94 protein-coding genes and 4 pseudogenes (1 of these 98 running past the window's edge) are annotated in these 87,877 nt (G+C 39.3%); 61 read left to right on the forward strand and 37 right to left on the reverse strand.

The features are described from left to right. The 4 genes in view from F4694_RS23715 to F4694_RS23730 are tightly spaced (at most 23 nt apart) and all read left to right on the forward strand, a layout consistent with a single transcriptional unit that may run on beyond the window. Window positions 1-702, forward strand: the 3' portion of a protein-coding gene (locus tag F4694_RS23715; protein ID WP_179602388.1) for a Gfo/Idh/MocA family protein. It extends 333 nt beyond the left edge of the window; 702 of the gene's 1,035 nt are visible here — the last part of the coding sequence; its start codon lies beyond the left edge, outside the window; the stop codon is at window positions 700-702. Further along, a complete protein-coding gene (locus F4694_RS23720; RefSeq protein WP_179602389.1) occupies window positions 699-1,718 on the forward strand; it encodes a Gfo/Idh/MocA family protein in 1,020 nt (339 codons plus the stop codon). Before F4694_RS23715 ends, F4694_RS23720 begins: the two co-directional genes overlap by 4 nt. Continuing rightward, entirely contained in the window at window positions 1,715-2,683 is a 969-nt protein-coding gene (locus F4694_RS23725) for a sugar phosphate isomerase/epimerase family protein (protein ID WP_179602390.1), read from the forward strand. Before F4694_RS23720 ends, F4694_RS23725 begins: the two co-directional genes overlap by 4 nt. 23 nt (window positions 2,684-2,706) lie before the next feature. Next, window positions 2,707-4,377 (forward strand): glycoside hydrolase family 13 protein, encoded by a 1,671-nt coding sequence (locus F4694_RS23730; protein ID WP_179602391.1) that lies wholly within the window; start codon window positions 2,707-2,709, stop codon window positions 4,375-4,377. Window positions 4,378-4,434: 57 nt separating this feature from the next. On the opposite strand, the gene F4694_RS23735 is transcribed toward F4694_RS23730, so the two are convergent. After that, the gene (locus F4694_RS23735; protein ID WP_179602392.1) at window positions 4,435-5,790 is read right to left on the reverse strand and encodes an MATE family efflux transporter; all 1,356 of its coding nucleotides are present in this window, start codon (window positions 5,788-5,790) and stop codon (window positions 4,435-4,437) included. Window positions 5,791-5,949: 159 nt separating this feature from the next. Between F4694_RS23735 and F4694_RS23740 the strand changes: the two genes are divergently transcribed. Then, window positions 5,950-8,184, forward strand: coding sequence for a sensor domain-containing protein (locus F4694_RS23740; RefSeq protein ID WP_179602393.1), 2,235 nt, complete (start codon window positions 5,950-5,952; stop codon window positions 8,182-8,184). A gap of 52 nt (window positions 8,185-8,236) precedes the next feature. Here F4694_RS23740 and F4694_RS23745 read toward each other — a convergent pair whose 3' ends face one another. Continuing rightward, window positions 8,237-8,626 (reverse strand): hypothetical protein, encoded by a 390-nt coding sequence (locus F4694_RS23745; protein ID WP_179602394.1) that lies wholly within the window; start codon window positions 8,624-8,626, stop codon window positions 8,237-8,239. 116 nt (window positions 8,627-8,742) lie between these two features. Next, on the reverse strand, window positions 8,743-9,591 hold the full coding sequence (gene liaG, locus F4694_RS23750) for a LiaG family protein (RefSeq protein ID WP_179602395.1): 849 nt from the start codon (window positions 9,589-9,591) through the stop codon (window positions 8,743-8,745). A 176-nt stretch (window positions 9,592-9,767) separates the two neighbouring features. Between liaG and F4694_RS23755 the strand changes: the two genes are divergently transcribed. The 6 genes from F4694_RS23755 (at window position 9,768) to htpG (ending at window position 15,433) form a co-directional block, all read left to right on the forward strand. Then, window positions 9,768-10,100: a rhodanese-like domain-containing protein gene (locus tag F4694_RS23755; protein ID WP_308806636.1), complete on the forward strand. Its 333-nt coding sequence runs from the start codon at window positions 9,768-9,770 to the stop codon at window positions 10,098-10,100. 17 nt (window positions 10,101-10,117) lie between these two features. After that, window positions 10,118-11,089 carry a bile acid:sodium symporter family protein gene (locus tag F4694_RS23760; protein WP_179602396.1) on the forward strand — a complete coding sequence of 324 codons (972 nt, stop codon included), beginning with the start codon at window positions 10,118-10,120 and terminating at the stop codon, window positions 11,087-11,089. Window positions 11,090-11,253: 164 nt separating this feature from the next. Then, the gene (locus F4694_RS23765) at window positions 11,254-11,673 is read left to right on the forward strand and encodes an SRPBCC family protein (RefSeq protein ID WP_179602397.1); all 420 of its coding nucleotides are present in this window, start codon (window positions 11,254-11,256) and stop codon (window positions 11,671-11,673) included. Beyond that, window positions 11,674-12,042 carry an ArsR/SmtB family transcription factor gene (locus tag F4694_RS23770; RefSeq protein WP_179602398.1) on the forward strand — a complete coding sequence of 123 codons (369 nt, stop codon included), beginning with the start codon at window positions 11,674-11,676 and terminating at the stop codon, window positions 12,040-12,042. 744 nt (window positions 12,043-12,786) lie between these two features. Further along, window positions 12,787-13,401 (forward strand): LysE family translocator, encoded by a 615-nt coding sequence (locus tag F4694_RS23775; RefSeq protein ID WP_179602399.1) that lies wholly within the window; start codon window positions 12,787-12,789, stop codon window positions 13,399-13,401. Window positions 13,402-13,552: 151 nt separating this feature from the next. Continuing rightward, the gene (gene htpG, locus F4694_RS23780) at window positions 13,553-15,433 is read left to right on the forward strand and encodes a molecular chaperone HtpG (RefSeq protein WP_179602400.1); all 1,881 of its coding nucleotides are present in this window, start codon (window positions 13,553-13,555) and stop codon (window positions 15,431-15,433) included. Window positions 15,434-15,684: 251 nt separating this feature from the next. On the opposite strand, the gene F4694_RS23785 is transcribed toward htpG, so the two are convergent. Further along, the gene (locus F4694_RS23785) at window positions 15,685-16,584 is read right to left on the reverse strand and encodes a LysR family transcriptional regulator (protein WP_179602401.1); all 900 of its coding nucleotides are present in this window, start codon (window positions 16,582-16,584) and stop codon (window positions 15,685-15,687) included. A 199-nt stretch (window positions 16,585-16,783) separates the two neighbouring features. Here F4694_RS23785 and F4694_RS23790 point away from each other — a divergent pair, with 199 nt between their 5' ends. The 5 genes from F4694_RS23790 (at window position 16,784) to F4694_RS23810 (ending at window position 20,932) form a co-directional block, all read left to right on the forward strand. Then, on the forward strand, window positions 16,784-17,626 hold the full coding sequence (locus tag F4694_RS23790; protein WP_179602402.1) for a fumarate hydratase: 843 nt from the start codon (window positions 16,784-16,786) through the stop codon (window positions 17,624-17,626). 24 nt (window positions 17,627-17,650) lie between these two features. Next, complete coding sequence (locus F4694_RS23795; RefSeq protein ID WP_179602403.1) at window positions 17,651-18,226, forward strand: Fe-S-containing hydro-lyase; 576 nt, start codon at window positions 17,651-17,653, stop codon at window positions 18,224-18,226. A 27-nt stretch (window positions 18,227-18,253) separates the two neighbouring features. Further along, window positions 18,254-19,519 carry a cation:dicarboxylate symporter family transporter gene (locus F4694_RS23800; RefSeq protein WP_179602404.1) on the forward strand — a complete coding sequence of 422 codons (1,266 nt, stop codon included), beginning with the start codon at window positions 18,254-18,256 and terminating at the stop codon, window positions 19,517-19,519. A 74-nt stretch (window positions 19,520-19,593) separates the two neighbouring features. Continuing rightward, the gene (locus F4694_RS23805; protein ID WP_179602405.1) at window positions 19,594-20,391 is read left to right on the forward strand and encodes a fumarylacetoacetate hydrolase family protein; all 798 of its coding nucleotides are present in this window, start codon (window positions 19,594-19,596) and stop codon (window positions 20,389-20,391) included. Window positions 20,392-20,542: 151 nt separating this feature from the next. Continuing rightward, window positions 20,543-20,932, forward strand: a complete 390-nt coding sequence (locus F4694_RS23810) for a VOC family protein (protein ID WP_179602406.1) — start codon at window positions 20,543-20,545, stop codon at window positions 20,930-20,932. A 254-nt stretch (window positions 20,933-21,186) separates the two neighbouring features. On the opposite strand, the gene adhE is transcribed toward F4694_RS23810, so the two are convergent. The 5 genes from adhE to F4694_RS23835 form a co-directional block, all read right to left on the reverse strand. Further along, window positions 21,187-23,790 (reverse strand): bifunctional acetaldehyde-CoA/alcohol dehydrogenase, encoded by a 2,604-nt coding sequence (adhE, locus tag F4694_RS23815; RefSeq protein WP_179602407.1) that lies wholly within the window; start codon window positions 23,788-23,790, stop codon window positions 21,187-21,189. Between the two features lie 92 nt (window positions 23,791-23,882). Beyond that, entirely contained in the window at window positions 23,883-24,110 is a 228-nt protein-coding gene (locus F4694_RS23820; RefSeq protein WP_179602408.1) for a hypothetical protein, read from the reverse strand. Between the two features lie 168 nt (window positions 24,111-24,278). Beyond that, window positions 24,279-24,668, reverse strand: a complete 390-nt coding sequence (locus F4694_RS23825; RefSeq protein WP_179602409.1) for an SET domain-containing protein — start codon at window positions 24,666-24,668, stop codon at window positions 24,279-24,281. Window positions 24,669-24,786: 118 nt separating this feature from the next. Further along, window positions 24,787-26,517, reverse strand: a complete 1,731-nt coding sequence (gene ade / locus F4694_RS23830; protein ID WP_179602410.1) for an adenine deaminase — start codon at window positions 26,515-26,517, stop codon at window positions 24,787-24,789. A 24-nt stretch (window positions 26,518-26,541) separates the two neighbouring features. Next, window positions 26,542-27,012, reverse strand: a complete 471-nt coding sequence (locus F4694_RS23835; protein ID WP_179602411.1) for a nucleoside deaminase — start codon at window positions 27,010-27,012, stop codon at window positions 26,542-26,544. Window positions 27,013-27,418: 406 nt separating this feature from the next. On the opposite strand from F4694_RS23835, the gene uraD reads away from it, so the two are divergent. From uraD to F4694_RS23880, 9 genes and pseudogenes are all read left to right on the forward strand, one after another. Continuing rightward, window positions 27,419-27,907: a 2-oxo-4-hydroxy-4-carboxy-5-ureidoimidazoline decarboxylase gene (uraD, locus tag F4694_RS23840; RefSeq protein ID WP_179602412.1), complete on the forward strand. Its 489-nt coding sequence runs from the start codon at window positions 27,419-27,421 to the stop codon at window positions 27,905-27,907. A 725-nt stretch (window positions 27,908-28,632) separates the two neighbouring features. Beyond that, window positions 28,633-29,583 carry a factor-independent urate hydroxylase gene (gene pucL / locus F4694_RS23845; RefSeq protein WP_179602413.1) on the forward strand — a complete coding sequence of 317 codons (951 nt, stop codon included), beginning with the start codon at window positions 28,633-28,635 and terminating at the stop codon, window positions 29,581-29,583. Beyond that, window positions 29,583-29,942 carry a hydroxyisourate hydrolase gene (gene uraH / locus F4694_RS23850; RefSeq protein WP_179602414.1) on the forward strand — a complete coding sequence of 120 codons (360 nt, stop codon included), beginning with the start codon at window positions 29,583-29,585 and terminating at the stop codon, window positions 29,940-29,942. The genes pucL and uraH overlap by 1 nt, the downstream gene beginning before the upstream one ends. A 9-nt stretch (window positions 29,943-29,951) precedes the next feature. After that, complete coding sequence (gene allB / locus F4694_RS23855; RefSeq protein WP_179602415.1) at window positions 29,952-31,325, forward strand: allantoinase AllB; 1,374 nt, start codon at window positions 29,952-29,954, stop codon at window positions 31,323-31,325. Window positions 31,326-31,329: 4 nt separating this feature from the next. After that, window positions 31,330-32,556: a Zn-dependent hydrolase gene (locus F4694_RS23860; RefSeq protein WP_179602416.1), complete on the forward strand. Its 1,227-nt coding sequence runs from the start codon at window positions 31,330-31,332 to the stop codon at window positions 32,554-32,556. A 12-nt stretch (window positions 32,557-32,568) separates the two neighbouring features. Then, window positions 32,569-33,831: an ArgE/DapE family deacylase gene (locus F4694_RS23865; RefSeq protein ID WP_179602417.1), complete on the forward strand. Its 1,263-nt coding sequence runs from the start codon at window positions 32,569-32,571 to the stop codon at window positions 33,829-33,831. Continuing rightward, window positions 33,812-34,112, forward strand: a pseudogene (locus F4694_RS23870) (urease subunit gamma). Before F4694_RS23865 ends, F4694_RS23870 begins: the two are co-directional and overlap by 20 nt. Window positions 34,113-34,144: 32 nt before the next feature. Then, window positions 34,145-34,474 carry an urease subunit beta gene (locus F4694_RS23875; protein WP_179602418.1) on the forward strand — a complete coding sequence of 110 codons (330 nt, stop codon included), beginning with the start codon at window positions 34,145-34,147 and terminating at the stop codon, window positions 34,472-34,474. After that, window positions 34,471-34,629: pseudogene (locus F4694_RS23880) on the forward strand (hypothetical protein); the annotation flags it as partial. The gene F4694_RS23875 and the pseudogene F4694_RS23880, both read left to right, overlap by 4 nt. Before the next feature lie 42 nt (window positions 34,630-34,671). Here the strand turns inward: F4694_RS23880 and F4694_RS23885 are convergent. Then, window positions 34,672-35,307, reverse strand: a complete 636-nt coding sequence (locus F4694_RS23885) for an FMN-dependent NADH-azoreductase (protein ID WP_179602419.1) — start codon at window positions 35,305-35,307, stop codon at window positions 34,672-34,674. Window positions 35,308-35,437: 130 nt separating this feature from the next. Then, on the reverse strand, window positions 35,438-35,587 hold the full coding sequence (locus F4694_RS23890; RefSeq protein ID WP_179602420.1) for a hypothetical protein: 150 nt from the start codon (window positions 35,585-35,587) through the stop codon (window positions 35,438-35,440). Window positions 35,588-35,794: 207 nt separating this feature from the next. On the opposite strand from F4694_RS23890, the gene F4694_RS23895 reads away from it, so the two are divergent. From F4694_RS23895 to F4694_RS32425, 11 genes and pseudogenes are all read left to right on the forward strand, one after another. After that, window positions 35,795-36,730, forward strand: a complete 936-nt coding sequence (locus F4694_RS23895) for a dipeptidase (RefSeq protein WP_179602421.1) — start codon at window positions 35,795-35,797, stop codon at window positions 36,728-36,730. Beyond that, window positions 36,727-37,755 (forward strand): DmpA family aminopeptidase, encoded by a 1,029-nt coding sequence (locus F4694_RS23900; protein WP_179602422.1) that lies wholly within the window; start codon window positions 36,727-36,729, stop codon window positions 37,753-37,755. Before F4694_RS23895 ends, F4694_RS23900 begins: the two co-directional genes overlap by 4 nt. Window positions 37,756-37,760: 5 nt before the next feature. After that, the gene (locus F4694_RS23905) at window positions 37,761-37,991 is read left to right on the forward strand and encodes an excisionase family DNA-binding protein (protein WP_179602423.1); all 231 of its coding nucleotides are present in this window, start codon (window positions 37,761-37,763) and stop codon (window positions 37,989-37,991) included. A 124-nt stretch (window positions 37,992-38,115) separates the two neighbouring features. Continuing rightward, window positions 38,116-38,481, forward strand: coding sequence for a DUF488 domain-containing protein (locus F4694_RS23910; protein ID WP_179602424.1), 366 nt, complete (start codon window positions 38,116-38,118; stop codon window positions 38,479-38,481). A gap of 155 nt (window positions 38,482-38,636) precedes the next feature. Next, window positions 38,637-39,014, forward strand: a complete 378-nt coding sequence (locus tag F4694_RS23915; protein ID WP_179602425.1) for a cupin domain-containing protein — start codon at window positions 38,637-38,639, stop codon at window positions 39,012-39,014. A gap of 2 nt (window positions 39,015-39,016) precedes the next feature. Continuing rightward, window positions 39,017-39,208: a type 1 glutamine amidotransferase family protein gene (locus F4694_RS23920; RefSeq protein ID WP_179602426.1), complete on the forward strand. Its 192-nt coding sequence runs from the start codon at window positions 39,017-39,019 to the stop codon at window positions 39,206-39,208. A gap of 10 nt (window positions 39,209-39,218) precedes the next feature. Further along, a complete protein-coding gene (locus F4694_RS33015) occupies window positions 39,219-39,581 on the forward strand; it encodes a DJ-1/PfpI family protein (protein ID WP_374757446.1) in 363 nt (120 codons plus the stop codon). A 103-nt stretch (window positions 39,582-39,684) separates the two neighbouring features. Next, window positions 39,685-40,407: a GDSL-type esterase/lipase family protein gene (locus tag F4694_RS23930; protein WP_179602427.1), complete on the forward strand. Its 723-nt coding sequence runs from the start codon at window positions 39,685-39,687 to the stop codon at window positions 40,405-40,407. A gap of 58 nt (window positions 40,408-40,465) precedes the next feature. Next, a complete protein-coding gene (locus tag F4694_RS23935; protein WP_179602428.1) occupies window positions 40,466-40,933 on the forward strand; it encodes an SRPBCC family protein in 468 nt (155 codons plus the stop codon). A 220-nt stretch (window positions 40,934-41,153) separates the two neighbouring features. After that, window positions 41,154-41,809: pseudogene (locus F4694_RS23940) on the forward strand (Type 1 glutamine amidotransferase-like domain-containing protein). Between the two features lie 115 nt (window positions 41,810-41,924). Continuing rightward, the gene (locus F4694_RS32425) at window positions 41,925-42,059 is read left to right on the forward strand and encodes a hypothetical protein (RefSeq protein ID WP_257029367.1); all 135 of its coding nucleotides are present in this window, start codon (window positions 41,925-41,927) and stop codon (window positions 42,057-42,059) included. Window positions 42,060-42,099: 40 nt separating this feature from the next. On the opposite strand, the gene trhA is transcribed toward F4694_RS32425, so the two are convergent. Beyond that, on the reverse strand, window positions 42,100-42,747 hold the full coding sequence (trhA, locus tag F4694_RS23945) for a PAQR family membrane homeostasis protein TrhA (RefSeq protein WP_179602429.1): 648 nt from the start codon (window positions 42,745-42,747) through the stop codon (window positions 42,100-42,102). 132 nt (window positions 42,748-42,879) lie between these two features. Here trhA and F4694_RS23950 point away from each other — a divergent pair, with 132 nt between their 5' ends. Further along, window positions 42,880-43,470: a DUF1836 domain-containing protein gene (locus F4694_RS23950; RefSeq protein WP_179602430.1), complete on the forward strand. Its 591-nt coding sequence runs from the start codon at window positions 42,880-42,882 to the stop codon at window positions 43,468-43,470. Between the two features lie 29 nt (window positions 43,471-43,499). Here the strand turns inward: F4694_RS23950 and F4694_RS23955 are convergent, their stop codons facing one another. Continuing rightward, a complete protein-coding gene (locus tag F4694_RS23955; RefSeq protein ID WP_179602431.1) occupies window positions 43,500-45,044 on the reverse strand; it encodes a glycosyl hydrolase family 28-related protein in 1,545 nt (514 codons plus the stop codon). Between the two features lie 163 nt (window positions 45,045-45,207). On the opposite strand from F4694_RS23955, the gene F4694_RS32430 reads away from it, so the two are divergent. From F4694_RS32430 to F4694_RS24005, 10 genes are all read left to right on the forward strand, one after another. Further along, window positions 45,208-45,621 carry a hypothetical protein gene (locus F4694_RS32430; protein ID WP_257029368.1) on the forward strand — a complete coding sequence of 138 codons (414 nt, stop codon included), beginning with the start codon at window positions 45,208-45,210 and terminating at the stop codon, window positions 45,619-45,621. A gap of 47 nt (window positions 45,622-45,668) precedes the next feature. Then, window positions 45,669-46,103 (forward strand): hypothetical protein, encoded by a 435-nt coding sequence (locus tag F4694_RS32435; protein WP_257029369.1) that lies wholly within the window; start codon window positions 45,669-45,671, stop codon window positions 46,101-46,103. A 251-nt stretch (window positions 46,104-46,354) separates the two neighbouring features. Further along, the gene (locus tag F4694_RS23965; RefSeq protein ID WP_179602432.1) at window positions 46,355-46,669 is read left to right on the forward strand and encodes a DUF3892 domain-containing protein; all 315 of its coding nucleotides are present in this window, start codon (window positions 46,355-46,357) and stop codon (window positions 46,667-46,669) included. A gap of 113 nt (window positions 46,670-46,782) precedes the next feature. After that, on the forward strand, window positions 46,783-47,112 hold the full coding sequence (locus tag F4694_RS23970) for a hypothetical protein (protein WP_179602433.1): 330 nt from the start codon (window positions 46,783-46,785) through the stop codon (window positions 47,110-47,112). Between the two features lie 16 nt (window positions 47,113-47,128). Further along, complete coding sequence (locus F4694_RS23975; RefSeq protein ID WP_179602434.1) at window positions 47,129-47,407, forward strand: hypothetical protein; 279 nt, start codon at window positions 47,129-47,131, stop codon at window positions 47,405-47,407. Beyond that, on the forward strand, window positions 47,376-47,738 hold the full coding sequence (locus F4694_RS23980; RefSeq protein ID WP_308806611.1) for a DUF2085 domain-containing protein: 363 nt from the start codon (window positions 47,376-47,378) through the stop codon (window positions 47,736-47,738). The genes F4694_RS23975 and F4694_RS23980 overlap by 32 nt, the downstream gene beginning before the upstream one ends. A gap of 265 nt (window positions 47,739-48,003) precedes the next feature. Then, on the forward strand, window positions 48,004-48,408 hold the full coding sequence (locus F4694_RS23985; RefSeq protein ID WP_374757444.1) for an HIT family protein: 405 nt from the start codon (window positions 48,004-48,006) through the stop codon (window positions 48,406-48,408). A 12-nt stretch (window positions 48,409-48,420) separates the two neighbouring features. Next, window positions 48,421-49,791 carry a histidine phosphatase family protein gene (locus tag F4694_RS32760; protein ID WP_306458523.1) on the forward strand — a complete coding sequence of 457 codons (1,371 nt, stop codon included), beginning with the start codon at window positions 48,421-48,423 and terminating at the stop codon, window positions 49,789-49,791. A gap of 90 nt (window positions 49,792-49,881) precedes the next feature. Further along, window positions 49,882-50,595: a hypothetical protein gene (locus F4694_RS24000; protein ID WP_179602436.1), complete on the forward strand. Its 714-nt coding sequence runs from the start codon at window positions 49,882-49,884 to the stop codon at window positions 50,593-50,595. A gap of 79 nt (window positions 50,596-50,674) precedes the next feature. Continuing rightward, window positions 50,675-51,250, forward strand: coding sequence for a GNAT family N-acetyltransferase (locus F4694_RS24005; RefSeq protein ID WP_179602437.1), 576 nt, complete (start codon window positions 50,675-50,677; stop codon window positions 51,248-51,250). A 39-nt stretch (window positions 51,251-51,289) separates the two neighbouring features. Here F4694_RS24005 and F4694_RS24010 read toward each other — a convergent pair whose 3' ends face one another. Beyond that, entirely contained in the window at window positions 51,290-52,054 is a 765-nt protein-coding gene (locus tag F4694_RS24010; protein WP_179602438.1) for a DUF3891 family protein, read from the reverse strand. 174 nt (window positions 52,055-52,228) lie between these two features. Then, window positions 52,229-52,624 (reverse strand): secondary thiamine-phosphate synthase enzyme YjbQ, encoded by a 396-nt coding sequence (locus tag F4694_RS24015; protein ID WP_179602439.1) that lies wholly within the window; start codon window positions 52,622-52,624, stop codon window positions 52,229-52,231. Window positions 52,625-52,677: 53 nt separating this feature from the next. On the opposite strand from F4694_RS24015, the gene F4694_RS24020 reads away from it, so the two are divergent. From F4694_RS24020 to F4694_RS24040, 5 genes and pseudogenes are all read left to right on the forward strand, one after another. Then, a complete protein-coding gene (locus tag F4694_RS24020; protein ID WP_257029370.1) occupies window positions 52,678-53,436 on the forward strand; it encodes a 2-phosphosulfolactate phosphatase in 759 nt (252 codons plus the stop codon). Between the two features lie 3 nt (window positions 53,437-53,439). Next, window positions 53,440-53,838: a GNAT family N-acetyltransferase gene (locus F4694_RS24025; protein ID WP_179602440.1), complete on the forward strand. Its 399-nt coding sequence runs from the start codon at window positions 53,440-53,442 to the stop codon at window positions 53,836-53,838. A 12-nt stretch (window positions 53,839-53,850) separates the two neighbouring features. Next, window positions 53,851-54,357, forward strand: a pseudogene (locus tag F4694_RS24030) (histidine phosphatase family protein); the annotation flags it as partial. Window positions 54,358-54,384: 27 nt separating this feature from the next. Continuing rightward, entirely contained in the window at window positions 54,385-54,918 is a 534-nt protein-coding gene (locus tag F4694_RS24035) for a GNAT family N-acetyltransferase (RefSeq protein ID WP_179602539.1), read from the forward strand. 61 nt (window positions 54,919-54,979) lie between these two features. Next, the gene (locus F4694_RS24040; protein WP_179602540.1) at window positions 54,980-55,537 is read left to right on the forward strand and encodes a class I SAM-dependent methyltransferase; all 558 of its coding nucleotides are present in this window, start codon (window positions 54,980-54,982) and stop codon (window positions 55,535-55,537) included. A 73-nt stretch (window positions 55,538-55,610) separates the two neighbouring features. Here F4694_RS24040 and F4694_RS24045 read toward each other — a convergent pair whose 3' ends face one another. Then, on the reverse strand, window positions 55,611-55,748 hold the full coding sequence (locus F4694_RS24045) for a hypothetical protein (protein WP_179602441.1): 138 nt from the start codon (window positions 55,746-55,748) through the stop codon (window positions 55,611-55,613). 690 nt (window positions 55,749-56,438) lie between these two features. Here F4694_RS24045 and F4694_RS24050 point away from each other — a divergent pair. Continuing rightward, window positions 56,439-56,765 (forward strand): YnfA family protein, encoded by a 327-nt coding sequence (locus F4694_RS24050; RefSeq protein WP_179602442.1) that lies wholly within the window; start codon window positions 56,439-56,441, stop codon window positions 56,763-56,765. A 34-nt stretch (window positions 56,766-56,799) separates the two neighbouring features. Here the strand turns inward: F4694_RS24050 and leuD are convergent, their stop codons facing one another. From leuD to F4694_RS24130, 16 genes are all read right to left on the reverse strand, one after another. Continuing rightward, window positions 56,800-57,384 (reverse strand): 3-isopropylmalate dehydratase small subunit, encoded by a 585-nt coding sequence (gene leuD / locus F4694_RS24055; RefSeq protein ID WP_179602443.1) that lies wholly within the window; start codon window positions 57,382-57,384, stop codon window positions 56,800-56,802. Next, window positions 57,385-58,803, reverse strand: coding sequence for a 3-isopropylmalate dehydratase large subunit (gene leuC / locus F4694_RS24060; protein WP_179602444.1), 1,419 nt, complete (start codon window positions 58,801-58,803; stop codon window positions 57,385-57,387). It abuts the gene before it with no gap. Between the two features lie 112 nt (window positions 58,804-58,915). Continuing rightward, window positions 58,916-60,022 carry a 3-isopropylmalate dehydrogenase gene (gene leuB, locus F4694_RS24065; protein WP_179602445.1) on the reverse strand — a complete coding sequence of 369 codons (1,107 nt, stop codon included), beginning with the start codon at window positions 60,020-60,022 and terminating at the stop codon, window positions 58,916-58,918. Between the two features lie 47 nt (window positions 60,023-60,069). After that, window positions 60,070-61,617, reverse strand: coding sequence for a 2-isopropylmalate synthase (locus F4694_RS24070; protein ID WP_179602446.1), 1,548 nt, complete (start codon window positions 61,615-61,617; stop codon window positions 60,070-60,072). Beyond that, window positions 61,604-62,635 (reverse strand): ketol-acid reductoisomerase, encoded by a 1,032-nt coding sequence (gene ilvC, locus F4694_RS24075; RefSeq protein ID WP_179602447.1) that lies wholly within the window; start codon window positions 62,633-62,635, stop codon window positions 61,604-61,606. Before ilvC ends, F4694_RS24070 begins: the two co-directional genes overlap by 14 nt. Before the next feature lie 23 nt (window positions 62,636-62,658). Then, on the reverse strand, window positions 62,659-63,180 hold the full coding sequence (gene ilvN, locus F4694_RS24080) for an acetolactate synthase small subunit (protein ID WP_034677413.1): 522 nt from the start codon (window positions 63,178-63,180) through the stop codon (window positions 62,659-62,661). Then, on the reverse strand, window positions 63,177-64,904 hold the full coding sequence (gene ilvB / locus F4694_RS24085) for an acetolactate synthase large subunit (protein WP_179602448.1): 1,728 nt from the start codon (window positions 64,902-64,904) through the stop codon (window positions 63,177-63,179). The genes ilvN and ilvB overlap by 4 nt, the downstream gene beginning before the upstream one ends. A gap of 498 nt (window positions 64,905-65,402) precedes the next feature. Continuing rightward, window positions 65,403-67,073 carry a dihydroxy-acid dehydratase gene (gene ilvD / locus F4694_RS24090; RefSeq protein ID WP_179602449.1) on the reverse strand — a complete coding sequence of 557 codons (1,671 nt, stop codon included), beginning with the start codon at window positions 67,071-67,073 and terminating at the stop codon, window positions 65,403-65,405. A 10-nt stretch (window positions 67,074-67,083) separates the two neighbouring features. Further along, window positions 67,084-67,992 carry a branched-chain-amino-acid transaminase gene (gene ilvE, locus F4694_RS24095; RefSeq protein WP_179602450.1) on the reverse strand — a complete coding sequence of 303 codons (909 nt, stop codon included), beginning with the start codon at window positions 67,990-67,992 and terminating at the stop codon, window positions 67,084-67,086. Between the two features lie 422 nt (window positions 67,993-68,414). Continuing rightward, window positions 68,415-69,149, reverse strand: coding sequence for an exonuclease domain-containing protein (locus tag F4694_RS24100; protein ID WP_179602451.1), 735 nt, complete (start codon window positions 69,147-69,149; stop codon window positions 68,415-68,417). Then, entirely contained in the window at window positions 69,149-70,117 is a 969-nt protein-coding gene (locus F4694_RS24105) for a DUF294 nucleotidyltransferase-like domain-containing protein (protein WP_179602452.1), read from the reverse strand. The genes F4694_RS24100 and F4694_RS24105 overlap by 1 nt, the downstream gene beginning before the upstream one ends. Window positions 70,118-70,184: 67 nt before the next feature. Then, the gene (locus tag F4694_RS24110) at window positions 70,185-71,465 is read right to left on the reverse strand and encodes an ammonium transporter (protein ID WP_179602453.1); all 1,281 of its coding nucleotides are present in this window, start codon (window positions 71,463-71,465) and stop codon (window positions 70,185-70,187) included. 220 nt (window positions 71,466-71,685) lie between these two features. Further along, window positions 71,686-72,021: a MerR family transcriptional regulator gene (locus tag F4694_RS24115; protein ID WP_179602541.1), complete on the reverse strand. Its 336-nt coding sequence runs from the start codon at window positions 72,019-72,021 to the stop codon at window positions 71,686-71,688. 103 nt (window positions 72,022-72,124) lie between these two features. Further along, window positions 72,125-72,289: a Fur-regulated basic protein FbpA gene (locus F4694_RS33020; protein WP_179602454.1), complete on the reverse strand. Its 165-nt coding sequence runs from the start codon at window positions 72,287-72,289 to the stop codon at window positions 72,125-72,127. Between the two features lie 17 nt (window positions 72,290-72,306). Then, window positions 72,307-72,444, reverse strand: a complete 138-nt coding sequence (locus tag F4694_RS24125) for a hypothetical protein (RefSeq protein WP_179602455.1) — start codon at window positions 72,442-72,444, stop codon at window positions 72,307-72,309. A 358-nt stretch (window positions 72,445-72,802) separates the two neighbouring features. Then, the gene (locus tag F4694_RS24130; RefSeq protein WP_179602456.1) at window positions 72,803-73,105 is read right to left on the reverse strand and encodes a hypothetical protein; all 303 of its coding nucleotides are present in this window, start codon (window positions 73,103-73,105) and stop codon (window positions 72,803-72,805) included. A 289-nt stretch (window positions 73,106-73,394) separates the two neighbouring features. Between F4694_RS24130 and F4694_RS24135 the strand changes: the two genes are divergently transcribed. The 3 genes from F4694_RS24135 to F4694_RS24145 all read left to right on the forward strand — a co-directional run bounded on the left by F4694_RS24135 (window position 73,395) and on the right by F4694_RS24145 (window position 75,695). Next, window positions 73,395-74,213, forward strand: a complete 819-nt coding sequence (locus F4694_RS24135; protein ID WP_179602457.1) for a basic amino acid ABC transporter substrate-binding protein — start codon at window positions 73,395-73,397, stop codon at window positions 74,211-74,213. 106 nt (window positions 74,214-74,319) lie between these two features. After that, on the forward strand, window positions 74,320-74,976 hold the full coding sequence (locus tag F4694_RS24140) for an amino acid ABC transporter permease (RefSeq protein WP_179602458.1): 657 nt from the start codon (window positions 74,320-74,322) through the stop codon (window positions 74,974-74,976). Beyond that, the gene (locus tag F4694_RS24145; protein ID WP_179602459.1) at window positions 74,973-75,695 is read left to right on the forward strand and encodes an amino acid ABC transporter ATP-binding protein; all 723 of its coding nucleotides are present in this window, start codon (window positions 74,973-74,975) and stop codon (window positions 75,693-75,695) included. The genes F4694_RS24140 and F4694_RS24145 overlap by 4 nt, the downstream gene beginning before the upstream one ends. 40 nt (window positions 75,696-75,735) lie before the next feature. Here the strand turns inward: F4694_RS24145 and F4694_RS24150 are convergent, their stop codons facing one another. Then, window positions 75,736-76,245: a hypothetical protein gene (locus tag F4694_RS24150; RefSeq protein WP_179602460.1), complete on the reverse strand. Its 510-nt coding sequence runs from the start codon at window positions 76,243-76,245 to the stop codon at window positions 75,736-75,738. Between the two features lie 180 nt (window positions 76,246-76,425). Between F4694_RS24150 and F4694_RS24155 the strand changes: the two genes are divergently transcribed. Then, complete coding sequence (locus F4694_RS24155) at window positions 76,426-79,218, forward strand: dynamin family protein (protein ID WP_257029371.1); 2,793 nt, start codon at window positions 76,426-76,428, stop codon at window positions 79,216-79,218. 41 nt (window positions 79,219-79,259) lie between these two features. On the opposite strand, the gene F4694_RS24160 is transcribed toward F4694_RS24155, so the two are convergent. The 3 genes from F4694_RS24160 to F4694_RS24170 form a co-directional block, all read right to left on the reverse strand. Further along, window positions 79,260-79,667, reverse strand: coding sequence for a DUF1761 domain-containing protein (locus tag F4694_RS24160; RefSeq protein ID WP_179602462.1), 408 nt, complete (start codon window positions 79,665-79,667; stop codon window positions 79,260-79,262). A 125-nt stretch (window positions 79,668-79,792) separates the two neighbouring features. Further along, complete coding sequence (locus F4694_RS24165; RefSeq protein ID WP_179602463.1) at window positions 79,793-80,731, reverse strand: glycerophosphodiester phosphodiesterase; 939 nt, start codon at window positions 80,729-80,731, stop codon at window positions 79,793-79,795. 15 nt (window positions 80,732-80,746) lie between these two features. Then, window positions 80,747-81,709 carry a D-2-hydroxyacid dehydrogenase gene (locus tag F4694_RS24170; RefSeq protein ID WP_179602464.1) on the reverse strand — a complete coding sequence of 321 codons (963 nt, stop codon included), beginning with the start codon at window positions 81,707-81,709 and terminating at the stop codon, window positions 80,747-80,749. 185 nt (window positions 81,710-81,894) lie between these two features. On the opposite strand from F4694_RS24170, the gene F4694_RS24175 reads away from it, so the two are divergent. The 4 genes from F4694_RS24175 to F4694_RS24190 all read left to right on the forward strand — a co-directional run bounded on the left by F4694_RS24175 (window position 81,895) and on the right by F4694_RS24190 (window position 87,503). After that, a complete protein-coding gene (locus tag F4694_RS24175; RefSeq protein WP_257029372.1) occupies window positions 81,895-83,082 on the forward strand; it encodes an MFS transporter in 1,188 nt (395 codons plus the stop codon). A gap of 135 nt (window positions 83,083-83,217) precedes the next feature. Next, entirely contained in the window at window positions 83,218-84,741 is a 1,524-nt protein-coding gene (locus tag F4694_RS24180) for a long-chain-fatty-acid--CoA ligase (RefSeq protein ID WP_179602465.1), read from the forward strand. 38 nt (window positions 84,742-84,779) lie between these two features. Next, window positions 84,780-85,925, forward strand: coding sequence for an acyl-CoA dehydrogenase family protein (locus tag F4694_RS24185; protein ID WP_179602466.1), 1,146 nt, complete (start codon window positions 84,780-84,782; stop codon window positions 85,923-85,925). 15 nt (window positions 85,926-85,940) lie between these two features. Further along, complete coding sequence (locus tag F4694_RS24190) at window positions 85,941-87,503, forward strand: fatty acid--CoA ligase (RefSeq protein ID WP_179602467.1); 1,563 nt, start codon at window positions 85,941-85,943, stop codon at window positions 87,501-87,503. A 47-nt stretch (window positions 87,504-87,550) separates the two neighbouring features. On the opposite strand, the gene F4694_RS24195 is transcribed toward F4694_RS24190, so the two are convergent. Further along, a partial coding sequence (locus F4694_RS24195; protein ID WP_179602468.1) for a hypothetical protein occupies window positions 87,551-87,877 on the reverse strand: 327 nt, incomplete at its 5' end.

Below are 87,877 nucleotides of genomic sequence, written 5' to 3' on the forward strand. Positions count from 1 at the left end.
GCAAAAGAAAGCGGCAAGAAGTTAATGATCGGCCATAATCAGCGTTTTGTTCCTTCACACCAAAAAGCCCGCACGTTAATCCAAAGTGGTGAAATCGGAAAGATTTATAGTTTCCGGACGGCATTCGGCCATGGTGGGCCTGAAGGATGGAGTGTAGAAGGGAAAGAGGGCTGGTTTTTCCAAAAGGAAAAAGCATTTGTTGGTGCAATGGGTGATTTAGGCGTCCATAAGGCTGACTTACTTCGCTATATTTTGGGAGAAGAAATTACAGAAGTGGGTTCTTTTGTTGAAACAAGTGCAAAAGATTTTGCTGACGTTGATGATAATGCGGTATGTGTACTTAAAACCGAAAGTGGTATTATCGGTACCCTTGCGGCAAGCTGGGCTTACGTAAGCAAGGAAGATAACTCCACTATTATTTATGGAGAAAAAGCTATTCTTCGTCTTGAAGACGACCCAGTTAATTCATTAGTTGTTCAATACGCAAACGGAGAAGTAGTGAATTACCAACTTGGAAAAATACAGTCCAACGATGAAGGCGGACAAAATAATTCACATGTGATTGAGAAATTTGTGGAATCGATTCTTCATGACCAGGAACCACCGGTACCAGGAGAAGAAGGGAAGAAATCACTAGAAGTCATTTTGGCAGCACTTGAGTCTAATCAAACAAAACAAATTGTAAGATTGAGCGAACAGTGAAAAAACTACGGATCGGAATTATCGGGGTTGGCGGTATTGCGCAAGGCCGTCATATCCCCGCTTTTCTACAGTTGAATGACATTTGTGAAATTACGGCTTTTAGTGATGTTAACATAGACCGAGCAAGGGAAACCGCTGAAAAATATAACATTCCTTATGTTTTTGAAGATTATCATGAGCTTTTTTCGGAGGTTGACGCGGTTTGTATTTGCACTCCAAATAAATTTCATGCTGAAATTACGATTGCTGCTTTTGAGGCAGGAGTTCATGTATTATGTGAGAAACCGATGGCGTTAACTGCGGAGGAATGCGAACGAATGGTCGCCGCTTCTAAGAAAGCTGGTAAAGTGCTGGCGATTGCCTATCATTACCGTTTTATGAAGGAAGCACAAGCTGCCAAAAAAGCAATGCAGGAAGTAGGTAAGCCGCTTGTGGTAAGGGTTCAGGCATTACGACGCCGTAAAGTTCCTGGATGGGGAGTTTTTACAAACAAAGACCTGCAGGGCGGCGGCAGCTTGATTGATTACGGATGTCATCTGCTAGACTTAGCGCTTTGGCTGATGGGAAATCCAAAACATCGAACGGTGACAGGCACCGCCTATAACACATTAAGTAAAATTCCTAACCAAGTGAATCAATGGGGATCGTTTAACCATGAAACCTTTAATGTCGATGATCATGTAACCGCCTATATTCAATTTGAAATCGGCGCCTCGATGTTGTTTGAAACATCCTGGGCCGCCAATATAAAGGATGACGCCGAGCACCTTAGCATTTCCGGAGTTGACGGAGGATTAAGTGTTTTTCCATTTGAACTTTATACCACAAAGAATGGAATGCTGTTAAATAGTCAAGCCGCCTGGATTCCTGGTGAGGAAGAACCCGGTCTCTCTCAGGCTAGGAATTTTATTCATACTTGTCTAGGAATGGAAGAGTTAGTAGTGAAGCCAGAGGAGGCGCTTCAGGTTTCACAAATTATTGATCGAATATATGAAAGTGGGGGAAATCATTTATGAAACTAGGTGTTTTTACTGTATTATTTGGGGAAAAGTCGTTTGAAGAAATGCTCGATACTGTCAAAGAAGCTGGACTTCATGCTGTTGAAATTGGTACTGGCTGTTATCCAGGGAATAGTCATTGTGATTTAGACGGTTTATTAGAGAGTGAAGAGGCACGCAATCAATACATTCAAAAAGTGGAGGAACGCAATCTAATCATAAGTGCGTTTAGCTGCCATGGTAATCCGATTTCTCCTGAAGCGGCATTTGCGAAAAACTCGCATGAAACACTATTAAAAACAATCAAGCTAGCTTCCCTTCTAGGTGTACCGGTTGTTAACTGTTTCTCTGGTACAGCAGGGGATCATGAAGGAGCCAAATATCCAAACTGGCCAGTAACTCCGTGGCCGAATGAATATGGCTCAGTCTTACAATGGCAATGGGAAGAAAAATTAATCCCTTACTGGAAAGAAGTCGGCCAGTATGCGAAGGAGCACAATGTAAAAATTGGGCTGGAGCTTCATGGCGGCTTTTTAGTCCACACACCATACACACTGTTAAAGCTTCGTGAGCAAACTTGTGATGCGATTGGCGCCAACTTAGATCCAAGCCATTTATGGTGGCAGGGAATTGACCCAGTGGCAGCCATCAAAATTTTAGCAAAAGAAAATGCCATTCACCATTTCCATGCGAAAGACACATACATTGATCAGGAAAATGTGAATATGTATGGATTAACGGATATGCAGCCATATGGAGAATTAAGAACTCGCGCATGGACCTTCCGATCAGTTGGCTGTGGCCATAGTTTAAAAGAATGGTCAGACATGATGAGTGCGCTTCGCACATATGGATATGATTATGTTGTCAGTATTGAACATGAAGACGCAATTATGTCCATTGAAGAAGGATTCAAACGTGCCGTAACCAATTTGAAGTCAGTGTTAATTGAAGAGCCTGTTTCGCAAATGTGGTGGGTATAGACATCAAGGAAAGGGTTGCAGAGATGAATAAAAAATGGTGGAAAGAAAGTGTTGCCTATCAGGTATATCCACGAAGTTTCATGGATAGCAATGGCGACGGGATTGGCGATTTAAAAGGAGTTACCTCCAAATTGGACTACCTGAAAGAATTAGGAATTGATGTCATTTGGCTGTCGCCAATGTACAAATCTCCTAATGATGATAATGGTTATGATATATCTGACTATCAAGATATTATGGATGAATTCGGGACAATGGCCGATTTTGATGAGTTGCTAGAAGGAGTTCATCGCCGCGGAATGAAGTTAATTCTTGACTTGGTCATTAATCACACAAGTGATGAGCATCCTTGGTTTATTGAGTCCCGGTCTTCAAAAAACAGTCCAAAACGGGATTGGTACATTTGGAGTGAGGGGAAGGATGGTAAAGAACCGAATAACTGGGAATCCATTTTCAGCGGGTCTGCATGGAAATATGATAAAGCTACGGATGAATATTTCATGCATATTTTTTCTGAGAGGCAGCCTGATTTAAATTGGGAAAACCCTGATGTTCGGAATGCTTTATATGATATGGTGAATTGGTGGCTGGAGAAGGGAATTGATGGCTTCCGTGTTGATGCGATTTCTCATATTAGAAAAGAACCTGGTTTCCCTGATATGCCAAACCCAAATCTTTTAGATTATGTCCCTTGTTTTCCTTACATGATGAACGTCGAAGGAATCGATGAATGGTTAACGGAGTTTTCTCAGAAAACGATTAAAAACTATGACATTATGACTGTTGGGGAAGCAAATGGTGTAGGACTAGATGATGCAGATAAATGGGTTGGTGAAGAAAACGGTTATTTTAACATGATTTTTCAATTTGAATTTTTAGGCCTATGGGATAAAAATGCAGAGGGATATATCGACATTACAGCGTTGAAAAGGAACTTAACCAAATGGCAAAAAGGATTGGAAGGTAAGGGCTGGAATGCCTTGTTTATCGAAAACCACGACCAGCCTCGCCGTGTTTCAAGCTGGGGAAATGACAAGAAATATTGGAAAGAAAGTGCTAAAATGCTTGGCGCCATGTATTTCCTGATGAAAGGCACCCCATTTATCTATCAAGGCCAAGAGATAGGGATGACCAATGTCCAATTTCCTTCTATTGAGGATTACAATGATGTCGGGATGGTTAACTTCTATAAGGTCGAAACTGCAAAAGGCAGACCTCATGATGAAATTATGAAAATTATTTGGAATCAATGTCGTGATAATGCGCGGACACCTATGCAATGGGATTCCAGTAACAAGGGCGGATTTACAACAGCGGACCAAACATGGCTGGGGGTAAATCCAAATTACCGAGAGATTAATGTTGAAGCTCAGTTAAATGACCCAGATTCAATTCTTTCCTTCTATAGGAAGTTGATCGAATTACGAAAAGAAAATCCATTGTTTGTATATGGAACTTATGAATTGTTATTAGCGAACCATCCTAAATTGTTTGTCTATACCCGTAAATTAGGTGGAAAAAAAGCAATCGTCATTAACAATTTTAGTGACGCAGCTACAAGGTGCCATGTTCCAAAGAGTGTGTCTTATTCGAAATCAGAACTTGTCCTTCAGAATTATCACGTTGCTGATAAGAAGCTTAGAAAAGAATTCACACTTAAGCCTTATGAAACTAGGGTATATTTATTGAAATAAGGTTTTAACAATATGAAAAACGTAAGGAGTCAAGTCCTTACGTTTTTTTGTACGCATTTATTGTTCTAATGCTGTTTTAGAAAACCTCTCCCAAGGCTTTGAAAGCCAGCGCTTTAAAGCAAAGCAGCCTCGGAGCCACTCATCTGCACCCTGAGCAAGCCATATTCCTAAAAGCCCCAATCCATAATGAACACCTAATATATAACTTAAGGATACCGCTACACCCCACATTGAAATAATACCGATAATAACGGGAAACCGAACATCCCCCGCGGATTTTAAAGAGTTCATTAAGACGATATTCATCGCTCTTCCAGGTTCAACAAAGACAATGGCCCATAAAACAGGCAGTCCAACCATAATGATTTCTGGATCTTTTGTAAATAAATCCAATATGGTAGCCCCACCGATGGCAATGACTAGTGATGTCAGTGTTGAAGCAAGCATGGCGATCTTTAAAGTACGAATTCCGCGTTTCAAGGCACGATCATATTGTTTACCTCCAATATATCGTGCTACTAAAATCTGAGTTCCTTGAGCAATCGCCACTGTGAATAAAAAGCATAGCATGCTAATGTTTAATATATACACTCGGCCTGCTAAGGAGGCGGTTCCCATCCCAACAACAAAGCTCGTTATGACCACCTGAGATAATTGGTAGGAGAGATTTTCTCCAGCTGACGGAATTCCGATCTCCAGCAATCCCCGTATATCTTTTTTTCGTGCGTTGAAAATGTCCTTGAACACTATTTTCAAAGAAAGTCTGCTATATAATAAATATAATAGGGCGCAAACAGCATAGGCTCGTGCCGCAAAAATCGCCCAAGAGACACCAGTCACACCTGTGATGGGCAGCCCAAATATTCCGGTAGTTGAAATGATATTTCCAACAATACTTATTAAATTCATATAAACGGTTACCATCATTGATTCCTTTGTGTATCCATGACTGCGGAGAATCGCACTTAAAGCCAGTGATAACGATTCGAAAAAAAGTGAAAGAGCACATATACGGACAAAAGTAAGTCCATAGTCGAAAACCGCTCCCTGAACATCATATAATCGGAGCAGCGGTTCTCCTAAGAAAAACACAAAAATGGCAATCGTTATTCCAAACCAGAAATTCAGTCCGAATACGGAATACGATAACTGCCTGGCACGCTGCAGCTTTCCTGCACCAAGGTTTTGACTAATTAATACCGTTGCACCAATAGATGTGACATTAAAAGCCAAAATGAAGATATTAAGCAGCTGGTTGGCTATGCCGACACCGGCAACGGCTTGATCGGAGTAATGACTTAGCATTAATGTAGCCACAATCCCCATGCCTAAATGAAGGACCAACTCAATAAAGAGCGGCCAGCTAATACTGAATAGAGTCTGTTCTTGATATTTGTTGTTCTGTTCCTCCACGATATTCTCCTAATTCCTAAATTGTATTTAAAAAAGTATGTTTTATTTTACTCTTATATGGATGAATTAGAAATAGGGAAATGGAAAAATAATAAGATTGTGATAAAGCCTTGGATTTGCTATTTTAAAACTATAACAATATTAAAATGGGAGACAACCATGCTAATTAAAGGAAATCTATATAGGTTTTTGTTAATCCTCATTTTTTGTTTATTGGTCACTTTAGAGGCTGCTGATCTTTTATTACCTAATTTTTTTCATTCTATAAAAATAACAGGCTACGTAACTATCGGCATATATATGGCAGCAATCTTCACCCTCTTTCTTCTTACAAAAGAATTTGATCAAAAGGCAAAGGAACTTCAAAAAAATCAGCAAAAAATGAAAAATATCTTCGATTCACTAGATGTGGCAATTTGGTCACATGATTTAAAAAATGACACTCTCTTAATTACTCCTGGGATTGAAAAACTATATGGCTACAAGTTGGAAAATTTCTATGAGAATTCCTACCTCTGGAAGGAGGTTATTTATCCAGAAGATTTGCATGTTTTAGAAGAAAGGGAAAAGAAAATTGCCAACGGCGAAAATGTGACCAGTCAATATCGAATTATCCGCCCCGATGGTGAAGTTCGGTGGATTCAGGATAGCGGGATACCGACCTTTGATTCTAAAGGAGAGTTTGTTGATTTTAGTAGCGTGTTATTCGACATTACAGACCGTAAAGAAAGTGAAGGTCTTTATCAAAGTTTAGTAGAAATGTCACCTGATATTATTGCTGTCGTTTATAATGGAAAAATTGAGTATATAAATGAAGCGGGATGTAAAGTAATCGGAGCAGAATGTCAGGAGCAAGTGGTTGGTCAATCAGCTAAGAATTTTGTCCCTGCCCAAATTACGGATTTAATTAAAAATAAGGTATCCTCCACTGGTAAGGTGGAAAACGAAAGATATAATTTTGAGTTCCAAGTAAGGCGAATTGATGGTGAATATATTGATGTAGAGATGGCGGCAAGGTCAATCCTTTACGAAGGCCGATTTGCCATTCAGGTAGTGGGAAGAGATATCACCCAAAGAAAGAAATCAGAGCAAACCATAAAATTTATGGCCTATTATGATACATTGACGGGTTTGCCAAACCGCAATCAGTTTAGAAACCATTTAAATGATGTCCTACAACATCAACAGAATAAAATGCACGCAGTTATATTCTTAGATTTAGATCGCTTCAAAATCATTAATGACACGAAAGGTCATACAGTTGGCGATCGTATTCTACAAAAAGTAGCAGGCAGATTAGAAAAAGCGGTTCAAAATGAAGGACTTGTCTCTCGCCAGGGCGGGGATGAATTTATTATTGTCCTAGAAGATGTTGATAAAGAAAATGCTTCTCAAGTCGCTAAACGAATACTCAATGAATTCTCACATCCATTTGACGTTAATAATGAAGAGTTTTATGTCACGCCAAGTATCGGAATCAGTATTTATCCAACAGATGGAAAAAATGAAGAAACACTGATTAAAAATGCAGATACAGCTATGTATCAAGCCAAAGATCGTGGGAAAAATACCTATCAATTTTACTCAAATAATCTCGACGGAATCTCTACTTGGAAAATGAAGTTGGAGAATTGGTTAAGAAGAGCAATGGAGCAAAATCAAATGACGCTCCACTATCAACCCCAGTTTCACTTAGTTACAGGTAAAATTGTCGGAGTAGAGGCATTAATCCGTTGGAACCATCCTGAATATGGTGATATTGCACCGTCTGAATTTATTCCCTTAGCTGAAGAAACAGGACTGATTGTTCCGCTGGGCAAATGGATATTACGAGTGGCATGTGAACAGAGAAAAACTTGGAAGGATGCAGGGTTCAATGATTTTCCCATTGCTGTAAATGTTTCGGTTAGGCAATTTCAGGATGAACATTTCATTCAATTCATTTCTGACATGCTCGAGGATGTCGATCTAGAGGCAAATTATTTAGAACTGGAAATCACTGAGAGTCTTATGCAAAACCTTGAGAACTCCACCATCATTCTGAATCAATTAAAGAGTCTTGGTGTCCTGTTGTCGGTAGATGATTTTGGGACAGGATACTCCTCGTTAAGTTATTTGAAACATCTTCCCATTGATAAAATTAAGATTGATAAAACCTTTGTCGATGATATTACCAATCATTCGAATCAAGGGATGATGGTGAAAACGATTATTGATATGGGTGTAAATTTAAAATTCACTGTCATTGCGGAAGGAATCGAAACGGAAGAACAGGTTACGTTTTTAACACGGAATGCTTGTCAAATCGGACAAGGCTATTACTATAGTAAACCATTATCTGCTGAGAAACTGGAAAAATTCCTATTCGAAAATAAGGGTCAAACTCAGTTCTGATATGAAGGAAGAGTAATACGTTTTAAAGAAGAGACCTTCATCTGAAGGTCTTTTATTTTCCCCATTTTAACTGTACGGTTAAGGTACAGCAGCTCATGTAGCTGCTCGGGTCTGGTTGTGTTGTGAGTTCAAAGGTGACGCCGGTGGGTGTATATTTTGTCCTCACAGGCACTTTTAGACCAATCGTTTTAATTAGCCTATCTACTTCTGTTTGGTTCCCCTGTTGAGCAGCTGTCATTAACTTAACATCAAAATCCCCACTGCCTAACCGGTCCAATAGAATACTGCCCTGGTCCATTAATAACCGATAGGCTTTAATGGACTTCGTGAAAACATTGACATCCACCTGTGGATATTGCCTGTTTATTGGGTAGTAGTATTGATAACCAGGGTAGGGGGGCTCCTGTGGGTGCAGCGGGTAAGGATAATGGTAATAATCCATCATAATCCACCTTCCATATTGAGTGCACAAGGCATTATACGATATGAGATTTGGACTATTTTGGTTACAAGGGAAAAAGCGCCTGGATTTACGAAATCCAAGCGCTCTTTACCTTCTTAGAATATTTTAACATCACCGCTAGAAACGGAGACATTTATTTCATGTTTCCCGGAACCGTGTGTTCCTTTAAGGTTATTGTTATCAGTCCCCTTAGTAGTTAGAGGGAAGTCACTCGAGATATTTCCACTGCTTACTTTGTCTTTCAAGTTGAAATCAGCGTCGTCAGGTAAATCAAGGTTCACATCGCCAGAACTAAGGTCGATATCAATCGAATCATTAAGTTTATCCATTTGCACCGAGAACTTTCCAGAAGAGACATCCGCTTCAAGCGCTCCAGTAAAGTGGTTTATATCCAGGTTTCCTGAGCTAAGGTCAAAAGTACCTGTTTTCGTAATTAAAGTATCGATTTCTACATTCCCTGAAGATCCATCATGGGTAAATTCATTCACTTCTAAATGATCAATCTTAACATTTCCAGAACCAATATCTAAAGAAAGGTGACTTAATTTCATTGATTGCCCAGAGAAATTCAATGACCCTGATCCAATTTGAATATTCATATCACGATTAAAATCTTCAGGTACATAGATCTTTAGCTGTCTTTTCTCAGAAAATGAGAACCAATTAAACATTTTCCTTTTTGTTTCAACTACTATACTATTTCCTGTTTCTTTAACGATTAGCGAGCCTTTGCCAGTTAACACCGCTTCTACATCATTTCGGTCTTCAGGAATAATCGTAGTGCGAACACTTCCCACATTTATCTCAATGGTGTCAATTGTCTTTGATAACGTAGCCCTGCCATTTTTACTTCCTCCAAAAACAAAACCATCAAACTGGAATGTATGATTTAAAACAATATATAACCCTGTGATAATCAATAGGAAAATCACTATTCTCTTCATCTTGTATCCCTCCCCTTCTATAGCTTAATCATAAGGGATTTCTCAAAAACTACCAATGAACCTGAGATTTATTTATTTCTAAGACTTGAGAAGTATTTAGGTACAAAAAAAGCAGTGATTAATCACTGCTTAACGGAGTTATGAAATATAAAAAATGTGATATCCTTGATATGGAGGTGTTGGCATTGAAAAGAATTAGTCCAAAGGAACTTCTTGAAAGAATACGAGGAGAAGAAAAAGTACTTCTTCTAGATGTTCGGGCAGAAGAAAAGTATAATGTTTACCATATTGAAGATTCACAGGTTTTGAGTCTTAACATCCCAAAAACGGTAATTTTCAATCTTGAAGAAGGGAATGAGTTAGCTCAAATATCGAAGGAACAACGATTGGTTGTTACCTGCACGACTGGAAATTCCGCTACGAGATGTGCCGCTATTCTTGACGGTCTCGGCTATCAAGTCGAAGTCTTAGAAGGTGGTCTTACGGCTTGGAAGGAATATAGAAAATAAGCTTGGGGAGAAGCAACATGCTGCAGAAGATAAATAAACAACTAGAAAAAATCATGCCTTTAATTACACCCACAAGTGTAGTATTGGGAGTTTTACTTTCTACCTATTTTACAGACTTCTCATATTTAATCCCTTGGATATTTGCGTTTATGACATTTGCAGGAAGTTTGAACTCGAATTTCAAATCTTTATCAGATGTTGTAAAGCATCCGCTTCCAATACTTGCAGCGATGGTGTTACTGCATATCCTCATGCCAGTATGGGCCTGGGGTGTCGGTCATATAACGTTTCAAGAGGATATTTTTACGATTACAGGCATTGTGTTAGGAATGGCGATTCCTACTGGAATAACCAGTTTTATTTGGGTTTCGATTTATAGAGGGAATATCCCGTTGACCTTATCCATTATACTTATCGATACCATTCTTTCCCCAATCATTGTTCCGTATTGTCTGTCTTTCTTAATAGGTGAGAAAATTGAAATGGATTTTATGAGTATTATGCAGGGGTTAGTTGGAATGATTGTGCTGCCTTCGCTTCTTGGAATGTGGTTAAATCAGAGTTCAAAAGGGAACTTTACGAAAAAGTTAAGTAATACATTGGCGCCTTTTTCAAAAATCTGCCTTGGCATCGTTGTTATGCTAAATGGCGCAGTCATTGCTCCTTATTTAAAAAATATAAATCTAAAACTAATAAGTATCATAGTAGTGGTCTTTTTTATTGCATTAACGGGATATCTATTTTCATTTTTAATCGGTAAATTAATCAAAGGTGATCGAGACACGGTCGTTTCTTTAGCTTTTTCTGGTGGAATGAGAAATATAAGTGCTGGCGCTGTTATTGCTGTTACCTATTTTTCTCCGGCTGTTGCGGTGCCCGTAGTTGTAGGGATGCTATTCCAGCAAATCCTCGCTTCCTTAACTGGCAGTTTTTTAGCCCGTTATTATGATAAGAAAACGATTTACTTAGAACATAGTCATAGGATGTAACATTTGACACTTCCTTAGTGAGAAGTGTCATTTTGTATTTAAAATGGAGGTAACGGGAAAAGTAAATGAGAAAATTTTTGTTGACATGAAACCAAATGGTTTTATATAATTCAGGAAGTGAAACCAAATGGTTTTATATTAAAGTGTGAAAGTGGGAGAAATCATTGGAAAATACATTACAAGATATTAAGCAAACAGTTGTCATTAACGCACCAATAGAAAAGGTATGGGAGCAGGTCTCATCTGCAGAGTCTATTTCTACATGGTTTATGCCAAATGATTTCAAACCGGAAGTGGGTGCAGAGTTTCATCTACAATCCCCATTCGGTCCATCTCCATGTAAAGTGACGGAATTTAATCCTCCTCATTCTCTATCGTTCATTTGGGATACAGAGGGCTGGTTTTTATCGTTTAATTTAAAGGATTTGGGGGATAAAACGGAGTTCACCCTCATTCATGGCGGATGGCCACAATCTGACGCAATTATTGGCAAAGCCAACCAAAAAGCTTCTGATATTAGAAATCATATGGCTCAGGGATGGGCTGGTATCGTTCAGAAGCTACGTACCCTTTTGGAGAGCTAAGTGTCATCCTCTGCACAAAAGCATGATGTATTTCAAGCGATTGCTGACCCCACTCGAAGAGAAGTATTAAGATTACTAGCGGAAAAAGAGCGCCCCATCTCAGAAATAACAGCCCATTTTCCAATGAGCAGGACAGCCATTGCTAAACACCTTCAAGTTCTTTCAGAAGCTGAACTAGTTCATGGAATAAAGGTAGGAAGAGAGAAGATTTATCGGCTTCAACCTGAGCCGTTGACAGAACTCAAGCAATGGCTTTCGTTCTACGAAAAGTTCTGGGAGAATAAGCTTTCAATCCTTAAACATATTGTTGAAAGCTCTGAAGATCAAAGGTTGCAGGTAATAAAATCAGAACAAACCGACAAAAATTAATGTCGGTTTTTTTATTTATAGTGACCGAAGAGCGTTTGGGTCAATGCAGAAGGTCCGGAGTGACCGAAGAGCATGTAGAAAAGGCGTTTGGGTCAATGCAGAAGGTCCGGAGTGACCGAAGAGCATGTAGAAAAGGCATTTGGGTCAATGCAGAAGGTCTGGAGTGACCGAAGAGCATGTAGAAAAAGCATTTGGGTCAATGCAGAAGGCCTTGAGTGACCGAAGAGCATGCAGAAAAGGCATTTGGGTCAATGCAGGAGGTCTGGAGTGACCGAAGAGTATTTAGAAAAGGCACTTGGGTCAATGCAGAAGGCCTGGAGTGACCGAAGAGCATGTAGAAAAGGCATTTGGGTCAATGCAGAAGGCCTGGAGTGACCGAAGAAAGTGTAGAAAAAGCATTTGGGTCAATGCAGAAGGCCTGGAGTGACCGAAGAACATGTAGAAAAAGCAATTGGGTCAATGCAGGAGGTCTGGAGTGACCGAGGAGTATTTAGAAAAGGCACTTGGGTCAATGCAGAAGGCCTGGAGTGACCGAAGAAAGTGTAGAAAAAGCATTTGGGTCAATGCAGGAAGTCTGGAGTGACCGAAGATCATGCAGAAAAGGCATTTGGGTCAATGCAGGAGGTCTAGAGTGACCGAAGAGCATTCAACTCTAGGACATTCTTTCTTCATCATTTTTTAAAAAGCCAATTTCAAGAAAATCGTGATATGATATTTGTAAACACGTGTATAGGAGAGAGAGAGATGTGGGCTTTTATTTTGGTTGTACTGGTGCTGTTTCTAATCCCAGGCCCAGCGGTGTTATTGACCTTGACTCAAACCGTAAAAGGCGGATTAAGAGCTGGCATCATTACCGGTGTTGGCATTGCGGTAGGGGATTTAATTCATACGATTGCAGCCGTTCTTGGTCTGTCAGCCATCCTTATGACATCAGCATTAGCTTTTGAAGTAGTTAAATATCTAGGCGCAGCTTATTTAATCTTTTTAGGAATAAAGGCATTGTTCGAAAAAACAAAAAAGCACGAACAGCCAAAAGTCAAAAAAGAGAAATCTGCTGTATCCTTTCGACAAGCCTTACTTATTGAATTGCTGAACCCAAAAACAGCGTTATTTTTCCTTGCGTTTCTTCCGCAATTCGTAAAAACAGATGGTCCCCCGGTAGTCTATCAACTATTAAATTTAGGGCTAGTCTTTGTGTTAATGAGTATTTTGTACACCTCAACCTTAGCCTTTCTAGCAAGTTCATTAGGTAATAAGCTGTTTACAAAAAACAGCAAGATTTCTCGCTGGCAGGGAAAAGTCGTAGGAACTATTTACATTGGATTAGGTTTACAATTGGTCTTCCAAAGTCAAAAATAATAGTAAGCGGCACATTAAAAAGTGTGCCGCTATTTTATTGACAGGGTATATGGATATATGATATTTAAATATTGTCGGAGTTAGCACTCTGATGTCGAGAGTGCTAATGATTCGAAAACTAGTTAATCAAAATATGTAAGGAGAGGTTTCGATGTCCAAAAAGCAGTTTAAAGCTGAGTCTAAACGGCTGTTAGAAATGATGATTAACTCTATTTATACGCACCGCGAGGTATTTTTAAGAGAGTTAATCTCAAATGCGAGTGATGCGATTGATAAAATCTACTACAAAGCATTAACAGATGATACCTTAAGCTTCGACAAAGACAGTTACTTTATTAAAGTAATCCCTGACAAGGAAAATAGAACCTTGAAAATTATTGATACCGGGATTGGGATGACGAAGGAAGAGCTTGAAACCAACCTTGGTACGATTGCGAAAAGTGGATCTTTAGCCTTTAAAAAAGAAACAGAATTAAAAGATGGCTATGACATTATCGGTCAGTTTGGTGTCGGCTTCTATGCGGCATTCATGGTTGCGGATGTTGTGACAGTTATTAGTAAAGCAGTAGGCAGTGATGAAGCTTACAAGTGGGAATCTACCGGAGCAGAAGGCTATACGATTGAGACAGTCGAGAAGGATTCTGTTGGAACTGAAATTATCCTTAAAGTTAAAGAAAATACGGAAGATGAAAACTATGATGAGTTTTTAGAGGAGTACCGCCTAAAATCCATTATTAAAAAATACTCCGACTTTATCCGCTATCCAATCAAAATGGATGTTAAAGGAAAGAGGCCGGTAGAGGGCAGCGATAATGAGTTTGAGGATTATGTAGAAGAACAAGTCATAAATAGCATGGTTCCAATCTGGAAGAAAAATAAAAGCGAACTAACTGACGATGACTATGCGAACTTCTATGCAGAAAAACGTTACGGGTTTGATAAACCGATTAAACATATCCATGTAAGTGTTGACGGGACAATCCGCTATAATGCCATTTTATATATTCCAGAAAAAACTCCTTTTGATTTCTACTCAAAAGAATTTGAAAAAGGCTTGGAGCTTTATTCAAATGGTGTTTTAATAATGGAAAAGTGTGCAGACTTGCTACCTGACCACTTTAGCTTCGTAAAAGGAATGGTTGACTCTGAGGACCTATCTCTTAATATCTCAAGAGAGATGCTGCAGCATGATCGTCAACTGAAGCTTATTTCTAAAAATATTAACAAAAAAATTAAGAGTGAACTTCAAAGCTTATTAAAAAATGAACGAGAAAAATATGAAGAATTCTATAAATCGTTTGGCCGTCAGTTAAAATACGGTGTTTATAGTGAATTCGGGGCGAATAAAGAAGTATTACAGGACCTGATTATGTTCTACTCTTCTAAAGAGAAGAAGCTTGTTACATTGGATGAATATGTATCAAGAATGCCGGAAGAACAGAAATATATCTATTATGCTTCTGGTGAATCAATTGAAAGAATTGATAAACTGCCTCAAGCAGAGTTTGTTTCTGAAAAAGGCTTTGAAATTCTTTATTTCACTGAGGATATCGATGAATTTGCAATCAAAATGTTAATGACCTACAAGGAAAAAGAATTCAAATCCATCTCTAGCGGTGACTTAGGAATTGAAGGCGAAGAAAACAAGAGCGATTCCGAAACAGAGGAGAAGGAATACAAAGAAATCTTTGACTATATGAAAACTATTTTAGAGGGTAAAGTCAAGGATGTCCGAGTTTCAAAACGCTTAAAGTCTCACCCTGTCTGCCTGGCAACCGAAGGCGACATCTCGATTGAAATGGAAAAAATCCTTGCTGCCATGCCTGATAATCAAAATATTAAAGCTGAAAAGGTGCTTGAGATTAATAAAAATCATGAAGTATTCCAATCATTAAAAGAAGCATTTGAAAATGATAAAGAGAAGCTAGATTTGTATACAAAGTTACTTTACAATCAAGCACTTCTGATTGAAGGATTACCAATCCAAGATCCAGTTGAATTTACGAATGATATTTGTAAGATTATGGTATAACCAACTTTGAATTAATACCTCATTATCATTTACTGCTTTTAAGGAAAAACATTAAAAAGTTGCCGTGCTCACATAGTAGTGAGTGCGGCATTTTTTATTTATTTGGCTTTATTATGAATAAGGAATTTGCTCAAGAAAAGAATTTCCATTAATCAGCTTTGTTAAAAATGATGTAAAGGAGTAAAAGGGGGATCATCCCCCTTTTTATCGTTAAAGAAAGATTATGATTGTATTTAGAATTGACGCCGGATTTATAGTTGCTCTCTCTTAAAAGAAAATTCTTCCTTTGATATTAGCTCGATAAAGCTATAGATTGTCTGGTTTTGATTCTTCCGCGTCAGTATATAGGTGTGTGCAGACGGGAGAGAGAAGTATGGAAAAGGAATTATATCGATATATCCCTTCTCGACCTGGTCTTTCACTGTTGAAAGAGGAAGAAAGGATATGCCCATCCCCTCCTTAATCCATTCAACGGATACGTGTACCTTGCTTACCTTCATGGTTCTCACATTAGACACGTGTTGCCGAAGTTGAAATAACAGATCATCCCAGTATAGTGGATGGTTATAGGTGAACAGTAAATTTTCATGAAAGATATCGTTCGTACTTAACACCCTTTCATTTAGTACACCAACGCCGTGTGGACCAACGAGAACAATTGGGTCGTTATATAGCTCAATGCATTCAATTTGTTCCTGTACGACTGGAATTCGGCCAATCCCTATGTCACACTCCTGATTAATCACGCTAGATATTACTGAACTCGAATCCGTCACCTCAATAGAGAACTCTGTTTCTGGACTCATTTTGCGAAATTCTCTAATCCAGCTGGGAAGATATGTTGTTGCAACGACCGTAGCTACAGAGATTTTGATGGTTTCCTGGTAACCCTGAAGACGCCTTGCGACATATTCTATGCTCTCGTTGTAGTTCTCCAAAATAGTTTTGGCGTACTGTAAGAATCCCAGTCCTGTTGGATTTAACTGAACAGACCTGCCGACGCGGTCGAACAGCTGAGTTTCGAGCTTGTCCTCGATATTTTGAATATGAAGCGTGACAGTTGACTGGGCAACATGAAGTCTGTCCGCAGTTCTCCTGAAATTTCCCTCTTCTGCAGCAGTTATAAATGTCTTTAACCAGCTAAGTTCCATAATGACTCTCCTCCTTACAATTATTATAATACCAGTTTTGATTGACTTTATCGATTAAATCATTCATAAACATTCATTATACATGAATGTTTTTTTAACCTATACTTGAGTCAAGGAACAAACAGAGAAGGGGTTTAGGGTTGCCTTTTCTCGCCACATAGTTTATGCGCAAACAAAAAAATTAAAGGATGGATGAGGAATGAGAAAGATTTCTGTAGAACAGATTCGCGATGCTGTCTCTGTACTTTGTTGGGAGGCTTGTTATTACTTACCGGATGACATTGTAAATGGATTCCATAAGGCTTTGGAAACAGAACAGTCTCCGTTGGGGAAGTCGATTCTTGAACAGCTAATTGAAAACGCTAACTTAGCTGCCAAAGAAGATAGACCATATTGCCATGATACAGGGCTTACCGTTGTCTATGCAGAAGTTGGCCAGGAAGTACACATTGAGGGAGGAGATTTTGAAGCAGCGATTCATGAGGGCATTCGAAAAGGCTACAAGGAGGGATACCTTCGTAATTCAGTCGTAGGGGATCCATTACTCAGAATCAATACAAACGATAATACCCCGGGTGTGATACACACCAGAATCGTTCCAGGAGACAAGATCAAATTAACGGTTCTGCCTAAGGGTGGCGGAAGTGAAAATATGAGTGCGATGAAATTCTTGCTCCCTGGAGAAGGAGTGGCGGGGGTGAAAAAATTTGTATTGGACACGATCGAAGCGGCTGGAGGAAGAGCATGTCCTCCTATCGTAGTGGGAGTAGGCGTTGGCGGGACCTTTGATAAAGTAACGGAGATTGCTAAAGAGGCCGTTCTGCGTGAAATAGGCGTGCATCATCACGAACCGCATATTGCCCAACTAGAGAAAGAATTACTCGAAGAGATTAACAAGCTGGGAATTGGTCCACAGGGATTGGGAGGTACGAATACGGCATTATGGGTAGCTGCTGAAACTTATGGATGCCATATTACAGCTCTTCCAGTAGCCGTGAATATCCAGTGCCATGCTGCACGTAAAAAATCTTATGTACTCTAAATTTGAAAAGGTAGGTGCTAATAAATGGCTAAAGTCTACTTACAAACCCCGCTTACTATTGAGGATGTTATAAATTTACACGCAGGTGATGAAGTCTTCCTAAATGGAATTATATATGTAGCTAGAGACGCTGCTCATAAGCGGTTTCTCGAGCTGTTGGACAAAAATCAACCACTTCCTGTGAATCTGAAAAACCATATAATTTTTTATGCTGGACCTACTCCCCCTAAACCTGGTCAAGTGATTGGATCCATTGCTCCTACAACAGCCTCCCGCATGGACCCATATGCACCGGCCATGTTTGAATACGGGGTTAAGGGCGTGATTGGAAAAGGACCACGGGGTCAATCGGTGAAAGATGCATGCAAAGACCATCAAGCCATTTGCTTTTCTGCCGTTGGTGGGCTATCCGCGCTTTTAAGTGATAAAATCCAATCCGCAGAAGTAGTAGCATATGAAGATCTCGGGCCAGAGGCAATTCGTCAACTCATTGTCAAGGATTTCCCAGTAATGGTAGTCTATGATGCACACGGTAACGATCTTTATGAGCAGGAAATAGCGAAGTATCGATCAACAGAAAAAGTAATAGGACACATTTAAAAGATAAAAAATAGGAGGATTATCGTAATGAAAAAACTGGGACTCCCTATCCAAATTTTACTTGGTCTGATCTTTGGTGTCATCGTTGGGTTGGTATTTTACAAACATCCTGGCGTCGAGACCTATTTAAAACCAGTAGGCGACATTTTTTTACGGTTAATTAAAATGGTTGTGGTTCCCATCGTTTTTTCGAGTATAGTGGTTGGCATTGCCGGAATGGGCAGTGCCAAGAAGCTCGGTAAATTAGGGTTTAGAACCATTCTATATTTTGAAGTGGCTACCACGATCGCGATTGTAATCGGTCTGTTTTTTGCAAACGTTTTCCAACCCGGCGCAGGAGTTGATATGAAAACACTTGCTCAAGGGGACATATCAAAATACGTTGCAACTGAACAGGAGATGGAGAAGGGGAGTCATTTAGATTTTATTGTTAATATAGTTCCGTCTAATATCGTTGACTCGATGGCACAAGGGCACCTATTACCTGTTATTTTCTTCGCTACTCTGTTAGGTCTAGCAATCGCGGCGATGGGAGAATCGGGGAAGCCCCTGCTGAATTTCTTTAAAAGCTTTTCTAGTGCTATGTTCCATATGGTTTCCTATGTTCTTAAAGTGGCACCATTCGGGGTTTTTGGGCTAATTGGTGTAACCATTTCCAAGTTTGGAGTAGCCTCACTAATTCCATTAGGGAAATTAATCGTTACAGCTTATGGTGCGTACCTGCTCTTCGCTATCGTCTGCTTTGGATTAGTAGCCAAATTATTTAAAATCAATTTTATCCAGTTTATCAAATTTTTTAAGGATGAATTCCTTCTTGTTTTTTCTACGTCAAGTGCCGAATCCGCTCTACCCCAAGTGATGAAGAAGCTGGAGAGCTATGGATGCCCGAAATCGATCGTTTCATTTGTAGTCCCGGTTGGATATTCCTTTAATACGGATGGATCTTGTATATATCTGGCTCTTTCTTCCCTTTTTATTGCCCAGCTTTACGGAATTGACATGCCACTAAGTGCACAAATCACGTTGCTGTTAATTCTTGCGATTACTTCCAAAGGTATCTCTGGAGTAGCCGGCGGAGCATTAGTAGTGCTTCTCTCTTCTTTAGCAGCTGCAGGACTTCCGCTTGAAGGTTTAGCTTTTATCGCAGGAATTGACTTTATCTTAAATATGGGCCGAGCTTGTATTAATGTAATTGGAAACGCTTTAGCATCCGTAGTTATTACGAAATGGGAAGGTCAATTTGATCATGAAAAGAATAAGGCATGCGTTGTTTCTGATAAGATTGCTGTTTAGGAAAGCTAGTAGGGCCGCTGCATGAATTCACGGCCCTTATTTTGTGAATATTTGTAATTTGGAGTTGATTTCTAATGCAGGTACTACAAAAAACGATGACAATCGTTCGTTATCAGAATGAAAATGGAAAAGTGTATTACGGAATTGTTGAGGATGATGAAATTTTACAGTTGTCGAGTAATTTTACTGAAATTGTAAACAATGAACTAAAATTTGATGGTGATAGGGTTAAATATAATGATGTGAAAATTTTGGAGCCTGTAGCACCATCAAAAGTGATTAATTTTGGCTGGACGTATGCTGCACACGCAAGAGAGACGGGTGGAACAGCCAACCTCAATGAACCTTTTTTATTTTTAAAACCTACAACCAGCTTAATTCCAGATCGAGGAAAAATCGTTCTTCCACCAAGTAATTTAACTCAACAGGTCGAGTTGGAGGGGGAAGTTGCACTTGTAATTGGGAAACGAGGAAAAAATATAAAAGAAGAAGAAGCGTTGGATTATGTATTTGGCTGTACTATATTTAACGATGTAACAGCAAGAGATCTTACAAAAAAGGACCCTCAGTTCACACGCGGCAAAGGTTTTGACACTTTTGGTCCATTGGGGCCATGGATTGTAGCAGGCATAGATTCAACCAATTTACGAATCGTTACAACATTAAATGGTAAAGTGGTTCAGGATGGTAATACGAATCAAATGTCACTTTCTATTCCTTACCTTATCAGTTGGGTTTCCCAGATTATGACATTGGAGCCTGGTGATGTTTTGGCTACTGGTTCTCCTTCTGGCAGTTGTCCAATGAGATCTGGTGACATCGTTACTGTGGAAGTAGAAAATATCGGTAAGCTGTGTAATTATGTAATATAGCAGTTATAGGAAAAGACATATGTTAGGAGTTCGCACGTGACCAAGTTGGTGAACCCTTCAAATTTCATATTTTCAAGGAATAAGAGAAACCTGGTGTTGGTGTGGAAACTCCTATATTCATTTGTTATTTAATATGAAAGTTGGAATCTATATGATTAAAAAAATAGAACATACAGCCATCATTGTTTCCGATATGGATCATACTATCCAGTACTACTCAGATATGTTTGGATTTAAGGTTCGCCTTCGAGGATCTTCTAAAACAAGAGAAATGGCATTTTTATATCTTGAAGAACAGCCAAGTATGGAAATTGAACTGATTCGAGATATTGATCCTTTAGATGAGTATAACAAAAGTGGGATCGTTAACCACCTGGCTTTTGCGGTAGAGGATATTAATCAAGCGATTAGCTATTATGAAAAAAAAGGAATTAAATTTTTATCGGACCAACCAAAATCAACACTTGAAGGCGGTCTAATGATTTTATTTTATGGACCTAATGGTGAATTACTACAATTAATCAGACGAGCAAGAAATTAAAATTATTTAAAAGAAGAAACGAAAGGGTTCCTATTGTCTATATAAGGAGAAAAACAACCAACCTTTGAAAAACATAGGTTCTGGAGTTTACGGATGAAATCATTACACGTCTTAAAGCAGTGGAAAAAAAGGGCATTAATGCTGAGGTTAAAGATTTAACAGAAATAACGAGTGATTAAGCAAGCGGTTTGCAATCAAAGAAAAGGCCATCCAGTGATCTGGGTGGCCTTTCAACTTGCTTTATATAACTCTTTTTAAACTCCCTTATACGCTTTACGATAAATGTCAGCTAATTCTGTTACTAATGGAAGCTTAGGGTTAGCAGTAGTGCATTGATCTTCAAATGCTTTATCTGCGAGGTAGTCAACCCTGCTTTCGAAAGTGTCAGCGTCAATATTATTTGCTTCAATACTCATCGGAATCTCAAGCTCTTTTGCAAGGCGAATGATCGCTTGAACAAGGCTTTCTACTCCTTCTTCTGTAGTGCTCGCAGGCAGTCCAAGGGTTCTTGCAATTTCTGCATAACGCTTATCTGCCACAAAGTGCGCATATTTCGGGAATGCTGTGAATTTATTCGGTTTAGCTGCATTATAGCGAATAACATGTGGCATTAAGATTGTATTTGCACGTCCGTGTGCAATATGGAATTCTGAACCAAGCTTATGGGCAAGGCTATGATTGATACCAAGGAATGCATTTGCAAAAGCCATCCCAGCAATAGTTGAAGCATTATGCACCTTTTCACGTGCTAATTCATCACTGCCATTTCGATAAGCTCTAGGCAGATATTCGAATACAAGCTGGATTGCCTTCATCGCAAGGCCGTCTGTATAATCATTTGCCATACAAGACACGTAAGCCTCAATTGCATGAGTCAATACATCCATTCCAGTATCAGCAGTAATATGTTTAGGTACAGTCATAACAAACTGTGGATCAATAATCGCTACATCTGGTGTTAATTCATAATCGGCAAGCGGGTATTTAATATTTGCTTCCTTATCGGTTATGACGGAGAAGGAAGTTACCTCAGAACCTGTTCCAGAAGTGGTTGGGATCGCTACAAATTGTGCCTTTTCACCTAACTTAGGATATTTCACAATTCGTTTACGGATATCGAGAAATTTCTGTTTTAAACCAAAGAATTCAGATTCTGGATTTTCATAGAACAGCCACATACCTTTAGCCGCATCCATCGCTGAACCGCCGCCAAGGGCAATAATTACATCCGGCTGGAATTTAGCCATCATTTCGGTACCCTTCATGACAGTTTCAATGGATGGATCTGGCTCTACTTCTGAGAAAATTTCACAGTGAACATAATCCGGTCTTTTCCTTAAATAGTATAGTACTTTATCTACATAGCCTAGTTTCACCATTCCAGGGTCGGTTACAATAAATGCTTTAGAAATCTTCGGCATTTTCGCTAAATACTGTGTTGCATTTTTCTCGAAATAGATTTTGGACGGAACTTTAAACCATTGCATATTAACATTCCTTTGGGCTACTTTTTTAATATTGATTAAGTGAATTGCACCAACGTTAGTGGATACAGAATTTCCTCCATATGAACCACAGCCAAGTGTTAGGGAAGGCATATAAGCATTGTAAATATCACCGATGGCGCCCTGTGAAGATGGGGCATTGACAATGATTCTTCCTGCTTTCATTCGGTAGCCATACTGCTTAATGACATTTTGGTCTTGAGAATGGATGACGGCAGAATGTCCTAGACCGCCGAATTCTAACATTTCTTCTGCCCTTTTTAGGCCGTCTTCAAGACTATTAACCTTGTAACAGGCTAGGACTGGGCTTAATTTTTCTCTTGATAGCGGGTATGCTGGTCCGACGCCGTCTAATTCAGCTACAAGTATTTTAGTGTTTTCTGGAACGGTTACGCCTGCCAATGCAGCAATTTTACTAGCAGCCATTCCAACAATATTTGGATTAACTGCACATGAAATTTCATTAATAACTAATTTTTCAACTTTAGCTTTTTCTTCTTCGTTTAAAAAATAACAATTATTTGCAATCATCTCATTTTTAACGGCTGCATAAATCTCCTGATCAATAATGACAGCCTGCTCAGAAGCACAAATCATTCCGTTGTCAAACGTCTTTGATAAGATTAAGTCATTCACTGCTTGATGAATGTTGGCTGATTTCTCCATATAGCATGGAACGTTTCCAGGTCCAACGCCGAGAGCAGGTTTACCAGAGCTATAAGCGGATTTGACCATTCCCGCGCCGCCAGTTGCAAGAATCATAGATATTTTAGAGTGATTCATCAGTGCTTGTGTAGCCTCAATAGATGGTGTTTCAATCCATTGAATGCAATTCTCAGGAGCTCCTGCCTTTATCGCTGCATCTCTAAGGATTCTAGCTGCTTCACTGCTACATTTCTGTGCAGATGGGTGGAAAGCAAACACAATTGGATTTCTCGTTTTTATGGAAATAAGTGCTTTAAACATCGTTGTAGAGGTTGGATTCGTTACAGGAGTAACACCAGCAATAACGCCAACCGGTTCTGCAATTTCAATGATTCCTTCATGTTCGTTTTCGTTTACAATGCCGACGGTTTTATCATACTTGATATTATGATAGACATATTCAGTTGCAAACATATTCTTAATGATTTTATCTTCATAAACGCCTCGTTTCGTTTCCTCAACAGCAAGTTTTGCAAGCTGCATATGCTGATCAAGACCAGCTAAGGCCATTTGCTTCACAATTGTATCAATCATTTCTTGATCGAAGCTGCGGAATTCCTCTAAAGCCTTTCGACCGTTTTCTACCAGGGTATCAATCATGGATGTTACACTTTGCAATTCCTTGCCTGTTTTTTCTGCCACTGCCATTTTAATTCCTCCAGTTACTTAAGACTTTGTGAAATATTTCACAAGTTTATATAAAAAAATAATAACAAACCAATTAATAGGGAATTACCTTGTTACTCACAAACTGGATTTCGTGGTATCTTTTCAAAAGAGATATCATTAAGTACTTTAGAGTATTTTTTTACGATGATGACAAAATTCACTGTCCAAATATAACATGGAATATTTTCATTATCTTTAAACATCATTGCCTCAAATTCATCACCAACAGTTTCTTCAAACGCTTCTTGTGTATAGGTTTCAGAATCTGTTGAGAAGGATTTCCATTCACATAGCATCATGTCTTATCACTCCTTGTGCTCTTTATGAATTTATCATAACACTGATTTTCGATAAAAGTTTGTGAAATATTGAACAAACTTTGAACTATTAACTATAATATCAAAAATGGTTCCTTTTACCTAAGTAGGGGAGAAGGCAAAAAAAAACAGCCCTTAATCGTTGGGCTGTTAGTTATCTTGTTTTTCTTTATCAAACCAAAGCAGTTCTTGATCCTCTTCATCACCATTATAGTTGATAAAAATCTCTTCGCCTGCTTTTATGTCTTTGTAAGCATAAAAGTCAAAGGAATGGTGTGGAAAATTAATCTCATAAGTGGCATTCGGCTGATAGGAATGATTAAATAGCATACCATAACCTAAGAGAATACATGTGTGGTTGATTCCATATTCAAATGCATAGTCGGCAAGCAATGTTTTTTCGATATGTTCATGCTCTGCATTTGGATAGGCGATAACGGGTGCTTCATGGATAAGTTCACCCTTTTTAATATCACGTGTAGCAAATACTCCTCTATTGAACTCTCCGTCACTGATTTTTGAAGATTTTACTTCTATCATGTTCGTCACCTACATTACTTTCTATGAAGTCAATATCCTTATAGTTTGACAGGTAATGGCATTGAAAGCAACCATTTTTCGGTTTCTCGAATGATAGTGTGTCTAAAAAGCACGAAAATTAATCAGGACTGATGCTAATATGCTCGAATGTTGATACCTTAAATAAACCTTTATCCGTAAGTTTTATCTCGGGGATAACAGGAAGAGCTAAAAAGGAAAGGGTTAAAAAGGGATTGAAATAATCGTTTGCTCCCAGCTTCCCAAGAGCATGGTGCAGTTCCTTAAGAGTCGAATAGACCTCCTGGAAAGGAAGGTTAGATATTAAGCCTGCAATAGGCAACTCTAATGATGCGAGGATTTGACCCTCTTTAACGACAACCAACCCGCCTTGCATTTCTTTTATGGTATTTGCAGCCATAACCATATCACTATCATTGGTTCCAACAATAATTAGATTGTGTGAATCATGGGCAATCGTGGTGGCAATAGCTCCATATTTTAAACCTAGGCCTTTGACAATCCCTAAACCAATTTGCCTGGTCATATGATGGCGTTCAATTACGGCAAGCTTTAACCTGTCGCTACTCGTCGAGGATTGGAAGAATCCTTGACCGCAAATATCGACTTCTTCCACTAAATGTCGTGTGACTAAGCTGTTAGGGATAATTTCGATGATATTTGCTTTAATTGAGGATAAGTGAATGTTTAAATTGGATTCCATGATTTCATCAAAGTGAACAGACTGTCCTAAACAATCCTGTAGGTTGTTACTACAATCCGTAACCAATTTGCCATCTTGTACGACAGCCACACCGTCCTTATAGACATGAGAAATACTGATCGTTTCAAGGTCATCGATTAAGGAAAAATCCGCTTTGTATCCTGCGGCAATAGCCCCCTTATCTTCAAGCCCAAAACATTCTGCGGCATTGATGGTAGCCATTTGTATAGCAGTAATAGGGGAGAGTCCTTCAGCAATTGCTAGTCTTACATTGTGATCAATACTGCCCTCAAGCACAAGGTCATCTAAATGCTTATCGTCGGTAACAAATAAGCACCTCCGCGAATTATACCCATTTACAACTGGAATTAAATTCTGTAAATCTTTTGCGACAGTTCCTTCACGAATCATTAAATACATTCCGCTCCGAAGGCGTTCTTTCGCTTCTTCCGCAGTTGTACTTTCATGATCGGTCTTTATTCCTGCAGCCATATACACATTCAAGTCACTTCCAGATAATCCCGCCGCATGACCATCAACCTTTTTTCCGAACTGTTTCGCGTCAGATATTTTGTTGAGCATATCATCTTCTGCATTTAGGACAGCAGGGAAATTCATGACCTCTGCTAATCCTAGGACTCGAGGGTGGTGGTAAAAGGGTTTTAGTTCCTCGGCTTTTAAAATGGCACCTGAGTTTTCAAAGCTTGTCGCCGGAACACAGGAAGGGAGCATTATATAAATATCAAAAGGAAGATCTTCGGAAGAATCTAGCATATATTGAATCCCAGCCGTACCTAGGACATTCGCAATTTCATGGGGGTCAGCGATAACGGTCGTTACACCGTGTGGAAGAACGACCTTAGCGAACTCACTTGGCGTTACCAAAGATGATTCGATATGAACATGCCCATCGATAAATGCAGGAATGACATAACGTCCTTTTGCGTCTACAATACTTTTCCCTTCATACTTTCCGACACCTGCGAAATAACCATCCACAATGGCGATATCACCTTCGATTATTTCTCCATTAAAAACATCAATGATCCTGCCATTTTTAACGACGGTATCAGCAGGTTCTTTACCTGAAGCCACAGAGATTCTTCGGGTTAATTGTTTTCTCTCCATTGCTCGACACCCTCTAACTATGAATTAGTATTCTACTTTATTCTTTGAGTTTTCCCATGTTCGAAAAGGAATATCACCATCGTCCGGAAAAAGTTTCATCATGGGTATTTTTCGATTTTCCATTGGAAGTTCGAGTTGTTCATAAATGAACTGATCATCAAACCCTATCCTGGCCGCCTCCTGTTTCGTGCAGGCATAGTAAACAGCTTTCGGTCTAGCCCAGTAAATCGCACCAATGCACATGGGACAAGGTTCACAGCTCGTATAGATTTCGCAGTCCGTCAGTTGAAAATCCTTTAAATAGCTGCAGGCCGCGCGAATGGCCTGGACCTCTGCATGCGCGGTTGGATCGTTGGTGGAAGTCACTTCATTACGGCCAACTCCGATTATTTTTCCCTCCTTTACCACGATTGCCCCGAATGGTCCACCATGATTGGTTAGGACATTGTTGAGCGCTTCCTCAATTGCTTTTTTCATAAAATGAATATCTGACATGGAACCTCTCCATTCTTTGATATATTTTGATTCATTTGCAAGCTATGGATTAGCATTAAGGTCCAAGAATCTATTTAACTTGAAGTTCATTATTCTATAACACACATAGAATTTCTTCCTTGTTGTCAGGTTTGTTAACACACTTTTTGCGGATGAGACTATTAAAAAAACTTGTTAGATTATATGACGCGTTTGTAGATACTATTTCGGCATTTCGATATTATAGTGAAAAATTAGCAGGACGAGTTTGCTGTGTCACCGATAGCTGACAAAAGCCTGAGCCATTTATGAAGTTTCATAAATAGAGAGAGAACAGGTGATGTATTTTTAGGAGGTTTGGAATATATATAGTTTTAACTGTAGCCCAGCTGAATGGTCACCAGCTGGGAGGAAGAGAGGTGAGGCTATGGAGGAAGTAAATCAAATGAGCAAGGAGGAGTTTGTACAAAAAGTAGGCTGGGTGTTTGAACATTCCCCGTGGGTGGCTTCAGCAGCATGGGGAAATATGCCGTTTGAATCCCATGAGAACCTTTTACAAACGATGATTGATATTGTTCAAAATGCCGAGGAGTCTATGCAGCTAGCGTTACTTCGTTCACACCCCGATTTAGGAACAAGATTGCAAATGTCTGAGGTTTCTCAAAAGGAGCAAGCTGGGGCAGGGCTTGATAAGCTTTCAAAGGAAGAGTTTGAGGAGTTTGTATCTCTAAATATGATGTATGTAAATAAATTTCAATTTCCGTTTATTATGGCGGTAAAGGGGCAAAGCAAGGAAACGATTCTAGCAGCAATGAAGCAAAGGGTTCATAATTCTTACGAGGAAGAATATCGCATTGCCTTAGGTGAAGTGTATAAAATTGCGGGGTTTCGATTGAATGATATTTTCATAGGATGATTTGATCATGGTGATCTGTTTTTGCATAGTTTGATGTTTAATCAAGGGTCTTTAGGACAAATTTCAATGCCAAGTCAGAGGGATAGTCCTTAATCAAGGGTCTTTAGGACAAATCTCACGGGCCAGCCAGAGGATTAGTCCTTAATCCAGGGTCTTGAGGACAAATCTCAAGGCAAAGTCAGAAGGATTAGTCCTTAATCAAAGGTCTTGAGGATCAATCTCAAGGCCAAGTCAGAGGGATTAGTCCTTAATCAAGGGTGTTGAGGACAAATCTCAAGGCAAAGTCAGAAGGATTAGTCCTTAATCCAGGGTCTTGAGGACAAATCTCAAGGCCAGTCAGAAGGATTAGTCCTTAATCAAGGGTCTTGAGGACAAAACTCACGGGCCAGCCAGAGGATTAGTCCTTAATCCAGGGGGTTGAGGACAAATCTCAAGTCCAAGTCAGAAGGATTAGTCCTTAATCAAGGGTGTTGAGGACAAATCTCAAGTCCAAGTCAGAAGGATTAGTCCTTAATCAAGGGTGTTGAGGACAAATCGCACGGCCAGTCAGAAGGATTAGTCCTTAATCAAGGGTCTAGAGGACAAATCTCTCAACCCTTCAGAAAGGTTTGTCCTTAATATAGGTTCTTGTTGATAAGCAACAAAGTTACGAGAAGTGCAAAAAAAGTGGTAACCATAACCTGATTTTAAGCCTTTTAAAATGAAAAAAGGAGGCTAAACACAATATGAAAAGAACGATGAGCTACGGGAAAGCGGATGTGTGGGTTTATCGGACCTACGCTAAGCCGTTAACAGTGATTCGAAACATCCCCGAATCCACCTTCTCCGGTAGAAATAACATTCTATTTGGCATGAATGTAAAAGTCGCCGTTGAAGGTGAAGCATTTTTCCCCTCATTTAAAGATGGTGACAACACTTTAGTAGTCGCAACGGATTCAATGAAAAATTTCATCCTTAAGCATGCAGGAGATTATCAGGGAGCCACCCAGGAAGGGTTTCTTGAGTTTGTCGCACAGAGGTTTCTTGAGACATATTCACATATGACAGGTATTCAAATTTCAGGTGAACAGATCTCCTTTGAAGAGCTCCCTGTCCCGACAAATGGCAGCTTTGAACCAAGCCCGCTGGTGTTTCGCTATTCACTAAACGAACAAGCAGGTGCCTCGATAGAAGTGACACGTGAAAAAGATGAAATTATCACCACCAATCACCTAAGCAGTTTAAAGGGTCTTAAGCTTATTAAGGTAAAGGGCAGTTCGTTTTACGGCTATGTGAAGGATGAATATACGACATTGCCGGAATCCCATGATCGCCCGCTGTTTATCTTTTTAAATATTGATTGGCGATATAACGACCTTGAGGATGCTAGGGGAAATACACCTGTTGGCTATGTGGCAGCAGAACAGATAAGGGATATTGCGTACACTGTCTTTCATGAAGAAAACTCTCCATCCATCCAAAATTTAATTTACCGAATCGGTACTAGAATCCTAGAACGTTTTCCACAGTTAGTAGAAGTACGTTTCGAATCAAATAACCGTACATGGGAAACGATTTTAGATGAAATTCCTGCCTCACAAGAAGGGAAAGTATTTACAGAACCTCGTCCTCCTTATGGCTTCCAATGTTTTTCAATGACGCGTGATGACCTTGAATCTGAAGGGGTCTCAAAGTAATGACAGGAAAGCTGACAACTCATGTCCTCGACACTAGCATAGGAAAGCCGGCTAGCGGTGTATTAGTGGAGTTAGTACGTGTTGGTCCAAATAAAGAGAAAGAAGCCATCCGCTTTTCCTATACAAATGAGGATGGCAGATTAAATCACCCCCTTTTGGAGGGGGACAATATGAAAAGGGGAATCTATGAACTTCTTTTTTATATAGGAGACTATTACCGAAATCGTGGAGTTTCCGCTGACGATCCCTCGTTCCTGGATTGTGTTCCCGTTCGATTTGGTATTTCTGAACCGGCTTCCCATTATCATGTGCCGCTTTTGATATCACCAGGAGGGTACAGTACCTATAGGGGGAGTTAGGAGGGGAAAATGAAAACTGAAGTTTGGGTGAAAAATGGATATGTCTTTACAGAAGCTGGTTTTCGGTACGCTTGTATAAAACTTAAAGAAGGCAAGATTGAGGCTCTCTACGAAAGCGAACCTGAACCCTTGAAAGAAAACAATGTCAATTCCATAGATGCCAGTGGCTGCCTAGTTGTTCCTGGATTTATCGACGCTCATGTTCATTTTAATGATCCCGGTCGGACGGATTGGGAAGGAATTGAAACTGGGAGCCGTGCCGCAGCAATTGGAGGAACGACAACGATTTTTGATATGCCGCTAAATTGTTCCCCATCTGTGACAACCGTAAAAAATCTACACAACAAAAGAGAGTATTTAACCTCCAAATCTTATATAGATTACGCATTGTGGGGCGGAATGACAGGGAATTCCGTTAGTCAACAGGAAGAGTTATCCCAGATGAGTGAGGGGATTATCGGTTGGAAGGCATTTATGTCTGAGAGCGGTATCGATGATTTTCCCTTTGTTTCACCACACCAATTGAAGCTTGCCATGAAAATAGCAGCACAACAAAATATAATCCTTGCTTTGCACGCAGAATGGGAGCCAGAGATTCATAACCTTACCACTTTTTATAAAAAACAATCAGGTATCAACGAGCGTAAAGCCTTTCTCGCCAGCAGGCCGATATCAGCGGAAGAACAGGCGGTTCGTTATGCGTTAGAGGCAGCTGCAAATTATGGTACATGTGTCCACTTCGTTCATATCAGTTCAGCGAGAGTAGTTAAACTCATTCAACAAGCAAAGAAAAGCGGAATAAACGTCACAGTAGAGACCTGCCCACATTATTTACTATTTGATGAAGAAGATTTCCTTAGAGCTGGTGCCATTCTTAAGTGTGCCCCGCCGCTTCGGTCGAGGGAAGAGGTTGAAGGGCTGTGGGAATGTATTTCTAACGGCTGGATTGATACCATTGGTTCCGATCATTCGCCCTGTCTCTATTCCATGAAAAACACTGATTCCATTTGGGAAGCATGGGGTGGCATCCAAGGAGTACAATTTACCTGGCTTGCCTTACTCGATGAGGCCATGAGAAGGAAAGTTCCACTTAAAAACATACTTCCTCTAGGCACTGCGAATGTTGCTGATGTCTTTGGTATATCAGGAAGGAAAGGAAGAATTCAACCCGGATTGGATGCAGATTTGGCCTTGATTTCATTAGATGAGACAACGATAGCGGATCGGCAATCGATTGCCTTTCGAAATCAATATTCCCCCTATGAAAATAGAAAATTTTTGTTAAGAGTAAAGAAAACCATTTTACGAGGAAAAGTCATTTATGACGATCAAATAGGGGTAACCACAGAAAAGGATGGTCAGTATATACAGCCAAGGAAGTGAGTTTATGGGTCAATTCCCGGTTAATCTAGAAGAGGCAATTGAGTGGTTAGCTTCATTTGGGGGAGAACCAGATGGAGGTGTATCTCGAACACTTTATTCCCAACCTTGGAAGGATGCCCAGCAAGCTTTAAAGGGATGGATGGAGGATGCTGGGCTCGACACTACTTATGATTCTATTGGAAACTTATTTGGGAGAGTGCCTTCATCGAATCCAAATGCTCAAACTATTTTAATTGGCTCGCATGTCGACACCGTCAAGTCAGGCGGTAAATATGATGGCGCCTATGGAATCATTGCAGGAATATTGGCTTTAGATTTTTTAAAAAAGACGTATGGGACACCTGCTATAAACCTTGAGGTGGTTTCTTTTTGCGAAGAAGAAGGCAGCCGGTTTCCACTTGCCCTGTGGGGGTCAGGTATGATGACGGGAATTTATTCATTTAATGATATTAGTGATATCAAGGATTCAGAGGGAATAAGCTTCGAGACAGCTATGATGGCAGCAGGATTTGGGCTTTCCGAATACAGGGTCCGGAATGATATCCAAAATTTTATTGAACTACATATCGAACAAGGACCCACCCTTGAAAAAGTAGAAAAATCAATTGGCATTGTCAAAGCCATTGTCGGTCAAAAGAGATTTCGCATTACGGTGAATGGCGAATCGAACCATGTTGGAACCACATCGATGATATGGAGAAGAGATGCTTTGCATGGGGCGGTAAACATGATTCATGACTTATACGAAAGTGTGAAGAATTACGATGAAGATCTTGTAACAAGTGTGGGGCAGCTTTTTGTTGAGCCTAATGTACCTAATGTAATTCCTAATCAAGTTCGGTTTACAGTAGACGCTCGGCATCCGAACGAATCAATTTTAAGTTCTTTTTGTCAGCAATTCACCGAAATGTTTAAAACCCATGCTAAAAAAAGCGATTTGGATATAAAGGTTGAGATGTGGCATGAAGTTCAGCCAGCCCAGATGGATCGTACACTGAATGAAATTGTACAAAGCATTTGCACAAGGAGCACTTTTCCTTTCCATTGGATGAATAGCGGTGCTGGGCATGACGCGCAGCTGTTTGCACGTATTTGTCCTACAACAATCATATTCGTTCCCAGCCAGGGCGGGATTAGCCATTCCCCGATCGAGTTTACTTCATCAAAGGATTTGGAAACAGGCCTGGAGGTACTCATACATTTATTACATCAATTAGCCTACAACCACTGAGGAGTGATTAACATGAATAAGGATAAAACAAAGATTGTGCAGTGGATACAGGATCATGAGGAAGAACTGGTTTCTTTTTTGAAAACATTAGTGCAAACGGCTTCGGATAATCCCGCTGGTGATTGTTTACCGATAGCCGGAGTTTTAAAGAAACAACTTACAGAGCTTGGGTTTGAAAATGTGTCGCTCCTCGAAGTAGACGAAGATAGTGTAAAAACAAATGGGATGATTAGTATGGCTAACGTCCTCGCACCTACAGTGTTTGGAGAAGGGACAAATGTTGTATTAAACGCTCACGGAGATGTGGTCCCTCCTGGTTTAGGTTGGAGTGTCGACCCATATGGAGGAGAAATAGTCGATGGAAAAATGTATGGGCGGGGAGTGGCAGTATCAAAGTCTGATATTGCTGCTTATACCTATGCGGTGCTTGCATTAAAACAGGTTAGTGCCCAGCTTTTTGGAAGGGTGGACCTTGCCTTCACGTTTGATGAAGAAACAGGAGGAGAAATAGGTCCCAAGCGGCTAATTGATCAAGGCTATATCAAGCCCGATCAAGCGATTGTGGCAGGGTTTACCTATTCAGCTGTAAATGCTCATAATGGGTGCTTGCATTTTGAAATCAAAACAACAGGAAAGTCAGCGCATGCGGCTCTTCCGCATACAGGAATTGACGCGATCGAGGCGACGACTAAAATCTTACAGGTTTTATATGATTATCGTAAAACACTGGCTAATAAGAAATCATCAATCCCAGGAATTGATTTTCCAACCTTGAATGTAGGACTCATTTCAGGCGGCATTAATACCAACGTGGTGCCAGATGAGTGCACGATAAGAGTGGATCGCCGATTAATCCCTGAAGAGGACTTTGTAGAAGCAGAATCTGAGTTTAGAGAACTCGTACATCAAGCCGTATCTGATATTCCTGGTATAAAAGCTGAAATTAGAAAGATCCTCCATGCGAAAAGCTTCGGACCAGTTCCTGAGAATACACCATTGGTTCAAGCATTGGCTGCAAACTGGCAAATGATATTGAAAGAGGAGAGTGAATTACCTGTTCACGGAGTGCCACTTTATACAGATGCCCGCCACTTCTTTGCTGCAGGAATTCCTACGATAATGTTTGGGGTCGGGCCAAAAGTGTTAGAAGAGGCGAATGGACACCGGGCAGATGAGAATATTCGACTTTCTGATTTACAGGCTGCCACCAAGATTATCGCTTGTACCCTTTATGATTTATTAGCAGGAGGAAACCATGAAATTAACACAGCGTGAGCAGGAAAAATTAATGATCGTCGTCGCTGACGACTTAGCGAAGCGTAGAAAAGACCGCGGATTGAAATTAAATTATCCTGAAGCGATTGCCCTCATTACCTATGAAATTATGGAGGGGCTAGAGATGGTAAAACCGTGGCGCAGTTGATGAGCGAATGGACAACGATACTATCCACCGAGGACGTGATGGAAGGAATACCGGAAATGATTCGGGATATACAGGTAGAAGCCACATTCCCGGATGGAACTTGCTCATAACTGTTCACGAACCGATCCGGTAGATGCTAGTTTAATAGAAAAGGCGGAGAATAGAATGATTCCTGAAGAATATGTACTAAAACAAGATCCAATTGCCTGTAATCAGGGAAGACCCGCTTCTAAGGTGAGGGTATTAAATATAGGGGACCGTCCTGTACAAGTAGGGTCCCATTTTCATTTCTTTGAAGTGAATGGATCTCTGCAATTTGAACGCAAGGAAGCATATGGAAAACATTTAAATATTCCAGCGGGCACTGCTGTCCGATTTGAACCGGGCGCTGCAAAAGAGGTAGAACTGGTCCCTTTTGCAGGAAAGCGGGAGGTTTATGGCCTAAATAATAAAACAGATGGCCCGTTAGACCAAGGAAAGGGGAACCCTGCATGAGTTTTCGAATGTCAAGAAGGCAATACGCCGACATGTTTGGTCCCACTGCAGGTGATGCCATTCGACTAGCAGATACCGATTTATTTATTGAAATTGAAAAGGATTTTATGGTTTATGTTTACGAAAATATTAAGGGGTTGGGCAGTAAAATTGTTTGGATGTGTAAAGAGCCAACGTTTGGAGTTGGCCCTTTTGCTTTAAAATGTATGTGCTAAATCTTTAGCACGCGCGATGGCGTTTTCTTTGATTTCTTGTGCTTTGTCAGGCATTGCGTTATGCCCCTCAACAAATAAACCTTCAAAAGATGGGACTCCATAGAATTGCATCATAATATCTAGGTAGCGGTGACCCATTTCCATTGCTGCTGCTGGTCCCTCGGAATAGACACCTCCGCGTGCCTGAATATGCAAAGCCTTTTTGTCGGTTAACAATCCAATTGGACCTTTTTCCGTGTATCTAAATGTTTTTCCTGCAACAGATACCGCATCTAAATAAGCTTTCATAACAGGCGGGAAGGAGAAATTCCATAGCGGTGTGACAAAGACATATTTATCAGCAGAAATAAATTGCTCACAAATCTCAGAAAGTCTGCCAACCTTTGTTTTTTCTTCCGTTGACAGCTGTTCAAATTCCGTACCAGAACGAAGTTTCCCCCACCCGCTAAAGACATCAACATCAATTTGAGGAACATCTACTTTGTAAAGATCTACATTAATAATTTCATGATCAGCATTTACTTCTTTGTAAGTATCAATAAATGCTTTTCCTACTGCCATACTATAAGACTGAGTATCATCATGAGGATGAGCTGTTATATACAATACTTTTGTCATTTTCGTATCAATCCTTTCTGTATCTAGCATACATTCTAGTTTGTGCAATGAATGTTTATATATGCAGATACAAAAACAGATCTAGACCAATAATAAAAGGAATTTGCGATTTGCAAACTCCTTTTATTTTTTAGTTATTATTTTCGCTAAAGTAAGGGTTTCCACTAATATTTGCACGCATTTCATCCGTTAATGTAAACGGCTCATTTACTGCAGAATTAGAAGCGGAACTTTCATTGTTTTGAATACTTCCATCATAATGAATTGGGTTATTTGTCATGGGTAAATTCACCTCCATTAATATAGTCTATACATAAATACTACTATTTATTTATGGTTATTAATAGGTAATTTTTAATATTCCGAATGTTATTTTTACTAGTAATTTTTTACTATATAAATGCTAGTATCGGGATCTATTGTTTTTCCTTATTTAACCTTTCTCTGTGATTTATGATAAAATTTTTAAAAAAGGAGTCGGCTGAATATGAAATTAATCGACCTGCATTGTGACGCATTGCTTAAACTTTCAGAAGGAAAAGGCTCGCTGCGTTTTGCAGATGCGAAAGAATTACAGACGAATAAAAAAAGATTACATAAAGGGCAGGTCAAGGTTCAATGCTTTGCTATTTTCATTGAGCCGGATATTCCATCAGACCAGAAATTTCAAGTGGCACTTACACAAGTTGATTATTTTTATAAAGAAGTATTAGGGAAAAATCCTGACATGGTCCATATTAAAGAGTGGTCTGATTTTGAAAAAATCAATATTGGTCAAATTGGCGCCATGCTGACACTTGAGGGGGTTGACGCCATCGGCAACGATTTAACCAGGCTTCATATCCTTTATCAGTTGGGTGTTCGTTCGGTTGGTTTGACATGGAATCATGCAAATTTAGCAGCAGATGGTGCTGGAGAACCGCGTGGTGGCGGCCTTACGCTTTTTGGAAAAGAAATTGTTCAGTTCAATAATGATCATCAGATTTTGACTGACTTATCTCATCTTAGTGATAAGGGGATTTGGGAGGTTATCGAATTAGCAAAGTATCCAATTGCGAGTCACTCCAATTCGCGAACTCTTTGCAATCACCTTCGTAATTTAACGGATGAACAGGCAAAAGCGATGTTTAAAAGAAACGCAATGATCCATGTTGTTTATTATCCTCCATTTGTAAAAGAAACAGGAGAAGTAACGATTTCTGATTTAATAAGGCATATCGACCATTTCTGCTCATTAGGTGGTGTGAGTCATATTGGATTAGGGTCGGATTTTGATGGGATTAGGGCATTTATAACTGATTTAGAGGACGCCTCAAAAACGCAAAATCTTATTAATCAATTATTGAAGCATTTTAAAGAAGATGAAGTGCGAGGATTTGCTTACCAAAACTTCCTTAACCATCGACCAGGAGTGTTAGGATGAAGGTTAGACAGACAGGAATAAAGGTTGGTATACTGCCAACTGGACGGAAGAATTGCATAACAGATGTTGAGGGTGTAATGGTAGGTCATGTCACGCTTGATTATCCTCTTGATGCAGACGGAAAAGAATTTGCCTGTACAGGTGTTACAGCGGTGCTGCCTCATCGTGGAAATGTTTTTAGACAAAAAGTGACAGCTGGAAGTTATGTCATAAATGGATTTGGAAAAACGACCGGGCTTGTTCAAGTGAATGAATTAGGACAGCTTGAATCTCCGATTATGTTAACCAATACATTTGCAGTACCAGCTGTTACCCAAGGTACGTTAGAATATATGCTGGCTGAGAATCCTGAAATAGGTGAAACAACGGGTACGATTAACATTGTAGTTGGAGAGTGTAATGATAGTTATTTGAATTCAATACGGAATTTTTCTGTTAAACCTGAGCATGCTTTAGAAGCAATTAGGAATGCTACCGACCAGCAGGCAGAAGAAGGGGCGGTTGGAGCTGGAAAAGGGATGATCTGCTTTGGATACAAAGGCGGAATTGGTTCATCCTCTCGCACGGTTGGTGAGTATACAATCGGGTGCCTAGTCCTAACCAACTTTGGTAAAAAGGAAGAGCACCAGAAGTTTCGCTATTCAAAAGTGGAGGGGCTTTCGGATCCTGCAGATGGCTCTATCATTATTGTCCTTGCAACAAATGCCCCGTTAAGCGACAGGCAGCTGCTGCGTATTTCAAAGCGCTGCGGTATAGGATTAGGCAGAACAGGCAGTCATTTTAGCCACGGCAGCGGTGATATCATCATTGCCTTTTCAACTTCACACAAATCAGAACACTTTACGGATGAACTAACAGAACAGAGGCTCCAATTACGTGAAGATCATCCCGTGATGAATCAATTATTTACAGGAGCTGCAGAAGCAGCCGAGGAAGCCATCTTAAACTCACTGTCGCAAGCAGTCACAACAAAAGGAAGAGCGGGCAGAGTAGTTAATAAAATCACTTTTACGGACGAGGATTGAACAATATGTATCTAACCATTAAAGAAACAGCAGAATATTTAGCAATGCCAGAATCAAAAATAGAAGAACTAATCAAACAAAAAAAAATCCGCGCCATCCATGACGGAGAAGGGTGGATCATCAACAAAGAACAATTCAACACCCACCTAAAACAAATCGAAAAATACAAACACCTAATAGAAGAAATCCTAAACGAACCCATCCCCGAAGACCTCGACATCAAAGACGAGGATTAAATAATATGGTACCTAATATGGTGCCTGTCACCGTCCGCAATGTTGGTGCCTGTCACCATCCGTGGACAGTGTCCACTTGGTATGGACGCTATCCTCAAAATCCAGACAAGGAGGGTTTTTTTTATTGGGTGATTTTTATTTAAAAAGGATTTATGAACCGTATGATGAGTCTGATGGTTTTCGGATTTTAGTGGACCGAGTCTGGCCGCGTGGGATTTCGAAGGAGGCAGCCAAGTTGACGGCTTGGCAGAAGGATGTTGCTCCGAGTCCTGATCTTCGTAAGTGGTTTTGTCACAAGCCTGAGTTGTTTGAGGAGTTTCGCACTAAGTACATAGAGGAATTACGTACTGATGAACAGAAAAAGAGTATTATAAATGACCTCATTTCAATGAGGTCAAAAGGGAAGGTTACACTCCTTTATGGAGCAAAGGATTCTGTATATAATCATGCGATTGTGCTGCAAGAAGAGTTAAACAGAATCACCTTATAATAACAAATTTAGAAGAGGAGCTCCTTCATAAAAGGGCTCCACTTTTTATGCACGTATATCTTTCTTCTTAGAGGATTAATACCTAAAAGAGGATTATTACCTAAAAGTCTTGAATATGTAAGATATATAAATAGTTTTTGGGGGTACATAGTATTATGAAATTTTTCACTTTTAATAAAGAAAGTGGTAAGAATATTTCAAAGTTTAATTCTGATTTTATTATGTCTAGAATCGTTCAAACAAATAGTGCTGCTTCTATAGGCTGTATGCATTTAGGAGAAAATGGCTTGATAGGTTATCACCAAGCTGTTGGACCTCAACTATTATTAATCATAAGTGGAGAAGGTTTGGTTAGTATTGATCGCGAAGAATATTTTAAGGTACAGCCCGGAGTCGCTGTATTTTGGGAAAAAGATGAGTGGCATGAAACGAAGACAGCAAATGGCCTTACTGCTATTGTCATTGAAAGTGGAGAACTTGATCCCTCATCCTTTATGCCAAACATCACTCCGAATTCAAAAGGAGAAAGATAAAAATGAAACAAGCACTTTTATTAACTTATGATACTTTTGCTGATTTTGAAGTCATGATTTTGTTAACCTGTATAAATTCAAAGTATCAGATAAATTCTTTTACTGTTGAAAATGAGATTAGACCTATTCAGTCTTGTGCTGGATTTCAGGTCACTCCCCATTTATCAATAGATCATGTGAATAGAAGATTTTGATGTATTAATCATACCTGGTGGTAACCCCGCCCCTCTTCTAGATAACGAGGAACTAAAGAAAATAGTACAGCATTTCTATAGGGAAAAGAAACAAATTGCTGCAATTTGTGGAGGTCCTGCTATTTTAGGTGCAGCAGGTATACTAGAAGAAGTAAAGTATACAGCTTCGTTAGATATTGACGATCCTTTATACAGTCATGTATTAGTTCCAAAAAATCAGTTAAATGAACATCTTGTTATTGACAAAAATGTCATTACATCCACGGGTTCTAACTATCTAAATTTTGCAGAGGCCGTTCTTAGAAATACAGGTGTTTTTACAAATGATTTGAAAGACCCCCTTGCATATTTTCGGGTCCCTTCAATGAATTGAAAAAAAATGAATATCATATGGAGTTAATTCTTATTGATACTACATGAGTGAAGGTGCCACTGGGAAAACTCCTAAATAAGTCAATACAACTGGGAGTTTTATTATGAAAAATTATATCATTTTATTCTGTATTATTTTGGCCCTGTTTGGTACTTATACCGGTATCCGTGGTTCTTCAGCCAGTACAAAAGTGATTAACCTCGTAGCCCTCGGCGATTCCATCACACATGGAGTAGGGGACCCTGCAAAAAAGGGATATATAGAAGGCGTTAAAGTAAAATTAGAAAAAAAATATAAGACTCCTGTCAAAGTGAGCAACTTTGCCATACCCAGGTACCCTTCCGAAAAAATTCTTGAACAACTTCAGGATAAAAAGGTCACCGTACAACTAAAGAAGGCAGATTATATCATTCTGTATATTGGAACAAATGATTTTAGAAAGAGTGCCAATTATCAATTTAACCCACTTGATGTAAAACAAATAAATAGGGGTAAGGTTACATACACCACGAACCTTTATAAAATCCTTGAAAACATAAAAAAGGATAATTCTGTCGCCCCTATCTTTGTATTAGGGTTATATCAACCCTATGTGGAATACTCGAATCAGAAAGAAATTCTAAACACGATAAAACATTGGAACGAGGAAGTCGCTAAAGTGGCTGGTAATTTTGATCGAACCTATTTTGTTCCCACGCTTGATCTATTTCAAAACAAACCAAAAAGCCTCTATTTCAGTGATGCCTTACATCCGAATCCAGCAGGATATCGATTAATCGCGGATCGATTATCTGAAAAAATATTGAAGGAACCTAGTTTTAAATAAACAACGAATAAGAAACCATAGTGAATAGGATATACACAAAGGAGAAGAAGTATTAATTATGATAACACTAAACGAAAAACCAGTTGTTAAGGCAGAAATGCTTATCCGCAAACCAGTTGAGGAAGTATATGAAGCTTTCATCAATCCTGAAATCACGACAAAGTTTTGGTTTACTAAAAGCAGCGGAAGATTGGAAGAGAGTAAAACCATCAGGTGGGATTGGGAAATGTATGGTGTTGGCGATGAATTATTTGTTAAAGAAATGGAGCAAAACAAGCTAATAAGGATTGAATGGACCGATGGCACCCAGGTGGAGTGGCTATTCACTCCCCGAGCAGATAATCAAACTTTTGTTTCCATCACAAACTATGGCTTTTCTGGCAGTGGCGATGAAATGGTCGCCCGAGCCATTGATTCTATGGGAGGATACACAATGGTACTCTCTGGATTAAAGGCCTATTTAGAGCACAACATTCAATTAAATCTCGTAGCTGATAAGGCGCCAGACGCAAATGTAAACCTATAAGAATAAAAAAGGCAGCTAAATTCACAAGGATTTAGTCTGCTATTTTTCATGTTAGGGAAGAGTTAAAAGGGAGTAAAGACAATGGAAAAATATATCGAGCGCATAAAACAGGTTTACCCAAGCCTTTCCATTTGAAAATGATATAAAAGCATATAGATAGAATACTAAAATGGAGGGAAGATATATGAGGCAAATCATTGCACTTGGCGGCGGTTTCTCTATGGAACCAGAAAATACGTTATTGGATACTTACATTCTGAAGCAATCGCGTAAAGACAATCCCAAAATTTGTTTTATCCCCCCTGCAAGTGGAGATTCAGAAGATTATATTCAAAGATTTTATCGTTTTTTCCAAAAACAAAATTGTAGACCATCTCATCTATCATTATTCCGACCGCCAAAAAGAGACTTAGAGAGCTTTATTTTGGAAAAAGATATTATATATGTTGGCGGTGGAAATACAAAGAATCTGTTGGCTTTATGGAAAGATTGGGGATTAGCACCATTTTGAGAAAAGCTTGGGATCAAGGAATTCTTTTAGCGGGGATTAGTGCCGGTTCTATTTGTTGGTTCGAGGAAGGTGTAACCGACTCATTTGGCGAAGGGTTTGAGCCACTGAGCTGCTTAGGTTTCTTAAAAGGCAGTAATTGCCCACATTATGATGGCGAAGCAGATAGAAGACCGAAGTACCATACGTTAATTGGGGCAAATAAAATACAAGCAGGTATAGCTGCAGATGATGGAGTGGCTATTCATTACATTGAGCAAGAAATAAGTAAAATAGTTAGCTCAAGACCAACTAGCAAAGCCTATCAAGTATCCTATGAACATAAAGTGATTGAAACTGAACTTCAAACAGAATTCTTAGGGTCTTAAGTATTGCACTTTTCTCTAATAAAGAAATAAAGAGAAAATAGGTATAATTACCTATCTCTTTAAGCAGTATATAGATGTTACTAGCCAATTTACATAAAGGGAGGAATTAAAAACAATGACCAATAAGAATAACAACCGTAACCAACCGCATACTGGCGGAAGTAAAGCAGATACGGAATTCGGTGCAGAACAAGGCCTAAGTAAGAAAGCTAGGAACCAGGCTGCCAGAGATAATAATAAGAACTCATAATTCACAGCAAAAAAAACGCCTCTTATGGCGTTTTTTAATTTCATATAACAAAATAAAATACACATAAGAAGTGAGACATACTCCCAAGCATGATAAAGATGTGGAAAATCTCATGAAAGCCCATGTATTTAGATTGAAGGAATTTTGGCTTTGCTCCATAAATGACACCGCCAATGGTATAAAAAATTCCACCGAGTATTAATAAAAACAAACCCTTTGGATCCAAGCTCCCGGCTAATGGCGAGAATACAAACACAATCATCCAGCCCATGACAAGATACAGTGCTGTTGAAATCCAGCGCGGACAATTAAACCAAACCATCTTAAACACGACTCCACTTAATGCAACTGCAGCAATAATTGAAAACAGGATATTACCCGTTGTACCATTTAAACTGATAAAACAAAATGGTGTGTAGGTACCTGCAATCAAAATAAAAATCATCGAGTGATCGAGGCGTCTTAAAAAAGCAATGACATGATCTTTAGCGATTACCATATGGTAGGTGGCTGAAGCTGAATATAGGAGAATCATGCTGACGCCAAAAATGATGACAGCGGTGATCGCTATCGCTGAAGATGTCGTACTCGACACTTTAATTACCATCGCAAGAAGTCCTACGAAAGATAAAAGTGCACCTGATAAATGAGTGAGTCCATTAATTGGTTCCCGAATATAATTACTCAAGTTAAAACCCTCCTGATACTGCATGTAGTTTTGATAACTACTTATAATGATACTCATAAAACAACACCTAGTCAACTGATAAATGTTACGATATAATGTTAATCAGATAACACGTAGAACGGAGTTTTTATGATGGAAAAAATCACAGAAATACTTGAACAGCTTGGACTTGAAACAAACCTATCGTTAGATGAAATACCGAATATTGATTTGTATATGGATCAAGTGATTCAGCTATTTGAAAACAAATTTGTCGACTCAAAGCGAAATGATGAGGAAAAGATTCTTACAAAAACGATGATTAATAACTATGCAAAGGGGAAGCTCATTTTCCCGATTAAAAATAAGAAGTATTCCAAAGAGCATTTGATTTTAATGAGTTTAATATACCAACTTAAAGGCGCTCTATCCATTAATGATATCCAGGTAACACTGGATGGGTTGAATAAAAGAATTATTAAAGAGGATATAGAAATCGATTCTTTTTATAATAGTTATTTAGCTCTCTCCCAAAAAAATGTCGCTGATTTCAATAATGATATTAACGAACGGGTCAAGGATGTAAATGAAGAAGTAGCAAAAATGGAGGATCGGAACTCTGCTTATCTCGAGCAGGTACTCATGATTTCCTCACTCGTACACATGAGTAACCTATATCGAAAAGTGGCTGAAAAGTTGGTGGACGAAATCGTAGTGGATAAAGAAGGAAAGCGTCATAGATAACCATATCTTTGACGCTTTTTCTATGTGATTCACACATTTATTCGAATATCCTCTACATCTTTACCAATATCAATCGCTTTTAAGGCGGAGTCACGAACCTCGACGTGATTTATCGAAATTGAATCAGCCCGATTTTCTCCTCCATAAACCTTGATAGCTGCACTAGCACTCTTAAAATCTTTGACTGAAATATTGTTTAGAACCACATTTCTTGCTCGGTACTGTATCGCAATAATAGGGATTCTTCTATAGTCATAATCAGGGTCACCAATCAATGTAAACTGGTTGACCACAACATTTTTATAGCCGGATACGACTAAGCCGCGAGGTTTGGATTCTTTATATAAATCTGTAAAAATCGGTTTAATGGCAGCAAGATTCACAGCAGTAATATTGTATGCCGACTGTGACTCCCTATCTGTGCTTTTATGGTGTCCGATATGGCGGAAGTTATAGGAACGGTTGTCGTTTAAGGAGATATGCCCAACGATTTGCACATTAGAAGCTGCAGATGAGTTTTGATGTGCTTTTATTTCAATACCCCCAAAACACCTGGCTGAAGAATTATTAACTAAGAGTACATTCCTAGAACCATCATCAATTTCGAACCCATTTGAATTTGAAAATCCCTTTTGATGAGCCAGCCCGCTTGGGTCACACATATGAGAGTTCGAAATAAAGATGTAATCACTATGATGGGTGGTAATTCCGTCATCTCCAAAACCATATCCATTTAAATTGTCGAGCCAAACATATTGGCTGCCGCCTTTGGCGCGATAACCGTCTCCTGCATAATTGTACAAGGTAGAGGAAATATCAAAGCAATGAAGTCCCGGATTAATTGCTTCAACATCTTTTACCCAACCATAGCTGACGTTCGCATAAGTTAGACAGCTTGAGTGATTGCCCCACGTACACGTCTTTTTTACATCCCCAAGCCTTTCAACATTCCAATCTAGACTCAGACCCTGCACATATAAATGATGATTTCCGTTCCAATGATTGGCGTTGGTAATTAGTCTCGTTCCTTTCGGGGCTCTTTCATGTAGTTTAATCGTTGTTTTTCCCTTTCCGGCTCCTACTAGGCATGTCCAGGAAGGAAGGCGAATGCCTTTTGTCATAAAAACCCCCTCAGGAATATTTACCCTAACCCTGCCATTTCCAAGCGCTCTTTTAAAGGCAGTTGTGTTATCGCTTTTTCCATCCCCAATCCCGCCAAAATCGATAATATTTACTTCCCTGGTAATTCGACTTATTAACTTTTTGTACTGATCATCCAGCTTCGGTTTCCACTTAGGGAACACATTCCCATCAGAATCGATGTATACAGGGGTAGGCTTTAAGAGGTTAAACGGCCGAGCGAATAATCGGAAAATGTGCTCCATCATCCTTTTGAAAAAAGAAACTTCTTTTGGTTCCTTGTTGAATTGTGGGGCAGGCTTATTCATATGGCATTGTTGAAAAAGCTGCTCAGTTTCTTTAATCACCGCTTCTATATCTATTTGCTTTTCTGAAATAACCGATAGAAGCTCTCCATTTTTCCTTGGATCATGGTCTTTATCTAAAAAAATCATTGTTTTCACTCCAGGCATTACACTTTTTTAAACTATTATTACCTATATAGAAGAAAACCTCTAGCAAAAGGAAAAACTGAACTTTTTGTGAACAAAGAGGTCGCGGCAATGGGTTATCGAATACTTACTATGATAGTTATTTATTTGAAGGGAGGTACTAACGATGATATACAAAAGGACAATCAGTTTACTTGTTATACTCATTACCATTCTTTCTATTTTTTCCACGTCATATGCGATCGTTTCGAATCAAGGACCAGGTGAATATGAATACCGATCTATATTTGGTGAGAAAGTATCCATTTATGGGAAGGGGCTATACAGTCATGACTCCGTGTCAATGGCTGCACAAGCCATCGCTCAAGACTATGTTACACTATTTCTAGGTGTTCCATTACTGCTGCTATCATTCTATATGTATCGAAAAGGTTTTCTTAAAGGAAGTCTCCTGCTAACGGGTACGTTAGGATATTTCCTATACACCTATGCCTCTTACTCCTTTCTTTCCATGTACAATTCTATGTTCCTAACCTATGTGGCACTTATGTCAGCCAGTTTTTTTGCCTTATCCTCATGATGATGTCCTATGATGTTGAAAAATTACCCTTATTTTTCACGAAAAAAATGCCGGTAAAATTTCTAGGAGGCTTCTTACTTTTTGGTTCATTTGTGTTTGGAATGATGTGGACAGGAAAGCTGGGTCTCCCGCTCTTAAACAATACACCACCAGCAGATTTACAGCACTACACTACTTTTGTAATACAGGCACTAGACTTAGGATTTGTCGTGCCTACAGGTCTGCTTGCTGGGATCCTGTTAATCATGCGAAAACCATTTGGCTACTTGCTCACCCCTGTGATTATTATTAAAGAGATTACTTTACTAACAGCATTGACAGCCAAGATTCTCCTCCAATTAAAGGCTGGAGTGGAGATAGGCTATCTGCTTGTTTGGAGTGTTATTCTCTTTAATCTTTTGGTTATAATCTGCATGATTCTATTGATGAAAAATATTAAAGAGAACGAGGAAAAACCAAGTACTGGTATGAACTTGCATTAAAAATCAAAAAGGAGCTGTTGACAAACGGCTCCTTGTTTACATATAAAAACCTGCAGCTAATAATCCAACTGGTAAGCTTCCAGCAATAAATAGCCTAGATATACTCACTTTACCATATAAGATAACGGTTCCAATCTTATGATCCCAACTGGACATTCCTGGATTATGGCCTTTTTTGTCAGTTTTGTGTATTTTGAATATTTAGCAGCCATTTGCAACAAAATACTAACATACGTTCGGAGGTGGAGATTATGGAAAATAAGAATTTTGAAAAAATCTACGATCAATACAAGCAGCAAAGTGAGCACGAAGCGCAGGCAGAGGCTAGTCAAAGCAATCCTGATGGAAAAGAAGAATTCGTGGCCGTGAAGAAAAATGATGATGGAGACATCATCGCATTCAAAACAAGCTCAGGCAGAGAGCTGGATTACATCACAGCGTTAACGGAAGCCAAATCAGGTCAGATTGCCCACGTTGATGTCTTTCATAAATACGGCAGAGATATTATTCGAAGTGAACCAGATGGGATAAAAGAAAACAATCTTGATCGACTTCCCGAATTTTAGTTTAGCAAAGGGAGTGGCACAATGTTGCTGCTCTCTTTCTCTTTTTTTAGAAAAAGGTTTTTTTACAAATAAATGGAATATACATAATTAGTTGTGTTTTTGGGGGGATGTAGATGAAGTCCTTGAGACTAATAGGGACTACTGTATCAGTTGGAAGTTTTATTTTTTGCGCTTATATTTTACTATTTAACCCTTATATCCATACAAGTGTAGACCTAGATGTATTATATTCGTTTTCGATTATGTACTTACTGCCAATGCTATTGAAATATTACTCAAGTCATTCATTGAAACCGATACTGCTTATGATTGGCTCTATCTGGGCATTGCCAATCAGTTTATATTGTTTAGCCACCCCTGGAGTTTTTAAATATCTTGTTATTGGACCACTTTTATTAGCTATTATTAGTATTATAATGTTTAAGAATAAAAGAAATTCCTAGAGAAAAAGGTGGAATTATGTTTTTTCTTTTGCTGACAGGGATGATTATTTCATTTGTGGTCGGAACCACGTTATTAATCAATGGTGAAATGGTTTTTGGGATACTTGCCACAGTGCTGGGTATTTTATTACTGCTGTTTACACTGTTTTATTATGGAAGAAAGAAATACCGTAAAAAGAAGTATGACTGTACACCAGACTGTCCGACTTTTGATTGCGGACCGGACTGTGATGGTAAATCCGATTGTGATGGGGGACCTGATTGTGACTGTGATTGTGGACCAAATTGTAATTAATCTGAAGCGGCTGATTGATATTGTACCTTGTCATCGGATGAAGTCAAGAAGTCTAACGATTAAAGGATATACACTGCCAATATGCGCAAGGTGCACGGGAATATTATTGGGGTATTTATTTTTCCCTTTTCTATTTGTCTATGATTTAGATTTCCCACTTTGGCTAGGTATCACATTAAATTTTCGAATGGTTTTGGATGGTTGGACCCAAAAAAGGAAATATCGAATGAGTAATAACACATTGAGAGTATCAACTGGTATCGTGAGCGGCTTTGGTCAGAGCATTATTATCGTTAGTCTTAGTCAAATTATAATTTCGATTTTATTGTAAAAAAGTAAACTACTATCCGTTTCATGCTCGTCCTAGAAAGCATAGTATAAATAAGGACGTTATGAAAGGAAGTATGTTTTATGTTTGATTTCCTATTTGATTTCTTATCTCAGCTAATCACACTGATTTACCAGTTCCTTTTAAACATTTTAGAAGTATTTCAAAATCTTTTATAAAGGTCGAGAATACCGGCCTTTTTTTTGTTAAAGTAAAATTATTGGAATGTAAAGGTTGTGTTGTTGTTGTGGAATGCTTAGGGTGTAATTTGGCAAATAAAAATCTGCCTGTACATGTTGTTTTTGAAGATGAATATGTTTGTTGTTTCCTAGACCATGAGCCATTTAATGAAGGGCATATTATGATAGTGCCTAAACAACATGTTTATGACGCAGATGAACTTGACGAAAACACAGCAAATTCAATTATGAAAGCATCTATTCTTCTATCAAAAGCAATTAAAAAACTGTTTAATCCGGATGGGATCACCATATGCCAAAATGGCGGGGTATTTAATGAATTAGCGCACTACCATATGCATGTTGTACCTAAATATAAAGATCAATCATTTGCTAATTTTTATTTAGAAGATGAGATTATCATAGAAGATGAAACGAAGTTAAAAGAAACAACTAGAAAACTAATTGATGCAATTGGTGAGTTAATCAAATAAAAGGAGATGCTTATGATCACTCTATACATAACACGGCACGGTGAAACAGAATGGAATCGTGAAAAAAGAATGCAAGGCTGGCTGGATTCAAATCTAACGGAAAATGGAATTAAAAATGCTATATCTTTAGGTGAAAGATTGAAAGAAATAGAGTTAACTGCCATTTTTTCAAGTACAAGCGGGAGGACGAAAGCGACTGCCAGCTTGATACGGGGAGAAAGAGATATTCCTGTGATTTATGATGAAAATTTGAGGGAAATTAAACTGGGTCGATGGGAAGGAAAAACTCATTCTTCCATTAAAGAAATGTATCAAACCGAGTATGAGTCCTTCTGGAACGCACCTCACCAATATGCAACTGTGGGAGGAGAAACGTTTGAAGAGACACGAGCAAGAGCCGTTCAGGTTTTAAATCGAATAAAAAGAGAATATAAATCTGGGAATATATTATTGGTTACTCATTCTGTCGTAATTAAGTGTTTATATACATTTTTTAAGAGTTCCCCTATTGAAACCTTATGGGATCCTCCTTATATACATGATACCAGTCTTACCATTGTAGAAATGAATGAAAATGGTTTTAAACTGGAGTTAGAAGGAGATATTGCTCATTTGGAAACAGCAATTTTATTTAGTAGAGAAGGGGGGAGCTTTAGAGAAATTGGAGTGAGGGAGATGAATAGAATCGATCCATATAGAGCAGCGGAACTGTTTACTTTGAATCATTTTCCGAATTGTCACGCAGCCTTGTTAGCTGGGAGTGTAGTTAGAGGTGAGGGCACAGAAACATCAGACCTTGATATTGTGATAGTTGATAGTAATCTACAATCTGCATATAGAGAGTCATTCATTGAATTTGGATGGAAAATAGAGGTTTTTGTACATAATTTATCTTCATATAAAGACTTTTTTAAAAGTGATTGTGAACGGGCGAGACCTTCCTTGCCTAAAATGGTTTCAGAAGGAATAGTGTTAAAAGATAGTGGAATTATGGAGGCTATTAAACAAGAAGCAAAAGATTTATTGGTGAAGGGTCCGGAAGAATGGTCAGCTGAAACCATAAGAATTAAGCGTTATTTTATAACGGATGCGCTTGATGATTTTATAGGTTGTTCAGTGCGGGCTGAAGAAATATTCATCGCTAATACACTTGCTGAACTAGTTAGTGAATTTGTCTTGAGAACCAATCGACGATGGATTGGTTCTTCTAAATGGTTAATACGTTCATTAAGAAACTATGATGAAAAATTTGCAGATCTTTTTGTCGACACCTTTGATATTTTTTATAAAACCGGAGATAAAAATAGGATTATCGTAATGGTTGATGATGTCCTCCAGCCATTTGGCGGGCGGTTATTTCAAGGGTTTTCATTAGGGAAATAGTATGCGATTCGGACAGGCATAGCAATAAAACATAGGGAGAGGTCTACAGTTCTATTTTTTTAAATAGTAACTGGGAGGCATGGGAGATATATGACAAAGAAAAAGACCATTTTTGGAGTAATTGTACTGCTTTTTATTATTATTTGTTGGTTTTTATATCAAAAAATAACAGACGACACCTATAAAGGGATGTCAATTATCCCTGAAGAACACAAGGATATCCCTTTATTCAAAGGATTAGAACCAACTGAACACCAATATATTATGAAGGGGAATCACTGGGAGGATATTTATCATTTTTACATGAAGGAACTTCCTGGGCGGGGTTGGCAAAAGGAGTATACAGAATCTGCACTTGACGATAATGAGGCTGATAATGATTGGAGTGGATTTATGTCACGCTGGAGAAAAGAAGATTTTGATGGTGAATTATGGATTTCTGCTCAGTACAATCAAAGTGAGGACCAAACAGAGGTCATGTTTGATAAAACGGAAATTTTACAAACAACTACTTGGATTGAGGATGTTCCAGATAGTATTTGTATCTATCAGAGTCCAAGTGATCAAAACTGTACAGAAATTAAAGATAAATCCAAGGTAGAACAAATCATAAGGTTCATTAACGAAGCAATGGATACGAATGAAGAAGTGGATTCTCGAAATGAAACATTGATAATAGATCTTAATGATAGTAAAGTAAACGTTTTTTATGAAGATGAAAAAGAAATTTTTCTAAAATCTGAAAAAGGTACAAAATTGATGAAACCCGAGCATGAATTCTTAGAACTTCTCATCGAAAAATAATCGGATTACTATCGGTATTAAATATGGAAAAAACACACATACTTTCCTCATTAAGACACTTTACCAGAGGAGTAGTAGTATGCATTGGTATGAGAAATTAAATCAATATTTTCCGATTGAAGAAATGAAGTCTAGGGAGCATATGGAAACTTTATTAAAAGAGCGTTCCGATATTTATCATAAAGCTGAAGGTCCGAATCATGTTTTGATGTATGCAGAGTTAGAGGATTTTGTATTTATTGACTATCTTTTTGTTTCAAAAGATGCACGCGGCCAGGGACTTGGTCATAAGCTTCTCGAAAAAATGAAACAAAAAGGAAAGCCTATTATTCTTGAAGTTGAACCCGTTAACTATCAAGACAGTGATTCAGGAAAAAGGCTTCATTTTTACAAAAGAGAAGGTTTTGAACACGCTAATTCCATCGGCTATGAGAGAAGGTCGTTAGCGACAAATGAGGTTAATAAAATGGAAATTCTTTATTGGGCTCCAAATAAAGAGTCTGAGGAACTAATCTTTGAGGCCATGAGAAAGACGTATGATAAAATTCATACCTATAAGGATCAGCACTTCTATGGAGAATCATACCAACCTGTTGAAGAGGTTTTGACCTTTAATGAAGATCCACAGAGTCAAAATATATTAGACAATTTATGAAAAAAATGCACTGCTCCATAACGAGTAGTGCATTTTTTTCTATTTAAAAACTACCTTCCTAATCGAAACAGGCGTGTCCTTATATGCTTGGATAATGCCGTGCTTTTCAATTTGGTCTTTTATTACTGCTCGATAGGGCAGCTCAACTTCCATTTCCTTTTTCAGTGGTGAGAAGGATAGCGAAACCGTTTCTGGGTTTTCCCAATGAGCAACAATTGGCTTGTCCGTAACAAACGGAAATAACTGTGGAAACCCATTGCGAAAAAATGAGTGAATCCCTTTATTATCTCCAGGTTCATTTAGACTGATAAACAGGGATAAATAATCACAAAATTTTAATAAATCTAAGTGGTACATTAGGGTTTCTTGTTTATGCTTATCCCCCGTTAATTGCAATTCCTTTGAAAGCTGTTCCTGTCTTTGCTTTTCTTCTTTCCAAAATTCCCTGACAGCAGACTCGCTTGAATCTTGAATGAACGATGAGTAGTGCAAGCTGCATAAAAGTCCTGCATACTTGCTTAGTTTTTCTACTTCGTCTAATCCCTTTTTATAAAAAGTAATTTTGAGGGATAGTGGATAATCAATAAAAGAGTACGGTTTCTCCGTTTTATCATTCCATACCGGGGACGAATCCATTTCAATCCAGCCTCGGTCATGTTCTTTAATTGCCAGCAGTACTTCTTGAGTACGGTTATCATCAAAAAAATAATCCTCTTTGCAATTCCGAGCGATAACGCCAGCAATTTGTGCGTGTTCATTCTGAGTTACCATAAGAAAGCTTTGTTCCCGTTCCAGTATAATCATTCTCGTAAATCCCTTTCCTTTGTAAAAACTGAACTTGTTCGGATTCCACATGCTTCCTTTTATATTTCCTTTATCTAGTAGATCTAAACCAAAACTTCCTGCAATCTTGATAACATAAGAAGGAAAAGAACTACCCAATAAAGAATTAACTATTTCGGCTAAATAATTTTAAGGTTAGAGGATTTTTACATAAAACGTTCGTGTACGCGGTCCGTCAAACTCGCAAAAGTATATTCCCTGCCACGTACCTAACAGCAATTGTCCGTTTGCAATAATAACATATTGTGAAGCTCCGACTGTACTTGCTTTCATATGGGCTGCAGTATTGCCTTCCATATGCCGATCTTGTGCATGGTGCCATGGATAAACCTCGTCAAAGCGCCGAATCATGTCTCGTTTCACATCTGGGTCAGCGTTCTCATTAATGGTAGTACCAGCTGTTGTATGTGGACAATAGACGATAGCAGATCCTTCCTGCAGGTTATTTTCTGTAATGAATTCCTGAACCTGATGGGTGATTTCTATCATTTGATCACGAGTGTTCGTTTTTAACGTAAATTTTTTTAGCATAGGATCCTTCCTTTCAAATCATTTAAAAAATTATATAAAGGTGGTGGTTTGTATTGTTCAGTCAATCTCCCTATGTGTGTCGAATGGAATGGGGCAGACGCGGCGCTAGAGAAGCGGCAGAACGCGGTGATATTATTATTATAGTCGATATCTTAAGTTTCTCATCCACTGTGGTATCTGCATTGCATTTCGGTGCGATGATTTATCCTTATCCCCCGTATGGTAACGGGAAACAATACGCGAAAGAAGTGAATGCTGAATATATTTTGGGCAGAGCGGAGGCAGCAAAGGCGGGGAAACCGACATTGTCCCCTGTTTCCTTTAATGAAGAACATTCAAAAAAGGGGTATGTACTTTCCTCACTAAATGGAGCTTTTTGCACTTGGATTGCCGCAAAGGCACAAGCACTTTTTATTGGATCTCTATTAAATGCGACTGCAGTGGCTTCCGCAGCTAATCAATTAAGATTAAAAACGAAAGCAAACATTACAGTAATCCCTTGTGGTGAGCAATGGAGTAATGGGAGAGAAGAGGAAGATACTCTTCGTCCTGCTATGGAGGATTATTTAGGTGCCGGCGCTATTTTATCTTATTTGGAAGGTGAGAAATCACCAGAAGCAGAAGTATGTATGGGTGCATTCCTGCAGGCGGAGCCAAAATTAGACGCACTGATTTGGGATAGAGGAAGCAGTCGAGAATTGCGTGAACGAGGATTTGCTGCAGATGTAGAACATTGCAGCAGGTTAAATGTTTATCAAAGTGTTCCGATTTTAAAAGATAATCATTTTGTTTTATATAATGGGGAGTTGTAGCCAATGGAGCACATTCGTATTCGACAGTACCAAGAAAATGATTTTAATAGAATTCAAGAGTTAAACCAGCAAGAGGGCTGGAGTAATTTAGTAGAAAAGAACGAAGATACAAAAGAGGCATGGAACCATTCAAATGTATCTTTGGTGGTGGAGGCAGACGGCGATGGAATAGTCGGATATATTAGAGGTTTTACCGACACGCGTATCACTATATATATATGTGAATTGTTAATTGACAAAAAGTATCGTGGGTCAGGTATCGGGAAAAAGTTGCTTCAGTACGTTCATGCTAAATATCCAAGTACGAGAATGGAACTTCTTGCTTCTAGTATCTCTCATACATTTTATGAAGGTCAGGGCTATCGTCCATTTTACGGATTCAGAAAGACCTTTGAAGAATAGGAGTGAAAGTGAATGAAGAAAATTTATCTTATCCGGCATTGTGAGGCTGAGGGGCAGCCGGCGGAAGCATCACTAACAGATAATGGCATTAAACAATCTGCCCATTTATCGGAATTTTTTAGAGATATTCCTATAGACCGCATTATTTCTAGTCCATATAACCGTGCAGTTCAAACGGTGGAGCCCCTTGCACAAAGAATCAATCTTGAAATTGAAAAAAATGATTTATTAACAGAACGTATCCTTAGTTCCCAAAACCTTTCTGACTGGCTAGAAAAATTAAGAGCTACCTTTGATGACCTAGATTTGAAATTCGAAGGTGGAGAGTCAAGTAGTGAAGCAACGGAACGAATCATAGCCGTAATAGAGGAAGTTCAGAACAGTGAAGAGCTAAATACTATTATCGTCACACATGGAAATTTACTGTCCTTACTGCTAAATCATTATAATCATCATTTCGGTTTTGAAGAATGGAAAGGTTTACGTAATCCGGATGTGTTTCTTCTAAAAATCGAGAACGGAACCATAACATACGAAAGATTGTTAATGGAATCAAGCCATCAACTATCCTTGGTTAAACCAACAGTGGAGTTGATGGATGAATACCTGTCATTCTATAAGGAATGGATAGATAGCAACGAAGATATGATACCTTGGGTTATTAAAAAAGATCCTTCAGATTTTGAGGCAATGGTCCAATTTTTAAGAGATAATGAGGAAGGAAGTAATCTGCCAGCAGGGTGGGTGCCTGATTCAACATTTTGGTTAATAAACCAAGACAAAAGAATACTCGGTGTGGTCAATATAAGACATCAATTAACACAAGATCTTTCCAATCGTGGCGGCCATATTGGTTACGGCATCCGTCCTTCAGAGAGAAGGAAAGGATTTGCCACTAGATTGCTTTCATTGTCGCTTGAAAAAGCTGATGAGTTAGGAATTAAAAAAGCTCTGGTTGTATGTGATGAAGATAATACCGGTTCCTATAAAACGATCATAAATAATGGAGGGATACCAGATTCCGACTTTATTGAAGAAGATGGAAATATCATAAAAAGATTCTGGATAGAAACATGTTGAGAGGGTAAAACAGGGGCAATAGAAGGAAGCACAAGAAGAAAACGTTATAAGTGGGGGAAAACTGGTGGTAATTGAAAAGGAAATCAAAGTGGTTATCGGAGCAGGGGAGTACAATAATAATCCAGGCTGGTTACAAACTCAAGAAGAGGAGCTAAATTTACTGGATGAAGCAACTTGGGAGAACCTGTTTGCTAATAACTCGATAACAGCAATTCTAGCTGAACACGTTTGGGAGCACTTAACCCATGAAGAAGGAATAGCTGCTGCAAAGCTATGTTTTAAGTATCTTAAGCCTTCTGGTTATATTCGCTGTGCCGTTCCAGATGGATTTTTTCCCGATGAGGAATATCAAAATTTAGTAAAAATCGGCGGACCTGGTCCAAAAGACCATCCTGCCGCAAGTCATAAGATTGTACATAACTATCGTACATTATCGAAAATGTTTGAAGATGCAGGATATAGGGTTACTTTACTGGAATATTGTGATGACGAAGGTAATTTTCACTTCAACGATTGGAGTCCTGAAGATGGAGTTATTTTCCGTTCAAAAAAGTTTGACCCAAGGAATAACGACAAACTATTATTTCCTTCTCTCATCATTGACGCAATAAAACCTTAAAGTATTACTACCGGAGTTCATGAGTTAATAGCTGGGCACATGCAAGGGGCAGGAAATATCTGCCCCTGCTATTTTAGATATCTTTCTTACCTTGGTATTTCATCTTAAATTCAGCTTCACTCATATTTGGATTCTTTCTAGGTGTTGTTTTGCTTAGTGCCTTTTTCATTTCTACATTTGCGTCGTCGCTTGTATTATATTTCCCATCCATATGTAACCCTCCTTTTTGTCATTAGTATCAAACCTAAATCAATCATTCATTCATTCTTTATTTTTATAAAATACGGTACTAAAATAAGGAGGAAAGATTTGTCCTTAATCAGGAGTCTTGAGGACAAATCATAGCAGCGTCCAGAAAGATTTGTCCTTAATCAGGGGTCTTGAGGACAAATCGCAGCAACGTCCAGGAAAGATTTGTCCTTAATCAGGTGTCTTGAGGACAAATCATAGCAGCGTCCAGAAAGATTTGTCCTTAATCAGGGTCTTGAGGACAAATCGCAGCAATGGCCAGAAAAGATTTGTCCTTAATCAGGTGTCTTGAGGACAAATCGCAGCAGCGGCCAGAAAGATTTGTCCTTAATCAGGGGTCTTGAGGACAAATCGTAGCTGTGGCCAGAAAGATTTGTCCTTAATCAGGGGTCTTGAGGACAAATCGCAGCAACGTCCAGGAAAGATTTGTCCTTAATCAGGGATCTTGAGGACAAATCATAGAAGCGTCCAGAAAGGATTTGTCTTTAATCAGGGGTCTTGAGGACAAATCGCAGCAGCGTCCAGAAAGGATTTGTCCTTAATCAGGAGTCTTGAGGACAAATCATAGTAGCGGCCAGAAAGATTTGTCCTTAATCAGGGTCTTGAGAAGAGAGCCCTTATAAAGATAAAAAGCTTTAAGGATGTGATCATAATGTTTCAAGCAGCTCTATTATTTATCCTTGCAGGTATTGCAGAGATAGGAGGTGGATACCTTATCTGGCAATGGCTGCGAGAGGGGAGACCCTCCTACTGGGGAGTAATTGGCGGAATAGCGCTGGCTTTGTACGGTGTAATAGCCACCTTTCAGGCATTCCCATCATTCGGAAGAGTTTATGCCGCTTATGGGGGAGTATTCATTGTGCTTTCGCTTTTGTGGGGATGGGGGATCGACAAAAAGACTCCAGATTTATATGACTGGATTGGCGGGGGAATATGTTTAATAGGAGTTTTGGTAATGTTATTGGCACCGAGACAATAAAAAATGAGCTTGGAATATGTCCAAGCTCATTTTTTTATTTACGTGCAAGCTCATATGTTGAAATTTGCTCTTCATAGTTCAGGGTTACGCCGATTTCATCCCAGCCGTTAAGCAGCATTTCTTTTGGATATGGTGCAATATCAAAAGTAAACTCTAATCCTTGATTATCGGTAACCACTTGATTTTCAAGGTTCACAGTAAGTGAGTACTCCTCGTTTTCGGCCTTACGCATAATGCTTTGAACCTGTTCTTCACTTGCTTGAATGGTGAGGATACCATTTTTCACACAGTTATTTTTAAAAATATCTGCATAGCTTTGGGCAATAACCACTTTAAAGCCATAGTCCTGAATCGCCCATGGTGCATGCTCACGAGAGGATCCACAGCCAAAGTTCTCACCAGCTACTAATATAGAGGCTCCCTGATATTTTGGATGATTCATTGAAAAATCCTTACGCAGATTCCCATCATCATCAAAGCGCCAGTGATAAAATAAAAATTGTCCAAAGCCGCTTCGCTCAATTCTTTTTAGAAATTGCTTCGGAATAATCTGGTCTGTATCAACATTACTTCGATTTAACGGGCAAACGATTCCTGTATGAATGCGTAGTGGTTCCATTTATAGTACCTCCTGTGCTGTAAACTTTCGAACATCAACGAAATGTCCTGCAACTGCAGCAGCAGCAGCCATTTCCGGACTGACAAGATGGGTACGAGATCCATTTCCTTGACGGCCTTCAAAATTACGGTTAGAAGTGGAGGCACAGCGACCGCCTGGAGGAACGATATCATCATTCATGGCAAGACACATACTGCAGCCAGCTTCGCGCCATTCAAAGCCTGACTCTTTAAAAATTTGATCAATTCCTTCTTTTTCGGCAGCCAATTTCACACTAAAAGAACCTGGTACGACAATTGCTTTCACCTTAGGATTAACCTTGTGCCCTCGTACAACTTCAGCCGCTTTACGTAAATCACTCAACCGTGAATTGGTACAAGAACCAATAAAGACATGATCAATTTCGACACTTGAAATTGGCTGGCCAGCTTCAAGTCCCATATATTGAAGGGCACGAGAAATTTCATCTTTTTTATTCGCTTTTTCTTCATGATCTGGATTTGGAACAGATGCTGTAATTGGGATACACATGCCGGGATTTGTTCCCCATGTAACCTGCGGTTCAACTTCAGAAGCCTCAATTTCAACCACCGCGTCATATTGTGCACCTTCATCAGTGGCAAGCGCACGCCAATTTGCAACGGCTTCCTCGAAAGCTTCACCCTTAGGAATATGTCTGCGGCCTTTCAGGTATTCAAAAGTTGTTTCATCTGGAGAAATCAAGCCTGCGCGTGCACCAGCCTCAATCGACATATTACAAACGGTCATACGCTCTTCCATAGAAAGGGAGCGGATTGCCTCGCCTGTATATTCCATTACATAACCAGTTCCAAATTGGACTCCAAATTTCCCGATGATTGCTAGGATTAAATCCTTTGCTGTTACGCCTGTTCCAAGCTTTCCATTAACCTTTACCTTCATTGTTTTTGGAGGTGCTTGCCACAGTGTTTGTGTTGCTAGGACATGCTCTACTTCACTTGTCCCAATTCCGAACGCTAGGGCACCAAATGCACCATGTGTAGAAGTATGGCTATCACCACAAACGATTGTTTTTCCAGGTTGGGTAAGACCAAGCTCAGGTCCTATTACATGGACAATCCCATTGTCTGGGTGTTGACGGTCTGAAAGTTCAACGCCAAATTCTTGGCAGTTTTCTTTCAATGTATCGATTTGTTTCTTTGAAATTGGATCCTTGATTACGTTTCGATCTTTTGTTGAAACATTGTGATCCATTGTTGCATAAGTAAGGTCCGGACGGCGCACCTTTCGTCCATTCATTCGTAATCCTTCGAATGCTTGAGGAGAGGTTACTTCATGGACCAGGTGCAAATCAATATATAGTAAATCAGGTTTTCCTGCTTCTTGATGTACAACATGCTGCTCCCAAACTTTTTGAATAATATTTTTTGGTTTTTGCATAATGTCCTTCCTCACATTTATAGATTTGGTAGAGAGGGGGTAGTTCTTCCCCTGATAAAAAGTTCCTTGATAAGGAGAAGCAGCTGGACCTATGAGCCCAGCTGCGAGTACTTTAAACGTAACAGCTCATGATACATTTTGATGCGTTTTGGGACTTAATATAATCGACAATAAGACGTGTCATTTCCTCTGTGCCCACTTGTCTTCCTTCAGGAATGTGAAGGTCTGCTGTGTGGAATCCACTATCTAACACAGACTGTACCGCGTCTTCAATTAATGTTGCCTCATCATTCAGTTGAAAAGAGTAACGCAGCATTAATGCAGCTGATAAAATCATTGCAGATGGATTGGCAATCCCTTTGCCGGCGATATCTGGTGCTGAGCCATGAACTGGTTCGTATAAACCAACACCATCTTCGCTCAAGGATGCGGATGCAAGCATACCAAGTGATCCTGTTAAAACCGAAGCTTCATCACTAAGAATGTCACCAAACATGTTCTCAGTCACAATGACATCAAACTTAGTGGGATTTGTAATCAATTTCATTGCAGCCGCGTCAACCAATACATGCTCAACCACTACGTCAGGATATTGTGCTTTTTTCTCTTCGACAATTTCGCGCCACATTTTACTGGATTCCAATACGTTTGCTTTATCAACAGAAGTAAGGTGTCCACTACGTCCTTGTGCTGCTTGAAATGCTTTGTCTACGATTCTTTCAATCTCTTTACGCGTATAAGCAAGTGTATCTACGACAGTTTGACCGTTATCGCGGCGTTCACTTGGTGTACCAAAGTAAATACCGCCTGTTAGTTCACGGACAATTAATAAGTCACTGCCGGCAACAACCTCTTCTTTCAAAGGAGAAGCATGAAGCAAATTTTTAAACCCTTTAATCGGTCTTAAATTTGCATATAAATCTAGCGCCTTACGAATACCTAGTAATCCTCTTTCAGGGCGTAAATGGGAGGGGTTGTTATCCCATTTTGGGCCGCCAACAGCACCTAATAATACCGCATCTGCCTGTTTACAGGCATCGACTGTTGTGTCTGGCAGGGGAGTTCCATATAGGTCAATGGCTGCCCCTCCGATTTCATGGGTTTCGAAGGTAAAACTGTGGTTAAATTCTTCAGCAACAGCATTCAATACATCTTGTGCAGAATTAATAACTTCCTTGCCAATCCCATCACCAGGTAGTAATACAATACGTTTTTTCATTCGAAGCAACCTCCTCATCATTTTTTTACATCGCCTCAGGAAAGGGTTTATGCTTGAGCTAGTTCAGCTTGAGCAACAGCTTTAGTGTTGAATAATACACGGTTTACAGTATTTAAGAACGCTTTAGCAGAAGCCTCTAATACGTCCTGAGCGGATCCGCGGCCACTTACTTGTGTACCATCAACTGTCATTTTTACATGTACTTCAGCCAAGGCATCACGCCCTTGCCCGACGGAATTTAATTTATAATCAGTAAGATGAATTTCTTCTTTAATTAAAGCTTCTAATGTATTCATTAGTGCTTCAACACTTCCTGAACCTGTACGTGCCGTTTCTACTCGAACACCTTCTGGCGTGTTCAGTGCAACGGTAGCAGTAGGGAGGTTGGCTGAACCATAATGAACCTGGAAAGCCACAAGTTCATATTTTTTAATATCAGCGACGGCTGTTTGGATGTCTGTTAAAATGGTAAACAAATCTTCATCGGTAACTTCTTTTTTACGGTCGGTGAGCTGTTTAAAAGCTGTAAATGCTTCTTGAAGCTTTTCAGCAGATAATGTAAAGCCCATATTTTCAATTTTATCTTTAAAGGCATGACGTCCTGAATGTTTACCAAGAACTAAATCATTTGATTGAATACCAACCATCTCAGGAGTAATGATTTCGTAGGTTAAGGTATTTTTCAATACTCCATCTTGATGAATACCAGACTCATGAGCAAAGGCATTTTTTCCTACTACAGCCTTATTTCCGGGAACAATCATTCCGGTAAAGCGGCTGACAAGGTCGCTTGTGCGCTTGATTTCTTTCAAAACAAGATTCGTCGTATAAGGGTATTTATCTTTTCTAATATTGAGGGCTACTGCGACTTCCTCTAGTGAGGCATTTCCTGCACGCTCTCCAATACCGTTAATTGTTCCCTCGACCTGGGTAACTCCATTTTCAATAGCTGCTAGTGTATTGGCGACAGCCATTCCTAAATCATCATGACAATGGCAGGAAAGTGAAGCCTTATGGATATTTGGAACGTTTTCTCGAATATAACGGAACATGTAACCATATTCTGCTGGAGTGGCATAGCCTACCGTGTCAGGGAGGTTAATGACTGTTGCTCCTGCGTCGATAACCTTCGTAATGATTTTGACAAGAAAATCAAGATCTGAACGAGATGCGTCTTCAGCAGACCATTCGATATGAGGGAACCTTTGTTTTGCATATGCGACCATATCGACAGAGGTTTGTATGACTTCCTCAGGTGTTTTGAACAATTTATATTTCATATGAATAGGAGAGGTAGCAAGGAAAACGTGTAACCTTGGTTCTTTAGCATCCTTTAATGCGTCCCACGCAATGTCAATGTCCGATTTGGTTGCTCTTGCCAGGCCTGTTACGGAACTGTTTTTAATACTCCGGGCAATAGCTCTTACTGCTTCGAAGTCCCCTTGGGAGGAAGCCGGAAACCCGGCCTCCATAATATCAACGCCAAACTTTTCTAGTTGTCTAGCAATTTCCAGTTTTTCAAGCTGGTTTAGATTTACACCAGGAGATTGTTCACCATCACGCAGTGTCGTATCGAAGATGTTAACGTGAACCATTTACCACAGCTTCTTTCTTTTGGTTTACAGGTTTTTTAATAAATGGCATTAATTCACGAAGCTCACGGCCGACAACCTCAATTTGGTGATTGTTTTCGCTGCGGTTGATTGCGTTAAATTGTGGACGGTTTGCTTGGTTCTCCAAGATCCAGCCCTTTGCAAATGCACCTGTTTGGATATCCGTTAATACATCTTTCATGCGTGCTTTTGTATCTTCGTTAACAACACGTGGTCCTGAAACGAAATCTCCCCACTGAGCTGTATCTGAGATAGAGTAGCGCATATTTTCAAGTCCTCCTTCATATAGAAGGTCAACGATTAATTTTAATTCATGTAAACACTCGAAGTAAGCAACTTCAGGCTGATAACCTGCTTCTACTAATGTTTCGAAACCTGCTTTGATAAGGGCAGTAGTACCACCGCAAAGAACTGCTTGTTCTCCGAATAAATCTGTTTCTGTCTCTTCTTGGAAAGAAGTTTCTAGTACGCCTGCACGAGCAGAACCGATACCTTTAGCGTAAGCTAATGCTAATTCACGCGCTTGACCAGTGTAGTCTTGATATACCGCATAAAGTGCTGGAACACCTGCACCTTCTGTATATGTGCGTCGTACTAAATGTCCTGGACCTTTAGGAGCAACTAGGAATACGTCTACATCAGCTGGTGGTACGATTTGTGTAAAGTGAACGTTGAAACCATGAGCAAAAACTAATGCATTCCCAGCTTCAAGGTTTGGTTTGATACTTTCTTCGTATACCTTAGGCTGCATTTCATCTGGCAGCAACACCATGATAACGTCAGCTTGTGCAGTTGCATCTGCAACAGATGTTACTTCAACACCATCTTCAACAGCTTTATCCCAAGACTTACCGCCTCTTAAACCAACAACAACGTCAAATCCGCTTTCTTTAAGGTTTAATGCATGTGCATGACCTTGTGATCCATAACCGATTACTGCGATCTTCTTTCCTTGTAAAACTGCCTCTTGAATATCTCCGTTATATAATACTTTTGCCATTATAATCATCCCTTCGAAAATGTTTATTTTATTTGAGAGTAGGTAGTTAACTCGTTAACCTGTGGTTGATGTCCGCGTAAGAAGGCGGTTAATCCTGTTCTAGCAATCTCTTTAATTCCATATGGGCGAAGTAAGTCAATCAACGCGTCAATTTTGTCTGGCCGGCCAGTGATTTGGATCGTTAAGCTATCTTTGCTAACGTCAATAATCAAGGCGCGGAAGGGGTCAATGATCCCGTTAATTTCACTGCGAAGCTGTGAGCTGCCGGCTACTTTAATGAGTGCCAGTTCACGAGCGACAATCGCTTTATCTGTAATATCTGAAACCTTTAAAACATCAATTTGCTTGTTTAGCTGTTTTGTCACTTGTTCGAGGCGCTGTTCATCTTCGACTTCAACCACTAGGGTCATTTTTGAAATGCCTTCGGTTTCAGTTGGACCGACAGAGATACTTGAAATATTAAATTGTCGTCTTTGTAATAGACCAGTAACCCGATTTAATACACCACTTCGGTCCTGAACGGTTAGGGATATAATCCGTTTCATGATGGTTTCACCCCAATCATTTCATGTATTCCTTTTCCAGGAGCAATCATCGGGAAGACTTTTTCCTGCTGGAGCACTCGGCAGTCCATTAAAACAGGACCGTCATAAGCAAACACTTCAGGAAGCTTGGTGATTAATTCTTCTTGGCTTTCAATCTTTAACCCTCGGATATGATAGGCTTCCGCAAGTTTTACAAAATCCGGTTGTGTCTGCAAAATTGATTCCGAAATTCGGTTGCCATGTAACAATTCCTGCCATTGTCGAACCATACCTAGGGCACCGTTATTAACAATAATGATCTTTACAGGAAGATTCTGTTCATAGATTATAGATAACTCTTGCAGCGTCATCTGGAATCCAGCGTCACCAACGATAGCTACGACTGTACTGCCTGGAGAAGCCATTTGCGCTCCAATTGCAGCAGGGAAGCCGAAGCCCATTGTTCCAAGTCCACCTGATGTAACCCAGCGGTGCGGCTTTTCAAAGTTGTAATACTGAGCTGCCCACATTTGGTGCTGACCAACGTCCGTTGTAACAACAGCGTCCCCATTTGTTACTTTATGGATGGCTTCAATCAGCCATTGAGGAGACATTCCGTTTGGATCATGCTTATACCATAATGGGAACTCTTCTTTATACTTGTTTAATGTTTCTAACCATTCTTCATTTTCAGGTGATTCTGAGGTCTGATTCATTAATTCAATCAATGCTTCCTTTGAATCAGAAACAATTGGAATATTGGTTGGAACATTTTTGCCAATTTCAGCAGGGTCGATATCAATATGTGCTACTTTCGCATTTGGAGAGAAGTGCTTTAGATTACCTGTAAGACGGTCATCAAAGCGGGCGCCTATATTGATTAGTAAGTCTGATTCATACATTGCCATGTTCGCTGCATATGTTCCGTGCATACCACCCATCCCTAGAGAGAGAGGGTTGTTGGCTGGGAAAGTTCCAAGACCAAGAAGGGTGGTCACGACTGGAAGCTTGTGCTTCTCAGCAAAAGCTGTTAACTCAGCAGAAGCTTTACCATGTAGAATACCAGCACCTGCTAGAATAACCGGTTTTTTGGACTTCGAAATTGCATCTGCAAGTTTTTTGATCTGCAGCGGATTTGGTTTTGTTGTCGGTTGATATCCAGGAAGATTAATCGTTCCTTCTTCAGGAGTCTCGAATAATTCTCCTGCAGAGATGTCTTTTGGAATATCGATTAATACCGGACCTGGACGGCCTGTTGAAGCAATGTGAAAGGCTTCTTTTACAATCCGTGGTAAGTCGGCAATGTCTTGCACCTGATAATTATGTTTCGTGATAGGTGTGGTAATCGCCATGACATCAGCTTCCTGAAAGGCGTCTGTTCCGATTACACCTCTTGCAACCTGACCAGTGAAAATAACTAGAGGTAAAGAATCCATCATTGCATCTGTAATTCCAGTCACCAGGTTGGTGGCACCAGGACCAGAAGTTGCTATTACAACACCAGGTTTTCCTGTTATGCGTGCATAACCTTCAGCAGCATGAATGCTTCCTTGCTCGTGACGGAAGAGGACGTGCTTAATGGTGCCTCTCGCACGATAGATCGCGTCATAAATTGGCAGAACGGCACCACCCGGATACCCAAAAAGCGTATCAACACCTTCATTAATTAATAAGTCAATGAGCAGGTCTGCACCGGTTTTAGGTGCCGTACTTGTTTGGAAATCCGGCTTTGCTTCTACTTTCACCTCGTAATCCCTCCTTGTGAATATTCGAATCTTTTAAAAACGAACCCGTGTAGATATTGTACCTGTATAATAAAAAAAGCCATCTTCCCTCCGAATAAACTGCAGTTACAAAGATAAAAGCAGAATATATCGGGGAGAAAAGGCCTTCCATTTCTCGGTACCACCCGGTTTTACAGCATCCTCACGAATACTGCCTCTTGAAGCGGCTAAAAAGAATCATAACCGCTTCTTTTGGTAACAGGTGCTAAAAGAACACCTGATTGAGCCTAATAAGTTAGAACTGTTCAGCTCAATACTCAGGGATGATGTCGGAATAAGGTGTATTACTGGGCTTCCAGCAACCCCAGCTCTCTGAAAATACATATTCTTATTCCTTTATTCCCGTCATCGATTTTTACTATGAACTTTTCAAATCAACTGAAATGTCTTTAACCTCGGCTTTAAATAGGGAGCCTAAACCCTGAGTAGGTTAAAGCGACAGCAGTAAATGTTTCTTATCTATATTTTCATGATCCCGCCAGTATTGGCGGATGTTACTAACTTTGCATATTTGGCTAGGTAGCCGGTTTTGATTTTTGGCTCTGGCTTTTGCCATAAGCGTCTTCGTTCTGCTAAAACTTCGTCATCGACAAGCAATTCAATGGACCTGGCAGGCAGATCAATTAGGATTTTGTCACCATTTTCAATTAGAGCAATTGGTCCGCCTTCAGCAGCTTCCGGTGAAATGTGTCCAATTGAAATTCCTCGGCTTGCACCTGAGAAACGTCCATCTGTGATCAGTGCAACTTCTTTACCTAAACCACGACCCATAATCGCGGATGTAGGGGCAAGCATTTCTGGCATTCCTGGACCGCCCTTTGGACCTTCGTAGCGTATAACCACAACGTGTCCTGCTTGAACAGTACCATTGTTGATATTTTCTTGTGCTTCCTCCTGAGATTCGAATACAATTGCTTCACCAAGGAAGGTTTGAATCGATGGGTCAACCGCACCGACTTTGATTACACTGCCATCTGGAGCAATATTTCCATATAGGATGGATAGTCCACCAACAGGGCTATATGGATTGTCTTTTGTCCGAATTACATTTTCATTGGTTATTGTTGCATCCTTCACATTTTCTTGAAGGGTTTTCCCAGTAATGGTTAAGCAGTCCTTATGCAATGCACCTTCAACTTTATAAAGCTCATTGATAATAGCACTAACTCCGCCAGCATGATGAATATCTTCCATAGAATAATCAGATGCAGGCATAATTTTCGCCAAATATGGGACCTTTTCTGCAATTTTGTTAATATCTCGTAAATCATAGTCAATACCTGCTTCATGAGCGATGGCAAGGGTATGTAGGACGGTGTTCGTTGATCCTCCCATAGCCATATCCAAAGCAAATGCATTGTCAATTGCTTCTCTTGTAATGATGTCGCGTGGACGTATATCATTTTTTACCAATTCAACAAGATGTCTTGCTGCTTGGCGAATCAGTTCATGTCTTTCTTCTGATGTGGCAACAATCGTTCCATTACCAGGAACCGTCATCCCTAAGACTTCCATTAGACAATTCATTGAGTTCGCAGTGAACATTCCTGAGCATGAGCCGCAGGTAGGACAGGCATTCTTTTCAATTTCCAGTAACTGAGCTTGAGTCATTGAACCGCTGTGGTAAGCACCAACGCCCTCAAATACAGAAGTCAGAGAAAGATTTTTTCCAGTGGTTGGAGAAACTCCTGCTTCCATTGGACCTCCTGATACAAAAACAGAAGGGACATTGGTTCTAGCGGCCGCCATTAACATTCCTGGTGTAATTTTGTCACAGTTCGGAATGTAAAAGACACCATCAAACCAATGAGCATTAATAACAGTTTCAGCACTATCAGCGATAATTTCACGGCTTGGAAGCGAGTAACGCATTCCGATATGGCCCATTGCAATTCCATCATCGACACCGATTGTGTTAAATTCAAATGGTATTCCGCCAGCTTCTCGTATCGCTTCTTTTACAATTTCACCGAAATGATTAAGGTGTTTATGTCCAGGGATAATTTCAATAAATGAGTTACAGACACCGATAAATGGTTTATCTAAGTCCTTCACAGTTACCCCGGTTGCGTATAGTAAGCTGCGGTGGGGAGCACGGTCGATCCCCTTTTTAATCATATCGCTTCGCATTTTTTATCTCCTAACTGACAATGGCATGGCTTGCAGATTCAGGATAACAAGCCACTCCGTCTGTTGTTACGATTTTTCTAAATTCTTCTAAAAGGTCATTTGTAACGTTTCCTGGTTTACCGCCGCTAATTTCGCGACCATCGACTGCGATAACAGCAATGACTTCAACAGCTGTACCGGTTAGGAAAACTTCATCAGCCACATACACATCGTGCCGAGTAAATGGAGACTCCTTAACCTCATAACCTTTAGCTCTAGCTACATCAATAATTGCGTTTCGGGTAATTCCTTCTAATGCCCCCAAGTAAACAGGAGGGGTATAAATAACTCCATTTTTTACAATGAAGATATTATCAGCGGAACCTTCCGTTACATATCCCTGATCGTTGAGCATTAAAGCCTCTTGCACACCAGCCTGATTGGCCTCTAATTTAACTAGAATATTATTTAAATAGTTAAGTGATTTAACTTGTGGACTTAGTACGTCTGGGCGATTACGTCTGCTCGGTACTGAAGCAATTTTAATTCCTTGCTCATAAAATTCTTTTGGATATAAGGCTAATTGCTCAGCGATAATAATAACGTTCGGCATTGGGCAGGAAGAAGGGTCCAGTCCGAGATTTCCTTTACCTCGTGAAACAACAACACGAATATAGGCGCTATCTAATTCATTTTTTCTGATCGTATCTACAATTAATTGTGTCATTTCTTCCTGTGTATAAGGAATTTTCAACATAATGGATTGTGCTGATTCGAACAGTCTTTTTAGGTGGGCGTCGAGTCTAAAGACGTTTCCGCTATATACACGAATGCCTTCAAATACTCCATCTCCATATAAAAATCCATGGTCAAAAACTGAAACTACAGCATCCTCTTTCTTGACGAACTCTCCGCCAAGGAATATCCATTGACTTCCCAACCTAACCACTCCTTTTAGTCATACAACGCTTTAAATGATTAAATCCTGTTGTAAAAAAATTCCCATGCCTTATCTCCTATTTGTAAGGATGATCCGGAGGCATGTTCTGTTGTTAGAATATTTAATACAAATTATATTTTCAGTAATCTTACACCCAATCTAAATCTTGGTCAACATAAAAATCTGACAATTCAAATAAATTGGAAATGTTGTGAGCGTTTTCATTATTGTTAGATTAAGGTTATTGAGAAATTAAAATAGTAAAAAAATTTTTTTTGAGGGCTAAAAAGAAGAGTGAAAAGGAGCGTTTTCATACGGGGATTCTACTATAGTTGACTGAAAAACAGATGGGATTAAGAAGTTAATCCATCATAAAGGAACGTGCATTAGTTTTTTACTATAGTTGTTTTTTGCTTTTTCTACTATCTAATTTTTGCAAGATATTCGTATACTTCACGAAGATTTTTATAACCCATGGACTGTGCCCTTACTAAATAGTGACTCCAAATATGTGCTGTCAGTTTCGCGTCCTCTAGGGCATGGTGCCGATTGATGACTTCGATTCCACATTGTTCGCATGCTTCTTCTAGTGGAATAGATTTTATCAGAGGATTTGATAAGCGCAGTAGAAAGGAGGTATCAATAATTCTGTGTTCAAATCTAGTTTTTAATAGATCCCATGTTAGTTTTTGCATAAAAGACTGTTCATGCTTGGAGTGGTGAGCGACAAGTGTATGATTCTTAATGAATTTGTAAAATTCCATTAGCACTTCGGATACAAAAGGGGCACTTCGTAATTCCTCATTTGTAATGTTAGTCAAGGTGGATATTTCTTCTGAAATAGGTTGTGGAGAATGTACCAGGGAATAAAAAGTTTCTGTTTTCAACAGTTCGTGACCAGTCATTTTGATGGCGCCGATTGAGATGACACGATCTTCTTTTTCAGGATAGAAACCAGTCGTTTCTAAATCAAATACAACCACCTGTAATTCCTGTAGCGGTGTGTCTAGGCAGTTGTTTTCTTTCATTTCTTTTTGAAGCTGGCGGATGAAAGAAATATTTTGCATATTGCTTTGCCCTTGAACTCCTGCATAAATATTTGAACCAAGTCTGCCTGACATCTGTCTGAAAAATTGAATCATATCATTCATTCCCATTAGTCATCCTCCTTTTCTATTAAATTTCTTACATAACGGTACAGTGCTGTACCATTTTTCAGTATATCTTTTACTTCTTCCTTTTGCTTTTTTGAGAGTGCCGAGATAGGCAGATAGTGGCTATTTTCGTAATTGTCTGGTTTTGATAGTGATAGACGAAAGTTTAGTAATTTTAAGAACTGTTGTTTATATAATTCTCTCTTAATAGAAGGAAGTACCAATTCGGACAGTTTTTCCAGCCTTAAAAGAGTAGAGGTTTCATAGATATTTCCTTTTATCGCCAATAACCGAATACCATTTACATAAGGAAAAAGGGCCTTTTCTTTTATGTTTAAGGAGCCAGTGTGTGGTCCGTGTGTTTCCAAGAGTAGTTGACCTAGTACACCGATTCCCTTTTTTAGGTATAGTGTATTATTAAGCACTTTATGAAAGAGGTTTTCTTTATGGATAGTTTGATATACTTCTATTTTTAATTTTTCCAGAAAACTTTCGTCACCATAAAGGGAACGTCCATCAATAAAAATCAATAGATGGCGAATGCCTTCCCAGTTTGAGTTGTTGGACCAATTTGCTAATTGCTGCCTCCATTCAGTAAGTGATTTACACCATAGGGGATTGCTTGCCATCACATCTCCATCACAATAATCATAGCCAGCAAGCTGCAGCCCTTGTGTGATTTCTTTTCCTAATGCCAAAAAGTAATGGTTTATTTCTGTGCCTTGCTGTTGATAAATAATGCCATGATCCTGATCGCTCCATACGGATTGCTCAAACCGTCCAGCACTGCCCATCATGAAAAAGGTGAAGGGGCAGGGAAGGGATCCATGTTTTTCTTCTGTTTGTTTAACGGAAACGGAAATGACGCGTTGGATGATTTCATCATGAAGCTGGTTTAACTGTAAATGATTGCGAGAAACCCAAATGATTTGGTCATCACGGAATCTTCTAATCTCTAAGTAGCTGGTCATCCATTTAGTTACCTCCTTTTCAAAAATTATAATTCCATCCCCTTGAAAGGGGATGGAAGGTAGTATATTAAGCATTTAGCTTTGGATTTGGACTAACTATAGCTTTTTCAGTCTTTACCATTTCAGGGTAACCATAGCTTCCATGCTCACTCATGTCAAGACCGATAATTTCTTCTTCTTCTGTAACGCGCAAACCGTTCATAACGGCTTTCATAATTGTTAATAGGATAAAAGAGACAATAAAAGCAAAAGCACCACTGCTTACAACTCCTAAAGCCTGAACTCCAAGTTGGTGTAAGCCGCCTCCGTAAAATAAACCTGGCTGACCAACTGTTGCTAATTCTGGTGTTGCAAAAAAACCTGTTGATAAAGTTCCCCAGATTCCTGCTACACCGTGTACAGACAATGCTGCGATTGGATCATCAATTCTTTTGTTTTCAAAAAATCGAATGCTATAAAATACTAGGAAACCTGCAATGAATCCAATTAGGACAGCAGCCCATGTATCAACAAAAGCACAAGAAGCTGTGATTGCAACTAAACCTGCTAAGGCACCATTCAACATCATTGGGACATCTGCTTTACCCATGACGATCCAAGAAATAATCATTGCTGCGATCACTCCGGCACCAGCGGCCAAATTCGTGTTGACTGCTACGAAACCAAAGAATGCACCATCAACAGAAACAGTACTGCCTGCATTAAATCCAAACCATCCAACCCATAAGAGTAATACGCTTAATGCTGTAAATACTTGGTTGTGTCCTGCAAGATTATTTGCTGAGCCATCTTTATTATATTTTCCAATACGAGGCTTTAGGATTAACGTAGCTGCAAATGCGGCCATTGCTCCTGTTAAGTGAACAACTGTTGAACCTGCGAAATCTTGCTTACCATGTTCTGCTAACCAGCCGCCGCCCCAAATCCAGTGAGCAATTGGTGGATAAACGATTACTGAGAATAGTACCGCAAATACAAGATATGCTCCAAGTTTTGCTCTTTCAGCAAAACCTCCAAATGCGATGGTTAAGGAAATTCCAGCAAAAGCTAATTGGAATAAAAAGAAAACAGCTCCGGAAAGTGATAAACCTTCAATATCATATCCTGAGTAGAAGAAGTCTGAGAAACCGATCAGTGCGTTTCCTGAGCCAAAAATTAAACCGTAACCAACTGCCCAAAAAACAATGGAGCCAATTCCAAATGTTAGTATTGTTTTCCCTGCAATATGTCCAGCATTCTTCATTCGGGTTGATCCAGTTTCTAGTAGAATGAAGCCTCCTATCATAAGTATAACAAGTACTGCTGCAACCATTACCCATAAACTGTTCATCAAAAATAAAGTATCCATTATTTCTCCCCCTTACGTTCATGTTAATTTTCTTAACATTAAGTGTATTTGTATTTTTACATGGATTTGATGTAGATTCTACAAATGTGTAAGGTTTCCTAACATTGTTTTTGAGGGTCTAAGTAAAATAACTGAGTTATTCATGAAAAGGAGACTGGGGAAGCTGGAACCTAACGATATTTACGTATAGTTTTATGACAAAAAAAATCCATCCTCTATTTTAAGAAGATGGTCCTTTCCGTAAACCGAATTGTGCATTTAATTGTCCTTGTATCATCTTTCGTGTAACATCATTCTGATTTTGCTTTTTCTGAGCTCGAAGCATTTCTTTTCTAATTTCATGAGTTTGAACACCATCTTCAATCTTGTTGGCAATTTCCACTAATAACTCAACGTCTGCAAAGGAATATTTTCTGCTCCCGCCAGAGGATCTTTCGGGGAAAATTAATTTTCGTTCCTCATAATAGCGTATTTGCCGCTCTGAAAGACCGGTTAGGTCTCTCACAATCCCAATCGTTATCACTTTTTTATCTTTATAAGAAGAATCATTCGCCATTATTTTGATCTCACCACGCTCTACTGTGATTATGTTATATACCATAGTTTATGTTAATTTTCCTTACATTGATTGGATTATGACACTTGGCAGCTTCGGTTGTTTAGTTTGTTTTTTTGGGGAATGTCTTTTTGAAAATAGTTTGTAGTTCACTTAATGTGAGGGAATGTAGATCATCGTCAGATGCGTTATAAAGACCAGATTCAGTTAATCTATTAATGTAAAATAGTTTAAGTGTTTCGACTCCTTTACGCAATTGATTTGTCATGCTCCTTCACTCCCTGATTATCGATTTTGAAGTGCTCTAATCAGCTCATGTGCACGTGAGCCCAGTTTTATCATAAGCTCTTCATACAATTCATCCCTTTGTTTATCTAATTGAAGAATCTTTTCTGCTAATTTAATATCATTCGTCCTATACATCGCCAATCTCCCCTTATCTAAACAGTATGTATCCTAAAAGTTAACGAAATAATTTGAATTTGTCAGTGACTATGTCAGAAACACTGACAAGATTTTTAATTTGTTAGAGGAAATCTTACAAATCTAACGGCTGTGTTAAATTTGTCTGTTGATTTGCGCTCCAGGCACTTCGCTTTCCGCGGGCGGTCCGGGGAGCCTCCTCGGCGCCAAAGCGCCTGTGGGGTCTCCCCAGCCCCGTCCTCCCGCAGGAGTCTTCGTGCCTTCCGCGCAAATCAACAGATTGCAAAAATCAAAATCTAGCTATAACACAGCCAATTAAAAAGAACCAGGCGTTAACACCCTGGTTCTTACATACTTTTTAATATTCGCCATCGAATGGTGTGAATGGGAAGTTAAAGCGTCTTTCCACTTGACGCAGACGTTGGTTGACACGTTGTAGTCGACGTTGAAGCTGGTTAACGTCACGTTGGAGTTGATTGATTTCTCTTTCCTGACGCTCATTTTGTCTTTCAAGTTGATTGACTCTCCGCTCCAGCTGTTGTGGTTGTCTATCTGGATCATACGGGTCATATTGGTTTTGTTGTGCATACGGATCCAACTGATCATATTGATTATAATCATACTGCACTTGCGGACCTTGATAATAGCCATAAGGATACATGGGGCAACTCTCCCTTTTTTGAATTAATACCATATAGATTATGTAGTCATCCGCGGATAGTGTGGGCAGGTGCCTAGGAATATGCATGACTTTATATGAAAAATGAACAGAGTATAATAATTATCTTTTTAATACTATCTTTATATTACTTTTTTAGCGTATTAAAATAGTAAAGTTTTGATAATAAAATATTGAATAAGTCAACAAAAAAGGTTATAATCACCTATATTCTAAAAATTTTAAATGTTTTAAAGATTGGTTTATTAAAAAAACAATTGGGGGGTAAAAAATGAAGAAGGCAAAATATTTAGTAACGTTTTTGGTCATGGCTTTTATGTTAATCCTAACCGCTTGCGGCTCCAGTGAAACAAGTGGAAATGGCTCAGATTCTGGTGAAGAAAAGAAAACTCTCCGCGTTGTAACCGACGCAGCCTATGCACCATTTGAGTATCAAGATAAGGGTGAAATTGTAGGATTTGATATTGATTTAATTAAAGCAGTAGCGAAAGAAGCAGGATACGAAATTGATATTGCTCACACAGGCTGGGATCCAATATTCGTTGAATTAGAGAAGAAAATTGCCGATATTGGTATTTCGTCGATTACGATAAATGATGATAGAAAGAAAACATATGATTTTTCTGTACCATACTTCTTATCTACAAATAAGATTATGGTTCCAGAAGGCAGTCCTATCAAAAGTGCAGAAGATTTGAAGGATAAAACTGTTGCTGTTCAAAATGCTACAACTGGGCAGGAAGCGGTGGAAGGCCTTCTTGGCAAAAACAGCGACCAAATTAAAAAGTTTGAAAACAATAACTTAGCAATTATGGAGCTTAAGGCTGGAGGAGCAGACGCAGTTGTTGCGGATAACACAGTAATTGAAGAGTATGCAAAAAATAATCCAAATGATAAATTTGTCATCATTGAAGATAAGGACGCATTTGCCCAAGAGTTTTACGGATTAATGTTTTCAAAGGGAAGTAAGATAAAAGCTGATTTTGATAAAGCGCTAAACGAAGTGTTTGATAATGGAACATATGCAAAAATCTACAATAAATGGTTTAAGGTAGATCCAGACGTACAATTGCTGAAAGACCAACAATAATAACAAAAATTGCGTAACTCTTGAAAACTAGAAGTTACGCAATTTTTGGTTTCATACCTAGTCTTACATAATTTAACAGAGGGTAAAGGTATTATAGGAGGAGATTATGGATATTCAGTGGAATATTTTAGCGGAATACGCACCCTTTTTTCTTAAAGGGACGCTGCTAACAATTGGACTATCATTAGCTGGTATTTTAATAGGGACAATACTTGGTTTATTTATCGGATTAGGAAAAATGATGAAAAATAAATGGCTGTCATTTCCTTTTGGTTTGTATATCACTTTGTTCCGTGGTACACCAATGCTTGTACAAATCATGTTAATTCATTTTGCGGTAGTACCTCTGTTTACAGGTGGTACAAATGGTATTGCAGCAGCGATTCTGACTCTTTCATTAAACTCTGCGGCATACATAGCGGAAATTTTTCGTGCAGGAATTCAATCGATTGATAAAGGGCAGATGGAAGCAGCCCGTTCTCTTGGTATGACGCATGTACAAGCTATGCGTTATGTGATCCTTCCACAAGCGTTTAAACGAATGATTCCACCGTTAGGTAATGAATTTATCGTCCTAATTAAAGAATCCTCACTTGCATCGTTAGTAGCAGCCCCAGAACTCATGTATTGGGGACGAGCTATGCAAGGACAATATTTCCGTGTTTGGGAGCCTTATATTACGGCAGCGCTAATTTATCTTATTTTAACGCTTTCTTTAAGTTACGTATTAAGCCGTCTTGAAAGGAGGTTAGCAACAGAATGATCGAAGTGAAAAATTTAAAAAAGTCATTTGGAGCCAATGTGGTGCTAAAGGATATTAATGTTACCGTTAAGCCCCGAGAGGTTGTAGTTGTTATTGGTCCATCTGGTTCTGGTAAATCTACTTTCCTGCGATGTATAAATCTTTTAGAATCAATAACAGATGGACATGTCTATATTGAAGGTATAGATATTACTGATAAAAAATCAGATATTAATAAAGTACGGACCGAAGTGGGGATGGTGTTTCAGCAGTTTAACCTTTTCCCGCATAAAAAGGTCATCGAAAATATTATGCTCGCCCCAATGAAGGTTAGAAATGTAACAGCTGAGCAAGCGAGAAAAAAAGGTTTAGAGCTTTTAAGAAAGGTAGGATTAGAGGATAAGGCTGAGACCTATCCTGATTCCTTGTCAGGTGGTCAAAAGCAGCGTGTCGCCATTGCAAGGGCGCTTGCAATGGAACCAAAGATCATGCTTTTTGATGAACCAACCTCAGCACTTGATCCTGAAATGGTCGGAGAGGTCCTAGAGGTCATGAAACAACTTGCTAAAGAGGGTATGACCATGGTAGTCGTCACGCATGAAATGGGTTTTGCCAAGGAAGTGGGGGACCGCGTCATTTTTATGGATGGCGGGCTTATCGTTGAAGAAAATACTCCAAACCAATTATTTGATGATCCAAAGGAATCTCGAACCAAAGCCTTTTTGAGTAAGGTTTTATAAAAACAGGAAGGCTCCATGCCTCCCTGTTTTTTGCTATTTTCTATATTTCAAAATCAAACACGTCGACAATCTTATCTGCTTTTATACGATTTTGGCAAAGTCTAAATAGTTGGTCAAAGAATCCTTCTATGTCTAAAGGAGATGCAGGAATTTTGATATTTACTTTTCTTGAGCCAAACATTTGCTTGAAATAGGCTTTTCTTTGATCGTTTTTTCCGTCACGTTTTAAAGGATTGTACATCCACGTGATATGCGGGATGCCATCTATTTCTTCAATGACCCTGAGCTCCGCTGCTGTGGTTGATTTATTATGCAGGTAAATGACTAAATAATAGTTGTCATTGCGGTGCCAATCGAGGAATAAAAAATAGTAGCTAGTATCACTTTCGAGAGAAGTAATCTCAAAACCTGCTTCAGATTGTTTACCATTTGTCCATTGATGAAAACCAGGTAATGTTCCATTTACTGTTTCTATTATTTTAATATCATATTTGGCCGTTTTTGACTTTTTAATCAAATCTGCTAAAAATACAGCTTCAATCTTTTTCAAAGTAAATTCTCCTTGTGGCAGATTGGCAAAAAGTAGAAGTTTATTTGAAAGTATTGTATCCTAAATGAAATATAATTGAAACCAGAATAAAAAAATCGTTTGGTAGAATTGACATAATTGGGACTAAAAATGAGTCCGTAGTTCGTATTATATAAAGGAATAATTCTGCCTCTTTTCCATATGATGACAAAAGAAGTGGTGGTAATTGGAGGGACAGTCATGACGTTAGAGAGTCAGTTAATTAACAAATCGTATTATCAAATGTATATAAATGAGCATGAGGATGTACAGCCGGTACGTGTTTTAGGTGATGCATATCAAGAAGAGCTTCAAAAAGATCTGCCTAATTTAACATCTATTCGCTTTGCTCAAGGTGAAATTTACTTTCATAATCGGGACTTTGAAGCAGCTATTTTTAAATGGGAGAATATTACTGGAGAACTTGAATTATGGGCTAGGAAAAATATTGCCGATGCCTATTATGAATCAGGTCTTCTCTCAAATGCAGAGGATCTTTATCTTTCGATTGAAACCAATAATCTTACATTGAAGACAGAAGTGGCTCTGCAGCTTTTTTCACTCTACATTGATCGGGGAAAGCGTGAGGAAGCAGTTGAGATAATTAAAAGAACGATTGATTCAAACCCAGATTACCCAAATGTGACTGTTATTGCACGCTCCTATTTTGAGGATCAGCAGGATTGGAATAATGCGATCGAGCTTGCCGTAAATGAAGCGAAACGGACAGGTTTAATCGATTGGTTTGAAACTGTGAATACGTATATAAATAAAAACCTTACAAAAAACTATAATCCAAATTACTTTATACAAGCAATCTTTGAATTGTATAGCTTGGACAAGAATAAGTTTGAAGAACTTACAACTTCCCTTTGGAAAAGTTACAAAGACGAAGATTCATATTTTACATGGCTGAGAGAGGTAAATCATCTACTATTAAATATCGATATTAGCCGAGATTTTCATTTTGAATCTCTTTCAGAGCTGCATTATCAAACTTATTTTCATTTAATAAATGGGGACTATTCCATTAAAACGCTGGAAGATCTAGTACCAGATCTGTTAACCAACTGGCTGCGTTTGTCTATTCCGAAGCATAAAGTTATAGTATCTGCTGCGGTATTGTCATGGAATGAGCTTTTTCCTACAAGTATAAGCATATCCATTGTCAGTGAGGCTGAAAATCTAATTGGTGAAACAGATAGCAATATTGACGAGTTAGAAGAGAGTTTAAGTCTCTTTGAGGCGATTATTAGTTGGGCAAAGGCAAATGACATGGGTGAAAATAACCACCTAAAATGGATGGTTCAACAATTAAATGAATTTGACACCCATCATCTATTTATTACAGGCTTAAGTGGAAGTGGAAAGTCTACTTTTGTTAATACAATATTAGGTGAAGAAATTCAGGATAGCCCAACGTCATCACTCGTAATGTTTAAAGATTTTGAGGATCTGAATATTTATGAAATAACTGATCATGAAACGATTAAACTCGAGAATTTTACGCATTTTCAAGAGCGGATGGATCGACGCCGGAATGCACTTGAGTCAATTATCGAATTTCAACAGCCATTTCCATTTTTGTATGAGCAAAAGCTTGCATTAATTGAAACGCCAGGATTAAAAGGCAGTTATCAAGAGCGGTATGAAGTACTGCAATATATTCAAATGGCCGATACGCTATTATTTGTCTTAGATGCAAATGCCCCATTTACGGAGTTAGAGAAGGGTGTTCTTTCACAAATTAATGAGCTTGCACCGGATATTCCTGTCCACTTTCTCTTAAATAAAATGGATACCATTGTTAATGAACAGAACGCAATTAGAATTTTCGATGAAACAAATTCGAAGATTCAGTCTTACTTACCTGAGGCACAGGTATTTGCCTACTCCTCCCAGTACGAAAGGGGACAGCAATTAGTTGAATTAAAGGGCTTTATCCAATCAATCAAGGATACTAGAAACATAGCAGATAAGCGCTTGGCTAAGCTTTTATTCTTCATACGGACTACAATTTCCAGGCTGCTGCAAAAGAGAATTGATGTTGAGAATCAATTAATTGAGTCGGTACGCTGGAATGAAGAAGTTGTAATGAAACTAAATGGAGCTCTTAATCAAGTAAAGGACGCTGAGGCGCAAAAAATCAAAGCGATCACAAGGTCTTACCGTGGCATCAAGGAAAGCATCCAAAATGAAATTTCTATCGAAGTACCAAAAATACTTCAGGAATGCTCGGATTTAATCAAAGAAGACAGCAACATTAGTACGATCCATATCGAGCTAAATGATGTGATGAACAATAGAATACAAGATTACCTGGAGCGCGAGGTAATGCCGAAATATTATTCATCACTTCAAGAATGGATTACCAAGAGTAAAGAGGAATTCGAGCAAGGACAGGGATTTTTAGATGAGATGGCAGAAGGTTTAAATAGCTTATATGGGGAAGAGCGAATTAGAACTGAATGTGACTTTAAAGTACTTGATGATTGGCGCCGGGATACGGACCGAATGACCAGCAGGTTTCAATTAGAAAAGGTAAATATCTTACTTCGCAATACCCCGTCACAGTTCTTATTAAAAAGTGCTGGAAAGCTTTTTGGGGCATTATCTCAAAATAATGCGATGCTTTATAATAAATATAAAGCCTTTGTGAAAAATGATAGCTATTCTGAATCAACTGAGATTGTTATTCAACGCTTTTTCCAGCAGTTTGAACTCTTTGAAAAATCACTGGAAAGAGACATTACGTTGTTCTTCAGACAGCCACTGAAGACCCTTAATGAAGCGATTGAAGAATCACTTTCTCAAATATCGACAAATCAAGATATTTTGAAAAAGATGAATACGAACCCAGAAATGTTCCGTGATCCATTGACACTATTTGAAGTTAGACTACGTCAATTTGAATGGGCCACAATAGCAGGCAAGGGTGTACACACGACTTATTAATAAATGAAGGGTGCCTCAAGTGTGAGGCACCCTTTACCCATTTAAACAAAAGCAGCAATAATGATTCCCATAATCGTCAAGGCCACTACGTGATAGCCTGCACTAATGAAGAATAAAGTGTAGTTACGATTCTCAAAGAAAGTAGGAGATAATTCTCTAAATGCAGCAATTAAACCAATCAGAAATCCGAATAAAGCTCCATCTAAAATCGTCACTGTATCTAATAACTGAATAAAAAGGGAAAGAACAACTGCAGTGAAAATTCCTCCGAGTGTGGTTAATCCGTATCCCACATAGGCTCCTTTTGGGTCAATATCCTCCATTTTCTTACCTAGAGCTTTTACCCAAATGTTAGAAAAAAGAATAGGAGAATACCAGAGTGCTCCGATCACCATATTGGCTACAACCGCTAGAATGATGGCTAATATACTTATATTTGTGAACTCCAATCCAATTACCCCTTTTGTATTCCTATTTTTGGTGAATTATATCATGATATTTTTATTAAAACAAAATTCCTATAGAACTTGTTTAAAAGAAAGGGCTGCTATTAGAAATAGTGGAACCCGAGTATCTACAAGCCTTTTTCCTCAAGCAATTTGAGCAATAGATCTGGTCGATTTGTCAAAATACCGTCAGCCCCTGCGTCAATCAGTTTTTCCATGGTTTTTGGGTCATCAATCGTCCAGTAGTGAATTTCCAATCCAAGACGGTGTGCCCCATCAATTAACCTTTGGTCTGTTAAATCAAAGCCGCTGTCCTCGACGGGGATTTGGAAAGCATCGACTGTTGGCACATAAAGATTTCGCAGAAAAAATTTATGAAAGACAACAAAGCTTTTAACCTCTTGTCTGCCAGCTGAAATGGCGACACGACCTTTTGCGTACTTTTCAAATGTTTGTAGTATTTTTTGGTCGAATGACCCAATGATAATTTTTTCTTCCATGTGATATTTTTCGGTGAGGTCCCATAATTTCGAAGCAATTTCCTCTATTCTTTCAGGCGGGTTATCATCTTTTATTTCTATTTCTATTTTCATGTCATTGAATGTTTGAAACAACTCTTCGACCGTTGGGATATAGACACCGTTACCACGGAAACTATAGTTGCCTTCTAAGTCTTTAAAATGGTACCCTGCATCAAGCGATTGAAGTTCTGCTAAAGTAAGGTCTGCTACATTGCCCTTTCCGTTGGTTGTCCGGTCAACGCTTGGGTCATGAATCGTAACTAAATGACCATCCTTGGTAATATGTATATCCGTTTCAAGGACATCGACCCCCATGTCAGCGGCATTTCTAAAGGCAGCCATTGTATTGGAAGGTGCCAACAACTCACCGCCTTGGTGAGCAATGACTAATGGACGAGTATGATTAAAGAAGCTTTTCTGTTTGATTGGTTTAACCGGGAATAAATTAGTGACTAACAGGAAAATGGCAATAGCCGCAACTACCATTTTTAAAGATAGCAGTACTGTTTTCTTTCTCCACGTTTTCTCTATTGGGGCCTGTTGCATAATAGTGCTCCTCTACTAATAGCCTTTAGAAAAATTTACATGATTAACCGAAGGTTGGTTACCGGAAATATAGTTTTTTAAGTTTGGAAGTAGGACATCTTCAATTACTCTTTGATTATAATGTTCTGTTGAACCCGCAGTGTGCGGAGTAATAATTACATTTTCCATTTCCCATAATGGACTATCCCCGCTTAATGGTTCCTGTTCAAATACATCCAAACCTGCACCCGCAATGATTCCGTTCTGTAATGCTCTAATCAGGTGGTCTTCAACTACAATTTCACCACGCCCAATATTGATAAAGAAAGCGGAAGGTTTCATTAGGTCGAATTTTATAGCATCAAATAAGTGTTTGGTATCTTTGGTTAGTGGAAGTGTGACAACTACATAATCACAGTTTGGGAGCACCATGTCTACTTGATCTGTGGAGTACATTTCATCGACATATTCATGTGGTTTTCCAGAATGGCGAACCCCTAGTACCTTCATACCAAAGGCTTTAGCAATCTTTGCAGTTTCTTTGCCAATGGCTCCAACACCAATTACTCCAATCGTTTTTTCGTGCATTTCTAGATTAATGCCGGAATGGTGCCATTTCTTTTCTTGTTGATTTTTCACATATGTATGGATTTTTCTTGTTAAACCTAGCATTAATGCAAAGATACTTTCAGATATAGGATAAGCATGCACGCCATTAGCGCTTGTTACAATGATGTTCTTGGATTCAAGGGATTCAAGCGGCAAGCTATCAACACCCGCACTCCAGGTTTGGAGCCACTTAAGCTTTGACTGGGGAGCAAGACACTTTTCTTCCATTCCTTTTTTCCAGCCTGCAATAATTTCAGTGTCATGTAAATGTTCCTGCCAAATATCTCTATCATTACCTGCAATGATTGTCCAATCAGGGATTATTTCTTTTATCTGTTCTATTAAATTCTGATGTAAATGATGGGTAATAACGATTTTTCTCTTTTGCATATACTTCCTCCATTTGCCTTCATATTACATATATTTATGATACCTGAATTTGCTGAAAAAGGTAACGATTACAAAAGAAAAATAGCGAAAGCGAGACCAAATTCGTATTTTTATTTCTACTGTTCTGTGCTATTATTTAGTGATACGAAATAAATTGAATTTTTCCTCTCGATAGGGGTGTTATCTTGAAAGAACGTTTGTGGACTAAATCTTTTATTATGTTGATGGTTGGGAATCTGTTTGTATTTATGTCCTTCCAAATGCTTATTCCAACCTTACCGCCTTACATAAAATCCATAGGTGCATCTGGAGTGGAAATTGGTCTTGTTACTGCATTGTTTTCAATTGGTGCTGTGCTCATAAGACCCTTTATTGGTTACATGCTCGAATACAAACAAAGGAAGGCACTTGTATTAATTGGGGCAATCATATTATTGATTATTACCGTCCTATACCCAGTTTCAAGGATTGTCGTGATATTCTTGTTTATCCGTTTTATCCATGGTCTTGCATGGGGCTGGTCAACAACGGTAAATGGAACGGCAGCAGTCGATGTTATACCATTTTCACGGCTGGGTGAAGGAATGGGTTATTTTGGGCTTTCAACCACTATCGGTTTCATTATTGCTCCTAGTCTAGGAATCTTTTTATATAATGTTACCTCTTTTACTAATCTCATTATTATTTCAGGCATATTAGGATTTATTTCTGTAGTCCTGCTTGCCCTTGTACGCTACAAAACACCTGAAGCGGTATTAAAAACAAAGAAGGAAAGTCTTAAATTTTCCTATCTGGGTTCACTAGTGGAGAAATCGAGCTGGTACCCATCTTTTATTACCATCATTATTTGTCTGGGTTATGGTTCAGTCTCAACCTTTATCGTAATCTACGGGGAAGAAAGAGGCATTGACCAAATCTTTTTATTCTATATTCTTAATGCTATTGTTGCTACAGCGGCTAGACCGTTTGCGGGCAAGTGGTTTGATGAAAAAGGTCCGATTGCCATGGTCTACTTCTGTATTGCAGCTACCTTTGTTGGGTTGTGGGTCCTTTCCTTTGCACAAACCAATTTCATGCTTGCCGTAGCAGGTGGATTATTTGGACTCGGTTTCGGCTGTGCCTTACCAACCTTACAATCCTGGACCTTATCCATGACACCCGAAAATCGAAGAGGTGTGGCCAATGGAATGTTCTTTTCATCAATCGATTTAGGAATTGGATTAAGCGGTCTTATCTTCGGAACAATAGCCCAATTCACTGATACGGCTAATCTCTTCCGGATAAGTAGCCTATTTTTAATCATGGCTATCGTTTTAACGATAATGGAAGTTAGGAAAAAGAGAGTTACTCCGAAGGAAAGAATTGTTTCATAATAAAAGGTCAGTCCTCTAGTGAAAGTGGGGCTGACCTTTTTTATTTGATAATTTTTTGCTAAAATATTCTAAATATTCTACATCTTTGTTACAATAAGTTGGGGTGATTTTTTTATTAAGAGGAGGAAAACAAGAATGAATATCGGTAGTCTTTTATCTCATAATGCCAGTAAGTACCCAGAATTATTAGCCATCGAATGCGAAGGCCGCAATTATACCTACCGACAATTTAATGAAGAGGTAAATAAACTTGCACATGGTCTACTAAAAATGGGGATCAATAAGGGCGATAAAATTGCCTTGATGATGAAAAACTCCGACCACTATGTATTTACTTTTTTTGCTATCACTAAAATCGGTGCAGTTGCAGTACCCGTTAATTTTCGATTAACCTCCTCCGAAGTTCACTACATACTACAGCAATCAGAAGCAAAGTTAGTGGTTTGTGATCTTGAATTTGAAGAAATCATTACCACAGCAAAAGAGGATAGTGATGTTCGGGAGGTGATTACCATCGGCGAACCACGAACACTTGGCTACCTCTCTTATGAAAGCGCTTTATCCGCGAATAAAATTGAACCCGAGGTGGAGGTTTCTGAAGAAGATGATTTAGAAATCTTATATACCTCAGGAACAACAGGGTGGCCGAAAGGAGCATTGTTTGATCATAAGAGGATTTTTAATGTAGGAATTTCTGTAACCATCAATATGGGATTGCGTCCACATGAGCGTATTCTTCATGTAGCACCACTTTTCCACTCTGCACAGTTAAATCTTTTCCTTATTGCAGGTGTTGCCTTAGGGGCAGCACATATCATTCATCGTGATTTCCATCCAGTCAAAACGCTTCAAACCATTCAAGAACATAAAATAACCCATTTCTTTGGTGTTCCAGCCATGTTTAATTTCATTTTACAAGTTCCCAATGCAGCAGATTTCGATTTATCCTCCATCAAAAGATGTGGGTATGGTGCAGCACCGATGGCACCTGAGTTAGTAAAGAAGAGCATTCAATTGTTTAAAACCGATCAATTTTATAATCTTTGTGGCTTAACTGAAGGCGGACCTGGTGGAATCCTTCTCGATCCAGAGGGTCATAAGCTTCATTTAGGCAAGGGAGGAAAACCTATCTTTTTAACAGAGACGCGTGTGGTCGACGAACAAGGAAATGACGTAAAACCGGGTGTAGTCGGTGAATTCATTATTAAAAGCCCGATGGTAATGAAAGAGTACTATAAAATGCCAGAAGAAACGAAGAGCACCATAAAAAATGGCTGGCTTTATACCGGTGACTTAGCAGCGATTGATGAGGAAGGCTATATCACCCTTGTTGATCGTAAAAAGGACATGATTATTACCGGCGGTGAAAATGTTTATTCTGTTGAAGTAGAAGGAGTTCTTTTCGAGCATCCAGCTGTATTAGATGCAGCCATTATTGGCTTGCCTGACGAAACCTGGGGTGAGGCGGTATGCGCCATTATTGTTCCAAAAGAAAGGGCTGTCATTAATGAAGAGGAGTTGAAAAGCTTCTGCCGTCAAAAGCTAGCTGGATACAAGGTTCCAAGACGGATTTTTATTGAACAGCAGTTACCAAGAAATGCTTCTGGGAAAATATTAAAATATCAGCTTCGACAAAAATTGACTCAAGTCAATGCTTAGCGGGTAAGCGGTACTAATAGAAGGTGAGGCGTTCCAATATGAAACATCCTTATTTAACGGAAGACCATGAAATATTCCGCAAGTCATTAAGAAGGTTTTTGGAAAAAGAAGCTGTTCCTTTTTATGAACAATGGGAAGAGGAGAGATTGATTCCGCGTTCCTTATGGAGAAAAATGGGGGAACAGGGCTTCCTTTGTCCGGATTTAGATGAACAATATGGTGGCAGTGGTGTCGACTGGGGATTTTCTGTGGTTATTAATGAAGAGTTAGAGAGAGTAGGATCGGGTCTAGTGGGAATAGGGCTGCATAATGATATTGTTGTCCCTTATATCAATTCTTTCGGTTCGGAGGAGCAGAAACAGCGCTGGCTTCCCCGCTGCGTCACAGGGGAACTTATTACGGCCATTGCCATGACCGAACCAGGTACAGGGTCTGACCTCGCAAATATTAAAACTACAGCAAAGCTTGACGGGGACCATTATATAGTGAATGGGCAAAAAACCTTTATCACAAATGGCATACAATCCGACTTAATCCTTGTGGCGTGTAAAACAAATCCTAATGCAGTACCAAAGCATAAAGGAGTGAGCCTGCTCCTAGTGGAACGAGATACTCCCGGTTTTTCAAGAGGAAGAAAGCTGAATAAAGTCGGTCTTCATAGTCAGGATACAGCCGAGTTAATATTTGAGGATTGCAAAGTGCCTAAGGAGAACCTGCTTGGTGAAGAAGGAAAAGGCTTCTTGTATATGATGGATAAACTCCAGCAGGAACGTCTGCTTGTGGCAATTGCAGCACAAACTGCGGCAGAGGTAATGCTTAAAGGGACGATTGACTATGTGAAAAGTCGTGAAGCCTTCGGAAAACCTATCAGCCAATTTCAAAATACACAGTTTAAAATAGCTGAAATGGCCACCGAGGTCGAGATGGGAAGAGCCTTTCTAGATCAATTAATAGCTGAACATATCGATGGTCAAAATGTGGTAACAAAGGTTTCGATGGCGAAGTGGAGGCTTACAGATACTGCGAAGAAAATTGCAGGTGAATGTCTGCAGCTTCATGGCGGCTATGGATATATGGAAGAATACGAGATTGCGAGAAGATTCCGGGATATTCAAGTTTCAAGTATTTACGCAGGTACAAATGAAATTATGAAAACAATTATTGCAAAAAATCTAGGTTTGTAAATTGGAGGAGATTCGATGACAACCACTATTGGAAAAGTTTTTGAATTAACCGTGAGGAGATATCCGAACAAGGAAGCGATTTACGATGTAAGAAAAAATGTCCGCTATACGTACAAAGAGTGGAATGAGCAGGTAAATCGTCTTGCAAATGCATTGTTAAATGAAGGAGTTAAAAAAGGTGATCGTGTTTCCACATTCATGTTTAATACGGAGGAATTAGGAACTGCATTTTTTGCCTGTGCTAAGATAGGTGCCATTTTCAATCCAATAAACTTTCGCTTAATGCCTGAGGAAGTGGCTTTCATTCTATCAGATGCAAATCCTAAGGTTGTTCTTTTTGAAAAGGCGTTGGAGTCTGTCATTTCTGCTATCGAAAATCGTTTTGATGGGATGGCTTTTTGGTTTATTGACGAAGAAACACCAGCCTATGCAGTAAGCTACCAGGAAAAACTAGCTGTGGCTTCGAGCGAAGAAATTCATGCTGAAGTCAATGAAAATGACATTTATGCGTTTATTTATACAAGCGGGACAACCGGCAGGCCAAAAGGAGTTATGCATAATCATCGAAATATGGTAGATCAAAGTATGCTATGTATTGCTGCCCAAAAGCTAGATTCAGAGGATGTTGGTCTTGTTACCGCTCCCATGTTCCATTGCGCTGAGCTTCACTGTGCCTTTCTGCCAAGAATTCAGGCTGGAGCACGAAACGTTATCCTTCACCAATTTAATCCGAAAGTGATCTTACAATTCATCCAGCAAGAGAAAATCACAAAGTTTTTTGCAGCGCCTACGATGTGGAACATGCTGCTGCAAGAGGATCTAAGCCAATATAATGCTGAGAGTCTGAAGCTTGGTTTATATGGTGCTGCTCCAATGGCACCGTCTCTTGTGCACGCTCTCCATGACCGGTTCGGTATTGGGTTAGTTCAAGCCTATGGGATGACAGAAATGGGTCCTGCTATCACCTTCTTATCCGAAAAGGATCAGCTTAGAAAGGCTGGTTCAGCTGGGCAAGCTGCATTTAATCATGATATTCGCGTCGTTCGTACTAGAGAGGATGGTCCGTCAGATCCTGATGATGTGGTTCCAGTTGGGGAAACAGGCGAGATTATTGTTAAAGGTCCGTGCATGATGGCAGGCTACTTTAATCGTGAAGAAGCGACAGCAAAATCGATGTATAAAGGCTGGTATCATTCAGGCGATATCGGTTATCTAGATGATGAGGGCTTCCTCTATGTCAATGACCGTGTAGATGACATGATCATTAGCGGCGGGGAAAACATTTATCCACGTGAGGTCGAGGATGTTTTACATGCACATGAGGGTGTATTGGATGTCGCGATCGTTGGTCAGCCAGATGACCGCTGGGGTGAAACGGTTACTGCTTTTGTCGTGAAAAAGAACCCTCAGCTAACTGAGCAGGACCTAGAAGACTATTGTAAAAACAGTGAAAGTCTTGCAAACTACAAACGCCCGCGTAAATATGTCTTCTGTGAAGCATTGCCGCGTAATGCAAGTGGCAAAATCCAGAAATTTGTGCTCCGGAAGCAGTTAGAAGGGCTATTTACACAGGGATGATGAGTAAAAAGGCCGCCGAGTATATCTCAGCGGCCTTTTCCTTACGATTACTGGCGGATAGCGAGAAATACTGGCGGATAGCGAGAAATACTGGCGGATAGCGAGAAATACTGACGGATAGCGAGAAATACTGGCGGATAGCGAGAAATACTGGCGGATACCGAGAAATACTGGCGGATGGGGGAAATTACTGGAGGATAGCGAGAAATACTGGCGGATGGCGAGAAATACTGGCGGATGGGGGAAATTACTGGAGGATAGCGAGAAATACTGGGGATGGCGAGAAATACTGGCGGATGGCGAGAAATACTGGCGGATGGCGAGAAATACTGGCGGATGGCGAGAAATACTGGCGGATGGCGAGAAATACTGGC

Source organism: Neobacillus driksii, assembly GCF_013409995.1.
Classification (GTDB): Bacteria; Bacillota; Bacilli; order Bacillales; family Cytobacillaceae; genus Neobacillus; species Neobacillus driksii.

Excerpts from the sequence above, each read along its gene's own strand:
- F4694_RS23920 (WP_179602426.1), top strand. The coding sequence starts at position 39,017 with ATGAAACAAGCACTTTTATTAACTTATGATACTTTTGCTGATTTTGAA.
- F4694_RS23745 (WP_179602394.1), bottom strand. The coding sequence starts at position 8,626 with ATGGATTATTACCATTATCCTTACCCGCTGCACCCACAGGAGCCCCCC.
- F4694_RS33020 (WP_179602454.1), bottom strand. The coding sequence starts at position 72,289 with ATGACAAATCAATTGCGTAAAGGAGTCGAAACACTTAAACTATTTTAC.
- F4694_RS23835 (WP_179602411.1), bottom strand. The coding sequence starts at position 27,012 with ATGTCAGATATTCATTTTATGAAAAAAGCAATTGAGGAAGCGCTCAAC.
- F4694_RS23820 (WP_179602408.1), bottom strand. The coding sequence starts at position 24,110 with ATGATGCTATGTGAATGGAAATCCTTCTCAACAGATTCTGAAACCTAT.
- allB (WP_179602415.1), top strand. The coding sequence starts at position 29,952 with ATGAAAACTGAAGTTTGGGTGAAAAATGGATATGTCTTTACAGAAGCT.
- F4694_RS23905 (WP_179602423.1), top strand. The coding sequence starts at position 37,761 with ATGTATCTAACCATTAAAGAAACAGCAGAATATTTAGCAATGCCAGAA.
- F4694_RS24070 (WP_179602446.1), bottom strand. The coding sequence starts at position 61,617 with ATGGTTCACGTTAACATCTTCGATACGACACTGCGTGATGGTGAACAA.
- F4694_RS24145 (WP_179602459.1), top strand. The coding sequence starts at position 74,973 with ATGATCGAAGTGAAAAATTTAAAAAAGTCATTTGGAGCCAATGTGGTG.
- F4694_RS23890 (WP_179602420.1), bottom strand. The coding sequence starts at position 35,587 with ATGACAAATAACCCAATTCATTATGATGGAAGTATTCAAAACAATGAA.
- F4694_RS24050 (WP_179602442.1), top strand. The coding sequence starts at position 56,439 with ATGTTTCAAGCAGCTCTATTATTTATCCTTGCAGGTATTGCAGAGATA.
- F4694_RS24100 (WP_179602451.1), bottom strand. The coding sequence starts at position 69,149 with ATGGGAATGAATGATATGATTCAATTTTTCAGACAGATGTCAGGCAGA.
- F4694_RS24005 (WP_179602437.1), top strand. The coding sequence starts at position 50,675 with ATGCATTGGTATGAGAAATTAAATCAATATTTTCCGATTGAAGAAATG.
- F4694_RS24000 (WP_179602436.1), top strand. The coding sequence starts at position 49,882 with ATGACAAAGAAAAAGACCATTTTTGGAGTAATTGTACTGCTTTTTATT.
- F4694_RS23970 (WP_179602433.1), top strand. The coding sequence starts at position 46,783 with ATGAAGTCCTTGAGACTAATAGGGACTACTGTATCAGTTGGAAGTTTT.
- F4694_RS24130 (WP_179602456.1), bottom strand. The coding sequence starts at position 73,105 with ATGTATCCTTATGGCTATTATCAAGGTCCGCAAGTGCAGTATGATTAT.
- uraH (WP_179602414.1), top strand. The coding sequence starts at position 29,583 with ATGACAGGAAAGCTGACAACTCATGTCCTCGACACTAGCATAGGAAAG.
- F4694_RS23965 (WP_179602432.1), top strand. The coding sequence starts at position 46,355 with ATGGAAAATAAGAATTTTGAAAAAATCTACGATCAATACAAGCAGCAA.
- leuB (WP_179602445.1), bottom strand. The coding sequence starts at position 60,022 with ATGAAAAAACGTATTGTATTACTACCTGGTGATGGGATTGGCAAGGAA.
- F4694_RS23860 (WP_179602416.1), top strand. The coding sequence starts at position 31,330 with ATGGGTCAATTCCCGGTTAATCTAGAAGAGGCAATTGAGTGGTTAGCT.
- htpG (WP_179602400.1), top strand. The coding sequence starts at position 13,553 with ATGTCCAAAAAGCAGTTTAAAGCTGAGTCTAAACGGCTGTTAGAAATG.
- F4694_RS24125 (WP_179602455.1), bottom strand. The coding sequence starts at position 72,444 with ATGTATAGGACGAATGATATTAAATTAGCAGAAAAGATTCTTCAATTA.
- ilvN (WP_034677413.1), bottom strand. The coding sequence starts at position 63,180 with ATGAAACGGATTATATCCCTAACCGTTCAGGACCGAAGTGGTGTATTA.
- F4694_RS24190 (WP_179602467.1), top strand. The coding sequence starts at position 85,941 with ATGACAACCACTATTGGAAAAGTTTTTGAATTAACCGTGAGGAGATAT.
- F4694_RS24180 (WP_179602465.1), top strand. The coding sequence starts at position 83,218 with ATGAATATCGGTAGTCTTTTATCTCATAATGCCAGTAAGTACCCAGAA.
- F4694_RS23725 (WP_179602390.1), top strand. The coding sequence starts at position 1,715 with ATGAAACTAGGTGTTTTTACTGTATTATTTGGGGAAAAGTCGTTTGAA.
- F4694_RS24045 (WP_179602441.1), bottom strand. The coding sequence starts at position 55,748 with ATGGATGGGAAATATAATACAAGCGACGACGCAAATGTAGAAATGAAA.
- F4694_RS23915 (WP_179602425.1), top strand. The coding sequence starts at position 38,637 with ATGAAATTTTTCACTTTTAATAAAGAAAGTGGTAAGAATATTTCAAAG.
- F4694_RS24015 (WP_179602439.1), bottom strand. The coding sequence starts at position 52,624 with ATGCTAAAAAAATTTACGTTAAAAACGAACACTCGTGATCAAATGATA.
- F4694_RS32435 (WP_257029369.1), top strand. The coding sequence starts at position 45,669 with ATGCCGGTAAAATTTCTAGGAGGCTTCTTACTTTTTGGTTCATTTGTG.
- F4694_RS23740 (WP_179602393.1), top strand. The coding sequence starts at position 5,950 with ATGCTAATTAAAGGAAATCTATATAGGTTTTTGTTAATCCTCATTTTT.
- F4694_RS23795 (WP_179602403.1), top strand. The coding sequence starts at position 17,651 with ATGGCTAAAGTCTACTTACAAACCCCGCTTACTATTGAGGATGTTATA.
- F4694_RS24165 (WP_179602463.1), bottom strand. The coding sequence starts at position 80,731 with ATGCAACAGGCCCCAATAGAGAAAACGTGGAGAAAGAAAACAGTACTG.
- F4694_RS23975 (WP_179602434.1), top strand. The coding sequence starts at position 47,129 with ATGTTTTTTCTTTTGCTGACAGGGATGATTATTTCATTTGTGGTCGGA.
- F4694_RS24140 (WP_179602458.1), top strand. The coding sequence starts at position 74,320 with ATGGATATTCAGTGGAATATTTTAGCGGAATACGCACCCTTTTTTCTT.
- F4694_RS24155 (WP_257029371.1), top strand. The coding sequence starts at position 76,426 with ATGATGACAAAAGAAGTGGTGGTAATTGGAGGGACAGTCATGACGTTA.
- F4694_RS23875 (WP_179602418.1), top strand. The coding sequence starts at position 34,145 with ATGATTCCTGAAGAATATGTACTAAAACAAGATCCAATTGCCTGTAAT.
- F4694_RS23955 (WP_179602431.1), bottom strand. The coding sequence starts at position 45,044 with ATGATTTTTTTAGATAAAGACCATGATCCAAGGAAAAATGGAGAGCTT.
- F4694_RS32760 (WP_306458523.1), top strand. The coding sequence starts at position 48,421 with ATGATCACTCTATACATAACACGGCACGGTGAAACAGAATGGAATCGT.
- uraD (WP_179602412.1), top strand. The coding sequence starts at position 27,419 with ATGGAGGAAGTAAATCAAATGAGCAAGGAGGAGTTTGTACAAAAAGTA.
- leuD (WP_179602443.1), bottom strand. The coding sequence starts at position 57,384 with ATGGAACCACTACGCATTCATACAGGAATCGTTTGCCCGTTAAATCGA.
- pucL (WP_179602413.1), top strand. The coding sequence starts at position 28,633 with ATGAAAAGAACGATGAGCTACGGGAAAGCGGATGTGTGGGTTTATCGG.
- F4694_RS24105 (WP_179602452.1), bottom strand. The coding sequence starts at position 70,117 with ATGACCAGCTACTTAGAGATTAGAAGATTCCGTGATGACCAAATCATT.
- F4694_RS23805 (WP_179602405.1), top strand. The coding sequence starts at position 19,594 with ATGCAGGTACTACAAAAAACGATGACAATCGTTCGTTATCAGAATGAA.
- F4694_RS24115 (WP_179602541.1), bottom strand. The coding sequence starts at position 72,021 with ATGGCGAATGATTCTTCTTATAAAGATAAAAAAGTGATAACGATTGGG.
- F4694_RS23865 (WP_179602417.1), top strand. The coding sequence starts at position 32,569 with ATGAATAAGGATAAAACAAAGATTGTGCAGTGGATACAGGATCATGAG.
- F4694_RS23800 (WP_179602404.1), top strand. The coding sequence starts at position 18,254 with ATGAAAAAACTGGGACTCCCTATCCAAATTTTACTTGGTCTGATCTTT.
- F4694_RS24035 (WP_179602539.1), top strand. The coding sequence starts at position 54,385 with ATGGAATCAAGCCATCAACTATCCTTGGTTAAACCAACAGTGGAGTTG.
- F4694_RS23950 (WP_179602430.1), top strand. The coding sequence starts at position 42,880 with ATGGAAAAAATCACAGAAATACTTGAACAGCTTGGACTTGAAACAAAC.
- F4694_RS23935 (WP_179602428.1), top strand. The coding sequence starts at position 40,466 with ATGATAACACTAAACGAAAAACCAGTTGTTAAGGCAGAAATGCTTATC.
- ade (WP_179602410.1), bottom strand. The coding sequence starts at position 26,517 with ATGGAGAGAAAACAATTAACCCGAAGAATCTCTGTGGCTTCAGGTAAA.
- F4694_RS24010 (WP_179602438.1), bottom strand. The coding sequence starts at position 52,054 with ATGATTATACTGGAACGGGAACAAAGCTTTCTTATGGTAACTCAGAAT.
- F4694_RS32425 (WP_257029367.1), top strand. The coding sequence starts at position 41,925 with ATGACCAATAAGAATAACAACCGTAACCAACCGCATACTGGCGGAAGT.
- F4694_RS23900 (WP_179602422.1), top strand. The coding sequence starts at position 36,727 with ATGAAGGTTAGACAGACAGGAATAAAGGTTGGTATACTGCCAACTGGA.
- ilvC (WP_179602447.1), bottom strand. The coding sequence starts at position 62,635 with ATGGCAAAAGTATTATATAACGGAGATATTCAAGAGGCAGTTTTACAA.
- F4694_RS23760 (WP_179602396.1), top strand. The coding sequence starts at position 10,118 with ATGCTGCAGAAGATAAATAAACAACTAGAAAAAATCATGCCTTTAATT.
- F4694_RS23810 (WP_179602406.1), top strand. The coding sequence starts at position 20,543 with ATGATTAAAAAAATAGAACATACAGCCATCATTGTTTCCGATATGGAT.
- F4694_RS24110 (WP_179602453.1), bottom strand. The coding sequence starts at position 71,465 with ATGGATACTTTATTTTTGATGAACAGTTTATGGGTAATGGTTGCAGCA.
- F4694_RS23885 (WP_179602419.1), bottom strand. The coding sequence starts at position 35,307 with ATGACAAAAGTATTGTATATAACAGCTCATCCTCATGATGATACTCAG.
- ilvD (WP_179602449.1), bottom strand. The coding sequence starts at position 67,073 with ATGCGAAGCGATATGATTAAAAAGGGGATCGACCGTGCTCCCCACCGC.
- F4694_RS23790 (WP_179602402.1), top strand. The coding sequence starts at position 16,784 with ATGAGAAAGATTTCTGTAGAACAGATTCGCGATGCTGTCTCTGTACTT.
- F4694_RS23775 (WP_179602399.1), top strand. The coding sequence starts at position 12,787 with ATGTGGGCTTTTATTTTGGTTGTACTGGTGCTGTTTCTAATCCCAGGC.
- F4694_RS23930 (WP_179602427.1), top strand. The coding sequence starts at position 39,685 with ATGAAAAATTATATCATTTTATTCTGTATTATTTTGGCCCTGTTTGGT.
- F4694_RS24170 (WP_179602464.1), bottom strand. The coding sequence starts at position 81,709 with ATGCAAAAGAGAAAAATCGTTATTACCCATCATTTACATCAGAATTTA.
- liaG (WP_179602395.1), bottom strand. The coding sequence starts at position 9,591 with ATGAAGAGAATAGTGATTTTCCTATTGATTATCACAGGGTTATATATT.
- F4694_RS32430 (WP_257029368.1), top strand. The coding sequence starts at position 45,208 with ATGATATACAAAAGGACAATCAGTTTACTTGTTATACTCATTACCATT.
- F4694_RS23825 (WP_179602409.1), bottom strand. The coding sequence starts at position 24,668 with ATGATAGAAGTAAAATCTTCAAAAATCAGTGACGGAGAGTTCAATAGA.
- F4694_RS24135 (WP_179602457.1), top strand. The coding sequence starts at position 73,395 with ATGAAGAAGGCAAAATATTTAGTAACGTTTTTGGTCATGGCTTTTATG.
- F4694_RS24185 (WP_179602466.1), top strand. The coding sequence starts at position 84,780 with ATGAAACATCCTTATTTAACGGAAGACCATGAAATATTCCGCAAGTCA.
- F4694_RS23785 (WP_179602401.1), bottom strand. The coding sequence starts at position 16,584 with ATGGAACTTAGCTGGTTAAAGACATTTATAACTGCTGCAGAAGAGGGA.
- F4694_RS24025 (WP_179602440.1), top strand. The coding sequence starts at position 53,440 with ATGGAGCACATTCGTATTCGACAGTACCAAGAAAATGATTTTAATAGA.
- F4694_RS23895 (WP_179602421.1), top strand. The coding sequence starts at position 35,795 with ATGAAATTAATCGACCTGCATTGTGACGCATTGCTTAAACTTTCAGAA.
- F4694_RS23730 (WP_179602391.1), top strand. The coding sequence starts at position 2,707 with ATGAATAAAAAATGGTGGAAAGAAAGTGTTGCCTATCAGGTATATCCA.
- leuC (WP_179602444.1), bottom strand. The coding sequence starts at position 58,803 with ATGCAAAAACCAAAAAATATTATTCAAAAAGTTTGGGAGCAGCATGTT.
- adhE (WP_179602407.1), bottom strand. The coding sequence starts at position 23,790 with ATGGCAGTGGCAGAAAAAACAGGCAAGGAATTGCAAAGTGTAACATCC.